Genomic DNA, 108,926 nt, shown 5'->3' with positions numbered 1-108,926 from the left:
CTGGCCTTGTGCGCGCGGCCAGGTTCACGCGTGTCATCCTCGACCATCAGCGTGGTCAACGCCGCAGGCTCCTGTGCCCCGGCACCTGCGGCCTGCTCCAGGTCGCTGACCATGCGCCGGATCCGGTCGGCGAGTTTTTCCGAGCTGAGGCTCTCGCGAAAGCGCTCGACCATCAGCGGAAAGGCGAACGGTGTGGCGCGCCTGATGGTCCGCAGTTGTAGCGGCAGAGGCTGCAAGCGCTGCAGGGTCTGGCGCAGGCGTTGCACATCCAGCTCCTGGCTCAGCACCTCCTGGCGGGCCTGGGTCAGTAGCAGGTTTTCCGGGTCGTGCTGCCTGAACACATCGAAGTACAGCCCGCTGGAGGCCTGCAACTGGCGCGCGCTCTTCGGCGCACCGGGGTAGCCGGTGAACACCAGTCCGGCGATCCGGGCGATCTCGCGAAAGCGCCGGCGCGCCAGCTCGCCGGCATTGAGGCTGGCAAGCACCTCGGGTAGCAAGTCATGGCTGTCGAACAGCGCCGGGGTCAGGGCGCCAGCATAGTCGATGGCGCTGGCGCACAGCAGCTCCAGGCCGTAGTCGTTGACCGCGATGGAAAAACTCAGCGGTGTATCCCGGGCCAGGCGCCAAGCCAGCAGGCTGGCCAGGCCCAGGTGCACCGAGCGTCCGGCGAAGGGGTAGAGAAACAGGTGCCAGCCTTCGCGGGACTGCAGGGTCTCGGCCAGCAGGACGTTTTTGCCGGGTAGCGCCGACCAGGCTTTCTGCACCTCCAGCAACGGGCGCAGCAGGCGCATTTCCGGGCCTTGGAAGACACCCTGGTCCGCCGCGTCCAGTTCGGCCAGCATTGCCTCGGCCAGTTCGCCCGAGAGCGGCATGCGCCCGCCGTTCCAGCGCGGGATGGCGGCCTTGCGGTCGCTGGCGCGGCGCACGTAGACAGTCATTTCGCGCACCTCTACCAGCTCCAGGGTGCGGCCGGCGAACAGGAAATGGTCGCCTGGGCGCAGGCGGGCGATGAAGCCTTCCTCGACGCTGCCCAGCGATCCGCTGCCACCGCGCGCCCAGAACTTCACGGTCAGGCTGGCATCGCTGACCAGGGTACCGATGCTCATGCGGTGACGCCGTGCCAGGCGTGTATCGGGCACCCGCCAGCGGCCTTCTGCGTCCGGCTCGGCGCGGCGGAAATCGGGGTAGGCCGTGAGCGAGAGACCGCCGTGGCGGATGAACGCCAGGGCCCATGCCCATTGCGTGTCGCTCAGGTCGCGGTACGACCAGGCGCTGCGCACTTCGGCGAGCATGTCCTGGGCCTCAAAGCCATCGCCGAGGGCCATGCTCACCAGGTGCTGGACCAGCACATCCAGTGGCCGCTCGGGGGCCTGGCGCGCCTCGACCTTGCCCTGGGCCACCGCCCTGCGTGCGGCTGCCGCCTCCAGCAGTTCCAGGCTGTGGGTCGGCACCAGCGTGGCGCGCGAGGGCCGGCCGGGGGCGTGGCCGGAGCGCCCGGCGCGCTGCATCAGGCGCGCCACTCCTTTGGCCGAGCCGACCTGTAGCACGCGCTCCACGGGTAGGAAGTCGACCCCCAGGTCCAGGCTGGACGTACAGACCACCGCCTTCAACTGGCCTTTCTTCAAGGCCAGCTCCACCCAGTCGCGCACCTCACGCGACAGCGAACCATGGTGCAGTGCCAACAGCCCAGCCCAATCGGGCCGCGCCTGCAACAGCGCCTGGTACCAGGTCTCCGCCTGCGAGCGGGTGTTGGTGAACACCAGCGTGGTGGCGCTGCCTTGCAATTGCTCGACGACCTGCCCGAGCATGCGCAGGCCCAAGTGCCCGGCCCAGGGAAAGCGTTCGATGGCGGGCGGCAGCAGGGTGTCGATACGCAGGTCCTTGGCGTCGTGCCCCTGCACCAGGCGGCCCGCCGGCATCAGCACTTGCCGCGCGTGATCCAGGTTGCCCAGCGTGGCCGAAAGCGCCCAGACCAGCAGCGACGGCTGCCAGCAGCGCAGGCGGGCGAGGGCCAGTTGCAACTGCACGCCCCGTTTGTTGCCGAGCAACTCGTGCCATTCATCCACCACCAGCATGTGCAGGCCGGCGAACGCCTCGCGCGCATTGGCCTGGGTCAGCAGCAGCGTCAGGCTTTCCGGTGTGGTGATCAGGACGCTGGGCAGGCGCCGTGCCTGGCGGGCGCGTTCGGCGCTGCCGGTGTCACCGGTGCGCAGGCCGATGCTCCAGCCGATCCCCAGGTCGTCCAGGGGGGCCTGCAGCGCCCTGGCTGTGTCGGCAGCCAGGGCTCGCATGGGGGTGACCCACAGCAGGGTCAGCGGCGCCATGGCGGGCTTGGCGCGACGTGCCGGCATGGGCTGGGAGGCATACTGCCCGGCGAAGCGATCCAGCGCGGCGAACCACACGGCATAGGTCTTGCCGGCGCCGGTGGCGGCGTGCAGCAGCCCCGATTCGCCGTCGGCCACGGCTTGCCAGACGGCCTTCTGGAAGGTGAACGGCTTCCAGCCGCGCTCGGCGAACCAGCGGCTGGAAGGCTGGCGGCGCTTGTCCATCACAGCAGCCCCTGCAAGGTGGCCAGCGTGTCAGCCTGTTCGATGGTCTTGTCGGTGCGCCAGCGCAGCATGCGTGGGAAACGCACCGCGATGCCGCTCTTGTGGCGCTTGGACAGGGCGATGCCTTCGAAACCCAGTTCGAACACCAGGGTCGGGGTGACGCTGCGTACCGGGCCGAACTTGTCCACCGTGGTCCTGCGCACGATGGCGTCGACCTTGCGCATCTCTTCGTCGGTGAGACCGGAGTAGGCCTTGGCGAAGGGCACCAGCACCCGCTCGCCCGGGGCACTGTCGTCCCATACCGCGAAGGTGTAATCGCTGTACAGGCTGGCACGCCGGCCATGGCCGCGCTGGGCATAGATCAGCACCGCATCGATGCTGAACGGGTCGATCTTCCATTTCCACCACAGGCCCAGGTCACGGGTACGGCCCACGCCGTACAGCGAGTCACGGCGCTTGAGCAACATGCCCTCGACACCCAGCTGGCGCGAGGCCTCGCGCTGGCGGGCGAGCGCCTGCCAGTCGTCGCCGGTCACGCGCGGCGACAGGCGCAAGCGGGCATCGCCGATGCTATCGACCAGCGCCTCGAGCTGTGCCCGACGCTGGTCCTGGCTGCAGCTGCGCCAGTCTTCGCCTTCCCATTCCAGCAGGTCGTAGGCCAGCAGCGCCGCCGGCAACTCGTCCAGCAGCTTCTTGCCCAAGGTCTTGCGCCCGATGCGTTGTTGCAGCAGGGCGAACGGCTGGACGCCGAATGTCTGTTCGCCGCTGTCGGGTGGCGGCTTCCAGATCACCAGCTCACCATCGAGCACGGTGCCGTCTGGCAGGGCGGCGGCCAGGCGGGCGAGCTCGGGGAAGCGCTCGGTGATCAGATCCTCGCCCCGCGACCACAGCCAGGCACGCCCATCGCGTTTCACCAGCTGGGCGCGGATGCCGTCCCACTTCCATTCCACCAGCCACTCCTGGGGCGGGCCGAGCACCGCGTCGAAACGCTCGAGCGGCTCCTGCAGCGGGTGCGCCAAGAAGAACGGGTAGGGCTGGCCGCCGCGCTGGGCATGTTCCTCGGCGGACTCCTGGGCGACCAACGCCAGGTAGCGCTGGGGCGTCGGCTGGTGCGCAAGGTCGGTGTAGCCGACCATGCGCTGCGCGACACGCTTGGCGTCGACCCCGGCCAACGCGGCCAGGGCGCGGGTCACCAGCAGTTTCGAGACGCCGACGCGAAAGCCACCGGTGAGCAGCTTGAGGCTGACCATCAGGCTTTGCCGGTCGAGCCGCGCCCACAGCGCCTGCAAGCGCGGCGCGAGTTCCTCGGGGGGCAGGCCGCGCAGCGGCAGCAGTTGCTCCAGCCACCACTGCAAACTTTCATCCGCGACCTGGGTGGACTCTGGCAGCACCAGCGAAAGGGTTTCGGCGAAGTCGCCGACGGCCTGGTAGCTCTCCTCGAACAACCACTCGGGCAGGCCGCACAGGCGGATCGCCAGGTCGCGCAGCACACGGGTCGGCACCACCTGCCGGGGCCGTCCGCCGGCGAGGAAGTACACCGCCCAGGCGGCATCGGCAGGTGGTGCGGCGGCCAGATACTCTTGCAGCGCGGCGAGCTTGGCATTGCTCGAGGTGGTGGCATCGAGCCGGGCGTAGAGTTCGGCGAAGGCTCTCATCAGTTGGTCGGCTCCAGGCTGTCGTCTTCCTCGCCGTACTCGGTCTGGAAGGCTCGGGCATCCAGGCCGCGTTCGGTCAGGTAGCGAACCAGCACGTTGACCTGGCCGTGAGTGACCATCACCCGCTCGGCGCCGCTCTGCTCGATGGCCCAGAGCAGGCCGGGCCAGTCGGCGTGATCGGAGAGCACGAAGCCGCGATCGACGCCGCGTCGACGCCGCGCCCCGCGCAGCAGCATCCAGCCGCTGGCGAAGGCATCGCTGTAGTCGCCGAAGCGGCGCATCCAGGTGCTGCCCCCCGCCGAGGGCGGGGCGAGGACCAGTGCCTGGCGCAGCAATGGGTCGCCCTTGCTGGTCGCCGTGGCGGGCAGGGTTTCCGGCAGGCGCACACCGGCGGCGCGGTAGACCTGGTTCAGCGGCTCCACCGCGCCATGCACCAGCACCGGGCCAATGCTGGCGTCGATGCCGTGGAGAATCCGCTGGGCCTTGCCGAAGGCGTAGGCGAACAGCACGCTCGGACGCCCGGCGGCGGCATTGGCGCGCCACCAGGCGTCGATGTCGGCGAAAACGCAGGCCTGGGCTTGCCAACGGTAGATCGGCAGGCCGAAGGTCGATTCGCTGATGAAGGTGTGGCAGCGCACCGGTTCGAAGGCTTCGCAGGTGCCGTCCGGCTCGACCTTGTAGTCGCCAGAGGCGACCCACACCTCGCCGCGGTATGCCAGGCGCACCTGGGCCGAGCCGAGCACGTGGCCGGCGGGGTGAAAGCTCAGGGTCACGCCGTGGTGCTCAAGCGGCGTGCCGTAGGGCAGGGTCTGCAGGTCGATGTCCTCGCCCAGGCGAGCGCGCAGTATCCCGGCGCCGGGCGTCGCGGCGAGGTAGTGGCGATTGCCGCGCCGGGCATGGTCACCGTGAGCGTGGGTGATCACTGCCCGATCGACCGGCCGCCAGGGGTCGATGTAGAAATCACCGGGTGGGCAGTACAGCCCTTCGGGGCGCGCGACGATCAGCTCCATGGCTCACCTTGGCCTGGGTGTTAACAGCTCAGAGCGTCGGCAGGCGCATCAGGTTCATAGTTCGTTGCAGGCAATGCACGTGCTGCCACCGTTCATCGTCTCTGTCGAACACCTCGGGCGGGCGTGGCTCAACCGGAGGCAATGCCCATTCTTGATAACCGACGAGGTCTGCCATGAATGCCATCGAATTGCTGGAGCAAGACCACAAGAACGTGAAGAAGCTGCTCGACGAGCTGGCGGCCACCACCGAGCGCGCGGTAAAGAAACGTGGCGAGTTGCTGGCGCGTATCGAGCAGGAGCTGAAGATCCACACCGAGCTCGAAGAGCGCATCCTCTATCCGGCCATCAAGCAGGCCGGGGGCCGAGAGGAGGCAAAGATGTACCACGAGGCCAAGGAGGAGCACCGCACGGTCGATTCGCTGGTCCTGCCCGACCTGCTGGGTACCGCCACCGACACCGTCGAGTTCGCAGGGCGGGTCAAGGTGATGAAGGAGTTGCTCGAGCACCATATCGAGGAGGAAGAGGGCGAACTGTTCCCGACCGCCAGGAAACTGCTCGGCAAGCAGGCGCTGGAGGACATGGGGCAGGCCATGCAAGCGCAGAAGAAACTGCTTGGCGCCGCGCAGTCTGCGGCCTGACACCGGGCAGGGCTGGCCATTGTCAACAAAGCCTGGGAGAAGGCCATGAAACAGCAGGATGATCGTCGCCAGCGCAAACCTGCGGGCGAAGCCGAGCGTGACAATGACGCCCATCGGCCGGACGGCTCCACCGGTACCCAACATGACTCGACGGCGCAGAAGGCCGCGCGCGGCAAGGGCCGGCGCCCGGGCTGACGCCGGCGCCGGCCCGGCCTGTCAGCTACGGAAGAAGGCGAGCAGGTCCTGGTTGATCACGTCCGCGTGGGTAGTGGGCATGCCATGGGGATAGCCCTTGTAGGTCTTCAATGTGCCCTTGGCCAGCAGCTTGGCCGACAATGGCCCCGAGTTCTCGTAGGGGACGATCTGGTCGTCGTCGCCATGCATGACCAGTACCGGCACCGTCACCTTTTTTAGCGATTCGGTGAAATCGGTCTGGGAGAACGCGACGATGCCGTCGTAGTGCGCCTGGGCGCCGCCCATCATGCCCTGGCGCCACCAGTTGAGGATCACGCCCTGGTTCGCCTTGGCGCCGGGGCGGTTGTAGCCGTAGAACGGCCCCGCCGGGATATCGTGGTAGAACTGCGCGCGGTTGGCCTTGAGCTGGGCCTGAAGGTCGTCGAACACTGACTTGGGCAGGCCACCGGGGTTGCTGGCGGTCTGGACCATCAGCGGCGGCACGGCGGCGATAATGGCGGCCTTGGGCACCTTGTCCTCGGGATGGCGGGCCATGTAGTGGATCACCTCGCCACCGCCGGTGGAGTGCCCGACATGAATCGCCCCCTCGACACCCAGGTGCTTGACCACCGCCGCCACGTCGTCGGCGTAGTGGTCCATGTCGTGGCCGTCCCAGACCTGGCTCGAACGGCCATGGCCACGGCGGTCATGGGCGACCACGCGGTAGCCTTCGGCGACGAAGAACAGCAGTTGCGCGTCCCAGTCGTCGGCGCTGAGCGGCCAGCCGTGATGGAAGAAGATCACCTGGGCGTCCCGCGGGCCCCAGTCCTTGTAGAAGATCTCGAGTCCTTCCGGGGTTGTGACGTATGCCATTTCGCGTCTCCTGATTCTTGGGTGAGGAGCTGGTGAAGGTGGGCAGTGAGGGGGCACTGGCCACCGGACAACTCTAGGATTAAAGTGCACTTCAAGGTCAATGCAATTGCAAAGGTGCCGCATGAGAATAGGAGAGCTGGCCAAGCTTACGGGCCTGGCCCCTTCGCGTATCCGCTTCTACGAGGCCAGTGGGCTGATCAGCTCGGTCGAGCGCAAGGCCAATGGCTACCGCGACTACGACGCCGATGCGGTGTGGGTGCTGGAGATGATCACCAACGCCCAGGCCGCCGGGTTCTCGCTGGAGGAGATCCGCCAGTTGTTGCCGGCCAAGGCCAAGGGCTGGCAGCACGATGAACTGCTCGCTGGGCTCAGGCGCAAGGTCGAGGAAATCGAACGCCTGCAGGCGCGCCTGGCACGCAACAAGGCGCAGTTGTTGCTGGTGATCGAAGGGATCGAGAGCAAGCCCGAAGGCATGCAGTGCGTGGACAATTCGCAGCGGGTGCTGGAGCGGCTGCGTGAGGAAATGGCCCAGGAAAAGGCGCGGGTCGCGGACCTGTAGCAGCGCCGCTGCCACAGGGGGCCTGCATCGTTTCAGTCAAGCGCCGCCAATGGCTTGGGCGCATACAGCGCGCTCTGGAACTCGGGCACATACTCGTACTTGACCATCCGCCCCAGCTGCAGGTCACGGATATAGCGCGACAGCTCGCCATCCCCCAGCACCAGTTCCACTGAATCAGCCTTCATGCTGGAGGCATGGCTGACCTGCCGCGAGGTGGCGTAGCCGTAGGCCAACCGGCTCTGGTGATCGAGGTTGGTGAAACTGTTGGTCACAAGGCCTGGCTCGTGGGACAACCCGTCGAGCTTTCTGGCCCTGAACACCACATCCACCTTGCCGGTTCGCGCATCGACGATATCGTAGGTCACCGCCTGGGCATCCTCGCGCCGGTCGATCCCGGTCAGCCACTTGGGCAGGTTGTAGCCCACCACGCCGCGCACCCGAGCAAGCTCGGTGTTGACCGGCAGCTTGAGCACATAGCCCCAGAAATCATTGGCCATCGATTGTCGCACCAGGCTTAAAGGCCCCAGGTTCGCTGAGCCGGGCCTGTTGGTAATGATCGACACGGCCACCTCGTTGTAGCTGTCGTTGTCGCAGTAGTCGTAGGTGTAGGCGGTGAACGCCACCAGGCCGCGCCCCAGCCACACCTGCAGGGGCTGCACCTGCTCCAGCACGGCGGCGGGCATCAGCGCCCGCAGGCGTTCGAGATCGGCGGTGTAGACGGCGGTGACACGGCTGTTGCGGTAGTAGAAGTTCGGCGAGTACGACGCGAAACCCATGTCGACCCGAGTCTTCTCCAGGCCCTTGAACCAGCTCAGGTCAATGTCCGGCGCCTCGGCCTGGATCACTGGCAGCGGCGGGTTGGAGCGGTAACGGTCGTACAGCCCGCCCTTGAGCACGGGTACCGGGTGCCCGGCGATGTCGATCTGCGTTGTGGTGGCGTGCTCAGGGAGGCCATTGGCGGCGTGGGTGACGGGTATCAGCAGGGCGCCGGCCAGGGCGGTGGCGGTTCCGAGTTTCACGGTGCTGTATCTCCAGGGTAGATGATGTCGGGGCTGCGTAATCACCCTAACGTTCAACCCAACTTGAGAGTCAATGGCGAAATTTTTGCCGGTTCAGGGCTTGACCTTAAAGTTGACTTTAAAGCTAACGTCTGCGGCACCTACTTGTTGAGGTATTGCCGATGGACGTGTTCTCCCCCCTGACCCTGCCCAATGGCGCGGTCATCCCCAACCGCATTGCCAAGGCCGCCATGGAAGAAAACATGGCCGACGCCAACCATGCGCCCTCCGACCGACTGATGCGCTTGTACAAGGCTTGGGCGCAAGGTGGCGCTGGCCTGCTCATCAGCGGCAACGTCATGGTCGACAACCGCGCCATGACCGGCCCCGGCGGCGTGGTGCTGGAGGATGACCGGCACCTGGCGCGTTTTCGCCAGTGGGCCGCCATCGGCCGCTCGAAGGGTGCGCAGTTCTGGTTGCAGATCAACCACCCCGGCCGGCAGATGCCTGCGAGCCTGGGCCAGGAAACCTGGGGCCCGTCGGCCGTGGCGCTGGACCTGGGCAGCATGTCCAGGCATTTTTCCACCCCGCGGGCGATGACCCACGAAGTAATCGAAGATGTGATCCGCCGTTTTGCCAACACCGCGCGGCTGGGGGAGCAGGCGGGTTTCAGTGGGGTGGAAATCCACGCGGCCCATGGCTACCTGCTCAGCCAGTTCCTTTCGCCCCTGAGCAACCAGCGTACCGACCAGTGGGGCGGCACCTTGGAAAATCGTGCGCGACTGCTGCTGGAGGTGGTCAAGGCGGTGCGTGCAGTGGTGTCCCCCGGCTTCGCCGTGGCCGTCAAGCTCAACTCGGCGGACTTCCAGCGCGGCGGCTTCAGCGCAGACGATGCGCGGCAGGTGGTGGCCCTGCTCAATGAGCTGGCGGTCGACCTGGTGGAGCTGTCCGGTGGCAGCTACGAAGCCCCGGCGATGCAGGGCCAGGCCAGGGATGGCCGCACGCTGGCGCGCGAGGCGTACTTCCTCGACTTCGCCCGGGACATCCGCACGGTGGCGAAGATGCCGGTGATGGTCACCGGGGGCATCCGCCGCCGACCGGTCGCCGAGCAGGTGGTGCACAGCGGGGTCGAGATGGTCGGTATCGGTACCGCGCTGGCCATCGCGCCGGCCTTGCCCCGTGACTGGCAGGCGGGGGAGGAGGCGGTACCGGAACTGCGCCCGATCACCTGGAAGAACAAGGCGCTGGCCTCGCTGGGCAATATGGCGATGGTCAAGTTCCAGTTGCGCAGGCTGAGCGAAGCCAAGGCGCCCGATCCGCAGGTGGCGCCCTGGTGGGCGCTGCTGCGCCAGCAATGGAGCGACGCCGCCCGTGCCAGGCAATATCGGCGGCACATGGCGCGGCAGTGAAGCCAAGGAGATGTGATAATGGCCGGGCTATCACAAGAGGCACACCATGCTGACCATCTCCAACAACGTGCAGGTACCGGATGCCGAGATCGAGCTGAGCTATATTCGCGCGCAGGGCGCCGGCGGCCAGAACGTCAACAAGGTCTCCAGCGCCGTGCACCTGCGCTTCGACATCGCGGCCTCGTCGCTGCCCGCCTTCTACAAGGAGCGACTGCTGGCATTGCGTGACAGCCGCATCACCGCTGACGGTGTGCTGATCATCAAGGCCCAGCAGTACCGCACCCAGGAACAGAACCGCATCGACGCCCTGGAGCGTCTGGCCGAACTGATCATCGGCGCCGGCAAGGTCGAGAAGAAGCGCCGGCCGACCAAGCCGACCCTCGGTTCAAAGACCCGCCGCCTCGACTCCAAGTCCAAGCGCGGCACGATCAAGGCGGGGCGCGGCAAGGTGGACTTCTGAGCTTGGCCAGGCCACCTATGCCTGCCTGTAGCATTCATGAATAAAAAACAGGATTGAAATTACCAATTGCACTGATGAGCAGGATCAATTTAGGGATCGGTCACGGGCTACTTACCCTTTTCGAGGCGCATCAAGACGCCTGAAAGAACCTTTAGGAGTACCGCATGATCCCTTTGCTCAAGCTGTTCCAACCCGGTCGCCTGCTGGTGGCGAGCAGTCTCGCCGCCAGTCTGCTGTCACTGTCCGTGCAGGCCGCGACCCTGACCCGTGATAACGGCGCGCCGGTGGGTGACAACCAGAACTCGCAGACTGCCGGCCCCAACGGCTCGGTGCTGCTACAGGACGTGCAACTGCTGCAGAAGCTGCAGCGTTTCGACCGTGAACGCATCCCCGAGCGCGTGGTGCACGCACGTGGCACCGGCGCCCATGGCCAGTTCACCGCCAGTGCCGACATCAGCGACCTGAGCATGGCCAAGGTGTTCCGCCCCGGCGAGAAGACCCCGGTGTTCGTGCGCTTCTCCTCGGTGGTGCACGGCAATCACTCGCCGGAAACCCTGCGTGACCCGCGCGGCTTCGCCACCAAGTTCTACACCGCCGACGGCAACTGGGATCTGGTCGGCAACAACTTCCCGACCTTCTTCATCCGCGACGCGATCAAGTTCCCGGACATGGTTCACGCCTTCAAGCCCGACCCACGGAGCAACCTCGATGACGACTCGCGTCGCTTCGATTTCTTCTCCCATGTACCGGAAGCTACCCGCACCCTGACCCTGCTGTACTCCAACGAAGGCACGCCGGCCAGTTACCGCGAGATGGACGGCAACAGCGTGCACGCCTACAAGCTGGTCAACGCCAAGGGTCAGGTGCACTACGTGAAGTTCCACTGGAAGAGCCTGCAAGGGCAGAAGAACCTCGACCCGAAACAGGTCGCCCAGGTCCAGGGCCGCGACTACAGCCACATGACCCACGATCTGGTCAGCGCGATCAACCAGGGCAAGCTGCCGAAATGGGACCTGTACATCCAGGTGCTCAAGCCCGAGGAGTTGGCCAAGTTCGACTTCGACCCGCTGGACGCGACCAAGATCTGGCCCGACGTGCCGGAGCGCAAGATTGGCCAGATGGTGCTCGACCGTAACGTCGACAACTTCTTCCAGGAGACCGAGCAGGTGGCGATGGCGCCGTCGAACCTGGTACCGGGTATCGAACCGTCCGAGGACCGCCTGCTCCAGGGACGGTTGTTTGCCTACGCCGATACCCAGATGTACCGGGTTGGCGCCAATGGCCTGAGCCTGCCGGTGAACCGCCCGCGTGCCGAGGTCAACACCGTCAACCAGGATGGCGCGATGAACGCCGGGCACACCGACAGCGGCGTGAACTACCAGCCGAGCCGTCGCCAGCTGCGTGACGAGCAGGCCGACGCCCGTTATGTGCAGACCCCGCTGAGCGGCAGCACCCAGCAGGCGAGGATCCAGCGCGAGCAGAACTTCAAGCAGGCGGGCGAGCTGTTCCGTTCCTACGGCAAGAAGGACCAGACCGACCTGATCAACAGCCTCGGCCAGGCCCTGGCGACCGCAGATGAGGAGAGCCGCTACATCATGCTGTCGTTCTTCTACAAGGCGGATGCGGACTACGGCACCGGCCTGGCCAAGGTGGCCAAGGCCGACCTCGAGCGGGTCCGGCAGTTGGCGGCGAAGCTGCAGGACTGAGCGGCCACTGCTGCCCAGATCCATTGACATGACATGAACCTGCGGGAACGGATTCATCGGGGCAGCCGGATCGCCGCGACCACCGGTAAATCCGTTCCCGCACGACGACCATGTTGTCCGGCGCGTCTTATTTTCTGGTGAGCTTGTCACCCGGCACATGCAGATACGACATCACGCTTTCGGTCAGCTCCGTGGCCAGTTTCACCGCCTCCTTGTTGCGCGCCATGACCCCGGCCACCAACCCTTCGATCAATGCCAGCACGGCGATGTTGGAGCTGGTCAGCACCGGATGATCGGCGGGCGCGTACAACACATGGTGGGCCATGGGCGCCAGCGGCGAGGCGGGTGAGTCGGTGATCGCCAGTACCGTTGCGTTGCGCTCATGGGCGAAACGCGACAGTTGCAGGGTGTCCTGCGAATAGCGTGGCAGGGCGATGGCCAGCAGCACGTCCTGCTCGGTGATCGCCGCCAGGCGGTAGGCGGCATTCTCGTTGCCACCTTCCATGCTGATGGCACAGGTGTCCCTGCAGAACGGCACCAGGGTCGAGGCGGCCAGCCCGGCCAGGTATACGCTGTTGCCGAAGCCCAGCACGTAGACCTTGCGCGCCGCGATCAGGCTGTCGACGAACGCCTCGAAGGCATCGGCCTGGTTGTTGCTGGCGGTGGTCGCCAGGTTGCTGGTGGCGCTCTGGATCTGCTCATGCAAGCCAAAGTCGCCGCCCGGGCGTTGGGCCAGCTCGTTACGCAGCTTGTCCACCGGCGAGACCATCTGTTGCAGGGTGCTCACCAGCTCGGCCTTCATGCCGCTGTAGCCGCCCAGGTCCAGGGCCTTGGCCAGGCGATTGACCGCCGCCGGCGAGGTCGCGGTAGCCTGGGCCATGTCCTCGATGGTCAGGGTCGCGGCCTTCAGCGGGTGGCGCAGGATGTACTCGGCGACCTTGCGCAACGACGGTGGCAGTTCGGCCAGGCTCTCCGACAGCTTGCGCATGACCGGCGCGGCGTAGACCGTGGTGTTCTTGGTATGGCTCGACATCCGGCGCGAGGCTCCCTGTGAATTGCCGGGTAGTGTATCCCAAGGCGCTCTGCGGCGGGCCGCCACAGCGCGCCGCGGGGGTCACTTCAGGCTGCCGGCGAGGAACTGGCGCAGGCGCTCGGACTGCGGCCGCGCCAGCACCTCGCGCGGGTCGCCGCGTTCCTCGGCCAGGCCCTGATGGAGGAATAGCAGCTGGTTGGACACCTCGCGGGCAAAGCCCATCTCGTGAGTGACCACGACCATGGTCCGGCCCTCCTGCGCCAGGTCCTGCATGACCTTGAGCACATCACCGACCAGTTCCGGATCGAGCGCCGAGGTCGGTTCGTCGAACAGCATCACCTCGGGCTCCATGGCCAGCGCCCGGGCAATGGCCACCCGTTGCTGCTCGCCACCGGACATGTGCGCCGGGTAGGCGTCGCGGCGATGGCTGACGCCGACCTTGGCCAGGTAGTGCTCGGCCTTCTCGCGGGCCTCCTTGCGGTTCATGCCGAGTACGTGCACCGGGGCTTCCATGACGTTGTCCAGGGCGCTCATGTGCGCCCACAGGTTGAAGTGCTGGAAGACCATGCTCAACCGCGCCCGCAGGCGCTGTAACTGGCGTGGGTCCGCCGCGCGCAGCCCGCCACGGGGGCACTCGCGCAGCTTGAGCTGTTCGCCGTTGACCAGGATCTGCCCGGCGTTGGGTTGCTCGAGCAGGTTGATGCAGCGCAGGAAAGTGCTCTTGCCCGATCCGCTGGAGCCGATGATGCTGATCACGTCGCCGGCATCGGCCTGCAACGAAACGCCCTTGAGCACCTGGTGGTTGCCGTAGCTTTTGTGCAACTCGTGGATATGCAGTTTGTTCATCAGACGGTACTCGCAGGGTTCAGTCGCTGAGCAGGCGACCTTGGCGGATGGAGGTGTTGCCGGCAACCTTGGCCAGCCACAGGCCGGGCTGGGCGAAGCGCAGGCGTTCACGGGCATAGAGGATGCCGTCGGTGGTGGCCCTGACCACGCTGTGGCGGTCGCTGAGCGGGTCGAGCACTTCGAACAGCGGATCACCCACGCGTACCTGCGCGCCTAGCGGCTGCAGGTAGCTGACCACGCCCGGGTGCTCGGCGTAGGCGTATTGCGCGCCAGCGAAGGGCGTGGCTTGGCAGCAGTGTTGCGGGGCGGCCGGCCAGGGGCCGCGGATCATGCCCTGGTCGGCGAGGTAGCCGAGGATCTGCTCGGCGCTGGCCTGGCATTGCTCACGCCCGGTGTCGGCCATGCCGCGCAACTCGATGGTGGTCGCAACGCAGGCCAGGGGGATCTCGGCATCAGGGTAGTACTCGCGCAGGTGCAGCCAGGGCGCGGCGCAGGCCTCGTCGAAGGCATCGCCACCGGCGCCCTCGGCCAGCAGCGCCGCTTGCGCGCCGAGGCGAGCCGCCAGCGGACGCAGCTGCGCCCAGTGTTGCGGCATGGCGTACAGCAGCATCACCGACTCGAAATCGCAGTGCAGGTCCAGTACCAGGTCGGCGTCGCAGGCATGGCGCAGCAGCAGGCGGCGCAGGCCATCGAGCTCCGAGTGTGGCGCGGGCAGTTCATCAAGGAGTTCGAGCATGGCCCGGCGGATAGTCGTGACGTTGGCCTGGCCATCGCCGCCCAGGCGGCCTTCGAGGTGCGCGGCCAGCGCTTCGGTCAGTGCCGGGAAATCGCGATTGAAGTTCTTGCCGCTATTGAACTCGAAGCGGCCCTGGTGGGTGGCTTGGAACATCTGGCCGATACCGATCGGGTTGGCCAGGGGCACCAGTTCGATCACCGCGTCCAGCAGGCCCTGCGCCTCGAGCTCCAGCAACCTGCGCTTGAGTTCGATGGCCACGCGCATCCCGGGCAGTTCATCGGCGTGCAGCGAAGCCTGGATATAGGCCTTGCGCGGGCCGCTGCCAAAGCGCAGCACGCGCAGCGAACGCTCGGTGCCGCAGGCGCTCCAGGGCAGGGTATGGTCAATGTGCTGCATGAAAGCTCCTTAGTGCTTGCGCGGTGCCAGGTAGGCCAGCCAATGGCGCTCGGCCAGCTTGAACAGGCGCACCAGCATGAACGTCAGGGCCAGGTAGATCAGCCCGGCGGTGATGAAGGCCTCGAAAGGCAGGTAGTAGCGTGCGTTGAAGGTCTTCGCCGCCCCGGTGATGTCCACCAGGGTGACGATCGACGCCAGGCTGGTGGTCTGCAGCATCATCAGTACTTCGTTGCTGTACTGCGGCAGGGCGCGGCGCAAGGCCGAGGGCAGCAGGATGCGCCGGTACAGCGTCAACCGTGACATGCCCATGGCACGGGCAGCCTCGACCTCGCCCCGGGGCGTCGAGCGCAGGCTCCCGGCCAGCAGCTCGGCGCTGTAGGCGCTGGTGTTGAGGGCGAAGGCAAGGCAGGTGCAGAACGTCGCGCTGGAGAGGTAGGGCCACAACGGGCTCTGGCGCACGGCCTCGAACTGGGCCAGGCCGTAGTACACCAGGAACAGCTGCACCAGCATCGGCGTGCCGCGGATCACGTAGGTGTAGAGCCAGGCGGGGTAGCCCAGCAGGCACGTGCGCGAGACACGCATCAGCGCCAGGGGGATCGCCAGCGCCAGGCCGCAGGCCAGCGAAATCAGCAGCACCTTGAGGGTCAGGGCAACGCCGTTCAGGTACAGCGGCAGGTTCTGCCAGATCAGTTGATAGTCGAGCGTCATCGGGCAGCTCCCCTAGAGTTCGGCGGCTTTGAAGCCGACCGAGTAACGTTGTTCAACACCGCGCAACAGCAGCAGCGACACGCTGGTCAGCAGCAGGTACAGCGCGGCCACGGCGAGGAAGAAGGTAAACGGCTGGTGGGTGGCGTCGGCGGCGTTCTTGGCCTTGAACATCATGTCCTGCAGGCCGATCACCGAGATCAGCGCGGTGGACTTGGTCAGCACCAGCCAGTTGTTGGTGAAGCCCGGCAGGGCCAGGCGCACCATCTGCGGCAGGCTGATCCGCCAGAACACGTGCAGGCCGCTCATGCCGTAGGCGGCGCCAGCCTCGGCCTGGCCCTTGGGGATCGCCAGGAAGGCGCCGCGAAAGGTCTCCGAGAGGTAGGCGCCGAAGATGAAGCCCATGGTGCACACCCCGGCAACGAACGGGTTGATGTCGATGTACTGTTCGTAGCCCAGCGCCAGTGCCAGGCGGTTGACCAGGTCCTGGCCGCCGTAGAACACCAGCAAGATCAGCACCAGGTCGGGGATGCCGCGCACCACCGTGGCATACACCTCGCCCAGTGCCGCCAGCCATCGCAACGGTGACAGCCGGCAGGCCGCACCGAACAGGCCCAGGCCGATGGCCAAGGCCATCGCCAGCAGTGCTAGGCTGATGCTCAGCCAGGCGCCATCGAGAATGCTCGATCCATAGCCATGAAGCATGATGAAAACCCTCGTCGGCCGGCGTTACTGGCCGTAGATGTCGAACGGGAAGTACTTGCCCTGCACCTGCTGGTAGATGCCGTTGGCGCGGATCGCGGCGATGGCGGCGTTGAGCCGCGCGAGGTTGGCGGTGTCGCCCTTGCGCACGGCAATCCCGGCGCCGCGGCCAAAATAGTGAGGGTCGCCGATGTCCGGGCCGACCAGGGCGAAGCCTTGGCCCGCCGGGGTCTTGATGAAGCTTTCCTCGGTGTTGACGATATCGGCGAGGGTGGCGTCCAGGCGCCCGGAAACCAGGTCGAGGAAGGCTTCGTTCTGCGAGGCGTAGCGCACGATCTCGACGCCCGCCGGTTCCAGTTGTTCGGTGGCGAAGCGGTCATAGGTCGAGGCCCGCTGCACGCCCACTTTGCGGCCCTTCAGGTCCACCATCGGGGTGTCCAGGCGGCTGCCGGCCTTCATCGCGAACTTGCCGGGGGTGTGGTAGTACTTGTCGGTGAAATCGACCGATTTCAAGCGATCCTCGGTGATCGACATCGACGACAACACAGCGTCTATCTTGCGTACCTTCAGCGACGGGATCATGCCGTCGAACTCCTGGATCACCCACTGGCACTTGACCTGCATCTGCGCGCACAGCGCGTTGCCGATGTCGTAGTCAAAGCCGGCGAGCTCACCTTCTGGGGTGCGGTAGGAAAAGGGCGGGTAGGCGGCCTCGATGCCGATGCGCAGGCTGGCATCGTCGGCCTGGGCGAAGGCGCTGCAGGCACAGAGTGCCAGCGCGCCGAGAAGTCCGGTTTTATTCATGTTGTTGGCTCCGGTGGGGGCGTTACCAGCCATGGCCCGAAAGGAACCATGGGTTGGGTGCGGCCTGAAAATGACATGATTCATATCACAAATCAATATAGTGAAAATAAATGTGTCAGATCAGCGCTCGCCTTGAGGTCGCCGTCCTTCTTCCTGAGCTGCTCGATCTTGCGGATCACACCCAGCGTTCTGGCCTCCAGCCTGCCGGCGGTTTCCAGATACTGCTCGAGATCGATAGGACACATTGCGCTGAATTGGGGGCGGAATGCTTTCGGCTGATGCTACATGGTACGTACTGCAACTGTCTGAAAATGGCCTGAATCATTCAATTGTTTCATGCTTGATACGTACTATTTGTGTACTGAACGGTAGGCTCGCCTGCACCACCAGATCGAGTGTGGGAATGGACAAGCATGGCGCCGGGTCAGGCAAATGAGCAGGGTTTTCTTATAAAGCGCGGGCCCGGCAGACAGCCCCCGGTATTGGGGCCGCCTCCCCAATGTTCTCGGGTTGTTTGGCTAACCCGTTGATTTAAGGGCGTTTGTTTAATGGCATAACGCTTGCTTCCCCCTCCACAGAACCGTGATTCCTGTGGAGGTGCAGCATGACCATTCCCCTCGAAGGCGCTACCCCATGCGTGCCGGCATGAACCGCAAGCTGCGCCCTGCATACCTGGGCTTGCTGCTGGGCACCGCGCTGATCGGCCTCGGCGTGGCCTACGAAAAGCTCTGGTGCGACCCCCGCGAACTGCTGCAGGAGGCCGCCGATCCCCAGGCCCTGCACACGCTCAGCCGCGATGGCGTCACCGTTGAGTTCGAGGCGCGCCCCCTCAGCGGCGGTGAACTGCGTGAGGGCGACTTTGCCAATATCCGCTTCAAGGTCAGCGACCAGACCAGCGGCCAGCCGCTGTCGGGCATGGCCCCCGGCGCCTGGCTCGACCCCGCGCAGTCGGCACCGGTCGGCGACCGCGACAGCAGTTGCAAGGCGCGCGTGGCGTTGTTTCTCAAAAGCAGCATCGGCGCTCGTCCTTTGCTCGATCTGAACAGCTACTTCCTGCTGGTGCTGAACAAGGACGCCAGCCTGACGGTGATCGACCCGACCGTGTCGGTGGGCGGGGTCACCAGCACGCTGGCGCGCATCGACCTTCCGGGGCGGCCCATGGACTGGGTGGCCACCGGCGATGACAAGCAGGTGTTCGTGTCCATGCCCGAACGCAACCAGGTGGCGTTGATCGACACCGAGACCTTCACTCGCGTGGCCACCCTGGAGGCCGGCGAGCAGCCGCTGCGGGTGGCGCTGCAACCCGACCAGCGCCTGCTGTGGGTGGGCAACAACAGCCATGACCCGGCCAAGGGCGGGGTGACGGTGATCGACGTGCCCAGCCGGGCCAAGCTCAAGTCGTTCGTCACCGGCTCCGGCCACCACGAGATAGCCTTCAGCGCCGATTCGCGCTTTGCCTTCGTCAGCAACCGCGACGGCGGCACCCTGAGCGTCATCGACACCGCCCAGATGCGCCTGGTGAAGACCCTCGAGGTCGGCCCGCATCCGTTGTCGGTGGCTTACTCGCCCTTGTCGCAGGCAGTGTACGTGGTCGATGGCCAGGAGGGCACGGTACGGGTGATCGACGCCCGCAGCCACACCCTGCGCCACACGGTCAAGGCCGAGCAGGGCCTGGGGCCGATGCGCTTCAGCCAGGATGGTCGTTATGGCGTGGTGCTCAACACCCTGGAGAACCAGGCGCTGGTGATCGATGCCAGTACCGACCAGGTGCTCCATCGGATACCGGTGGCCGCCGAGCCGTACCAACTGACCTTCACCAAGGCCTACGCCTATGTGCGTGGGCTGGCTTCTTCGAAGGTGAGCATGATCAACCTGGCAAGCCTCGGGCAGGGGCGCGAACCGATCGTCCAGGGCTTCGAGGCCGGCCCGGCGGCGCCGCGCCAGGCCGGCGACCTGCCGTTGGCCCAGGGGGTGAGCATTTCCCGCGACGACAACTCGGTGTTCGTGGTCAACCCCGTGGACAACACCACCTACTTCTACGCCGAGGGCATGAACGCGCCGATGTCGGGCTACAACAACCGCGGCCACCAGGCCCGCGCCGCGCGGGTCATCGATCGCAGCTTGCGCGAGCTGGCGCCCGGGGTGTACGGCTCGACGGTGAAGCTGCCGGCCGCCGGCACCTTCGACGTCGCGTTCCTGCTCAATCAGCCGCAGATCATCCACTGCTTCAGCACCGAAGTCGCGGCGTTGCCGCAGTCGGGCGTGCCCAAGCGTGCCCGCGCCGAGTTCATCGGCACCGACCAGCCGCTGCTGCAGCACACCCCCTACCTGGCCCGGGTGCGCATCCTCGGCGAGGACGGAAAACCACGCCCTGGGCTTGGCGACCTGAGCTTGCGCTACTTCCTGGCGCCTTCGTCGCTGCCACGCAACGTGGCACTGGTCGAAGTGGGCGAGGGGCTCTACCAGGCGCCGCTGGAGCTGGCCGAGGCCGGCGCCTGGTACCTGCACGTACAGTCGCCGAGCCTCGGGCGTGCCTTCACCGAAGAAAACTACACCAGCCTGCGCGTCCTGCCGGCCGCCGAGGCGCCCACCGCTTCCCAAGGGGAACCCAGGAGTGTGCGATGAACCGTCTGCAGGGTGGAAAACTGCTGGGCCTGAGCCTGCTGTTGGCGAGCAACCTGGCGCTGGCCCACGCCGGCCACGATCACGGCGGCACGCCCGCGCAACCACCGGCCGCTCACCAGGAGAAAGCCAGCGTGCGCTTCGCCGATGTGGCGCTGCTCGACCAGGACGGCATGCCGGTGCGCCTGGAGAAGGACCTGGTGGGCGATCACCTGGTGGTCATGGGGTTCATCTACACCAGCTGCACCACGGTGTGCCCGGTGGTGTCGTCGATCATGAGCAAGGTCCAGCAGCAGTTGGGTGGGCGGGTGGGTGAGGAGATCCGTCTGGTGTCGATCAGCGTCGATCCACAGCGTGACGATTCCAGGCGCCTGGCCGGTTACGCCCGGGCATTCCAGCACGGGCCGGGGTGGAGCTGGCTGACCGGTTCACCCTATGCCATCAGCGAAACGCTCAAGGGGCTGGGCAGCTTCAGCGCCAACCTCAGCGAGCACCCGCCGTTGATCCTGGTGGGTGATGGGCGCAGCGGGCACTGGACGCGCTACTACGGCTTCACCGACCCCAACGTACTGATCGGTGAGGTCAACCGCCTGAGCGCGCGTCGCGTGCACGCCAAGAGCACCGCCATCGCCGGCCAGGAGGTACAGCCATGAGCGCCCACACCTCCCGCCATGCCAGCATGCGCAGCCTTGACTGGCTGGTGCTCGGCGCCTGCCTGTGGATCCTCGCCTCGGTGGCGTTCGCCCACGAGGGCCACGCGCCGACGCCACAACCGGCGCCGCAGACCATGACCAGCGGCGGTGGCACCCGCGATGCGCAGACCTGGTTCACCGACACCGTGCTCAAGGACCAGGACGGCCGAGAGCTGCGTTTCTACAGCGATGTGCTCAAGGACAAGGTGGTGATGCTCAACGTGATCTTCACCCACTGCAACGATGCCTGCCCACTGATCACCCGCAAATTGCGCGAGGTGCGCGAGGCCATGGGCCCGGCACTGGCGGCGCAGGTGACGTTCGTGTCGCTGAGCAGCGATCCTCTGAACGACACGCCAGAGGTACTCAAGGCGTTTGCGCAGAAGCAGGGGGTGGATGGTCCGAACTGGCTGTTCCTGACCGGCGACAAGGCCAGCGTCGATCTGGTGCTGGGGCGGTTGGGCCAGTTCCTGCCCAGTCCCGAGCAGCACTCGACGCAGTTGATTGCCGGTGACGTGGCGGGCAAGCGCTGGAGCAAGATCCGCCCCGACGCGCCACCCGCGGCGATCGCCCAGCGCCTGCAACTGCTGGCACAGCCGTTGGCGGGGCGCTGACATCATGGCCGCCGCTGCCAAGTGGGTCCTGCTCCTGTTGTGGTGGTGCCTGTGCGGGGCAGTGCAACTGAGCGAGCAGGAACTCGCCGGCAAGCGCCTCTACCGCGAAGGCGTCTCCAGCAGCGACGCCCAGTTGCTGGCCCGGGTCGGCCCCGGGGACATGCGCGTGCCGGCCAGCGTGCTGCCCTGTGCTGGTTGCCATGGCAACGACGGGCGCGGCCGCAGCGAAGGCGGAGTGCGCCCGCCGAGCCTGGACTGGCAACGCCTGGCCCTTGGCTCCGGCAATCGCGAGGCCAACAACCGGCGCTACCCGGCCTACACCGATGCCAGCCTGGCGCGGGTCATCCGCAGCGGCACCGACCCCGCCGGCAATCGCCTCGACCCGGCGATGCCACGCTTCGACCTGAGCCTGGCCGACCAACGCAATCTCACCGCCTACCTCAAGCGCCTGGGTGAAGACCGTGACCCCGGCGTGGAGGAGGGCACCTTGCGCCTGGGCACCTTGCTGCCCGAGCAGGGCCCGCTGTCCGAGGCCGCGCGGACAGTGCGGGCAGTGCTGGAGGATGGCGTCGCGCAGTTGAACCAACAGGGAGGCATCCATGGGCGACGCCTGCAACTGGTCACGCTGGACCCCGGGCAGGACCCGGCCAGCACCGCACAGGCACTGGACACGCTGACGCAACGAGAACGGGTGTTCGCCCTGGTCGCGCCCCTCGCACCACTGCTCGACAGCCGCCAGCTGGAGCAGGCCGGCCTGCCCCTGATAGGCGCCACGCCACGTAGCGGTGGCAGTGCGCAGGTGTTCGATCCCTTGCCGGGCGTGCCCGCGCAATTGCTCAGCGTGGCGCTGCATGCCCGTGATGCCCTTGGCCTGGCGCCCGCTGCCTTGCGGGTGGTGTATGCCGGCGCAGAGCAGGCCGATGCGGCGCAGGTGCTGCAGCAGCGTTTGCTTCAACTGGGGTTTGCTACCGCGCCGCCCCTGGCGTTCATGGGCCAGGCCCCAGACGGCGAGGGTATCCTCTTCCTCGGCCACGCCCAGGCGTTCACCGCGCTGGCGTCGAGCCTGCAAGCAAGCGGGCGCAACCCTTACCTGTTCGCCGCGTCGGGCCAGGTGGCTGGTGCCGTGCCGGGGTTGGCGCCGTCGTGGTCGCAGCGGGTGCTGCTGGCCTATCCCTTCGTACCCGGCGACTGGACCGCGCAAGGCCGGGCGACCCTTGCCGGGGTGCAGTTGCGCCAGGGGCTGGAGCCGCGCCAGGCATCGTTGCAGGTCACTACCCTGTGCGCCTGGCAGTTGTTGGTCGAAGCCTTGAAGCAGATAGGGCGCGACGCCAGCCGTGAGCAGTTGCTGGCCGCCCTGGAGCAGTTGCATGACATCGATACCGGGCTCACGCCGTTGCTCGGTTTCGGCCCTGGACGCCGCCACGGCATGACAAGTGCGCATGTGGTGGAGGTAAGCCTGCCGGGGCCTGGTTTCATTGAAGTGGCGCCGTACCGAGCGGTGCCGGATAGCCCTTGAGACTCAGGAGAAGATCACCATGCGCTCCCTGCTTGCCTGCCTGTTGTCGCTGCTCGTCCTGGCCAGCCACGCCGACACCCCGGCGGCGCGGGTCAATGGCGTGGAGATCGGGGTGCTACGCCTCGAACGCTACTTCAGCGAATACCTCCAGGCCCAGGGGCGGGCGGTGGCGAGCATCCGCAACCCTAATCTTTACCAGCGCCTGCGCGCGCAGGCCCTGGATGAACTGATCGACAAGGAACTGCTTTGGCAGGAGGCCCAGCGCCAGGGCATCGACATCAATGATGCGCAGGTGACGGCGCGGGTCAGCGAGGTTGAGGCGGCCTTCGGCAGCCCCGCGGTGTTCGAGCAGCGCCTGGCGCAAGCCGGCTTCGATCGGGCAGGTTTCGCTGACTACACTCGACATGAGATGGCCGCCCAGCAGGTTTTTGCCCGGCTGAGTGCGATCGAAGAACCCAGCAGCGCCGAAGTTGCGGCCTTCCATCAGGCCAACTGGCAAAGACTGCAAGGAATGCAGAACCAAAGTGATAATACTTCTGTCCTACCAGAACACGGCCTGCGCCTGGCCAGGGACGCGCTCGTCGCGCAACTCCAGGCCCAGGCCCGGCAAGCCGTACGCCAACGTTTGCGTGATTCCGCTACGGTGGAGCGCGTCGACTGAGGGGCGTGCAGGGCTTTCCCCATAGTTGGGGAAACCCTTCAGGGCAATGTGCCATCATCTTCCCCGGTTATGGGGAACGGCCAGCCGCCAAGGTCTGGGGTGACCGACGAGCTTCAACGATATCAGCGACTTGAAAGCGGTAAGCAGTGAATTTTCATGCCTGGCACGAAGCATGCTCAAGCCTCTACAAGGCCGCACTTCGCAGACCGGGAGACCGGGCAGTTCATGGGAGTGGACCTTGGTGAACAGAGTATTGGTAGTCGATGACGAACAGACCCTTGCGCAGAACCTGCAAGCCTATCTGCAGGCGCAAGGCCTGGAGGTCCATCTCGCCCACGACGGTACCACGGGTATCGAAGAGGCCGAGAGACAGGTACCGGACGTGATCGTGCTGGATTACCGCTTGCCCGACATGGAGGGGTTTCAGGTCCTGGAGACCGTGCGCAGGAACAGGCAATGCCATTTCGTGCTGATCACCGCCCACCCGACCGCCGAGGTCCGTGAGCGGGCCGCCGAACTGGGCGTGACCCATGTCCTGTTCAAGCCGTTCCCGCTGATGGAACTGGCCCGCGCCGTCTTCGACCTGATGGGCATCGAGCGCCAGCGCAGGAGCACCGACCAGCCGGCCGAAGGGTACGTCGAACGACGCCAGAACAGGAACGAGTCGTTCCCCTTGCAGTTGTACGATGGCAGCTGGGTCCTGGCCGACCGCCGACGCAATGGCGACAAGCCTGCCAAACCTGACGACGAACAACTGCTCACCGGGGAATAGCGGCGCCCAAGGCCCCCAGGCCCGCGGCGCCGCCCCTGAGCGGAGTCGCAGGCCATGTCCCAGGCATTCGATAAAGACCCACTGGACCCATCGCGGGGCTACCCCCGCGAACTCCTGGCCCAGGCCCGCCAGCAAGCCGGCCAAGAGCGTCTTCTGGCCTGCCTGGAACACCTGTCCAGCGACACCCCGGCCACCTTCACCCAGCGCCTGGCCATCACCCTGCATTACCCGGTGCTAGCCACCCAGGCCTTGTTCGCCTGCGCTCCGGCCTTCGACCGGGTCAGCCTGGCGCAGTGCCTGAAACACGAATTTGCCCTGGTCGAACACGAGGGCGAGCGGGTCGGTGTGTTCGCCGACCCCTTCGACAGCGCCCGCCTGGCCTGGATCGACGACCGCCTGCAGGGCGCGCCGCTGTACCTGGCCCACGCCGCCGACCTGGCCGCGTTCCTGGCCCGCCACGAGGAAAGCTTCCACGCCGTAGAGGCCCTCGGCCACGAGGCTGAACCCGGCAGTGAGGCCGACCCGCTGCAGCGCCTGTCGCTGACCAGCATCAGCGAAGACCAGAGCCGCGTGGTCAAGCTGGTCAACTCCACCCTGTACGACGCGCTCAAGCTGCACGCCAGCGACATCCACTTAGGGATGACCGGCCAGGGCCTGACCATCAAGTACCGTATCGACGGCGTGCTCAACGGTGCCGGCAAGGCCAGCGGCAGCGCCTTCGCCGAGCAGGTGATCTCGCGGATCAAGGTAATGGCCGAGCTGGACATCGGCGAGAAGCGCGTGCCCCAGGACGGTCGCTTCAAGGTGGCCATCGGCGAGCGGCAGATCGATTTCCGCGTCTCGATCATGCCCAGCATCTTCGGCGAGGACGCGGTGCTGCGGGTGCTGGACAAGCAGGACCTGTCCGACCAGGTCAGCGGCGTGCAGCTGCAGGCCCTGGGCTTCGAGGCGCACACCCTGCAGGCCCTGCGCCGGCTGGCCGCCGAGCCCTACGGCATGATCCTGGTCACCGGCCCCACCGGCAGCGGCAAGACCACCACCCTCTACGCCATGCTCAGCGAGATCAACCATGGCATGGACAAGATCATCACCATCGAGGATCCGGTCGAATACCAGCTGCCCGGTGTGCTGCAGATCCCGGTCAACGAGAAGAAGGGCCTGACCTTCGCCCGCGGCCTGCGCTCGATCCTGCGCCACGACCCGGACAAGATCCTCGTCGGAGAGATCCGTGACCCGGACACCGCGCAGATTGCCGTGCAGTCGGCGCTGACCGGGCACCTGGTGTTCACCACCATCCACGCCAACAACGTGTTCGACGTGATCGGCCGCTTCAGCCAGATGCAGGTCGACCCCTACAGCTTCGTCTCGGCGCTCAATGCCGTGCTGGCCCAGCGCCTGGTGCGCCTGGCCTGCCCGCACTGCGCGCAGGCCAGCGACCCGGATGACGACTTGCTGGCCGCCTCGGGCCTGACCCGTGATGCGGTGGCCGGCTGGCGCTTCGTGCGCGCCCAGGGCTGCGGCCAGTGCCGTGGCAGCGGCTACCGCGGGCGCAGCGCGATTGCCGAACTGTTGCACCTGGACGACGACCTGCGGCAGATGATCGTCGAACGTCGCCCGCTCTCGCAGATCAAGCAGCTGGCCTGCCAACGCGGCCTGCGCCTGTTGCGCGCTTCGGCCGTGGACCTGGTCCGCGATGGCCGTACCACACTCGAGGAGATCAACCGTGTCACATTTATCGCCTGATCGGTATTGCGCGGTGCTCGGCGCCGAGGGTGTCGGCCTGGGCCATTGGCACGGCCGGCAGCATCAATGGCTGGGCAGCCGCGCGTTCGCCTGCGACGCCGCCCAGCCGGCCTGGGCCTCGGCACTCCAGGCCCTGGCCGGGCTGCTGGGTGAGCATCCGGCACGCGGCGCGCAGTTGCGCGTGCTGCTCTCGGCCCGCTACAGCCGCTTCTGCCTGGTGCCCTGGAGCGATGCCATCGGTACCCCGCGCGAACTCGAGGCCTACGCCCGGGCCTGTTTCGAGAACCTCTACGGGCAGCCTCTGGATGACTGGCGCATCGTTCTATCGCCGGAGCCGGCCGGCGCCGCGCGCATCGCCACGGCGCTGCCCGAGGCGCTGCTCCAGGGCCTGCAGGCACTGGGGCGGGAAAGCCGCCTGAGCCTGCGCTCGGTGCAGCCGTACCTGATGGCCGCCTACAACCGCTGCTCGGCGCAACTGGCCCAAGGCGACTTCCTGTTCGTGCTGGCCGAGCCGCGCCGCAGCGTGCTGCTGCTGGCTTCAGGCGGTGCCTGGCAGCAGGTGCTGGCCCAGGGCTGCGCCGACAACGACCAGGCCCTGCAGGCGCTGATCGAGCGTACCTGCGAACTGTATGGCGAGCAGTTGCCTCGGGTGTACCTGCACGCACCGGGGCGCACGGCAGCCTCGCAACTGGCCGCGGTGCAGCTGTGCGCCGCCAGCGCCGAAGCCGATCCGTTGTGCGCCATGTGGCGGGCGGTGGCCTGACATGCGCCGCCTCGACCTGGAATTCCAACCCCGCCACAGCAGCCCCCTGGCCTGGTCGTTGCTGGCCCTGGGCGGCGCCGTGCTGGCCGTGCTGGTGCTGGCCCAGCAGCAACTGGTGAGCGAGCAGGTGCACCTGGAAGGCCGCGTGCACCAACTCGAACTCAAGCTTGGCCGACGCCCGGCCACCGCCGCGGGGCAGAGCAGCGCGGTGATCCGCGAGCAGGCCGAGCGCCTGGCGCAGATGCGCAGCGTCTCGCAGCAGTTGCAGCGGCCATGGCAGCAGCTGTTCGCCATGCTCGAGGCGATGCCGCAGGAAGACGTGGCGCTGCTCAGCCTTACCCCCGACGCCCGCAAAGGCCAGGTACGCATCAGTGCCGAGGCGCGCAACCTCGAGGCCATGCTGCAGTACCACCAGCGCCTGGAGCGCAGCGCCGAGCTGTCGGACGTGTCGCTGCTCAACCACGAGGTGGTGGCCGGGCAGGTCGAGCATCCGGTGCGCTTCAACCTCACCGCCACCTGGGAGACCGGCCATGCGCGTCCGTAGCCTGATCGTCCATGAAGCGCTGCGGCGCCTCGGCCGGGCAGGGCTGGCCGCGGTGCTGGTCGGCGGCCTGGCCCTGGCAGTCGCCCTGGCCGGGGTGCTGCCCCAATGGCAAGCGGTGCGCGAACTGCGTGCCAGCGAGGCCGATGCCAGCGTCCAGGTGCAGCGCCTGGCGCGTGGCGAGCTCAAGGTGCAGGCCAAGCCCGAGCAGCAGGCGCTGGACGACCTGCGCCAGCAACTGCCCGGCCAGCCCCAGGCCAGCGAGCTGATCGAGCGCCTGTACCACCTGGCCAGCGCCGAGCGCATCAGCCTGGCCCGGGGCGAGTACGCCCTGGGCGTGGACCCGAAGACCCAGCTGGCGCGCTACCAGATCGTCCTGCCGGTGCGCGGCAGCTACCCGCAGATCCGTGGCTTTCTCAAGGCACTGCTCGGCCAACTGCCGACCTTAGTGCTGGAAGACCTCGAACTGCAACGCAAGCGGATCGGTGACCGGGAACTGACCGGCCGTGTGCGCATGACCCTTTACCTGTCGAGGTCGTGATGAACACTCAGCGTGCGGTGATGTGGGCCGGGTTCCTGGGGTTGAGCGCGGCGCTGGCCTGGGCGCCGGGGCGCTGGTTCGGCGTGGTGGAGGATGAGCTGGCAGGCCCTGTCGCGGAGCAAACCCGCCCCCAAGCGACACCCACGAACGTGGCAGCGGGCTTGCCCCGCGATGAAGCCAAAAGCCCTTCACGCGACCTGTTCCCCAGCCAGCAATGGACCCCACCCCAGGCCCTGGCCACCGTCACCGAACAACCCGTGGTCACCACCCCGGAACCCGCCGCACCTACCGCCCCGACGCTGCCGTTTCGTTTCATCGGTCGCATGGGTGAGCGCGACGACCTGCAGATCTTCCTGCAGAGCGGCGAAAAGCTCTACGTCGTGCGCCAGGGCGATGTGATCGACGAGACCTACCGTCTGGACCGCGTCTCGGCCACCGAGCTGAGCCTGGTCTACCTGCCACTGCATCAGCCACAGACTCTGTCTGTCGGGAGCGCACCATGAAACCGTCGAAGTTGTGCAAGCCTGCGCCGTTCGTGCTCCTGGCCCTGTGCGTGGCCATCGCCGGATGCGGCTCGAGCGCCGCGCGCAAGGACAGCCAGGAACTGATCAAGGAAGGCCAGTACGAGGCCGGCATCGCTCGCCTGGAAGAAGCCCTGCGCGAAGATCCGCGCGACACCGAGCTGAACATCGCCCTGGCCCACGGCCGCCAGGCCGCGGTCGAGGCACTGCTGACCCAGGCCGACAGCGACCGCGTGCGCCACGACTTCGCCGGCGCGCGCATGGGCTACGGTCGGGTGCTGACCATCGAGGCCAACAACCGCCGCGCCCAGGAGGGCATCCGCCAGCTGGAGCTGATCCGCACCCTCGACGACCGTGTCGCCCTTGGCCAGGCTGCATTGCGCCAGGGCGACCTGTTCGGCGCCGAGCGCTACATGCGCGAGGTGCTGCGCCTCGACCCGCAGAACCAGAAGGGCCAGATGCTGCGCAGCGACATCGAGAACGTCCAGGCCCGTACTGCCACGCCTTACCCGCAACTGCGCAGCAAGCTGGAGCGCCCGGTCACCCTGGAGTTTCGCGATGCCGACCTGAAGACCATCTTCGAGGTGCTGGCCCAGGTCGCCGGGATCAACTTCATCTTCGACAAAGACCTGCGCCCGGACATGAAGGCCACCATTTTCGTGCGCGAGGTGCGCATCGAGGATGCCGTGGCCCTGCTGCTGGAGCAGAACCAGCTGCGCCAGAAGATCGTCAACGACAACACCTTGCTGCTCTACCCGGACTCGCCGCAGAAGACCAAGGACTACCAGGAACTGGTCATGCGCACCTTCTACCTGACCAGCATCGACGCCAACACCGCGCTGAACATGGTCAAGACCATGCTCAAGACCCGCGACGTGTTCGTCGACGAGCGCCTCAACACCCTGACCATGCGCGACACCCCCGACGCCGTGCGCATGGCCGAGAAGCTGCTGCAGTCCCAGGACCAGTCCAACCCCGAGGTGGTGCTGGAAGTGGAGGTGATGGAAGTGGCCACTTCGCGCATCCTCGACCTCGGCCTGCAATGGCCCAACACCTTCGGCGTGCTGACCAGCGACGGCAAGTCGGTGAGCGTGCTCGACCAGCTGCGCGGCATCGACTCCAGCCGTATCAGCATCTCGCCGGCGCCGCAGGCCAAGATCAATGCCCAGGACAAGGACATCAACACCCTGGCCAGCCCGGTGATCCGGGTCAGCAACCGCGAACAGGCGCGCATCCACATCGGTCAGCGGGTGCCGATCATCAGCGCCACCTCGGTGCCCTCGACCCAAGGCCCGGTGATCACCGAAAGCGTCACCTACCTGGATGTCGGCCTCAAGCTCGAAGTGCAGCCCACCGTGCACCTGAACAACGAGGTGGCGATCAAGGTGGCCCTGGAAGTGAGCAACGCCACGCCCCTGGAGGCCACGCGCCAGGGCACCATTCCGGTCCAGGTCGATACCCGCAACGCCCAGACCAGCCTGCGCCTGCACGATGGCGAGACCCAAGTGCTGGCCGGCCTGGTGCGCAACGACCACAACGCCAGCGGCAACAAGATCCCGGGACTGGGAGACATTCCCGGCCTGGGCCGGCTGTTCGGCAGCAACAAGGACGACATGAGCAAGTCCGAACTGGTGCTGGCGATCACCCCGCGCATCGTGCGCAACCTGCCTTACCAGAGCCCGTCTGACATGGAGTTCGCCACCGGCACAGAATCGGCCCTGCAGGTGCGCCAACTGGCGCAACCGGCGCCGGCCAGCGCGCTGCCCGCCGACGCCCCGGCTGACGAGCCAGCCGCGGCGCCGCTGGTAGAGGGGCAGATGGCCGTGGTGCCTGCCGCCGCGAGGCCACGGCCATGACACGCCGCCAGCAGGGTTTCAGCCTGATCGAAGTGGTACTGACCCTGGCATTGCTCGGGCTGCTCGCCACCATGGCCGCGCCCTTGACCGAGACCGTGGTGCGCCGGGGCAAGGAGCAGCAGCTGCGTGAGGCCCTGTATCAGCTGCGCGACGCCATCGACGCCTACAAGCGCGCCTTCGACGCCGGCTACATCGAGAAGCGCCTGAACGCCAGCGGTTATCCGCCGAACCTGCAGGTGCTGGTGGACGGCGTGCGCGATGTGCGCAGCGCCAAGGGTGCGAAGTTCTACTTCCTGCGTCGCATCCCCCACGACCCGCTGCGCGCCGCCAAGGACGACGACCAGGGCGGCTGGGGCCTGCGCGCCTACGACAGCGCGGCCGACAGCCCGCGTGAGGGCGAGGATGTGTTCGACGTGTATTCCAAGGCCAGCGGCAAAGGCCTGAACAACGTGCCCTACGGGCAATGGTGACGGCGATGAAAGCGAGCAGAGGCTTCACCCTCATCGAGCTGCTGGTGGTGATGGCGATCATCGCCACCCTGATGACCATCGCCATGCCGCGCTACTTCAACAGCCTGGAGGCCTCCCGCGAGGCCACCCTGCGCCAGAGCCTGGCGGTGCTGCGCGAGGCCCTGGATCACTACTACGGCGACACCGGGCACTACCCCGATTCGATCGACCAGCTGGTGGAGCAGCGCTACCTGCGCAACACCCCGGTCGATCCGATCACCGAGCGGCGCGATGCCTGGCAGCTGGTGCCGCCGCCCGAGGGCGTTTCCGGCGCGGTGGCCGACATCAGGAGCGGAGCAACCGGGAGGGCGCGCGATGGCAGCCTCTATGCCGAATGGTGAAGCCGGCTTCACCTACCTGGGCGTGCTGCTGCTGATCGCCGTCAGCAGCATGGCCCTGGCGGCCACCGGCACCCTGTGGGCCACCCGCGTGCAGCGCGAGCACGAGCGCCAGCTGCTGTGGGTGGGCGGCCAGTACGCCCAGGCCCTGCGCAGCTACTACCGCGCCTCGCCGGGCCTGGCCCAGTATCCGCAGGACCTTGGGGAGCTGGTGGAAGACAACCGTTTCCCGTCGCCGCAGCGCCACCTGCGTCGGCTCTACCCGGACCCTGTCGGTGGCGGCGAAGAATGGGGCCTGTTGCGCGCGGTCGATGGCCGCATCACCGGGGTGTACAGCCGCTCTGACGCCGCGCCGCTCAAGCGCAGTGGATTCGATGCCCAGTGGAGCGCCTTCGAGGGGCTGGAGCACTACAGCGACTGGCAGTTCGTCGCCGAGCAGGCCTTTGCCGAGAGCGCCGCTGGCGCCCGTCCACACGCCGGCCTGGGAGAGACGCCATGAAACGCCTGGCCGCGCGGGTGTGCCTGTGCCTGGCCCTGTTGCATGGCCAGGCGCAGGCCGGGGCCGAGGACGAGATGATGGGTTTCATCGTCGACAACACCATCTCGCACATCGGCCACGACTTCTATCACGCCTTCAGCGACCGGCTGCGCGCCACCAGCCGACTCGACTTCAACCTGGTGGTGCGCGAACGCCCGGATGCCCGCTGGGGCAGCCTGGTGACGGTGGAGTACGAACGCGAGGTGCTGTACCGGCGCTTCCTGCCGCCCAACACCACGCAACTGAATGACGAGGCCATCGCGGCCGCCGACCTGGTCAGGCAGCAGATCATCCAGCGCAAATTGCAACGGCTGCTGCAGGACACAACCGATCTGGAGAGGGACGAGCTATGAGCAACCACCTTGCACGACGCATCGCCGCCTGCCTGCTGGCCGCCGGCCTCGGTGGCCAGGCCCTGGCCACCGAGCTGGTGTACACCCCGGTCAACCCGTCCTTCGGCGGCAATCCGATCAATGGCGCCTGGCTGTTGAACAACGCCCAGGCGCAGAACGACTACGACGATCCCGACCTCAAGGACCGCAGCTCGGCATTCGCCGGCACCTCGGCCCTGGAGCGCTTCAGCAACCAGCTCGAGTCGCGCCTGCTCGGGCAGTTGCTGGACAACATCAGCAACGGCAACACCGGCAGCATGTCCACCGACGCCTTCCTGATCGACGTGATCGACGATTCCGGGGCGCTGAGTATCAAGGTCACCGACCGGGCCACCGGGGAAGTCTCGATCATCGAGGTCAGCGGCCTGAACCCCTGAGAGGGACGGGTCTTTACTGGGGAGAGAACGCCATGAAACGCCTGCTGAGCACACTGCTGATCCTCACCGCCCTGGCTGGCCTGCAAGGCTGCGGCCTGCGTGAGCCGATGCCCGCCGAACAAGACCCTGAGACCCCGACGCTGACACCGCGGGCCTCGACCTACTACGACCTGGTCAACATGCCCCGGCCCCGCGGCCGGCTGATGGCGGTGGTATACGGCTTCCGCGACCAGACCGGGCAGTACAAGCCGACTCCGGCCAGCTCGTTCTCCACCAGTGTCACCCAGGGGGCGGCGAGCATGCTGATGGACGCCCTCAACGCCAGTGGCTGGTTCGTGGTGCTCGAGCGCGAGGGCCTGCAGAACCTGCTGACCGAGCGCAAGATCATCCGCGCCTCGCAGAAGAAGCCTGACGTTGCCGAGAACATCCAGGGCGAACTGCCGCCGTTGCAGGCGGCCAACCTGATGCTCGAGGGCGGCATCATCGCCTACGACACCAACGTGCGCAGCGGCGGCGAGGGCGCCCGCTACCTGGGCATCGGCCTGTCCCGCGAGTACCGGGTCGACCAGGTCACGGTCAACCTGCGGGCGGTGGACGTGCGCACCGGGCAGGTGCTGGCCAACGTGATGACCAGCAAGACCATCTACTCGGTCGGGCAGAACGCCGGGGTGTTCAAGTTCATCGAGTTCAAGAAGCTGCTCGAGGCCGAGGTCGGCTACACCACCAACGAGCCGGCGCAGCTGTGCGTGTTGTCGGCCATCGAAGCCGCGGTGGGCCACCTGCTGGCCCAGGGCATCGAGCGGCGGCTGTGGCAGGTGGCCGGGGACGGGGCGGGGGACAAGGCGGTGCTGGACAAGTACCTGAGTCAGTACCAGCAGCAGTAGCGGGCAACGGGGGCACGTGGTCCGTCGACGCCCCCGGCAGTCGGCATTTCAAAGCAAATCAAACTTTGCAGCCGTGGCGGTATCTCCATTGAACGCAACCGGGAGAAATCACCATGTCAGATCCACGCCAATCGCCGGCCAAGCAGGGCCCGCACTCATCCGAGCAGGCCACCGCGCCCGACGACCTCGGCTTCGACCCGGACTCGCCGGATGTCGATGACCCGCAGGTTGATCCCCAGGGGCCGGCCAAGCCACCGAGGGATGTCGAAAAGGAGGCCTGAATCATTCGGCGCATTGGTCATACAGCCGGCGTGCCAGAAGAATCGCCGGCATGTTCGACTCCGCCCACTGCGCCAGACGCTCCACCGTACCGCCCAGTGTCGCGCCCAGTTCGGTGAGGGCGTATTCGACGGTGGGCGGTACGCTCGGATGCACCTGGCGCTCCACCAGGCCGTCGCGTTCGAGCCGCTTCAGGGTTTGCGACAGCACCTTCTGCGATACACCGGCGATATCTCGGCGCAGCTGGTTGAAGCGCACCCGCTCACCGGCGCTGAGGCGGTCGATGAGCAACAGCACCCATTTGTCGGCGAGGCGGTCGAGCACCAGGCGGGCCGGGCAATTCGGGGCGAACACGTCGTAGGCGGGGCATTCGCGGTAATGGGCCATGGGTTACTCCAAGGTAATCAGGTGAGTGAAAAGTGCCTTCTTGAGCGCCTGGGCGGGACTGGTTAGGCTTTTATCCATGGTTCGCGGCCGCGCCATACCCACCCGTTGAATGCACTGAAGGAAACTGAGATGAACACCGAACCCAAGGCTTCGGCGCTGCGTGCTGGCCGCTGGATCACCCTGCTGCTGCTGAGCGCGGCGGCCAATCCGGGCAATGCCGGCGAGCTGGTGACTCCGGCCACCCTGGTCGTGGACCGCAGCCTGCCCAAGGCCCAGCTGGAGCAGCAGATCCTCGCCGCCCGCCGCTACGACACCTTCTGGAACACCGGCGACGAGGCCATGGCCCGCGCCGCGCTGGCCAGCGACTTTCGCGACAACACCCTGCCACCGGGACGGCCACAGGGCGTGGAAGGGCCATTGAGCGCTTCCAGGGCATTTCGCGCAGCGGTGCCGGACCTGCGCTGCGAGGTGCTGCAGATGATCGTCGCAGGCGACCGGGTCACCGCGGCGCTGCGTTTCACCGGGCACTTCAGCGGCAAGCTGGGCGAGCACCAGGGTCAGGGTCAGGCCATCGACTTCATTGCCATGGATATCTACCGTGTCGCCGAGGGCCGGATCGCCAAGGACTGGCATCTGGAGGACAACCTTGCGTTCATGCGGCAGGCGGGGTTGGTTGGGCGTTGAATACCCGGGCCGGCCTTGATCCAGGGTTGTCAGGACTGGCCTCATCGCCGGCAAGCCGGCTCCCACAGGTTCAGTGCATGGCGTGACATTTGCGCGGTCGGTGTGGGAGCCGGCTTGCCGGCGAAAGGGCGCGAAGCCCCCCCTGTCGGTCAGGCGAACACCCGTGGCGGATTGACCGGCGTATCGGCCTGGGCAAGGGCCCAACGGGCAATCTCGTCCTTGCGCATGAACGCCACGCCGGCATGGCCGCGGGCATAGGTGAAGAACTGGTCCAGCGCGCGGACCACGGTAGGTGTACCGCCGATGCGGTCATGCGCCGACAGCGACATCAGCCGGCGCCGTTGGCGGCCTTCGGCATAAAGCACGTCGAACTCGTCCTTGAGCTCCTGCAACAGCGCGGCGCCGGTCATCGCCGTGGACCCGGCAATACGACCGATGTCGTTGTTGCGCAGGGTGTAGGGTACTACCGCGAAAGGCTTGCCGCGCACCGGGATGATCGAGGGTTCGTCGCGGGCCAGGTCGTCGATGTGGTAGAGAAAGCCGAGGTCCTGGAGAATGTTCAACGTTTCGCGGGAGTGACGCATCCAGAACGCGTTGAAACCCACCGGGCGTTGGCCGGTGACGCGCTCGATGATGGCGCTGGCCTGCTCGTACTGGCGACGCTCCTCCGCCGGCGTCAGGCTGTACTGCGGAGCCCAGTGCAGGCCGTGCCCGGCGGCTTCGTGGCCGCGCCTGACCACCTCGGCCGCCAGCTCCGGGTAAGCCTCCACAGCCTTGCCGACCATGTGCGAAGTGACCTTGATGCCATGCCGGTCGAACAGCGCGAGCAGGCGCGGCACGCCTTCCAGCGGGCCATAGCGGTACCAGCTGGGGGCGATGGTGTCGGGGTAGCGTGAATCCAGGGGCGGGAAGGGGCTTTCGGCGTGTTCCGGCTGGCCACCGGATTCGAATTGCAACGACACGGAAATCACCAGTTGCGCGCCATTGGGCCAGAACCCCTTGCCCTCGGCGCTATCGGGCGGCGCCCCGGTGCTGCCGCTTGGCTCTTTCGCCAGTACCGCGCCCGCCGCCACGGCGATGCCGCCGGCGAGGGTGCCTTTCATGAAATCTCTTCTGCTGGTCATCGGGTTGCTCCTGTGCGGGTGTCGATGCCGGGCAGTGTAATTAGCGAGGAAATCACCAATAATCAGGTGAAAGTCAAAATCATATTTCGGGAAAATCGAAAAGCATGCTGGATAACCTGGCGTTGTTCCTGACCATCATCGAAAAAGGCAGCCTGTCGGCGGCAGGCCGCGAGCGCGGGCTGTCACCGGCCACGGTGTCCGAGCGCCTGGCGGCGCTGGAGGCACACTACGGGGTGGCGCTGCTGACCCGCAGCACCCGTTCGCTGAGCCTCACCGACGCCGGCCGGCAACTCGCCGAGGGCGCACGGCGCCTGCTGGCCGAGGCCGACGAGCTGGAAAGCCGTCTCAGAGACGGCCAGCAGAAGATCTCCGGGTTGGTGCGCCTGAGCGCGCCGGTGGACCTTGGCCAGCACTGCATCGTGCCGCTGCTCGACCGTTTCCTGGCCGAGCATCCGCAAGTCTCGATCGACCTGGACCTGACCGATGGCTACGTCGACCTGGTGGGGCAGGGCATCGACTTCGCCATCCGCTACGGCACCCTGGCCGACAGTTCCCTGCGCGCACGGCCCCTGGGCGACAACCGCCGGGTGGTGTGCGCCGCGCCCGACTACTTGCATCGCCACGGCACGCCACTGCACCCGGACGACCTGGCCCACCACGATTGCATCGTCATGCGTTTCGGCATCCACGCCGAACGGGTCTGGCCATTTCGCCTGGACGGCGCGGCTTACCCGGTCGGCGTGCGCGGGCGGCGGGTTGCCAACAGCGGCGAGCAGGTGCGCCGCTGGGCGCTGGATGGGCACGGGCTGTGCCTGAAATCGCTTCGCGATGTGTGCGACGACCTCGACAATGGCCGACTGGTCGAAGTGCTGGAGGACTTCAGCGCCGGGCAGGTGGCGCTGCAGATCGTCTACGCGCCGACGCGGGTGCAGCCACGGCGGGTGCGGGCGTTGATGGAGGCAATCATCGAAGGCCTGCGCTAGCCCGCCCCGTGGCAGTTGGCCGAACCATTGCCACAGGGCGGACCAGCATCAGCCTTCGGCTTGCCTGGCGGCCTCGACACCGGCGGACGACAGCTTGATCGGGTAGTTGACGCTGAGCGCGTGTCCGGATTCGACACTCACGCTGCCATCGTGGATCAAGCCTTGCTCCTGCAAGGTCTTGAGCATGCCGGCCACGGCTTTCTCGCCGCGGTAGTTGTCCAGCACTTCCTTGCCCAGCCCTTGTGGATGGGCGTGCAACAGGCGGGTCAGGACTTCCGAACGCAGTGCATCATTGCTCATGGGAGCCTCGCTTTTTCAGTGGGGCGGGTTACTGGCCGTGCTTGGCCTGTAGTTCCTTGGCATGCTTCAAGTGCTCTTCGAGCTTGGGCAGGGTCTCGCCGGCGAAAGCCTTGAGCTCGGCCTTGTCGGACGAGGCGGCCTCCTTCCTGAACAGTTCCACGGCTTTCTCGTGGGCCTCGACCTGGTTGTTGACATAGGAGCGGTCGAACGACTCGTCACGCCACTCCAGGATCATCTTCTTGACCTTGTCGGTCAGCGCCGCTTCATCGGGCACGCTGATGTCGAGTTTGCGGGCGATGTCGCCGAGCTTCTGGTTGGCCTGGGTGTGATCGGTGACCATCTGCTGGGCGAAGGTCTTGATTTGCGGGTCCTTGCTCTTGTCCAGCGCCAGCTTGCCGGTCACCACCTCGGCGATGCCGGCCTCGGTGGCGGCGTCGACGAAGTCGTCCGACGAGGCGGCCATGGCCTGTAGCGACGCCATGCCCAGCACCATGGAAAACCCGACCCGCTTGAGGAACAGATTGCTCATCTGTGACTCCTTATCCGTTGGCGCGACGTCAGTGTCGCGTACGGTTGAGGGCCGGCGGCGGGCAAAGGTTTAATTTTTCTGCGTGCTTTGAACCGATGATGACAAGCAAGGCTCACACCTTCAAAGGTGCAGAGGAACCCGACCATGAGCATCGAACGCAGCATTCCCGAACTCGAGGCCTGGTACGCCCAGTACGACGATGCCAGCTATCGGCGCGAATCGCCCGACGCCTATCACCATGAATTGCTGCGCACGGCCGAGGCGCTGCGCGATGATGGCGCGATCGACTGGGACGACTGGCTCAAGCTCAAGGAGCTGGCCGACCAGGCCCACCTGGGGGCACTGCAAGACGCGGTGCAGGCCCGCGTGGACGACCCCGACGCATGAAAGCGCTGAAGATCGCCACGTTCAATGTCAACGGCATCCGCAGCCGGCTCGACAACCTGCTGGCCTGGCTGGCGCGTGAGCAGCCCGACATCGTCTGCCTGCAGGAACTCAAGGCCAGCGACGCGCAGTTTCCCGGTGAGGCCATCGAGGCTGGCGGCTACGGCTGCCTGCACTTCGGCCAGGCGTCATGGAACGGGGTCGCCATCCTCGCCCGCGCCAGCCAGCCCCTGGAGGTGCGCCGCGGCTTGCCGGGCATGGAGGATGACGGCCAGAGCCGTTATATCGAGGCGGCGGTGCACGGCGTGCAGGTGGCCTGCCTGTACCTGCCCAACGGCAACCCGCAACCGGGCCCGAAGTTTGCCTACAAGTTGCGCTGGTTCGAATGCCTGATCGCCCATGCCGACACGCTGCGCGGCGCCGATCACCCTGTGTTGCTGGCGGGGGACTTCAACGTGGTGCCCACCGACCAGGACATCTACAACCCGAAATCGTGGCTCAAGGACGCGCTGCTGCAGCCCGAGTCACGCGCTTGCTACCAGCGTTTGCTGGAGCAGGGCTGGAGCGATGCGTTGCGGCAGTTGTACCCGCACGAGCGGGTCTACACCTTCTGGGACTATTTCCGTAACCACTGGCCGCGCAACGCCGGGCTGCGCATCGACCACCTGCTGCTCAACCCGGCCCTGGCGCCTTACCTGAAGGACGCCGGGGTCGACGCCTGGGTGCGCAACGAGGCGCACGCCAGCGACCACGCGCCGGTGTGGATCAGCCTCGGCACACGCAAGCGGCGCTGAACTATAGTCATTGGCGGCCAAGGGTCGATGACAAGGGACTTCAATGCGCGCAGTCAGGAAACAGACCGAGGACGGCCTCTTCCCGGTGACCGGCGAGGGCCGCGCCGTGTCGCTGTTCCGCCTGATGCTCAGCTTCATGGCGGTGGTGATGCTGGCTTTCGTGCTGGTCGAGGGCTGGCGGATCTGGCGCGACTACCGGCAGGTGTTCACCAATGCCGAAAACGCGGTCAGCAACCTGGCCCGGGCCACCGCCCAGCATGCCGAGGATGCCATCCGCCAGGTGGACGCGATCACCGCGGCCTTGGCCGAGCGCCTGGAGGGCGATGGCTTCGCCCATGTCGACCGACCGCGCCTGCACGCGTTGCTCAAGCAGCAGGCGCAGATCATGCCGCAACTGCATGGCCTGTTCGTCTATGGCCCCGACGGCGGCTGGATCGTCACCGACAAGGATGACGTGCCAGCGGGTGCCAACAATGCCGACCGAGATTATTTCATCTATCACCGCACCCATCCCGACCGTCAGGTGCGTATCGGCACGGTGGTGCGCAGCCGCTCCACGGGTGACCTGATCATCCCCATCTCGCGGCGCCTGGAAAATGCCGACGGCAGCTTTGCCGGGGTGTTGCTGGGGACCATCAAGGTCGACTGGTTCGTGCGCTACTACGGCGACTTCAAGATCGACGAACGTGGCGCCCTGGTGCTGGCCAAGCGCGACGGCACCATCCTCGTGCGCCGGCCGTTCGTCGAGCTGGTGATCGGCCGCAGCCTGGCGGCCAGCGACATCTTCCGCAAGTACCTGCCCCATGCCAGCGAAGGGGTGGCCGAGGCGGTGGCGGTGGTCGATGGCACGCCGCGCCTGTACGGGTTTCGCGCACTGAGCAGCTACCCGCTGGTGGTGGAGGCGGGGTTGTCGCGCGAGTCGATCATCGCGCCGTGGCGCCATGACATGATCAAGTCGGTGGCGGTGCTGGTCCTGGTACTGATCGGCCTGGCCGGCTTCGGCTGGATCGTCCTGCGCCAGTTGCGCGAGCGCATCGCCATCGAGCGTGCCCTGCACCAGGCCCACCAGACCCTAAAGGCGCTGGCCTTGACCGACAGCTTGACCGGGCTGGGCAACCGCAGGCGGCTGGATGCGGTGCTGGAACCGGAGATACGCCGGGCGCGGCGACAGGGCTATGCCCTGGCCCTGGTGATGCTCGACCTGGACTGCTTCAAGGCCTACAACGACCGCTACGGGCATCCGGCCGGCGACCAGTGCCTGCGCCGCTTCGGCGAGCTGTTGCGCCAGGCGCTGAAACGCCCGGGCGACCTGGCGGTGCGTTATGGTGGCGAGGAGTTCACCTTGCTGCTGCCCGATACCGATGCCGCAGGGGCCAGCCAGATCGTGCAGGAGATCCTGCAGTTGCTGCGCCGGCAGGCCATCGAGCACGGTGGCAGTCCGTTCGGCCATGTCACGGCCAGCGCCGGAATTGCGGTGGGTGCGCCGACGTTGGCGACGGTGACCCCGGAAAACCTGATGGCGGCGGCGGATGCGGCGCTCTACCAGGCCAAGCGGCAGGGGCGTGATCGCTACTGCCTGGCGGCCAGTGTGGAGCAGCATCCGGCGCATTGAAGCCATCGCCTGAGGTCTGTCATGGCGCCAAGGTAGGGCCTTACTCCACCTCGACCAGCACCCCGTCACGGCCAATCCGATAGCGCGCCAGGTCCCGGGCCAGGGTCAGGTGCCCCTTGTAGTGCGCCAGCGCCTCATCGCGTACCTCCTCGATGGAACCGCCGCGCCCACCGCCCGACTGGTAGCGGGCGCTGAAGTGCGTCAGCACCAGGTTCTTCACCCCCACCATCTCGCCGAAGCGCGCCACAGCGGCGGCGGTGCTGTGGCCGAAGCTGGCCTGGGTGCGTTCGACCAACGGTTGGGTGAAGGTGGCTTCGTGGACCAGGACGTCAACGTTGGCGGCCAGTTCGCTCAACAATTCGGGGCGGTCGTTGTCACCACAGACGATGATGCGTTGCGCCGGGCGCGTCGGTTGCAGGTAGGCCTGCGGGTCGATCTGGCGACCTTCGTGCTCGACCGTTCGGCCACGGACGATCTGCCCCCACAGCGGCCCGGCGGGGATGCCGTCGGCGCGCAGGCGCTCGGTGTCCAGGTGCGGTTGCGGGTCGCGCTCCTCGAACACGAAGCCGTAGGAGGGTACCCGGTGCGACAGCTCGACCACGCCGACCTGGATGTTACCGTGGCTCAAGCCACCAAAGGTCTCCAGCGCCTGCATCTGCAACTCGAAGGGCAGGTAGGTGTCGCTGACCTCCAGGCTCTGCCGGACCCAGGGGTGCAGGTCGGCCGGCAGGACCAGCACCAGTGGCTCCTTGCGCCCTGACATGCCGGCGCTGGCCAGCAGCCCCGGCAGGCCGAAGCAATGGTCGCCGTGTACATGGGTGATGAAGATGGCGCGCAGGTCGCGCACCGACAGCGGGCTGTGCAGCAGCTGATGCTGGGTGCCTTCGCCGCAATCGACCAGGAACCAACCGGTGCCGGTGGCCTCGATGACCGCGGTCGCGCTGACGTTGCGGGCCTTGGTGGGCACCCCGGAGGAGGTGCCCAGAAACTGCAGGTCCATTGCCTGACTCCTTGATTCGACGTTGTCGCGACCCCGCAGGGCGGGGCGCGCGGAGGCTAGCATGGTGCTGCCGGGCGAGCCAGCAGTGCTTCACCGGATCGCCCCAACATCGAGCTTACGCGCTACAAGGCCAGGCTAGTAGACACCGCCCTGGGCGATGGCGGCGGTCCCTGCCTTGAACGTGCCCGCCAACCCCTGCAAGCCGCGCATCAGCACCGTGGTGTCGACCCCCACCGCGACGAACGCCGCGCCCAGTTCGATGTAACGTCGGGCCAGCGTCGTGTCGGCGCTGAGAATACCCGCCGCCTTGCCGGCCCGCGCGATGCGCACGATGGCATCCTCGATGGCCGCCTGGACCTCAGGATGCCCCGGATTGCCCCGCTGGCCCATGGCGGCGCTGAGGTCGGCGGGGCCGATGAACACGCCATCGACGCCTTCGACGGCGCAGATTGCATCGAGGTTGGCCAGCCCTTCGCGGTTTTCCACCTGCACCAGCAGGCACATCTGCTCGTCGGCCTGGTCCAGGTAGCCGGGGATGCTGTTCCAGCGCGACGCCCGCGCCAGCGCGCTGCCGACACCGCGCACGCCGTGGGGCGGGTAGCGCATCGCCCGCACCAGCTGACGTGCCTGCTCGGCGCTTTCGACCATGGGCACCAGCAGGGTCTGCACGCCGATATCGAGCAACTGCTTGATCAGCGCGGTATCGCCGATCACCGGGCGCACGATGGGCTGGGCCGGGTAGGGCGCCACCGCCTGCAACTGGCCGAGCAAGCTGCGCAGGTCGTTGGGCGCATGCTCGCCATCGAGCAGCAGCCAGTCGAAGCCGGCGTTGGCCGCCAGCTCCGCGCAATATGGGTCGGCCAGGCCGAGCCACAGGCCGATCTGTGCCTGGCCGTCGCGCAGGCGTTGCTTGAAGGTGTTGATGGGCATGTCCATGGGCGCTCCTCAGACGAAACGGCAGGCGATCGAGCCAAGCTGGTCGTAGTCGACGTGAAAGGTGTCGCCGGGACGGGCGGCCACCGGGCGGGTGAACGAGCCGCCGAGAATGAGCTGGCCGGCTTCCAGGCTCACGTCATGTGCCGCCAGCTTGTTGGCCAGCCAGGCCACGCCCTTGGCGGGGTGGTTGAGCACCGCCGCCGACACGCCGGATTCCTCGATCACGCCGTTGCGGTACAGCACCGCCGGGACCTTGCGCAGGTCGATATCGCCCGGCCGCACCGCACGCCCGCCGATGACCACGCCAGCGTTGGCGGCGTTGTCGGAGATGGTGTCGAAGACCTTGCGGGTGACGCCGCTGAGTGGGTCGACCTGCTGGATGCGCGCATCGATGATCTCCAGCGCCGGGATCACCCACTCGGTGGCGTCGAGCACCTCGAACAGGGTCACGTTCGGCCCCTTGAGCGGCTTGCCGAGGATGAACGCCAGTTCCACCTCGACCCGGGGCACGATGAAACGCTCGAAGGGAATGTCGCGGCCTTCCTCGAACAGCATGTCGTCGAGCAGCGCGCCGTAGTCTGGCTCGCTGATGTTCGAGGAGACCTGCATGGCCCGGGAGGTGAGGCCGATCTTGTGGCCGACCAGCTTGCGGCCATCCTTGATCTTCTGCGCCACCCAGGCACGCTGGATGGCGTAGGCGTCCTCGATGCCGATCGAGGGATGTTCCAGGGAAAACTGGCCGACCTGTTCGCGGGTGCGTTCGGCCTGGTCGAGGCGGGCGGCGGCTTGCTGGATGATACGGGCGTCGAGCATGGAGACCTCAGGGCTGGCGGGTGAACAGAGGGTGCAGGCTGCTGTGCTTGGCGTCGTAAACCTGGGCCTGGCTTTCGTCGATCTGCAGGGTCACGCCGACCGGGCGACATTCCAGCAGCGCGTCCAGGTGCCGGCGCAACACCGCCAGCAGCGCGTCACCGACCTGCTGGTGCACCGCGGCGCTGCGGCCAGCGCCCATGCGCAGGTTGGCGTAGACGAAACCGTAGGCACCGCGGCCATCGGCGATTGCCGCATGGGCGGCGGGGTAGGCCAGCACACGGGTGCCGCCGGTGGGGAACACCTGGCGATGGTGTTCGTCGCGCTGGGCGAGCATGCAGTCGGCCAGGGCGCGGCATAGGCCTGGCATATCGGCGTCGGCTTCGATATCCGGGCTGTAGAGCAGGACCAGATGGGGCATGGTGATGCTCCTTACAGGCGGCTTGTGGAGGTGACGCCGGCCCGGTTCGAGGCCTGGGCGGCAGGGATCGCGCTGCCATCCTGCGGGGTGACCGGGAAGATCGCGTTGATCTGGCCGGTGCCGGAGGAACCGAAGTACGGCGTCACCACCTCGGCCTTGCCGTCGTATTTCGACCAGCCGAGCGCGCCGAGCAACATGGCGGTGTCGTGCATGAAGCCTTCGCCGTGGCCCTTGACCGCGTACTCGGGCAGCATTGCGCAGAAATCGGCCCAGTCGCCGTCCTGCCACAGGCGCACCACGCGGTGGTCGAGGGTTTCCAGGAACGGGCTCCAGACCTTGGTGGCAAAGTCCGGGGCCTGGCCGTTCTGGGCGAAACGGTGCGACAGCGAGCCGCTGGCCAGGAAGGCCACGGTGCCGTCGTAGTGTTCCTCGACCGCCTTGCGCATGGCCCAGCCCAGGCGCGCGCTGTCGTTGAGGTAGTGCGAGGTGCACAGCGCCGAGACCGAGATCACCTTGAAGTGCTGGTCGGTGTTCATGTAGCGCATCGGCACCAGGGTGCCGTACTCAGGCGCCAGCGTGGTGGCGTCGTGGGCCATGGTTTCCACGCCCAGGCGATTGCACTCGTCGGCGAGGATGCGTCCCAGCTCGGGGTTGCCGGGGAAGCCGTAGTTCATGTTGGCGATGAAGTGCGGCAGTTCGTTGCTGGTGTACAGGCCTTCGAAGTGCGCGGCGCAGTTGATGTGGTAGTTGGCGTTGACCAGCCAGTGGGTGTCGAACACGACGAGGGTGTCGACGCCCAGTTCGCGGCAGCGCCGGCCGATCTCGAGGTGGCCGTCGATGGCCGCCTGGCGAAAGCCCTGGCGCGGGCCGGGCAGTTCGGACAGGTACATCGACGGCACGTGGGTGATCTTGGCGGCGAGAGCAAGTGTGCCCATGGGAGTCTCCGGTAACGAGTTGTTGTTATGTATCCATGGCGAGGGCTTCGCCCTCGTTTCGCCGGCAAGCCGGCTCCTACAGTGTGCGGTGATCCCTGTGGGAGCCGGCTTGCCGGCGATGGGCTGCTCAGCAGCCCCGCGTTACACCCCCCAGCGCGGAATGTGGTGGCTACCCATGGATATACACACGTTCTTTATCTCGGCGAAGACCTCGAAGCTGTATTGCCCGCCTTCGCGGCCGGTGCCCGAGCCCTTGACACCGCCGAACGGCTGGCGCAGGTCGCGCACGTTCTGGCTGTTGATGAACACCATGCCTGCCTCGATGCCACGGGCCAAGCGGTGGGCCTTGCCGATGTCCTGGGTCCAGATGTACGAGGCCAGGCCGTACTCGGTGTCGTTGGCCAGTTGCAGCGCCTCGGCCTCGTCCATGAACGGGATCAGGCACACCACCGGGCCGAAGATCTCTTCCTGGGCGATGCGCATCTTGTTGTTCACATCGGCGAACACCGTCGGCTGGATGAACTGCCCCTTGGCCAGGTGCGCCGGCAATCCGGCCGGGCGTTCCAGGCCACCGGCCAGCAGGCGCGCGCCTTCTTCCAGGCCGATGCGGATGTAGCCGGTGACCTTGTCGTAGTGCTGCTGGGTGATCATCGAGCCGACCTGGGTCTTCGGGTCGGTCGGGTCACCGACGATCAGGCGCTTGGCACGGGCGGCGAACTCGGCAACGAACTGCGGATACACGCTCTGCTGGATGAAGATGCGGCTGCCGGCGGTGCAGCGTTCGCCGTTGAGCGAGAAGATGGTGAACAAGGCAGCGTCCAGCGCACGCTCGAGGTCGGCGTCCTCGAAGATCAGTACCGGCGACTTGCCGCCCAGTTCCATCGAGTACTTCTTCAGGCCGGCGGTCTGCATGATCTTCCGGCCGGTGGCGGTGCCGCCGGTGAAGGAGATGGCGCGCACGTCCGGGTGACGCACCAGGGCATCTCCGGCGCTGGCGCCGTAGCCCTGGATGACGTTGAGCACGCCATCCGGAATGCCGGCTTCCACGGCCAGGCGCCCCAGCTCATTGGCGGTCAGCGGCGACAGCTCGCTCATCTTCAGTACCGCGGTATTGCCCAGGGCCAGGCACGGCGCGGTCTTCCAGGTGGCGGTCATGAACGGCACGTTCCAGGGCGACACCAGCGCGCACACTCCAACCGGCTGGTAGAGCGTGTAGTTGAGCATCTGGTCGTCCACCGGGTAGCTGTGGCCGTCCATACGTGTGCACACCTCGGCGAAGAAGTCGAAATTGTGCGAGGCGCGGGGGATCAGCACGTTGCGCGTCTGGTGGATCGGCAGGCCGGTGTCCAGGGTTTCCAGCTCGGCCAACTGCGGCACGTTCTGCTCGATCAGCTCACCCAGGCGGCGCATCAGGCGCGCGCGCTCCTTGGCCGGTGTATTGGCCCATTTCGGGAAGGCTTGCTTGGCCGCGGCTACGGCCAGGGCGACTTCCTCGGCGCCGCCACTGGCGACTTCGCCGATGGCCTCGCCGGTGGCCGGGTTGTAGTTGACGAAGGTGTCGCGGCTTTCGACTTCGCGGCCATCGATCCAGTGCTTGATCATGCTGTTGCCTCTTGTGCGTTGCGGGCGAAGAACTCGGCTTCGCTGACGATCCGGTTGACCAGGCGGCCGACGCCTTCCACTTCCACCACCACCTCGTCGCCCGGGACCACGTCGGCCAGGCCTTCCGGGGTGCCGGTGGCGATCATGTCGCCGGGTTGCAGGGTCATGAAGCTGGAGAAGTATTCGATCAGGTAGGGGATATCGAAGATCATGTCGGCCGTGGTGCCTTGCTGTTTCAGCTCGCCGTTGATCCAGGTGCGCAGGGTCAGGTTCGAGGGGTCCGGCACATCGGCGGTGTCGACGATCCACGGGCCTACCGGGGTGGTGGCGTCACGGTTCTTCACCCGCAGGTTGGGGCGGTAGTAGTTCTCCAGGTAATCGCGGATGGCGTAGTCGTTGCACACCGTGTAGCCGGCCAGGTAGTCGAGGGCGTCCTCGCGCTTGACGTTGCGCGCCGGCTTGCCGATCACCGCCACCAGTTCGCACTCGTAGTGCATGTACTTGACGTTGTCCGGGCGCCAAGTGACCTGCTTGTGCCCGGTGTAGGTGCCGGGCGACTTGACGAAGGCCAGCGGCTCGGTGGGCGGGGTGAAGGCCAGCTCGGCGGCGTGGTCGGCGTAGTTCAGGCCCAGGGCGAACATGCTACCGCTGGCCGGCGGCAGCCAGGTGACCTGGTCGGCGCCGACCAGGCGGCCATCGGCCAGACGCAGTTGCTGGTCGTTTTCGACGGTGACCGCGTGGACCTGGCCGTCGAACAGGATACGGGCGTGCTTCATGGGGCGAGTCCTTGTTCGGCGACGATGGAGTTGGTCAGCTGGCCGAGGCCGTCGATCTCGACCGTCACCCGGTCACCGGGCAGCACATCGACACGGCCTTCCGGTGTGCCGGTGATCAGCACGTCGCCGGCATGCAGGGTCATGAACTCGCTGATCTCGGCGATCAGCCGGGCCACGCCGCGCACGCAGTTGGCGGTGTTGTTCTGCTGGCGCAGCTCACCGTTGACCCACAGGCGAATGCCCAGCGCGTCGGGGTTGCCGACCTGCGTGGGCGGCACCAGTTGCGGGCCGAGCGGGCAGAAACCGTCGCGGCATTTGGCCTTGACCGCCGGGCGGTAGTAACTGTCTTCGGGCAGGCTGAACTCGTTGACGATGGTGTAGCCAGCCACGTGGTCCAGGGCGTTGTCCAGGCTGACGCGACTGGCGTCCTTGCCGATGACCACGCCCAGTGCAGGGCCCGCTTGCAGGCGTTCGACTGCCGAGGGGTAGGTCACTGGCTGGGCGTGACCGTTGCGGGTGTTGGGCGTCTTGATGAACAGCACCGGCTTGACCGGCGGTTGCTGGTACGGCGCTTCGTGGAAGGACGCCAGATGCTGTTGCAGCAGGCCCTGGTAGTTCAGGGCGACGCCGAACAGGCTGCCGCTGGCGACCTCGTGCAAGGCACGGCTCATGCATTTCTCCTGCGGTGGGCGAAGCGACCGGGGGCGCTTCGTGGTGTTTTTGTTAATGTGTTAACGTTATATTTAATATGTTAACGATCGTCAAGGCATTCGCCGCTGGTCGGTGGTGCTAGGATGATTTCCCCCCGGCGCGTTTTACCGCTGCGAGAACAACAATGAAAGAACGACAGCCGATCCCCAACATCAACATCGGTCAGGTCTACGACCAGCGCTACAGCGACAGCGAGGTGCATTACGACCGGCTGGGCAACCTGGCCGGATTCTTCGGCCGCAACATGCCGGTGCACCGGCACGACCGTTTCTTCCAGGTGCACTACGTGAAGACCGGCAGCGTGCGGGTGTACCTGGACGAGCAGCGTTACCACGAGTCCGGTCCGATGTTCTTCCTCACCCCACCCACCATTCCCCATGCTTTCGTCACCGAGCCCGATGCCGACGGCCATGTGCTGACCGTGCGCCAGCAACTGGTCTGGCAACTGCTGCAGGCCGAACCCGGGCTTGCGCTCGGGCCGCGCCTGCAACCGGCGTGCGTTGCCCTCGGCCACCTGCAGGGGGCGGCGGCCGAGGAGGTGCAGCGCCTGGAGCAATTGTTCGACTTGCTGGGCGGCGAACTGGGTCATGGCCAGGCCGGGCAGGGCACCGCCGTGCAGGACCTGGCCCGCCTGGTGATGATCAGCCTGTTGCGCCTGTGCGCCAATTCGCTGGAGGCCACGCCCGCGCGGCACGAGGACCTGCAGCTGTTCCACCGTTTCAACGAACTGATCGAGCGCCACTACCTCGACCACTGGACCCTGCCGGCCTACGCGGCGGCCCTGGGCGTGACCGAGGCGCGCCTGAACGACGTGTGCCGGCGCATGGCCGACCTGCCGTCCAAGCGCCTGGTGTTCGAGCGGCTGATGCAGGAGGCGCGGCGCTTGCTGCTGTACACCGGCGGCTCGGCCAACGAGATCTGCTACCGCCTGGGGTTCAAGGACCCGGCGTACTTCAGCCGCTTCTTCCAGCGCCATGCGCAAATGACGCCGGGCGAATATCGCCAGCGCCAGGCGGGGTTGCGTTGACATGCGGCGACGGGTCCGGGCGGTGGGCTGTCGGCAGATCGTGCTATGGGGAAGGCATCGCGGGAATGGGTGATTGCCAGGAGCGCTGGTACTTTTCACAGGGCTGGACAGCCCGGGTGAAAATGTATTTCACTTTATTAATATCTTAATAAAACAGCCCTTGATCCTGATGACCCAACCAAGACCCTCCCTGACCTTGACCCTGCTGCAGGCCCGCGAAGCGACCATGGCGTTCTTCCGCCCGGCCCTGAATGCCCACGACCTGACCGAGCAGCAATGGCGGGTGATCCGTATCCTGCGCCAGCAGGGCGAGCTGGAAAGCCACCAGTTGGCCGACCAGGCCTGCATCCTCAAACCGAGCATGAGCGGCGTGCTCAAGCGCCTGGAGCGTGACGGCCTGGTGGCGCGGCGCAAGTCGCCGGAGGACCAGCGGCGCATCTTCATCAGCCTGACCGTGCGTGGGCAGCAGGCGTTCCTGGCGATGAGCGAGGAGATGGAGCGCAACTACCAGGAGATCCAGCGCCAGTTCGGCGCGGACAAGCTGGAGCAGTTGATGGGGTTGTTGAACGAGCTGAAGAAGGTCAGGCCCTGAAATCAAGGGGGCCGCTGTGCGGCCCATCGCCGGCAAGCCGGCTCCCACAGGGTTGGCAGTTGGCGCGGACATTGTGGGAGCCGGCTTGCCGGCGAGGGGTTGCACAGCAACCCCATGGTTTACTGTCCAGCCAATTGCAGCGAATCATCGAGAATTTTCAGCAACGACGCTGCCCGCCGCGCATAAACCGCCGGGGGCGCGTACAGCAGCTCTACATGCAGGCTGTCGATGATTCCCAGGTACGCATCGCCGTACAGCTCCAGCTTGTTGCCATCGCTGCGGGCCCAGGCGTGGCGCTCGCGCAGGGCCTGGCAGAAGCCCAGGCGGATCCGCTCCAGGTACGCCTCGAAGCCGGTGGTGACAGTCGAGCGGATCGGTGCCGGCGGCAGAAACGCGCTGCGCAGCACGAAGCGCAGGTTGGCCGAGGCCGCGTAGCGCTCGGCCAGGTGCAGCGGATGCCAGTGCCCCGGCGCCTCGCGGCCTGCCGCTTCATGGCCGAAGCCCGCCTCGACGTAGGCGGTTTCGTCGGCCAGGGCCCGTTCGAAGGCGCACACGAATAACGCGTCCTTGTTGGCGAAGTGGGCGTACAGCGAGGCTTTGCGCATGCCTGCCAGGGCGGCGATCTCGTTCAGCGACGAGCCGTCGTAGCCGTGCTCGGCGAAATGCTCCACGGCATGCTCGCAGATGCGCGCGGCGGAAGGGGTCAGGGCTTTCAAGGCGGTCACTCCGGGTTGACGCAGCAGGGCGAGGCGCTGATTGTCTTTGCCACGGCGGCGCGGGTCAAACCGACGATGACCACGGCCGCCGCCGCCAGTAACCAGGCCCAGGCCAGCGGGCCCAGGGTGGCCAGGTGCCCGGCCAGGGGCGTGGCGCTGGACGAGATCACCAGTTGCAGCGCGCCGAGCAGGGCCGCCGTCGAGCCGACATCGCGCTGCTGCGATGACATCGCCAGGGCCATCAAGGTGGCCTCGCAAACCCCCAGGCCGAACAGCGCCAGCACCACGCCCGCCAGCAGCATCGGCAGGCCTGCGCCAGACAGGCCGGCAATCACCGCCAGTGCTGCGCCGGCCCCCATGCACAGCGCCCCCCACCAGGCCACCTGGGCCACGCCGTGCCGGCTGACGCAATAGCCGGACAGCGCCGCGCCGAGCAGGATGGCAACGCCGCAGCCGCCGAACAGCAGGCCGAAGTGCGTGCTGGAGAGGCCGAAGTGCTGCTGGTACACATAGGCCGAGCCGGCGATGTAGGCGAACAGGAAGAAGAACACCGCCGACAGGGCCAGGGCCGGGCGCAGGAAAGCGCCGTCGGCGGCGATGCGGACGTAGGTACGCCATACCGTCGCCGGTGCCAGGCGCGCCCGATGCGCCGGGGGCAGGGTTTCATCGAGCGTCATGGCCGAATTGACCAGGGTCAGCAGGCCGAGGCCGGCCAGCACCAGCATGATTGCCCGCCAGCCATAGGCCGCGTCGATCACTCCGCCCAGGGCCGGGGCGAGGATCGGCGCCAGACCCTCGATGGTCATCAGCAGGGCGAAGATCTGCGCCGCCCGTGCGCCATCGGCGCTGTCGCGGACCATGCTCATGATCACCACCAGCGTCAGCGCGCTGGCCAGGCCCTGCACCAAGCGCGCCACCAGCAGCGCGTCCAGCGACGGCGCGGCCGCCGCGGCCAGGGAGGCGATGCAGAACACCAGCAGGCCGGCAAGCAGCGGGCGACGCCGACCCAAGGCATCCACCAGTGGCCCGAACAGCAGTTGCCCGGCGCCCATGGCCAACAGAAACACGGTCAGCGTCAGCTGAACCTGGGTATAGCCGGTGGCGAAGTCGCGGGCCATTTCCGGCAGGCTGGCCAGGTACATGTCGATGGCAGACGGGCCAAGGGCGCCGATCAGGGCGAGGGAGGCGGCGAAGCGCAAATGTGAAGCGGGCATGAGCGAGGATCCGTGAAAGCAAAATATAAACCTACCGACCGGTAGGTTGGCGAAGTATGCCAGATATCTGTCGGGGGTCAACGCAAAGTCTGCCCACCGGGGATCCGCTTGCGCCCCAAATACACCGTCGCCGCTTGTTTAGCGCCACCGGTCCGATCCGCTCGGAATAATCCGAATCCCTCTTTATCGCCGTACTCCCAATCCATGTACGGCACCTCGCCGTGCAACCCTTAGCCACACGAGGTTTTTGCAACCATGGCCAACAAAGACAGCAACATGACCGGTCGCCAGGACACCAACAAGCAGGACGCCAACAAGACCGGCAGCCAGGGTGGAACGAAGAACCCAGGCAATTTCGCCAATGACCGCGAAAAAGCGTCCGAAGCCGGTCGCAAGGGCGGGCAGAGCTCCGGCGGCGGCAATCGCCAGAGCGAGTCCGGCCACAAGGGCGGCCGCTCGTAAGTGAGGGCACGCGGTGCCGGGTTCGCCTGGCACCGCGCACACCCCACCAGGAGGTTCCCATGCGTATCGCACCTCTGATCTGCCTGTTGGGTAGCCTGAGCCTGCTGGCTGGCTGCTTCGACCGCGACAATGACCATCCGGCGAAAGACGCCGACCCGAGCAAGCCCTCGCTGCAGATGCAGCAACCCGATTCCCCGACCAGCAACCCGTCTCCCGAAACCAAGCCCCAGAATCCATAGCGCGAGGTGACCGGCATGGTGGCGATGATCCGTGAAGGCGTGTGTTCGCAAGCCAGGCACGACATGACTGATGATGTGGCGCATCGCTACCAGGCGTTGCTGGCGGGACGCGATGCCACTGCCGAGCACTGGCTGGAAACACAACTGCGCCGTGTTCGTGACCGGGAAGACGACCTGCCGGAAGAGCCGAACCTGTTGCCCCAATGGGCCGAAAACCATGCCGCCCAGGTCGCCCACGACCATGCGCATTACCTGCGGCAGCGGCGTGAAGGAGCGCCCCGGCGCTACTTCGCCACCCGCGCCCAGGCCTTGTGGTTCCTGCAGCAGGTCGCGCCGACCAAGGCGGTCGACGGCGCCTGGCTGCACGGTACCCTGCGGCACTGGCGCGACCCTCGTTACCACGGGTTGATCCGCACCTTTCTCGAAGAACTGGGTGACGGTGACCCACGCTGCAACCATGTGCTGATCTACCAGCGCCTGCTCAGCCGCCTGGGGTGCCTGCACGGGCTGCCACTGGAGCCCTCGCGCTTCGTGCAGGGCGCCGTGCAATTGGCCCTCGGCCAGCACTGCGAGCGCTTCCTGCCCGAGGTGATCGGCTACAACCTGGGATATGAGCAGCCACCGCTGCACCTGCTGATCACCACTCATGAGCTGGCCGAACTGGGTATCGACGCCCATTACTTCCAGTTGCATGTGACCATCGACAATGCCGCCAGCGGCCATGCCCGGCGTTCGCTGGAGAGCCTGCGGATGTTGGCTCCAGCGGGCGATGAAGATTTCTATGGGCGTGTCAGGCACGGCTACCGGCTCAACGACCTGGGTCTCGACACACCTTCGCTGATCGCCAGCTTCGACCTGCAGGGCGAACTGCTCGCCGCGCTGGAGCGCAAGCGCGTGTTCGGCCAGTTCATGCACTCCGATCGCTGCCGCCTGCAAGGGCGCACCATCAACCAGTGGCTTGCCGAGCCGGGGGCGATGGCCGGGTTTCTGGAGGCCCTGCAAGCCCAGGGGTGGATCAAGCGTGACAGCGACCCGATGCAGAGCCGCTTCTGGTCACTGATCGACGGCCCCGGCGCGGCAATGTTCGGCGTGTTCAGCGCCTACGAGAAACAGCTGTGGCATGACTGGATCGCCGGTAGCTGGCAAGGGGCCGGGCGTCGTCGGGTGCCGCCAGGGCAGTGGGAACAGGCATTGGCCCTGCAGGCGGAGGCGCCCGGCCGGGCCCAGTCCTCGGAGATCGCCACGCTGATCGAGGCCATGGCCGGTAACCGGCACGCCGAACCTGCGGGCCTGCGTGCCACACGCGACTACATCGCTGCCACCGGGCTGTACCAGGGAGGGCCGCGGTGATGCAACTCGACCAGAACCAGATTCGTGCCGACGAGGCCCTGTTGCGACTGGGCTGCAGGCTGCGTGCCGACGGCTACCGTTTCACCTGCGTCACCCCGGCGACCCAGGCGCGGGTCAACGCCCGACCTCAGGCCCAACGTGCGCGTACGCTTCGAGACGTATTTGGCTGGAGCCGGCCGTTCGCGGCTTCGTTGATCAGCGCTGACGAACTGGAGCAACTGGGCACGGCCGGCGTGCTGGAGGCGCACGGCGAGCTGTGGCGCAGCCGGGTGCGTTGGTCGAGCCTGGATGACCTGTTGCTGGTGCATTCGGCCTGGCCGACGGAGAGCAGCGACGCGGTGTTCTTCGGGCCGGACAGCTACCGCTTCGCCCAGTTGATCGAGGGTCACCTGCGGAACAGCCCCCGGCGCGTGCAGCACGCCGTCGATATTGGCTGCGGCAGCGGCATCGGCGCGTTGCTTATTGCCCGGGCCGCACGCCATGCGCAGGTCAGCGCGCTGGACATCAATCCGCTGGCGCTGCGCTACACCGCCGTCAACGCCGCCCTGGCCGGGCTGGCCAATGTGTCGGTCGAGCCCAGCGACCTGCTCACGGGCATCACCGGCACCTTCGACCTGATCGTCGCCAACCCGCCTTATATGCTCGATGCCAGCCAGCGCGTCTACCGCCACGGCGGCGGGGCGCTCGGCGCCGATCTGTCGCTGCGTATCGTCGAGCAGGCCTGTGAGCGCCTGACACCGGGCGGCACATTGCTGCTGTACACCGGGGTGGCGATCGTCGAAGGGCGCGATGCGTTGCTCGAAGCGGTCCGCCTGCGCCTGGCCGGCCCTGACTTGAGCTGGCACTACCGGGAGCTGGACCCGGATGTGTTCGGCGAGCAGTTGCTCGAGCCCGGCTATGAACAGGTCGAGCGCATTGCCGCCGTGGCCCTGACCGTCACCCGCCGCGGCGGATGAACGCATGGGGCGGCCCTGCACGTTCGGCATCGAGGAGGAGTACCTGCTGGTGGCGCTGGACAGTGGCCGGGTGCTGTCCTCGCCGTCGACGGCACTGATCCGTCTGTGCCGTGAGGTGCTGGGGCCGTGTTTCGCCGAAGAGATGTTCCGCAGCCAGATCGAGCTGGCCTCGCCGGTGTTCGAGACGCTGCGCCAGGCCCGCACCTTCGTTACCGAGCAACGCCAGCGCCTGAGCCAGGCGCTGGCCGCCGAGGGGGCTGGTCTGTACTGTGCGGCAAGCCACCCCAGCGCCCACTGGCTGCGCCAGCATCCACGCGCAACGCCGCACTTTCGCCAGTTGTTCGACGACTACCGGCTGGTGGCCCGGCGCAGCCTGTTGAACGGCCTGCACGTGCATGTCGGGGTGCCACCGGGCCTGGATCGCATGCAGGTGATCAACCGGGTCCTGTACTGGCTGCCCTTGCTGTTGTCGCTCAGCACCTCATCTCCCTACTGGTGCGGCCAGGACACCGGCTACATGAGCTACCGCCGCGTGGTGTGCGGAGAGTGGCCGCACATGGGCCTGCCGGAACCGCTGCCGGACTGGAGCGCCTACGAGCGTTATCGCGCGCTGTTGCAACGCAGCGGCACGTTGGCCGAGGACGGCGACTTCTGGTGGGCGATCAGACCCTCGCGGCGTTTTCCGACCGTCGAATTGCGCATCTGCGACGGCTGTCCGCGGCTGGAGGATGCCTTGGCCATCGCCGGCCTGTTTCGCCATCTCGTCGAGCATGCGCTGGGGCGGCACGCTGGCGCCGCCAGCCGGGAAATGCGCTGGATCACCCAGGAGAACTACTGGCGCGCCATGCGTCATGGCCGTCTTGCCACCTTCATTGGTGTTCATGACCAGCAGCCGGTGAATGCCGAAGTCTGGCTGACGCAGTTACAGACGCAATGCCCGGCCGACACTGCCGATGCCGAGCGTTCTTTCCTGCACGCCCGGCGCATCCTGCGCGACGGCAGCAGTGCCGATCGCCAGCGCCAAGCCTATGGGTTGGCCCGCGAGCAAGGCCTGGATGAGGGTTTGGCAATGCGCAGCGTGGTCAGGCAGGTGATGGATGACCACCTGTCGGCGATGGGCCCAGCTTGAGCAAACCATCCATCAGCCGGTTGCCTCGAAACTTGTGTGGTCCTCGTGCGGTGCCAGACCGCTTCCACGTGACGAACAGGACCTGTATGCGGGCTTGCCCCGCGCCAGACCTTACCCAGCCATTACCAGAAGGAGTCCAGTCGATGCCCCGCAAGCCCCAGGACCAGTTCACCCTGCAGAACCCCCTGACCCAGTATCCGCATCCACCATTCCCCGCCCAGCATCAACCGGCCCCAGGCCTGGATGCGCACATGCAACCCAAGCCCGACCACGGCGAAACCACCTACAAGGGCTTCGGCCGCCTGGCCGGCCGGCGCGCCCTGATCACCGGCGCCGATTCGGGTATCGGCCGGGCCGTGGCCATTGCTTTCGCCCGGGAGGGCGCCGACATCGCCCTCAATTATTTGCCGACCGAGGAGCGCGACGCCCGCGAAGTGGTGCAGCTTATCGAGGCTGAGGGGCGCAAGGCCGTGGCGTTGCCCGGCGACCTGAAGGATCCGCGCTTCTGCGGCCAGCTGGTCGACCAGGCCCACGAACGGCTCGGCGGGCTCGACATCCTGGTGAATGTCGCCGGCAAGCAGGAAGCACGCAAGGATATCGGGCAGATCACCCACGAGCAGTTCGACCATACGCTGAAGACCAACGTCTACGCGCTGTTCTGGCTGTGTCAGGCCGCCGTGCCGCTGATGCCGGCCGGGGCGACCATCATCAACACCGCGTCGATCCAGTCCTACCAGCCATCAGCCACGCTGCTCGACTATGCCACCACCAAGGCCGCCATCGTCGCCTTCACCAAGGCCCTGGCCAAGCAGGTGATCGAGCGCGGCATCCGGGTCAACGCGGTGGCCCCCGGGCCGATCTGGACCGTGCTGCAGCCCAGTGGCGGGCAGCCACCAGAGAAGATCCCCGACTTCGGCGGGCACACGCCGATGAAACGCCCGGGCCAGCCCGCCGAGTGCGCGCCGTTGTACGTGCTGCTGGCCAGCCAGGAGTCGAGCTACATCACCGGCGAGATTTTCGGCGTCACCGGGGGTAATCCGCTGCCGTAGGGCAAAGCCGAATAAACCTTCCGCGCGCCGCGCAGTCAGTCCTTGTAAGCGCCCCGTCGATGTGGGCCAAGGAGGTGGCTGATGAAACTCGTCTGCCTGCTGCGTGGCTGCCAATGGCGCAGCCTGTTGTTCCATGAAGTCGCCGGGCTGCAATGCCACTGCTGCGAACGCTGCGGTGCGTTGCGTTACAGCCAGCCCGGCCTGACCCCGAACACTTAGGAGCCAACCATGGCCAGGGCGATCTGGAAAGGCGCGATCAGTTTCGGTCTGGTGCACATCCCGGTGTCCCTCAACACCGCCGTGCGCAGCGAGCGGGTGGATTTCGACTGGCTAGACAAGCGCAGCATGGAACCGGTCGGCTACAAGCGGGTGAACAAGGTCACCGGCAAGGAAATTGACAAGGAAAACATCGTCAAGGGCGTGGAGTACGAGAAGGGCCGTTACGTGGTGATCAGCGAGGAGGAAATCCGCAAGGCCCGGCCCGAGGCGACCCAGACCATCGATATTTTCTCGTTCGTCGAAGCCGGAGAGATTCCCCTGCAACAGTTCGACACGCCGTATTACCTGAGCCCGGACCGCCGGGGCGGCAAGGTCTACGCCTTGCTGCGCGAGACCCTGGCCAGCACCGGCAAGGTGGCCCTGGCCACGGTGGTGCTGCACACCCGCCAGCACTTGGCGCTACTGCGCCCGCTCGACGAGGCGCTGGTGATGATCACCTTGCGCTGGCCGGAGGAAGTGCGGGGCCTGGAGACACTGGAGCTGGACAAGAGCGTGACCGACAGCAAGGTCGACAAGCGCGAGCTGGACATGGCCAAACGCCTGGTCGAGGACATGAGCGGGCCGTGGAAGCCCGATGACTACCACGACGCGTTCCGCCAGACCATCCTCGACCTGGTCGAGGAGAAGGCCAGCAAGGGCAAGCTCGAGACCGTGGAGAAAGGCGAGGGCGTCACGGCGGAGAAGGGCGCGGACATCATCGACCTTACCGAGCTGCTCAAGCGCAGCCTGGGTGGCAAGAGCAAGGCGAAAAAGCCTGCGGCCAAGCGCCCACGCAAGGCGTCGTGATCCGAGCGCCGTTCTACAGGATCTGGCCTTCCAATCCGCTGAGGTAATCGCCGAATCCCTGCCGCGCCCGGCTGTCCCTGCGGCTGCTGGTGGCCACGCTGTGCCTGGTGGTCCAGACGATCTGCGCGCCGATGGCTTCCAGTGCCAGCACCAGTTGCACATCCTCGTGGGCCGGCAGCGGCTGGAAACCGCCGACCTTGGCATAGGCCTTGGCGCATACCCCAAGGTTGGCGCCGTGAATATGCCGGTGGCCTTCCATTGCCTGGTAGCGGCTGTGGTACAGCTGACGCAAGGCGGCACCCTGCCAGGGTTGCCAGCGCTCGATATGTACCGTGCCGCACACCGCGTCGGCATGCCATTGCAGCTGTGAAAGCAGCCAGTGGCCAGGCACGCGGCTGTCGGCATCGGTGAATGCCAGCCACTGGGCGCCGCGCTCGATCATCCACGCCGCCCCCAGGCGTCGGGCGATGCCGACATTGCCGGCCTCCAGCGCCAGCGTGTGCACGCCATGGTGCCTGGCGATGCGCGCGCTGGCATCGGTACAGCGATCGAGCACCACCAGCACCTCGACCTCCAGGCCCGCGGCTTCGGCCCGCGCAGCTGCCACCCGCACGGCCTTCAGGCAGTGTCCGAGGCGCCGGGCCTCGTTATGGGCGGGAATGATCACCGCGATCATGGGCAAATCTCATCCAGGTCGACCACCCGGGGCTGGCACGACCAGTACTCGAGCAGGAAGTCCGCCTCCTCATGGCGCAACTGCGGATACAGCGGCAGGTGCCTGGCCAGCAGGGCGTGCACTTGGCCGCCGTCCTGGGGGCAGCCGGCAATCGGATGGCGCCAGTGGCAGGCCAGCAATCCGCCGTCGCCAGCCAGGCAGGCCACGGACTGTTCAATCACCTGCAACCAGTCGGTGGGGGCGAGGTAGTAGCCGATCTCGCTGAGCACGATCAGGTCGAACTGCCCGCCCGGCCAATCGCCCGGCAGGTGCCCCTGTTCGACGCGGGCATGATCGACCCCTGCCAGGCGTTGCCGGGCCAGCCTGACGGCAGTGGCGTCGATGTCCTGGCACAGCAGGCTGGCGCAGCGCTCGGCCAGCAGCACGCTCAGCTCGCCGTTGGCGCAGGCCGGCTCGAACACCCGGCCGTAGCACTGGCTGGGCAGGCTGGCCATCGCCAGGTCGCGCTTGCGACGTTCGTACCAGCGGGTGCGAAAGGCCCAGGGATCGTCGTTGCCGGCATACAGGTCGGCGAAATACTGCGCGTCGAGGCTCATGGCGACTCCATTACAGGAAGACCAGTTCGAAAGGCTGCAACAGGCAGGTCTGCAGGGTGACGGGCAGCACCGGAGGATGCTCCCCGTCTGGCTGCAACTGGCTGGCGTGGGCGGCCAAGGCCTGGCGTTTGCGCGCCAGGCGGGTGTCGTCGAGCTGTACCCGATGGGCCTGGGGCCAGGGCAGGCGCGGGTCATCGGGCGTTGCCCAATGCCACGCCCACACCGGGACCTCGGCCAGTTGTACCCGGCGTGCCTGGGCCGCCTGGACAGCAGCGCGGCCGGCCGCCTCGTGGTCGCAGTGGCCGTCACCGCGCCAGGTGGTCAGCAGCAGGTCATCCGGTTCGAGCAGTTGCTCCAGGTAGTTGGCCAGGAACGCTTCATCGCGGGGCAGGGCGCCGTCCTTGAGGTTCAGGCGCCGCCAGTCCAGGCGGTTGAGGTCCAGATCAAGCTGTTGCAGGGCGTGCCGGCTTTCCTGGGGGCGCTGGTGGCGCAGACGGTGCTCGGTCCAGTGGGCGGAATGGGGATGGCTGCCTTCGCCGTTGGTGGCGGAAATCAGCACCAGGTCCTGCTCGCGCCCGTGGAAACCGGCCAGCAGTCCGCCGGCCATGAGGATTTCATCGTCCGGGTGGGGGGCCAGCAACACCAGGCGCCGGCCGGGCGGACAGAGCTGTTCGGGCTTGAGCCACTTGGCGCGGGCCAGGTGCGCGGATTGCTGCCAGTCGCGCCAAGGGGTGCCGGCAGCCGCCTGGATACGGTTCTCGCTCATAGCTGCCAGGCTCCCGCCGGCATGCCGGTCACTTGCCTGCCCAGTTCGGCCAGGTCGCGTTCGGCATGGCTCTGGCGCAGGTAGACCGGCAGGTCGGCGCTGAGCCGGGCGAAATGACTGCTGCGACAGAAGGGCGTGGCACCCAGCGCCCTGCCGACATGGCGGATCACCTGCTCGACCGCCTGTTCGACCTGGGCGCGGGCGCGGCGCACTTCGAAGCTGGCGTCGGCATGGGGCTGCTGGTCGATCCAGGCGGCGCATTCGCGAAGCGCGGCGCGGGCGCCGTACAAGGCGGCATCCACCGCTCCCAGATGGGCATCGGCGTGCGGATCGGGACGAGGCATGCGGCAATGCTCGCGCAGGTAGTCGGCCAGTGCCTCGGCCGCGCCGTACCAGCACGCGGCGATGCCGGCGCCGCCATGCCAGAAACCAGGACGTGCCAGGTACTGGCCGGGTAGGCCGACGGCCAGCCCGGGCGTGTCGTCGAATTCGATGCTGACGCTGGTGGTGGTGGCCATGCCCACCGCCTGCCACTGGTCGGCCTGGATGCGCTGGCTGGGGTGCGACAACTCGATGGCCACCATCTGCGGCTGGTCATTCTCCCATGCAGTTATCAGTGCCCGGTCGATCTGCAGCGCGCCCGAGCACCAGGCCTTGCGCCCTTGCAGACGTACCTGCCCGTCGTGCCGCTCGACGATACGGGCACGGGCATCCGGCGGCTCTGCGGCCCACACGCCCCAGATCCCGTCCTGGGCGTGGTGGGCGGCACCGCATTCGGCCAGGATCGCCAAGGCATCGGTATGGCCTTCATAGAGCTTGGCCAGGGTCAGGTCGCAACCGGCTACCCGCGCGAGCGTCTGCCAGCGCTTGAGGGTCTGGCCCTGGCCGGGCAGGGGCAACAGGTCGAGGTGGTCGGCCTGCATGGCCTGCAGCAGCTCCGGCAGCAAGGTGTCGAGGTCGATGGCCTGCGGTCGGGCGCCGAAGCGGCGCAGCAGGCGGTCGAGGTTGGTCAGGTCGAAGTCCTGGATGATGCTCATGAATACGTTCCCCTTGGCCTCAGTCGATGCCCAGCTGTTTGCGCATGCGCACGGTGATGGACTGCCGGGTCTTGGCCATGTCCGCCCAAGGGTCGTCCACCTCGGCCAGCCGCGCCTGCAGATTGCCGATGTGCCACTGGTTGGCGCCTTTGAGCTGGGTCAGCTCTTCGCGCCAGATCGGCACCGACACCGCCAAGCCTTCGCGGGCACGCAGCGAATACGCCGCGACTGTGGTGGCGCCCTTGCCGTTGCGCAGGTAGTCGATGAAGATCCGCCCGACCCGGTTACGGGGCCCGGAGACGGCGCTGAGCCGATCCGGGAACAGGCCCGCCATATGCTCGACGAGGGCATGGCTGAAGTCCTTCACCTCGTCCCAACCGGCGCGGCGGGTCAGCGGCACCACCAGGTGCATGCCCTTGCCGCCACTGGTCTTGAGGAACACCTTCAGGCCCAGCTCATCGAGCAGGGTGAGGGTCAGTTGGGTCGCTTCGAGCATGGCTTTCCAGGGCAGTGCCGGATCGGGGTCGAGGTCGAGGACGAAGCGGTCGGGCTTGTCGAAATCCTTGTCGGTGGCATTCCAGGTGTGCAGTTCGAGCATGTTCATCTGCACCGCGCCCAGCAGGCTGTCGGCGCGGTTGAGCACCATCGCCGCCTGGCCGGCCTGCGCCTTGCTGTAGCTGCGCACCGCCGGGATGTGCAGCTGGCCGGCATTCTTCTGGAAGAACAGTTCGCCACCCAGTCCGTCCGGTGCGCGCACCAGCGCCACGGGGCGGTCCTTGAGCTGCGGCAGCAGCCAGTCGGCGACCTGGGCGTAGTACTCGGCGACCTGGCGCTTGGTGGTGCCGGTGCTGGCGTCGACCACGCGGTCGGGGTGGGTCAGGCGCAGGCTGCCGTGGGGCTCGGCGGGTGGCTGCGCGGCGCGCTTGGCGGGCATGGCTCGCTCCAGGTCGATGGCGGTGGCGGGCTTGTCGTCGCGCAAGCCGTGGAACACCGAGTGGCGCACGATGCCTTCGCGGGTCATCTGGGCGTAGGCGACTTCGGCCAGCAGTTGCGGTTTGAGCCAGTGCACGCCACGGGTGTCGGCGCCGCGGGGCGGCTTGGGCAAGGCCGGCTTGTCGACTTCCAGCGGCTTGAGGCGCGCATGCAGGCTTTCCAGCGTGGTGGCGCTGAAACCGGTGCCGACCTTGCCGGCATAGCGCAACTGGCCGCTGTCGGTGTCGTGCAGGGCCAGCAGCAGGGCGCCGAAGGCGTTGCGGCTGCCTTTGGGGTCGGTGTAGCCGACGATCACGAACTCCTGGCGCTGCTTGCACTTGAGCTTGACCCAATCACTGCTGCGCCGGCCCACGTAGGGGCTGTCGGCGCGCTTGCCGATCAAGCCTTCGAGCTTAAGGCGGCAGGCGCTGTCGAGCAGCGAGTCGACAGGCTCGGTGAAGTCGGCGGAGAACTTGAGGAGGTCCGAGGGCGTGTTTTCCAGCAGTCGGGCCAGGGTGGCGCGTCGCGCCTGCAGGGGTAGCGGGCGAAGGTCCTCGCCACCCAGGTACGGCAGGTCGAACAGGTAATAGGTGATGCGTTCGTCGTGCTCGGTGTCGAAGGCGTTCTGCAAAGCCTGGAAGTCGGCCACACCCTGTTCGTCGACCACCACCATCTCGCCATCGAGCCAGGCCGAATCAAGCCCCAGCGCTTTCAAGGCCTCGACCTGACGCGGCATCTTCGCACTCCAGTCGTGGCCATTGCGGGTGAACAGGCGCACATCCTCGCCTTCGATGCGGGCGAGGATGCGGTAGCCGTCGAACTTGACCTCGTAGAGCCAGTCACCGCTGGGCGGCGAATCGACCAGGGTGGCGAGTTGCGGCTGGAGTTTGTCCGGCAGGGCGACGGGGTTGGCCTTGGCCTTGCGTTTGTTGGCAGTGGCTGTTTTCGCCGGCCGGCGCGGCAGCAGTGTACGGTCGCTCAGCACACTGTCCGGCAAGGCTTCGACAATGCTGTAGTCGGTTTCGCTGCGGGCCTGGCCATCGTGGGACTTGACCAGCATCCACTGCTCCTTCTTGCCGGCCAGGTGGGTGCGGAACAGGTTCCAGACGCCCGACAGTTTCTCGCCCTGCAGGCGAAAGCGCAGCTTGCCCTTGGCGTAGGCCTGGCGTGGATCGCCCTCGGGCTCCCAGACACCGCGATCCCAGACGATCACGTCACCGGCGCCGTAGTGGCCTTCGGGGATATTGCCTTCGAAATCGGCGTAGTCCAGCGGGTGATCCTCCACATGCACCGCCAGGCGGCGGACCTTGGGGTCGAGCGAGGGACCCTTGGGAATGGCCCAGCTTTTCAGGGTGCCATCGAGTTCCAGGCGAAAGTCGTAGTGCAGGTGGCTGGCGTCGTGTTTCTGGATGCAGAACTGCAAGGCATGAGCCTTGCCCGTGCGGCCGCGTTTGCCGGCAGGCTCGGGCGTGGCATTGAAGTCGCGCTTGCGCTGGTACTCCAGCAGGGGCTTGGCCATGGCGGGCTCCGAAACGGTTCGCGGGGTCTCTAGGTTGGGAGGCGAGGGGGCTGGGCGGAGTTCAAAAAAAGCGTGGGCAGGTGCTGCCTGCAGAAACTCTGAATCATTGACTGGCAGGGGGAGTCGACCGAATGAGCCCACAAATCGGAGAGCGATCATGCCCATTCCCAGAGACCCTAAACCGGCCGTCGAGATCGACGACACGCAAGACCGCATGGGCAGTGTCCATGAACTGGATTTCAGCGAGCGCCGCGATGAGCGCCAGGGCCGGATTGGCGACGAACGACCGGCGCGGGAGGTGGAAGAGGAGTATCCACCCAGACGCGTTGCCGAAAGTGGCATGACCGGTGGCGAGGCGCTGAGTGACAGCCTGCACGAGGACAATGTCACCCTCGACGACCTGAGCCCTGACACGCTGCTGGACGAGACCGGTGCGCGCGATCCGCATGAGCCGGGTACGGCAGGCGGCCCGGCGGACCAGACCCTGCGTCATGTCGAGGCGCACGAGATCGGTGGCGGCATCGGCCTGGACGAGGCCGAACTGGCCCGCTCGGCGCCGTTGGACGGCGAGCCATGGACCGACGAGGTCACCCCTGAAGACGAGCGGAGAGAACGCTGATGAACGAGCAACGTTGTTCCTGCAACCACTGTTCCTGCACCGTGGATGCCAATGCCGTGGTCCAGGATGGCAAGGCGTACTGCTGCGAAGCGTGTGCGACGGGGCACCGTAATGGTGAGCCTTGTCGCATGGGGGATTGCAAATGTGGGGAGGTGAGTCAGCCGAAAGAGAGTAATGTCGATAACGCGTTGGATGAGACTTTTCCGGCTAGCGATCCTATTTCACCTTGATATTCAATATACAGCAGCCCTGTCATTAATTAATTCGACGATAGGGCTGCTGGTCACTACAATTACATACCTTCACCACACTAAAGCCTTCAACTCTTGCTCTTGCTCTTGCTCTTGCTCTTGCTCTTGCTCTTGCTCTGCTTTTGCTTCTAAGTGCGCCGATAGTTCAGGCGACACAAATTGCGACTTCAGGAGGCCGAACGGAGGTCTTGCGGAGGGAGGTGACGGGCATGGATGCCCGTCAAGCGCTGCGCCCCAGGATGGGGCGTTCAGCGCGGTCCTCCCGGGAGCAAGGCCGGAGTGAGGGGACCCCGGAGCGAAGCGTAGGGGCCGGATGAATGGAGCGAGGATTTTTTGGTTCCTTTTTGATCCTTCAAAAAGGGACCCGCCGTAAGGGCGGAAAGGTGATTATGCGTCACCGTCGAAAATGAATGCGCATATAACTTTCAAAACACACATTGTTTAATCTCAAAGTCAAAGTCAAAGTCAAAGTCAAAGTCAAAGTCAAAGTCAAAGTCAAAGTCAAAGTCAAAGTCAGTCGGTATCGGTTTTTATAGTTGTAAGTGCATTCATTTGCGATGTCGACGCACAGTCACCTTTTCGCCTTTACGGCGAGTTCCTTTTTGTCGTGGCAAAAAGGAACCAAAAACCGTGCGCTCCATTCATCCGGCCCTCCGCTTCGCTCCGGGTCCCCTCACTCCGGCCTTGCTCCCGGGAGGACCGCGCTGAACGCCCCATCCTGGGGCGCAGCGCTTGACGGGCATCCATGCCCGTCACCTCCCTCCGCAAGACCTGCGTTCGGCCTCCTGAAGTCGCGAAGTTACGGGCGGCGCCTGCACTGGCGCAGCTGTCGCTAGTGGGCTTCGGGGTAGACTTCTGATCGGCAACGGCAACGGCAACGGCAACGGCCCACGCGTTCGCGTCAATGGGTCTGCCAGATCCCATTGCTGCGTTCGCAATCACTGCGCGCCTGCCCCAGGCTTGGGGTGTCGTAGTAGTAGGTGATGATCCGCGCCTCCTTGGGCACGGCCGGCCGGGTCGAGGGCTCGCCGCGCCCTGCGGCATCAGGATTGGCCAGGGTTTCCTGGGTCAGCGGGGCTATGCAGCTGCCCACGCTGCCATCAGCGCAACGCTCGACCTTGCGTTTCTGGCTGTTGAGCATCTCCTTGCTCTCGTTGCTGCACGACCAGGCGATCGCTTCAGCCGGCATGTTGCCGTAGCTGTAGCAGGTATGCTGCTGCACCGGCTTGACCGCCTCGCTGGACGAGCGGGTGACCACGTCGCAGCCCTCGGCCAGCACCTGCCCGCTGAGCAGGCAGCCCAGCAATGCCACACACACAATGAACCGCATGACGAACCTCCCGGGCCCGTGGGGCCCTCAGCGCTTGTCCAGGGCTGGCCCGGCCTGTCGGCGCAGGGCCTTGGCGCGCTTCTCCAGGATCAGGTAGGTAATCACCGCCAGCAACAGCGGGATCAGGTAATACAGCGTCCGATACCCCAGCAATGCGGCCACCAGCGTGCCCTGGCCCAACTGTCCGTGCAGCAGGGCAAGGAACACCGCCTCCAGCACCCCCAGCCCGGCAGGAATATGCGCCACTACCCCTGCCACGCAACTGATCAGCAACACCCCCAGTACCGAGGGATAGAACAGCGCCGGCGGCAGCAGCAGGTGGATCAGCGCCGCCATCAACGCCCAGTTGCTCGCGCCCAGCGCCACTTGGCACAACGCCAGGCGCAGGCTCGGCAGGGTCACTTCATGCCCGCGCAGATGCCATGTGCGTCGCTTGGCAAAAGCACAGGCGAGCAGGTAGCTCGCCGCGACCGCCACCATCAGCACACCGATCAGGCGCAAGCCGCCGGCCCCCACCGCCCAGCTTGCCGGCAACTTCACCAGGCCCAGGGCGAACACCGTGCCGGCCAGCAGCAAATAGCCCATCCAGTTGGTCAACAGACCCAGGGTGAGGATGCGGGTGATGGTCGCGGTGTCCAGCCCCAGCCGGCTGTACAGGCGGTAGCGCAGCGCCACGCCGCCGACCCAGGTGGTGAAATTGAGATTGAACGCGTAGCAGACAAACGCCACCGGCAGCACCTGACGGGCTGGCAACCGGTGACCGGTGTAGGCGCGGGCGAGCAGGTCGTAGCTGGCGAACACCAGGTAGCTGCACAGGGCCAGCAACAGGCCAAGGACCAGGGTGGAAGGTCGATAGGCCAGCAGCGACTGGCGCACCTCGTTCCAGTCCAGGTTGCGTGCCAGGGTGAACAGCAGCACCGGGATCAGCACCAGGAACAGCAGGGTGAGCAGGCGCATGCCCCAGGTCTGCCAGCGTGGCTTGGCCATCAGGTCTTGCCCCCGTTGAAGTCCGCCGGCGCTTCGCTGTCCGTCTGCAGCGACTGCAGGCGCTGCCGGTGCGCGGGGAACCAGCCGGCGATGCGCGGGAAGTAGCGGGTGATGTGAAAGCCCAGGAATATCAGCGGCGCGCGCCACCAGTAGCCACGCACCATGCGTTCCAGGGTCACGCGCTTGCAATGCGCGGCGGTCAGTTCGCTCAGGTGGCGGTACAGGCCATCGTTGAAGGCGCGGTCGCGGATCATCAGGTTGGCTTCGAGGTTGAACGACAGGCTCAGCGGGTCGAGGTTGCTCGAGCCCACAGTGGACCACTCGTCGTCCACCAGTGCCACCTTGCCGTGCAACGGGCGCTGGCAGTACTCATGGATCTGCACATTGTCGCGCAACAGGTAGTTGTAGAGCAGCCGCGACAGGGCGCGTACCCAACGCATGTCCGGTTGCCCCTGGAGGATCAGGGTCACCGCAACGCCGCGCCGGGCAGCGTTGCGCAGCTCGCGCAGCAAGCGGTAGCCGGGAAAGAAATAGGCGTTGGCCACGACGATGCGTTGCCGAGCTTCACGGAAGACTTGCAGGTAGCACGCCTCAATGTCGGTGCGATGGCGGCGGTTGTCGCGTTCCACCAGTTCGGCGCTGGCCGAACCTGCGACGTCAGCGCCCGGCACGACCGCGCTTGGGTCACCCAGCACGGGGGCGAGCATCCGGCAGCTGGAGGCGTGCACCTGGGCCACTACCGGGCCTGTGACTTCCACGGCGTAGTCCTGCTTGGCCTGCGGGCCGAAGTCGCCGAGATGATCGGCACTGTAGTTGATACCGCCAATGAACGCGCGCTGGCCGTCGATCACCAGGATCTTGCGGTGCAGACGCCGGAACAGGTTGGTGCGCATGCCGGCCAGACGCGGCTGCGGGTCGAATGCATGGAAGCGCACCCCGGCCTCGGTCATCGAGGCAATGAACCCGTCAGGCAGGTCGGCGGTGCCGTAGCCGTCAACCGCCACTTCCACCCGCACGCCGCGCCGCGCCGCGTCGATAAGCGCCAGGCGCAGCGGCTGGCCGACCTTGTCGTCGTAGATGATGAACGTTTCCAGGAGGATCTCCTCCCGCGCTTGGGCGATCGCCTCGAACACGCGCGGGTAGTACTGCTCGCCATTGATCAGCAGTTCGACGTGGTTGCCATCGCTCCAGGTCTGCTTCATAGCGTCACCTGCGCTACCAGCGGGGCATGGTCGGAAAGGTGGGACCACGGGTACCTCGACAACACCCGTGCCTCGCACGCCTGGGCATTGCGCAGGTAGATGCGGTCCAGGCGCAGCAGCGGCAGGCGCGCGGGAAAGCTGCGCGCCGGCCTGCCGAAGGCTTCGACCAGCGACACCGACAGCCGCGCATCGGCCTTCAGCCGCCAGTCGTTGAAGTCACCGGCGACAATGACCGGATCGTCCGGTGGCAGGCGCTCGAGCAAGGTCAGCAGCAGGTCGACCTGACGCTGGCGGTGGTCCTCGCGCAGGCCCAGGTGCACACAGATCGCGTGCACCTGCTCATGACCGGGCACTTCAAGCTGGCAGTGCAACAAGCCGCGTTCTTCATTGCCGTGAATCGACACGTCAAGGTTGTCATAGGCGCGGATCGGGAACTTGGACAGCAGTGCGTTACCATGGTCGCCATGGGGGTAGACCGCATTACGTCCGTAGGCGAACTGCGGCCACATGCTGTCGGCAAGAAATTCGTACTGCGGGGTCTGCGGCCAGGCCGGATGGCGCTCGGCATGCCGTTGGTGGCTGCCATGCACTTCCTGCAGGAACACCAGGTCGGCGCCGGTGGCGCGCACCGCCTCGCGCAGCTCCGGCAGGATGAAGCGGCGATTGAACAGGGTGAAACCCTTGTGCACGTTGAGGGTCAGCACCGTCAGGCGGTGCACGGCCGCGACCTTGTCGATGATGCGGTCAGGGGCGGGTAGGGTGCCGTTCATAGTGACTCCTGCGGCTCGACGCCAGGTTCGGTCACCAGTTCGCCGTCCAGGCCAAGCTTGCCCAGCAGGCGACGCGCATCGTAGGGGGCATGCACCTTCTGATCGTTGTCGAAGTAGCAATACACATCCCGCGAGGCGCGCTTGACCGGGGCACGACGGATGACGCGCTGGGCATCCTCCGGCTGGCCGCCGGCGGCCCAGGCCTGGATGCGCAGGCGCCAGCGACGCAGCGCGCTGGCGGTGTAGCCGCTGCTGTAGAGCTCGACATCGCCATGCAGGCGCAGGTAGACGAAATCGGCCGTGACTTCCTCGACACAGGGCCATTTGCCGGCGCTGTCGGCAACCACCAGCGCGACCTTGTGCTTGCGCAGCAAGTTGATGAAAGTGTCGCAGAGGAAGCTCGGATGGCGGATCTCCACGGCATGGCGCAAGTGCGCATTGCCACGGATGGCAGTACCACCATTGTCCTGCAGGCGTTCGGCAGCGTGCCGGGCACAGGCGCGCGCAGCCTTGCGATCGCGGGGCAGCAGGTCGAGGAAAGCGCTGAAGCGCTGGGCGTCGAACTTCATGCTCGGGGGAAACTGCCAGAGAAACGGCCCCAGCTTGTCGCCCAGCAGCAATGGCCCCGAGGCAAAGAAATTGGCCAGCGGTTCGTCGATGTCGCGCAGCCGTCGCACGTGGGTGATGTAGCGCGGCGCCTTGACCGAGAAGACGAATCCTTCAGGTGTTTCATCGCGCCACTGGCGGTAGCGCTCGGGTGTCTGCAACGCGTAGAACGAGCCATTGATCTCGATGCTGTTCACCGCCCGAGAGGCGAATGCCAGCTCATCGTCCTGGCGCAGACCCTTGGGGTAGAAGTCCTTGCGCCATGGGCCATAGCGCCAACCGGAAATACCAATGCGGATCTCGCTCACGAGGGCTCCCTTTCGTTCGTGCACTCTTGACTAGCGACCGGCATCGCGGCGTCAGGGTTCAGCGGGAATGACGAGTGGCCAGTGACGCAAAACCCGGAACTTTACCTGCCTTGCGGCCCTCCACCACAAAGGGAAGCAGCCAATGGAGGCAACGCCGATGAACAGCGAGACAGAACCGGGGGAAGTGCAGGCGCCGCCAGCACCGACCGAGGCATACGACGAAGAACCCGAGGTGCTCCCGGACGACCCTGACATCGAGAGCCTGCCCGGAGAAACCCGGCAGCCGGCCTGAAGGAGCGCTAGCCATGAAATTCGATCGTTTCGCCCAATGGCTGGCCAACCGCAGCGGACGTCCACTGACCTTTGCCGTGGCATTGCTGCTGATCATCCTTTGGGGCGTGAGCGGACCGCTGTTCGATTTCAACGACACTTGGCAACTGGTGATCAACACCTCGACCACCATCATCACCTTCCTCATGGTGTTCCTGATCCAGAACACCCAGAACCGCGACAACGACGAACTGCACATCAAGGTCGACGAACTGCTGCGCACCACCCAGCGGGCGCACAAGGCCCTGCTCGACCTCGAGGACATGGGGCCGGCCGAACTGCATGCGCTGCGCAAGCAGTACCAGCAACTGGGCGAGCACGACCAAGCGGCGCCGGGCAACGATGCACCGGCCAAGGACACCCCTGACTGACCCTGGAGGACGGCATGGCCAGACACATCATCCACTACACCGGCCCGATCAATTCCGCGACCTGCGGCAACCTCATCAACACCTGTTCCAAGGCGTTGCAGCAGGGCGCAGAGGTGCTGCAGATCAACATCGCCACCATGGGCGGCGAATGCAGCTACGGTTTCACCCTGTACAACTTCCTGCGTTCACTGCCGGTGCCGGTGCACACCCACAACCTGGGCACGGTCGAATCGATGGGCAACATCCTGTTCCTGGCAGGCAGTCACCGCACCGCCTGCGCCTTCAGCAAGTTCCTGTTCCACCCGTTCCACTGGACCCTGCATGGCTCGGTGGACCATGCACGGATGGCCGAGTACGCCATGAGCCTGGACTATGACCTGCGCCTGTATGCGCAGATCGTCGCCGAGCGCACCGAGGGTGCGAGCGAGCGGCTCGATGTGCCGCGCTACCTGATGGCCTATCCGCGAATCCTGGGGCCCCAGGAAGCGCTCACCTGCGGGATGATCCAGGCCGTGGACGAGCTGCCGATCGAGGCCGATGCCGTACAGTGGAGCGTCCATGCCTGAGCCGTGGCGGCACTGGCCCCGCAGCCGGTCAGGGCAAGTGTCCGAGGGCCAGTTGCAGGCAAGCGTGGTGCATGGGGCGTCTCCTTCATGCTTGGCCTGGCGGATAAGTGCCGTCGGTCAGAACCCTGGCACACCAAATGAGCCGTTGGCCTGCGCCCCTGTTCGTAATTGAGTGCACGGCATCTTCGCGCGGCACGTCCAACCTAGCGTAAAGGAGAAACGTCATGGCTCGTGACCAGGATCAGACCGGACAACGCGGCGGCACCAAGCAGACCAATCCCGGCAACTTCGCCAACGATCGTGAAAGGGCCTCCCGGGCGGGCCAGAAGGGCGGCCGCAACTCAGGCGGCAACTTCGCCAATGACCGCGCCCGCGCCTCCGAGGCCGGTCGCAAAGGTGGCCGCAACAGCCACGGGAACGCCAGCGGTTCGTAACCTTGCGGGCCCTCTCTTGCTGTTGTCGGACATTTTTTGAATTTTCATGGAACAACGTGATCTGTCAGAAAGTCATCCATGGAGAAGAGGAGGGCCTGCGTCAATGCCAAGTCCCCAGTTGTTTACCATCGAATACCTGCTGCATGGTCAGCCACGGCGTTTCATCATCCGCCAGGAACACATGGACAATGCCGAGGCCTGGCATTGGGCGAGTTGCGACGCGGGTTTGGGGATCATTCCGAAGTTCGGACGCGAGCGCATCAAGAAAGTCAGCCGGCCCATGGCCGAACGGCATGGGATCACCGAAGTGCGCTGGCGGGTGTGAGCCGGCGCGGATGGTTGCAGACAATCGTCGATGTGCGCATCAGTGTGAGAGCGGGCCTGGCCCGCTCTCACACTGCCATGCACACTCAGGTGCCTGACTCCGGATCGCTGGCCGGTACCCCAGGACGGTTCTCTTCCTCGGTCAGGTCGGGGTCGGCATCCGGGTCGTCGGCCTGATCGTTGCGTCGGTCTGGCTCGAGTTCCGGCCAGTCGCTCTGCACATCGCCACCGCCCATCCAGTGTTTCGTGCTCATGTCGTCATCCTCTCCTCAGCGTGAAAAAAACGGCCCACGCTCGGGCAGGCCGAACACAGGAGTGGACATCGCCACCCTCATGGATTAGGAGGTTGCAAAGCGCTTGAAGGGTCGATTGCATGCCACTGTGCGCCGACCAGCGGTCGCTCAGTTTCCGGAATATTTCACCGCGGCGGCCGTGCGGGTCGGCACATTGAGGGTCTTGAGCAACGACGACACATGGATGCGCACAGTGAACGGCGAGATGTCCAGTGCCCGGGCGATTTCCTTGTTGGTCTTGCCCTGGGCGATCAGGCGCAGCACGTCCTGCTGGCGGTGGGTGAGCTGTTCCAGCTCGCTGGGGGCATCGAGATGCGGCAACAATCCGCTGGGGGCGTAGTCGACCACCACTTCGCCGTCGCGAATGGCAAGGATGGCGGCGCCGATCGCCTCGGGGCTGACGCTCTTGCCGATGAAGCCATCGACGCCGGCGGCCATGACTTGGCAGATCACCTGCGGGTCGTCGACCATCGATACAACGATCAGCGTGGTGCGCTGCAATTGTCGGCGCAGCTCGGCGAGGCGGCCGATGCAGGTGAGGCCGGGGAAGCGCAGGTCGAGGATCAGGGTGTCGGGCGTCTCGCCCATGGCGGCCAGCCTGAGCACGTCAGCGAGGCTGCCAGCTTCCTCCAGGCGCGCCTCGGGCAGGATGCGCCGTACGGTGTTGACCATGGCCTCCCTGAACAGCGGATGGTCATCCGCCACGATGATGCGGCAACTCACGTCGTGGAACTCCCTGTCAGCCGACACATGCTAATTTAGCAGTCACCTGCGGTTTTTTCCCACGCAGCGTGCCGCAAATGCCGACTGGCGCACAAGGACGTTACCCATGAAGTTCGAGAAGAACAACGAGCTGGACCAGGCCAACCTGCGCATCATCGTCGCCTCTTGTGCGATCACCTACGTGGCGTTGCTGGGTTTCCTGCCGGGCCGCTCGCCCGCCACCTACCTGCCGGTGCTGCTCTACTACGCGGGGTTCGTGGTGGTGTCGATCGGCATGCGCCAGGCGATCAAGCGTTGGCCGGGACACTACCCGGCGCGGCGCATCTTCGGCATGCTGGGCGATTACACCGGCACCAGTTTCGGCCTGGTGGTTGGCGGTGAAACCGCGCTGCCGCTGTATGCAGTGATGGTCTGGATCAACCTGGGCAACGGCATGCGCTTCGGCTCGCGCTACCTGGCCATCGCCACCGTGCTGGCCCTGGCCGCGCTGGTTGTGGTGTGGCAACTGACCCCCTATTGGCAGGAACAGCCGTTCCTGCTGCCGATGCTGCTGACCACCAGCACCCTGATTCCGTTCTATGCCCACCTGCTGCTGGAGCGCACGCGCAAGGCCACAGCCCTGGCCGAGGCGGCGACCCGCGAGAAATCGCGCTTCCTGGCCCAGGCCAGTCACGACCTGCGCCAGCCGATCCACTCCATCGGCCTGTTCACCGCCTGCCTGCGCGAAGCGCGGCTGGGCGAGGAGGAGCGGCGCCTGGTGGACAGCATTGATCGCTCGCTGCTCAACGTTTCGCAGTTGTTCCGTTCGATCCTCGACCTGTACACCCTGGACAACGGCCGGGTGCAGCCCAAGTGGGAAACCTTCGCCGTGGATGGTTTCCTGCGCGAGTTGTTGCGCCAGAACAGCGAGGCGGCGCGCTGGGCCGGGGTCGAGATGCGCCTGGTGCCCAGCCGCCACTGGACACGCGCCGACCCGGGGATGCTCGCGACCATGGTGCAGAACGTGCTGTCCAACAGCTTCAAGTATGCCGCCGGGCGCCCGTTGCTGATCGGCGTGCGGCCACGCGGCGAGGGCCTGGCCATCGTTGTCTGCGACCAGGGCCGGGGCATTGCCGAAGAGCACCAGGGCCGCGTGTTCGAAGAGTTCTATCGGGTGCGCGAGGCGCGTGACAAGGACGTCGAGGGCGTCGGCCTGGGGCTGGCCATCGTCAAGCGCCTGGGGCAACTGATGGGTTTGGCGGTCAGCCTGCGCTCGCGCCAGGGACATGGCACCACGCTGACCTTGCAAGGGCTGCCCAAGGTGCCGGCACAAGTGCCACGGGCCGTTGCCGACCAGGCCGTGCAGGCCGGCATGCTCACCGGTTTGCGGGTGTGCCTGGTGGAGGATGACCATAACGTCCTGCAGGCCACCAGTGCCCTGCTGCAACGCTGGGGGTGCGAGGTGCAGGCCGAGAGCTCGCCCTTTGGCCTGGCCAGTGACTGCGATGTGATCGTTGCCGACTACGACCTCGGCCCGCAGGCCACCGGCATCGACTGCATCGACCAGTTGCGCGCGCAACGCGGCGCCGAAGTGCCGGCGCTGATCATGACGGGCCATGATCTCGACAGGCTGCAGGGCGCCCTGCAGGCACGGGGTATCGCGGTACTGGCCAAGCCGGTGCGCCCGGCGGAGCTGCGTGCGGCGCTGCGGGGTTTGCGTGAGAGCGTGGCGGCGCCGGTCGCCTAGGCCGGCGCCGTCGATCCTCACTGGAAGACCGGCGCCTGGCCTTCTTTCCAGCAGGTGGGGGATGGCGTGTAGATACCCATGCCGGCCACGGCCACCAGCCCGCCGCTGGGCACCTGGCAGTCGTACTGGCCCTTGCTGGTGCTGGCGGTGAAGTAGGTGGTGTTGGAGTCGCTGCGCAGGTTGCTGACCTTGCTCACGGGCACGCCCAAGGTGACCTCGGTGCGTTGCTTGAGGGTGTCGGCACTGGGGCTGGCGGTCTGGCAGCCGGCCACGGCGGCAAGGGCGCTGAGCAGGACGAGGGACTTGAAGGGGAAGGACTTGAGGATCATCGCGTTGCTTCCTTGGCATTGTTCTCGGTACGGCGCCCGCGCCGCCAGGAAGGGGGCTGGCGGTGGGACGCTGGACCGACTATAGCGCCAGGGAAACGTTGCGCGATGTAGGGCGGATGTGCGAGGTGGCATTTTGCCTTGATTGGGTTGCGGGATGCCTGCCATCTGACTGCATGCAGGCATCTCGCCGCCCACTCGCAGTCAGCGCTTGAGCACCAAGGTCAGAATGTCATAACTGGCCACCAGCTCACCCAACTGGTTGGTCACTTCCACATCCCAGGCCACCACGCCTTGCGCCTGCCCCTGCGGGCTGGTCTTGCCCTGGTCGATCTTGCGCTTGCAGGTCAGGCGCGCCTGGATGGTGTCGCCGATGCCCACCGGGGTGATGAAGCGCAGCGTGTCCAGCCCGTAGTTGGCCAGCACCGGCCCTTCGCCGGGGCTGACGAACAACCCGGCGGCCGCCGACAGCACGAAGTAGCCGTGGGCGATGCGTTTACCGAACTGCGACTGTTTGGCGGCGATCTCGTCGAAGTGCATGTAGAAGTGATCGCCCGACAGGCAGCCGAAGTTGACCAGGTCGGCCTCGGTCACTGTGCGCCGGTGGGTCAGCAGCGACTCGCCGATGCGCAAGTCATCGAAATGGCGGCGGAACGGGTGCACCTCGGTTTCGATCACCTCGGCCCCGCGCACGTACTCGCCGGTCACCGCCATCAGCATGCTCGGCGAGCCTTGTACCGCGGCTCGCTGCAGGTAGTGCTTGACCGCGCGCAGGCCGCCCAGCTCCTCGCCGCCGCCGGCACGGCCGGGGCCGCCGTGCTTGAGCTGTGGCAACGGTGAGCCATGCCCGGTGGATTCCTTGGCCGCCTCGCTGTCGAGTACCAGCAGCCGCCCGTGCCAGGCCGCAGCCACCGGGATGGCCTTGGCCGCCACGCCGCGGTCGGCGGTGACCAGGCTCGCCACCAGGCTGCCCTTGCCGCGGGCGGCCAGGGCCAAGGCCTCGTCGAGGTCGTCGTAGGCCATCAGCGTGCTGACCGGGCCGAACGCTTCGATATCATGGGCACCGCCCTCGGCATGCGGGTCGCGGGCCAGCAGCAGGGTCGGGGCGCAGAACGCCCCCTCGGCCACGCCATCGCCGACCGGGGTGAAACCGTCACTGGCGCCCAGCAACTGCTCGCAGGTGGCCAGCAACTGGCGCACGCGCTCGGCGACATCACGCTGCTGGTCATGGGAGGCCAGCGCCCCCATGCGCACGCCCTCCACCGAAGGATCGCCCACCACTACCTTGCGCAGCCGTTCGCGCAGGCGAGTGGCCACCGCGTCGATGTGCCTGGCGGGGACGATGGTGCGGCGGATCGCCGTGCATTTCTGCCCGGCCTTGGTGGTCATTTCCCGCGCCACTTCCTTGATGTACAGCTCGAACTCCTCGCTGTCAGGGCTTACGTCCGGGCCAAGGATGGCGCAGTTCAGCGAGTCGGCCTCGGCGGTGAAGGGCACCGAGTTGCGGATCAGGTTCGGGGTGACGCGCAGCTTGGCTGCGGTGTCGGCGGAGCCGGTGAAAGTCACCACGTCCTGCCCCTGCAGGCGCTCGAGCAGGTCACCGGTGCTGCCGATCACCAGTTGCAGGCTGCCGGCCGGCAGCAGGCCCGACTCGTTCATCAGGCGTACCACGGCCTCGGTCAGGTAGCTGGTGGACGTGGCAGGCTTGACGATGCACGGCATGCCGGCCAGGAAGGTCGGGGCGAATTTCTCCAGCATCCCCCAGATCGGGAAGTTGAAGGCGTTGATATGCACGGCCACGCCCGCACGCGGCACCAGGATATGGCTGCCGGCGAAATGGCCTTGCTTGCCCAGGGGGATCGCCGGGCCTTCATGTACCAGGTTGCCCGAGGGCAGCTCGCGCCGGCCCATGCTCGAATAGGCGAACAGCGTGGCGTTGCCGCCTTCGATGTCGATCCAGCTGTCGGCGCGGGTGGCGCCGCTGTGATGGGACAGGGCGTAGAGCTGCTCCTTGCGCTCGGCCAGGTACAGCGCCAGGGCCTTGAGACGGGCGGCGCGCTGCTGGAAATCCATGGCCAGTAGCTGCTTCAGGCCCTGGGCGCGGGCAAAGTCCACGGCCTCGGCGAAGTCCGGGCGTTCCTCGTGGCTGTAGGCCAGAACGTGACCGTCGAGGGCGCTGCGCAGGGCCTGGGCGCCGTGCTGGCCGATCCAGCGGCCGGCGATGAAGCTTTGCAGGGTAGGGGCGGCGGACATGCTGTTCTCCTTGCTGTTCTGATAGACAGGGGGCGCGCTTACCAGAGCGCCAGGGTGTAGCCGATGATCAGGCGGTTTTCGTCCACGGCATTGGTCAGGCCATTGCCGGAGCGGAAGGTAACGTTGCGCCAGCGCAGGCTGACGTCCTTGAACGGACCGCTCTGGATCACGTAGGTGATGTCGGTGTCGCGTTCGCGCTCGCGGCCATTGCTGAGCGTGGCGGTTTCGGCGTGGCGGCCGTCGGTGTAGCGGGTCATGAAACTCAGCCCGGGGATGCCCAGCGCCACGAAGTCGTAGTCGTAGCGCAGCTGCCAGGAGTCGAGCCCGGCGCGGGTGAAGGTGTTGTAGGTGACCAGGTTGACGGTGTACGGGTCGCCGCCGTTGAGGAACGGGAAGGCGCTGTCGCCGGACATCTGCTGCCAGGTGGCGGTGAACTTGTGGGCCTTCACGCCCAGGGTGAACATGGCGTTGAAGTTGCGGTTGTCGATCTTGCCCGCGCGCTCGGCGCCGTCGCCGCGGCTGTCGAAGTAGCGCAGGTCGCTGCGCAGGCTGATGCCCTCGGCCAAGGGTTGGGTATGCACAAAACCCACATACTGCTGGCGGTAGATGTCTTCGAGCTTGGCGTAGTAGTAGCTGATGCTGGCCTGCGGGGTGATGGCGTAGCTGCCGCCGCCAAAGTCGAAGTGGTCGCTGCTGGCGGCGCCGTAGCCGATATCATCGCGCCCGGACGAGTCGCGCAGGTTGGCCTTGGTCAGGCGCCCGCCGTTGAAGGTCAGGCCGTCCAGCTCCTGGCTGGTCAGCAGCCCGCCCTGGAAGGTCGAGGCCAGCAGGCGGGTGTCGTTGTACACCACCACCGGCAGGATCGGCTGCAGGGTGCCCAGGCGCAGGGTGCTCCTGGACACGCGCAGCTTGGCGGTCAGGCCCAGCTCGCTGTAGTCATCCACCGGCTCCAGGCTGTTCGGCCCGTAGGGCAGCAGGCCGGTGTTGCGTCGGTCGCGGCTGGAGTCGAGCTTGATGCCCAGCTGGCCCATGGCGTCCACCCCGACACCAACGGCCCCTTCGGTGAAACCCGATTCGAAGCGGGCGGTGAAGCCCTGGCCCCATTCCTCGGCCTTGCTCTGCGGGGCGTTGCCCTGGCGGAAGTCACGGTTGAGGTAGTGGTTGCGCAGTTCGAGGCGGGCGTGACTGTCAGCGATAAAGTCCGCCATGGCCGGCAAGGGCAGGGCGAGGGTGGCCAGCCAGGCGGCTGACTTGAGGTGCGTGCGGTTCATTGTTGTTGTACCCGACATTGTTATTGTTCTTGAGGTCAGTGCTTGCTGGCACCGGCGGCGCCGATACCGGTCATGGAGCGGATGAACTGGGCCAGGTAGCGCCCACGCTCTTCGCGCGCTTGTTCCGAGCCGTCGGTAACCGAGAAGGCCCAGGCCGCGAGGAAGGCCAGCGACATGGAGAACAGCGCCGGGTTGCTGTAGGGGAACAGCGCCCGTTCGTTGTGCAGCACGTTGACCCACACCGCCGGCCCCAGCACCACCAGCACGATCGCCGAGACCAGCCCGGCCAGGCTGCCGCCCACGGCGCCACGGGTGGTCAGGCCCTTCCAGAACATCGAGAGCAGCAGCACCGGGAAGTTGACCGAGGCGGCCACCGCCAACACCAGGCCGGAGAGGAAGGCGATGTTCTGCGACTCGAACAGCAGCCCCAGCAGCACCGCGAATAGGCCGATCCCCAGGGTGGCCAGGCGCGACACGCGCATTTCTTCCTGCTCGCTGGCCTGGCCCTTGCGCACCACGCAGGCGTACAGGTCGTGGGACACCGCCGAGGCGCCGGACAGCGCAAGGCCTGCGACCACGGCGAGAATGGTGGCGAAGGCCACCGCCGAGATGAAACCGAGGAACAGGTTGCCGCCCACCGCCTGGGCCAGGTGCACCGCGACCATGTTGCCGCCGCCGATGATCGCCCCCGAGGCGTCGCGGTAGGATGGCTCGGTACCGACCATGACGATGGCGCCGAAGCCGATGACGATCAGCAGCAGATAGAAGTAGCCGATGAAGCCGGTGGCGTAGAACACGCTCTTGCGCGCTTCCTTGGCGTCGCTGACGGTGAAGAAGCGCATGAGGATATGCGGCAGGCCGGCAGTGCCGAACATCATGCCCAGGCCCAGGGAAATGGCGTCCACCGGATTGGACAGCAGCGCGCCCGGCGCCATGATCGCCTGGCCCTTGGCGTGCACGGCCACGGCGCTGGCGAACATCGCCTCGGTGCTGAAGTCGAAATGCCTGAGCACCATGAATGCCATGAAGGTCGTGCCGCAGAGCAGCATCACCGCCTTGATGATCTGCACCCAGGTGGTGGCGAGCATGCCGCCGAAGGTGACGTACAGCACCATCAGCGCACCCACCAGCATCACCGCGTACAGGTAGCTGATGCCGAACAGCAGCTCGATCAGCTTGCCGGCGCCGACCATCTGCGCCACCAGGTACATCAGCGCCACGGCCAGGGTGCCGAAGGCCGAGGTCAGGCGCACCGGAGCCTGGGCCAGGCGGTAGGAGACCACGTCGGCGAAGGTGTACTTGCCCAGGTTGCGCAGGCGTTCGGCGATCAGGAACAGGATGATCGGCCAGCCGGCCAGCACGCCCAGGGCATACAGCAGGCCGTCGTAGCCGTTCATGAACATCATCGCCGAGATGCCCAGGAAGGACGCGGCGCTGATCATGTCGCCGGCGATCGCCAGGCCGTTCTGCATGCCGGTGAGGCCGCCGCCGGCGGTGTAGAAGTCGCTGGCCGAGCGGGTGCGCAGGGCGGCCCAGCGAGTCACCAGCAAGGTGAAGCAGACGAACACCAGGAACATCGAGATGGCGGTCCAGTTCATCGCGCGCACTCCTGCTTGACCACTTCGTTGAGCGGGTCGATGACGCGGTTGGCGCGGTGCATGTAGATGCCGGTGAGGGCAAAGGACAGCAGCACCATGAGCACTCCCACCAGCATGCCGACGCTGGTCACGCCGCCGCTGAGAGACTGGCCGAGCACGCCGGGGGCGAAGGCCACCAGCAGGACGAAGCCGTAGTAGGCGGCGAGCATGGTCAGGGTCAGTGAGCCGTTGAGGCGGCGCTTGCGCTTGATCAGTTGCACGAAGGCGGGGTGGTTGCTGATGGTTTCAAGGTGTTCGGGTGTCATGGGAGCGTTCTCTCTGGCTGTTGTAATTGTTTTTTCAGGTCACGCGTGTGTTGCCGAGGGCTTCATCGCTGGCAAGCCAGCGCTTGTGGGAGCTGGCTTGCCAGCGATGAAGGCAATGCGGTCTCAAAGCTGATCGAAGTCGAGCACCACCTTGTCGCTCAACGGGTAGGTCTGGCACGACAGCACATACCCGGCGGCCACTTCGTAGTCTTCCAGGGCATGGTTGCTGTCCATCTCCACCTCGCCCTCGATCACCTTGCACTTGCAGGTCGAGCACACCCCGGCCTTGCACGAGTACGGCAGCTCGGCGCCGATGGCGTTGCCGGCGTCGAGCACGCTGCGGGTGTTGCGCGGCAGGTCGAAGGCCAGGGCGCGGCCATCGCTGATCACGGTCACCTGGCTGACCGCCGAATCCAGCTCGCGGGCCGCTTCACGGGCCTCGCGGCGAGCTTCGCTGCCGGCGGCGGCGAACAGTTCATAGTGGATGCGCGCCTTGTCCATGCCGTTGGCCTGCAGGCTGTCGCGCACGGTTTCGGTCATGGCCTGGGGGCCGCAGATGAAGGCAGCATCGAGAGAGGCCACGTCGAGCCAGCGGGAGAACAGCTGGCCGCACTTGTCGGCATCGATGCGGCCGTTGTACAGGTCGACGTCCTGTTGCTCGCGGCTGAACACGAAAATCAGGTTGAGGCGCTCGAGGTACCGGTTCTTCAGGTCCTCGAGGCGGTCGCGGAACAGCGCGCTGTTGCTGGCGCGGTTGCCGTACAGCAAGGTGAAGCGGCTGTTGGGTTCAGTGGCCAGCGTGGTGGCGACCAGCGACAGGATCGGAGTGATGCCGCTGCCGGCGGCAACGCCCAGGTAGTTGCCCCGGCGCGTCGGTTCCAGCGGCACGAAGAAGCTGCCCGAGGGCGGCATCACTTCGAGCTGCTGGCCGGCCTTGAGCATTTCGTTGGCAAACGCCGAGAAACGACCGCCCGGCACGCGCTTGACGGCGACCCGCAGCTCGTCGTCCTGCACCGCGCTGCAGATCGAGTAGGAGCGGCGCACCTCTTCGTCATCCAGGCGGGTGCGCATGACCAGGTACTGGCCCTGGGTGAAACGGAACTCATCGCGCAGGTGCGCGGGCACGTCGAAGGCGATGGACACCGCGTCCCGGGTCTCCTGGCGCACTTGCTTGATGGTCAGGCTGTGAAACTGGCTCATGGCGTTCTCCACGGCTCAAAGGCATTTGAAATAGTCGAACGGTTCCAGGCAGGCGCGGCAGCGGTACAGGGCCTTGCAGGCGGTGGAACCGAACTGGCTGAGCAGTTCGGTATCGGCGCTGCCGCACTGCGGGCAACACACGCTGGGTGCCGCCCCACGCAGGTTGGCGCGGCCCTCGGGTGGGGCGATACCGTAGGCGCGCAGCCGCTCACGGCCTTGCGCACTGATCCAGTCGGTGCTCCACGCCGGGGTGAGACGACGCTCCAGCGCAGGCTCCGCGAAGCCGGCCTGTTCCAGGGCCTGGCGAATGTCACTCTCGATCACCTCGGTGGCCGGGCAGCCGGAGTAGGTCGGGGTGACCACCAGGTGTAGGTGGCCGGCGCGCCAGTCGAGGTCGCGCACGACACCTAAGTCGACCACGCTGACCACCGGTACTTCCGGGTCCATCACCTCGGCCAGCACCGCCCAGGCCCGGCTCAGGTCGCCGTCGCGCAAGTCCCTGGCGCCCCGGTCGCCAGCGATCAGCTCACCAGGTTGCATCGGGGTAGGCTCGCGGCAGGAACTGCATTTCAGCCAGCAGCAGGCCGAGGTGTTCGGTGTGCAGGCCCTTGCGCCCGTCCAGGTAGAAGTGGCTGGCGGCCTTGGGCAGGGGCAGATCGACCGAGGCGAAGATGGCCGTGACGGTGTTCAGCCAATGCTGGGCGATCTGCGCCGGGTCGGCGCCGATACCGGCTTTGGCCAGCTGGACTTCACCGTCGTTGGCCACGCTCAGTTCGACCGTGAAGCGCCACAAGGCCGGGATGGCTTCGAGCATGCGTCGGCGGCTTTCTTCCGTGCCGCCCCCCAGGCGCTGTACCCATTCGCCGGAGCGGCGCAGGTGATAGGTGACTTCTTTCAGTGCCTTGGCGGCGATGCCGGCGATACGTTCATCGCGCGAGGCGCTGAGCGCTTCAAGCGTGGCGTGGTGCCAAGCGTCGTACAGGAACTGCTTGAGCAGGGTCACGGCGTAGTCGCCGTTGGGTTGCTCGACCAGCAGCAGGTTGCGGTAGGCGCGTTCGTCGCGACGGAACGCCAGGGCATCGGCGTCGCGGCCGTCGTCCAGCAGTTCGGCGGCGTAGTCCAGCCAGTTGCGCGACTGGCCCACCAGGTCGAGGCCGACGTTCATCAGTGCCAGTTCTTCCTCCAGCGCCGGCGCCTTGCCGCACCACTCGCACAGGCGCTGGCCCTGAACCAGGGCGCTGTCGCCGAGCAGCAGCAGGTATTGGATAAGTGCTTGCTTGTGCATGGCGGGCCTCACATGTGTCCGACTTCGGCGGGCAGCTCGTAGAAGCTGGCATGGCGGTAGACCTTGTCGTCCGCCGGGGCGAACAGTGGGTCCTTCTCGTCGGGAGAAGAGGCGGTGATCAGCGCCGAGGGCACCACCCACAGGCTCACGCCTTCGCTGCGGCGGGTGTACAGCTCGCGGGCGTTCTCGATGGCCATGGCGGCGTCGGCGGCGTGCACGCTGCCCACATGCTTGTGGTTCAGGCCGTGCTTGCTGCGCACGAAGACTTCGAACAGGGTCCAGACAGACATCAGGGGTATCTCCGCATCATTCGCCGCTTTAGGCGGCATTCTTGTTCTGTTGCTTGCGCGCATAGGCCACGGCGGCCTCGCGTACCCAGGCACCGTCTTCGATGGCCTTGCGGCGGGTGGCGACGCGCTCCTGGTTGCAGGGGCCATTGCCCTTGAGCACCTCGTAGAACTCATCCCACTGGATCTGGCCAAAGTCGTAATGGCCACGCTCGGCGTTCCACTTGAGCTCAGGGTCGGGAGCGGTGCAGCCGAGCAGTTCCAGCTGCGGCACGGTCTGGTCGATGAAGCGCTGGCGCAGTTCGTCGTTGCTCTGACGCTTGATCTTCCAGGCCATGGACTGGGCGCTGTTGGGCGAGTGTTCGTCGCTGGGGCCGAACATCATCAGCGCCGGCCACCACAGGCGGTCGATGGCGTCCTGGACCATGTCCTTCTGTGCCTGGGTGCCGTGGCGCATCATGGTCAGCAGCAGTTCATAGCCCTGGCGCTGGTGGAAGCTTTCTTCCTTGCAGATGCGCACCATGGCGCGGGAGTAGGGGCCGTAGGAGGTGCGCTGCAGCACCACCTGGTTGACGATCGCCGCGCCGTCCACCAGCCAGCCCACCGCGCCCATGTCGGCCCAGCTCAGGGTCGGGTAGTTGAAGATGCTCGAATACTTGGCCTTGCCGCTGTGCAGCTTGGCGATCTCTTCGTCGCGGTCGGCGCCAAGGGTTTCCATGGCGCTGTACAGGTACAGGCCGTGGCCGGCCTCGTCCTGGATCTTGGCCATCAACTGCAGCTTGCGCTTGAGCGAGGGGGCGCGAGTGACCCAGTTGCCTTCCGGGAGCATGCCGACGATCTCGGAATGGGCGTGCTGGGAAATCTGGCGGATGAGCGTCTGGCGGTAGGCCTCGGGCATCCAGTTCTTGGCTTCGATCTTGATCTCGGCGTCGATCTTCTCCTGGAAGGCGCGCTCTTCGGGCGACATCTCTTCCAGGGTCTTCAGGCGTTTGACGCCGGTTTCTACGAGCTGTGCGTACATGGTCGGGCTCCCGCTGATGGGCTGCTTGGGGCGTGGGTCATTTATAAGCGATACAAAACACAACATCAAACTGTATTTGATGTATCAAATAAGATTTGTGTATCGCTTTGCGGCCAATCGCTGGCAAGCCAGCTCCGGTGCAGCACAGACCTAAGGAATTGCGCGATCGCTGTGGGAGCCGGCTTGCCGGCGAAAGGGGCGCAGGCGCCCCCAGCTTTCTCAAGGCAAAAAAAGCCCCGGATCAGGCCGGGGCTGAACGGAATGCCGATGAGTCAGCTGGCCAGCCGCTTGTCATACACGTGACAGGCCTTGCCCTCTGAACGTTTCAGCGTGCCGCACGGCTGCAGCTGGATCTGCGTGCTGATGCCGATGTAGGTCTTGATCTGCTTCGCCAGTTCACCCACCACCTGCTTGCGCTGGCCCTCGTCGAGGTACTGGCTGTCGCTGCGCAGTTCAACATGCACCTCGACGCTGTCGAGATTGCCATTACGATACAGGTGAATCTCATACAGCTCGGAAAGCTGTTTTATCTTGAGTACCTGCTCCTCGATCTGCGTCGGGAACACATTGACCCCGCGAATGATCAGCATGTCGTCGCTGCGCCCGGTGATCTTGCCGATGCGCCGCATCGGCCGCGCCGTGCCGGGCAGCAGGCGGGTGAGGTCGCGGGTGCGGTAGCGCACCATCGGCAACGCCTCCTTGCTCAGCGAGGTGAATACCAGCTCGCCGAGCTGGCCATCCGGCAGCACCTGGCCTGTGACCGGGTCGATGATCTCGGGGTAGAAATGGTCTTCCCAGATGGTCGGGCCGTCCTTGGTCTCGATGCACTCCATTGCCACGCCCGGGCCCATGATTTCCGACAGCCCGTAGATGTCCAGGGCGTCGATGCCCAGGCGCTGCTCGATGGCGCGGCGCAGTTCATCGGTCCAGGGTTCGGCGCCGAAGATGCCCAGGCGCAGCTTGAGGTCGTGCGGGTCGATGCCCTGGCGCTCGATCTCGTCGGCGAGGTTGAGCATGTACGAGGGGGTAACCATGATGATGTCCGGCTGGAAGTCGCGGATCAGCTGCACCTGTTTCTCGGTCTGGCCGCCGGACATGGGGATCACCGTGCAGCCCAGGCGCTCGGCGCCGTAGTGCGCGCCCAGGCCGCCGGTGAACAGGCCGTAGCCGTAGGAGACATGCACCTTGTCGCCGCGGCGCCCGCCGGCGGCGCGAATCGAGCGCGCCACCACGTTGGCCCAGGTGTCGATGTCGTTCTGGGTGTAGCCGACCACCGTCGGCTTGCCGGTGGTGCCGCTGGAGGCGTGCAGGCGCACCACCTGGTCTTGGGGCACGGCGAACATGCCATAGGGGTAGTTGTCGCGCAGGTCGTTCTTCCCGGTGAAGGGGAAGCGGGCAAGGTCCTCCAGCGATTTCAGGTCGTCGGGATGGGCGCCGCAGGCGTCGAAGCGCTGGCGGTACAGCGGCACATTGGCGTAGGCGTGGTTCAGGCTCCAGCGCAGGCGCTCCAGCTGGTGCTGGCGCAGTGCGTCGAGGCTGGCGGTTTCCATCGGGTCGAGCAGGGCGCGGTCGGCATCGTGGTAGAGATTCATGGTTTCACTCGAGTTGTTCTTGTCGTGGGCCGGGGCCCTGAGTGTCATGGCAGGCAGCATACTGCCCGCGTCGCTTGGCGTCTCTGGCGGCTGATCAGAGGCGTTCGATCACCAGGGCGATGCCCTGGCCGACGCCGATGCACATGGTGCACAGGGCGTAACGGCCGCCGGTCAGCTCCAGCTGGTGCAGGGCGGTGGTGACCAGGCGTGCGCCGCTCATGCCCAGCGGGTGGCCCAGGGCGATGGCGCCGCCGTTGGGATTGACCCGCGGATCGTCGTCGGCCAGGCCCAGCTCGCGCAGCACGGCCAGGCCCTGGGCGGCAAAGGCTTCGTTGAGCTCGATCACGTCCATGTCGGCCAGTGCCAGGCCGGTCAGCTCCAGTACCTTGTGAGTCGCCGGCACCGGGCCGATACCCATGAGGCGTGGCTCGACGCCCGCCACCGCAAGGCCAAGCACCCGGCCACGGGCCTTGAGGCCGTGGCGTTGCGCGGCCTGTGGGCTGGCCAGCAGCAGGGCGCAGGCGCCGTCATTGACGCCCGAGGCATTGCCGGCGGTGACGCTGCCGCCGTCACGGAACGGCGTGCCCAGGCGCGCCAGTTGTTCCAGGGTGGTGTCGCCCCGCGGGTGCTCGTCCTGCTCGATACGCTTGGGCGGGCCTTTGCGCTGCGCGATCTCCACCGCGACGATCTCCCGGGCCAGGCGGCCATTGGCCTGGGCGGCGGCGGCCTTGAGCTGGCTGCGCAGGGCAAAGGCATCCTGGTCTTCGCGGGCGATGTTGAAGCGCTCGGCGACGTTCTCGGCGGTTTCGGGCATCGAATCGATGCCGTATTGCGCCTGCATCGACGGGTTGACGAAGCGCCAGCCGATGGTGGTGTCGAACAGCTGCGCGCTGCGGCCAAAGGCCTGTTCCGACTTGCCCATGACGAAGGGCGCGCGCGACATCGACTCGACGCCGCCGGCCAGCATCAACCCGGCTTCGCCGCAGCGCAGGGCGCGGGCAGCATTGCCGATGGCGTCCAGGCCCGAGCCGCACAGGCGGTTGATCGTGGTGCCGGGCACCTCGATCGGCAGCCCGGCCAGCAGGCCGGCCATGCGCGCGACGTTGCGGTTGTCTTCGCCGGCCTGGTTGGCGCAGCCGAGGATCACATCGTCCAGCGCCGCCCAGTCCAGCCCGGGATGGCGTGCCATCAGCGCCTTGATCGGCACCGCGGCGAGGTCGTCGGGGCGCACGCTCGACAGGGCGCCGCCGTAGCGGCCGATGGGGGTGCGCACGGCATCGATGATCAGCGCGTGGGGCAGGCTGGCGTCAGTCATTTGAAGTCTCCGGCGACAGCACGGTGCCGCGCACTTTGTAGGATTTGCCGTGGAACAGGGCGATCAGCTCGCCCTGCTGGTTCTCGATGCGCACGTCGTAGTTGCCGGTGCGGCCTTTGCGGCTTTGTTCGCTGGCGCTGGCCTGCAGGCGGTCGCCGAGCCGCGCCGGGGCCACATAGTCGATGCTGCAACCCAGGGCCACGGCTGCTTCATCGTAGCTGTTGCAGGCGAAGGCGAAGGCCGAATCGGCCAGGGCGAACAGGTAGCCGCCATGGCAGGTGCCATGGCCCTGGATCATGTCGGCGCGCACGGTCATGCCCAGGCGGGCGCTGCCGGGGCCGGCTTCGAGCAGCTCGATGCCCAGGCCCTGGCTGGCGGCGTCACGGCCGAACATGGCCTCGGCGCAGGCGCGGGCCAAAGTGTGTGCGGATTGATCAGCCATGCAGGCGACCTCCTTCGGCGTGGGTGCGGCGCAGCAACAGGGACGGGCGGTAACGTTCCTCGCCGTAGCTGCGTTGCAGGTTGTCGAGCACGTTCAGGGTGTAGCCGATGCCCAGGTCGTCGGCCCAGGCCAGCGGCCCGCGCGGGTAGTTGACCCCGGCGCGCATGGCCAGGTCGATGTCACCGGGAGTGCCTACTCCTTGCAGTACGGCGTCGGCGGCTTCGTTGGCGAGCATGGCCACGGTGCGCAGCACCACCAGGCCGGGCAGGTCGGCGACCGGGCAGGCGCTCAGGCCAGCCCGGGCAAGCAGGGCGACGGCCTGGTCCAGGGCCTCGGCGCTGCATTCGGCACCGTGGCTGATGGCCAGGCGCGTGGCGCTGGCGTAGTCCAGGGCCAGGTCCAGCAGCACCAGGTTGCGCAAGCCGTCCTCGCGGGCGCGCTGGCTGGCCAGTCGGCCATCGGACAGCGCCAGGGTGGCATCTCCCACGCGGAGCAGGCCGATGCCGGCGCGTTCGGTGACGGCGATACCGTTGGCGCGCAAGCGCTCGACCAGGGGCTGCAGGGCACCCAGGTCGCCTTCAACCGTGCAGCGCTCTACAGGCGTCTGGCTGGTCAATGTCGCGGGCTGTAGCCGTTCGGCACCCTCGGCGTAGCTATAAAAGCCCTGGCCGGTCTTGCGCCCGAGGCGCCCGGCGTCGACCAGTTCTTTCTGCACCAGCGACGGCTGGAAGCGGAAATCGCCATAGAAGGATTCGAACACCGAGCAGGTCACCGCGTAGTTGACGTCATGACCGATCAGGTCGGTCAGTTCAAAGGCGCCCATGCGAAACCCCCCGGCGTCGCGCAGCACGGCATCGAGGGTGGCGCAGTCGGCGGCGCCCTCCTGCAGCAGGCGCAGGCTTTCGGCATAGAAGGGCCGGGCCACGCGGTTGACGATAAAGCCCGGCGTCGAACGGGCATGCACCGTTTGCTTGCCCCAGGCACGGGCGGTGTCGTAAAGCGTGGCCGCCAGGCTCGGCGCAGTGGCCAGCCCGGAGACGATCTCCACCAGCGCCATCAAGGGCGCCGGGTTGAAGAAGTGCATGCCAATGACCCGCTCCGGGTGCTTGAGCCCGGCGGCGAGGCTGGTGATCGACAGCGAAGAAGTGTTGCTGGCCAGGATGCAGTCCGTGGCGCACAGGGCTTCAAGCCGACGCAGCAGGTCCTGTTTGACTGGCAGTTGTTCGACGATGGCTTCGATCACCAGATGGGCCTTGGCCAGGGCGTCGAGGCTGTCCACCGGTTGCAGTCGGTCGCGGATCGCGCTGCGGCTGTCAGGCGCAAGCTTGCCTTTTTCCACCTGCCGGCCGAGCAGGCGATCGATGCCTTCGATCGCCTGCTCGGCTGCGCCGGGGCGCGTATCGTAGAGACGCACGGGATGACCGGCCTGGGCCGCCACCTGGGCGATGCCGGCACCCATGGCGCCTGCACCGATTACTGCCACCAGGGCGTCGTTGTCGAGTGCGGCCATGGTCAGCGCCCCTTGAACACAGGTGTGCGTTTGTTCATGAAGGCGCTGACGCCCTCGCGGTAATCCTCGCTGCGCCCGGCCAGGCGCTGGAGATCGCGCTCCAGTTCCAGCTGTTCATCGAAGCGGTTGTCGAAACTCTGGTTGAGGGCACGCTTGATCAAGGCCAGGCCGTAGGTGGGCTGGGCTGCCAGGTGACGGGCGAGGCCGAGTGCTTCGTCGCGCAGCGCGGCATCGTCCACCACCCGGTGGATCAGCCCCCATTGCTCGGCCTGCTCGGCGCTCAGGCGCTCGCCCAGCAGGGCCAGCGCCTTGGCCCGGGCCATGCCGACCAGTCTGGGCAGCAACCAGGTGCCGCCGGAATCCGGCACCAGGCCAATCTTGCAGAACGCCTGAATGAAGCTCGCCGAGCGTGCCGCCAGCACCAGGTCGCAGGCCAGTGGCAGGTTGGCCCCGGCACCAGCGGCCACGCCGTTGACCGCGCAGATCACCGGCAGCGGTAGGTCGCGCAGGCTGCGCACCAGCGGGTTGTAGAACTGTTCGATGGATTGGCCGAGGTCAGGCAGCTCGGCGCCGGGCGCGACATTGCGGTCGGCCAGGTCCTGGCCTGCGCAGAAGCCACGGCCTTCGCCGGTCAGCAGCAGCACGCGGGCGTGGTCGCTGTGGCGTACCTGCTTCAAGGCCTCGCGCACCTCCAGGTGCATCGCGGTATTGAAGCTGTTGAGCTGCTCGGGCCGGTTGAGCGAGAGGAGGGCGACGCCGTCGTCGCCGATGGAAAACAGGATGTGCTGGAAAGACATGACTGGCTCGCTCCGTCAGTCGGTGGAAGGCTTACAGCCCTTGGAATCGGGCCGGGCGTTTTTCCTGGAAGGCGCGGATGCCTTCGTTGCGGTCGGCGGTGCCGGCCAGCAGGGTGAAGGCATGGCGCTCGAAGCGCAGGCCGCTCGCCAGGTCCATGTCCTGGGCCTTGAGCAGCGCCTCCTTGGCCAGGCGCACCGCCAGCGGCGCCTTGGCGGCGATGGCGACGGCCACCTGCAGGGCGCGCTCGACGGTGAGTTCGGGCTCGGTGACTTCACTGACCAGGCCGGCCTGCAGGGCATGGCGGGCGCCGATGGCCTCACCGCCCAGGACCATCTGCATGGCCAGCGGCTTGCCCACGGCGCGCAGCAGGCGCTGGGTGCCGCCAGCCCCGGGAAGGATGCCGAGGTTGATTTCCGGCTGGCCGAAACGGGCGTCGCTGCCAGCGATAACGATGTCGGCGCACATCACCAGTTCGCAGCCGCCGCCTAAGGCGAAGCCGTTGACGGCGGCGATCAGAGGTTTGGCGAAGCCGGTGATGCGTTGCCAGTGGGCCACCCGCGGGTCTTCGAGGATGCCGACCAGGTCGCGCTGGGCCATTTCGTTGATATCGGCGCCGGCGGCGAAGACCTTGCGGCTGCCGGTAATGACCACGGCACGGATCTGCGGGTCCTGGTCGGCGGCATGCAGTTCTGCGGCCAGCTCTTCCAGCAGCGCTGTGTTCAGGGCGTTCAGGGCCTGCGGGCGGTGCAGGGTGATCAGGCGGACACCGTCCGCTGGGGCCTGCACGATGAGGTTGCTTGGCATGGGATACCTCGGGCTGCACGTTCGGCGCCGGCTGGGGCCGGCTTTTCTTGGAATTGTTCGTGGTGCTGGGGCAAGTATATGTTCAATACGATACAGAAAATCAACATGGAAATTGTAATTGCGTATCTATATGTGAAGCGAGTTACGCTGTCGCGGGGCAAGCCCGCTCCCACGCAGCCTCGCTCTTACTATCACTCGGTGGAAGCGGGGTTGCCCCACGATGAAGTCTTCACAGGTCTGAAGCTTGGTGAAGAAAGCGATACACCAGCAAGGCATTGACTAAGTGATTTGATCTGATACAGGATCGATAAGTCTTCTGAATCATATCGAGAGCCAGACCCATGCCCTGCTACCGCCTCGACGGCCTCACCCCCGTGGTCCACCCCAGCGCCTACGTACACCCAAGCGCCGTGCTGATCGGCGACGTGCTGGTCGGCGCAAACTGCTACATCGGCCCCTTGGCCTCGCTGCGCGGCGATTTCGGGCGAATCATCCTGGAGGAGGGCGCCAACCTGCAGGACACCTGCGTGATGCACGGTTTTCCCGGCGGCGACACGGTGGTCGAGCGCAACGGCCATATCGGCCATGGCGCCGTGCTGCATGGCTGCCGGATCGGCGAGGATGCCCTGGTCGGCATGAACGCGGTGGTCATGGACGCCGCGCATATCGCCCCGCGCTGCATCGTTGCCGCCACGGCCTTCGTCAAGGCAGGCTTCGAATGCCCGCAGCAACACCTGGTGGTCGGCGCGCCGGCCGTGGCCAAGCGCCCGCTCTGCGACCAGGAACTGGCCTGGAAGCAGCGCGGTACCACCGAGTACCACAGCCTCGCCCGGCGTTGCCTGAGCGCGCTGGTGGAGTGCCCGCCATTGACCGCGCCGGAGCAGGACCGCCCACGCATGGGCGACTCCGGCTTCAGGCCCAAGGCCGAGGGCGGTGCATGAGCCTTGCGCGGTCGCGGCAGGCAGGTATAGTCGAGGCTTTAGCCGCGCCTCGTTCCCCCATGAGCAGCCTTGCCCCCCTGAATCACCTGATTACCCGTTTCCAGGAGCAGACGCCGATCCGCGCCAGCTCCCTGATCATCACCCTCTACGGCGATGCCATCGAACCCCATGGCGGCACGGTCTGGCTGGGCAGCCTGATCAACCTGCTGGAGCCGATGGGCATCAACGAGCGGCTGATCCGCACCTCGATATTCCGCCTGACCAAGGAAGGCTGGCTGACCGCCGAAAAGGTCGGCCGGCGTAGCTACTACAGCCTCACCGGCACCGGCCGGCGGCGCTTCGAAAAAGCCTTCAAGCGCGTCTACAGCGCCAGCCTGCCGGCCTGGAACGGCGCCTGGACCCTGGTGCTCCTGGCCCAGCTCGACGCCACCAAACGCAAGGCCGTGCGTGAAGAGCTCGAGTGGCAAGGCTTCGGCGTCATGGGCGCGAACCTGCTGGGCTGCCCGCGCACCGACCGTGCCGACCTGGCCGCCACCCTGCGCGAGCAGGATGCCGAGGACGACTGCATCGTCTTCGAGACCCACGCCCAGGAAGTGCTGGCCTCCAAGGCCCTGCGCGCCCAGGTGCGGGAAAGTTGGAACATCGAGGAACTGGGCCAGCACTACAGCGAGTTCATCCGCCTGTTCCGCCCGTTGTGGCAGGCGATGAAGGACCTGGACGCGCCAAGCCCGCAGGACTGCTTCCTGGCGCGCACGCTGCTGATCCACGAATACCGCCGCCTGCTGCTGCGTGATCCGCAGTTGCCGGACGAGCTGTTGCCGGGGGATTGGGAAGGGCGCGCGGCGCGGCAGCTGTGCCGCAACCTGTACCGGCTGGTGCAGGGCAGGGCGGAGGAGTATCTGGCCAGCGCGCTGGAAACGGCGGATGGGCCGTTGCCGGATGCCAACGAGAGTTACTACCGACGGTTCGGCGGGCTTGGCTGAGTGAAAGGAACGGGCAAGCCCTCTCGTGCGAAGAGGGCGTGCAAGTTGTCAGATGACAAAGAACCCATGGGTTCCGTCACGCCCCAACTGTTCCACCAACCCGAACTCCCAATCCAGATACCCCTGCATCGCTTCGCGCGGGCTATCGGTACCCTCGTAGGGCCGCCGATAACGATCGATGCGCGGCGCACCCAGGCGCTGCTCGCCTTGTTCGGTCGGCAGCCCGGCGGCGTTCCAGGCGCTGTTGCCGCCCTCGAGCACGAACACCGGTTTGCCGCTCAGGGCCGCCACCTCTGGTGCGGCATAGCGCGCCAGTTGGCTCGAGCCGCAGGTCAGGACGAAGTGCCGTGCTGCCGGTAATGTCGCCAGTACTTCTTCAAGTTGGCTACGCAGCGCCCAGACCGCACCGGGAATATGCTGCCGGACATGGTTGGCGCTGGTGGTGAAGTCCAGCACCTGGGTGCCCGGCTCCGAAAGCCAGTCGGCGAGGAGGGCGGGGCTGATGGTTTCAGCCTCGGGCGGTGCCGGCACGGGCGCGACCCAGACGCCGGTTTCCGTGAAGTCGTCAGACGACAACCCATCGAGCACCGCCACCGCCCAGCCCATCTGGGCCAGCCACGACGCACTCATGTTGGCGCGCACGCCGTCGTCGTCCACCAGCACCAGGCGCGCGCCGCGCACACTGGCGACATGGTCGATCTCCTGTACCAGTTGGCCACCGGGCGTGGAGCGGGCGCCGGGCAGGTGGCCCAGGACAAACTCCTCGGGCGTGCGCACATCGAACAGGTAAGTGGTGCGCTGCGCTTCGGCCTGCCATTGGCGCAGGCCTGCCAGATCGATGCGTGCCACACCGGCGCGGTCGGCCACCTGGCGGGCGCGTTGCGCGGCGCTGGCGTGGGTGGTGGCGGTCACTGCGCGGAAACGGCGCGACTGGCCATGTTCCAGTGCCTGCCCGGCAAGGGTCCAGCCGATGGTGCCGTTGCGCAGGGCCGCCACCGGGTTGGGGACGCCGGCATTGACCAGCGACTGGGTGCCGATGATGCTGCGGGTGCGCCCGGCGCAATTGACGATCACCCGGGTGGCCGGGTCGGGGGCCAGCTCTGCCACGCGCAGCACCAGTTCGGCGCCGGGCACGCTGATACCGCTGGGGATGCTCATGGTCTGGTACTCGTCGAAGCGGCGGGCATCCAGCACCACCACATCGGCGTTGGCGTCGAGCAGCGCCTTGACCTCTTCGGCCGGCAGCGACGGTGTATGGCGCTCGGCCTCCACCAGCTCGCCGAAAGCCTTGCTCGGCACGTTGACGTCTCGGAACAACTCGCCACCTGCTTCGCGCCAACCGGCCAGGCCGCCGTCGAGCAGCGCCACGTCGGTGTAGCCCAGGGCGAGCAGGCGCTGCGCGGCGGTCAACGCCAGCCCTTCGCCGTCGTCGTAGACGGTGATGGGCGTGTCGCGCCGTGGTACTCGGGCGTAGATCTCCAGTTCAAGGCGCGACAGCGGCACATTGGCGGCGAACAGCGGATGGGCCTGGGCGAACGGGTCTTCCTCGCGGACATCGAGCAAGGCCAGCTCCTGGCCGGCAAGCAGGGCGGTGCGGATAGCATGGTAGCTGCGGTGGGTAGCCTGGCTCATGCGCGGTTCTCTTTCGACAGATCCCAGAGGTTGGGCAGGTGGCTGTTGGAATAGCCGGAAATGAAGGGCTTCTCTTCGCCCTCGGCGCTGTACACCGCACGCCGCACGGCGCCGATGTTGGCGCCGTAGACATGGATGCTGATGGAAGTACGGTCGGCATGGGCATTGCGCACCTGGTGCAGGTCGCCGATGCGCGGCGACACCGCGATCACCTCGCCGGGCGCGAGCCGCTCGGCCCGGCCCTCCGGCTGCAGGGCACCGTGCGCCAGGGCATAGCCCTGGCTGATTTCGCTGCCGCGCAGCATGCCGATCAGCCCCCAGGTGCGGTGGTCGTGCACGGGGGTTTCCTGCCCTGGCCCCCAGACGAAACTGACGATGGAGAACCGCTGGCCGGAGTCGGCGTGCAGCAGGTACTGCTGGTAGCACTCCGGGCTGGGCCGGGCGTAGTCGTCCGGCAGCCAGTCATCGACACTGAGCAGATCGCGCAGCAGCCGCGCGCCGTGGTCGAGCAGGCGCGGCTCGTCCGGCGCCTGGGCGAGAAGGTCGGCCAGCTCGCCGATGAAGCTGCGTAGCCGTCCAAGGTTGGGCGTTTGAGACATGGGTTCCCTCGATGTCCGTCAGGTTAGGCAGCGCCGGGCGCTACCGTGGCGAGGAAAAAGGTATTATTCTTTTTGCGTATTTTTCCAGATATTTATTATGCGAATTAAGAATGAAGATAGATGATATCGATGCATTCGTGGCCGTCATCCGCAGCCAGTCCATCAGCCAGGCGGCCGAATCGCTGCGCCTGACCCAGCCGGCCATCACCCGTCGGGTGCAGAACTTCGAGGAAGCCCTCGGCGTCAGCCTGCTGGACCGCAACACCAAACCATTGAAACCCACGCCCATGGGCATGCGCGTCTACGAGCAGTGCCGGGCGGTGCTGCGCGAGATGGACGCGCTGCGCGAACTGGTGCTCAGCGACGCCTTGCCCAGTGGCGCGCTGCGCCTGGGGGTGCCGCAGACCATCGGCGACGTGGTGCTGCTCGACGCCCTCAGCCAGCTCAAGGCGCTGTATCCCGACCTGCAGACCCAAGTCGCCACCGGTTGGGGCAGCCACCTGCTGGGCAAGATGGAGAACGGCGAGCTGGACGCGGTGGCGGCACTGTTCCCGGCCGGCAAGGTGTTCCCAGAGGGCATCGTCGGTCGCTCGTTGGCGCGCATGGACCTGGTGGTGGTGGCTGCCCGCGGCGAGGTGGGCAAGCGCAGTTGCAAGCTTGCCGACTGCTACCAGCGTGGCTGGGTGCTCAACCCCGACGGCTGTGGTTTCCGTGCCGGTCTGCAGCGGGCGTTGAACGACGAAGGGCTGTCGCTGCGGATCAACCTGGAAACCTTCGGTACCGAGTTGCAACTGGGCTTGATCGCCAATGGCCTGGGCTTTGGCCTGGTGCCACGACCGTTGCTGGACAACAGCCGCCACCGCGAGCGCCTGGACATCGTGCAGGTAAGTGATTTCAAGCCGGTGATCGACTTGTGGCTGATCCATCCGCGTTTTCTCGGCAACCTGCAGGCGCCGGTGGCGTTGTTTGGCGAGACCGTGGCGCAGCGGGTGGCGAATCAACCGTAGGCGCGAGGCTGAAATGGGGCTGCGTTGCAGTCCCGAAGCACCCATGCAAATTTAATAATTTGCATATGTTGGCAATTGTTGAATGCATTATTTGTATATTAGGTTAGAAGCATATCGAATTTCACGGCACTTTTTAAGATCGATAGCATAAGGATCAAGCCAGACACCGGCGGGCTTGATCGACACTCCCGCCGCGGCCAGCAATCAATGGATCGGCCTTGAGCGAGGAGATGGAATGTCCCGGCAAAGCAACACACTTGTCCCCGCCACGGCCCTGCTGACCCTGTTGCGCTGGCAGGGTTGGCGTAACCTTGGCCTGCGCCTGATCAGCCCGTTGCTGTTGCTGGTGGCGTGGGAACTTGCCTCGCGCAGCGGCCTGTTGCCGCCGCGAATCATCGCCGCGCCCAGCGCCATCGGCGACACCCTCTGGCAGATGATCGTCAGCGGCGAGCTGGCCGGGCATTTGTGGGTATCCCTCAAGCGTGCCCTGAGCGGCCTGGCCATCGGGGTCAGCGTGGGCACTCTGCTGGCGTTGCTCGCAGGCCTTTCGCGGCGTGGCGAACTCGCCATCGACTCGCCGGTGCAGATGCTGCGCACCTTGCCGTTCCTGGCCATCGTGCCGCTGTTCATCCTGTGGTTCGGCGTGGGCGAAACGCCCAAGATCGCCCTGATTGCCCTGGGCACCACCTTCCCGGTGTACCTCTCCCTGTTTTCCGGCATCCGTGGCGTCGACCCCAAGCTGGTGGAGGCTGGGCAGCTGTTCGGCCTGGGGCGCCTGGGGCTGGTCTGGCACGTGATCCTGCCCGGCGCGCTGCCGGCGTTTTTCGTCGGCCTGCGCTACGCCTTCGGCATCAGTTGGCTAGGCCTGGTGGTGGTCGAGCAGATCAACGCCAGCGCCGGGCTGGGCTATCTGGTCAACGACGCCCGCGATTTCATGCGCACCGACGTCATCGTCATCTGCCTGATCGTCTACAGCGTGCTGGGCCTGTCCATCGACACCCTCGTGCGCTTGCTCGAACGCCTGGCCCTGGCCTGGCGCCCCACCTTCATAAGGAACTGATCATGGAAGTCGCACTGCAACGCCTGCGCCCACCGGTGCGGGTGCGCGGGCTCACGCGCAGGTTCCAGGGCCACACGGTGCTCGATGGCCTGGACCTGGACCTGGCGCCCGGCGAGTTCGTCGCCTTGCTCGGCCGTAGCGGCTCGGGCAAGACCACCTTGCTGCGAGCGCTGGCCGGCCTGGACCGGGTGGAGGCGGGCACGCTGGAGGTACCCGGCGTGCATGCGGCGGTGTTCCAGGAGCCGCGGCTGATGCCCTGGAAGCGGGCCTGGCGCAATGTCCTCCTGGGCCTGAGGGGCGCCGAGCCAAAAGCGCGTGCCCTGGCGGCGCTGCGTGAAGTAGGCCTGGCGCACCGCACCGAAGCCTGGCCGGGCACCCTGTCCGGTGGCGAGGCCCAGCGCGTGGCCCTGGCCCGGGCGCTGGTGCGCGAGCCGCAACTGCTGCTGCTCGACGAGCCGTTCGCCGCCCTGGACGCCTTGACGCGCATGCGCATGCACCAGTTGATCCTCGAACTGTGGCGCACCCATCAGCCATCGGTGCTGCTGGTCACTCACGACGTCGACGAAGCCTTGCTGCTGGCCGACCGGGTCGTGGTGCTGGACGCCGGGCGCATCGCCGAGCAGATCCCGATTCGCCTGCCGCGCCACCGCGAGGTGGCCAGCCGTGGCTTCCAGGCGCTGCGCCAACACCTGCTGGCCCTGCTCGGCGTCGAAGCGCCTGCGCCCAGCCATGCCCATACCCTCGCACGGACCGCCCAACGATGAGCCTCGACCTGCATACCGCCGCCAAGGCGGCCGACCTCGATTCGCCGGCCTTCGCCGACTTGCTGGCCCACCTGAGCGACGAATTCGCCGCCAGCGCCGCCGAGCACGATCGCCAAGGCAGCTTCCCCCACGCCAACCTGCGGCGCCTGCATGAACATGGCCTGCTGGCCCTGACCGTGCCGCGCCGCCTGGGTGGCAGCGAAGCGACGCTGGCCCAGGCCCGGCGGGTGATCGCCGCCGTGGCCCGGGGCGAGCCGTCCACCGCCCTGGTGCTGGTGATGCAGTACCTGCAGCACGCGCGCCTGCAACAGAACCAGGCCTGGCCTGAACACCTGCGCCTGCGCCTGGCCCGCGAGGCGGTGGCGGACGGCGCGCTGGTCAACGCCCTGCGTGTGGAGCCGGAGCTGGGCACCCCGGCCCGGGGCGGCCTGCCGGCCACCGTCGCCCGGCAGGTGGCCGAGGGCTGGCGGATCAACGGGCGCAAGATCTACTCAACCGGCATCCCCGGCCTGACCTGGCTGGCAGTATGGGCGCGTAGCGACGAGGACGAGCCGCGGGTCGGCACCTGGCTGGTACATCGCGACACACCGGGCATCCGCATCGAGGAAACCTGGGACCACCTGGGCATGCGTGCCACCTGCAGCCACGACGTGATCTTCGATGATGTGCTGGTGCCCGCCGAGCACGCCGTGGACATCCTCCCGGCGCGCCAGCCACGCCCGTCCGAACTCGATCACAACGGCGTGCTGTGGCTGGCCGTGCTGCTGTCGAGCATCTACGACGGCGTCGCCCGTGCCGCCCGCGACTGGCTGGTGGGCTGGCTGGCCGAGCGCACTCCGGCCAATCTCGGCGCGCCGCTGTCGAGCCTGCCGCGTTTCCAGGAACTGGTGGGGCGCATCGACGCCTTGCTGCTGTCCAACCGGGTCCTGCTCGACGCCGCCGCCGAAGGGCGCATCCCGGCGAGCGAGGCCACCCAGGTCAAGTACCTGGTCACCACCCAGGCCATCAGCGCGGTCGAATTGGCCGTCGAAGCGATCGGCAACCCGGCGCTGGCCCGGGGCAACCCGCTTGAGCGGCATTACCGCGATGTGCTGTGCAGCCGTATCCACACCCCGCAGAACGACGCGGTGCTCGGCGCCGCCGGCCGCTCGGCGTTTGCCTTGCCCAGCCGTGGCGGCCAGGCATGAGCGGCGTGCGCATCGCCAGTCAGCTGGACGCGCGGTTCAACGCGTTGCTGGCCGCCGCCGTGCCAGGCGTGGAAATCCTGGCGTTGCCCAGGGGCGTGCCCCATGGGCTGCCGGACGATGTTCGGGTCCTGCTGGCCGCGCCCGACCCTGGCCTGCGTGACGCCGTAGCGCCGCCCTCGGGCTGGCCGTTCGGGCTCGGTTTCGTGCAACTGGTTAGCTCCGGCATCGACTTCTTTCCCGGTTGGTTGCTCGAGCCGGTGCCTGTGGCCAGTGCTCGCGGGGTGACGGCGGACAGCCTGGCCGAGTTCGCCCTGGCGGCGATGTTCGCGGCCGCCAAGCAACTGCCGCAGCTGTGGATCGACGAGCCCGGGCAGTGGCAGCCACGTCCGCTGGCCTCGCTGGCCGGCAGCACCTTGGGTATCTACGGTTTCGGGCGGATCGGCCAGGCCCTGGCGCGCAAGGCCCTGGCCCTGGACATCGAGGTGATCGCCCTGCGGCGCTCGGCCAGGCCGTTCGAGGTGGCCGGCGTACGAGGCGTGGCCAGCGTCGAGGAACTGTTCGCCCGCGCCGATCACCTGGTACTGGCGGCACCGGCCGACCCGTCGACCCTGCATGTCGTCGATCGGCGTAGCCTCGCCCACGCCAAGCCCGGTCTGCACCTGATCAATATCGCCCGGGGCAGCCTGGTGGACCAGGACGCCTTGCTCGATGCCCTGGACAGCGGCCAGGTGGCCCTGGCCAGCCTCGATGTCACCGAGCCCGAGCCGTTGCCGGCCGGGCACCGGCTGTACGGCCATCCCAAGGTCCGGCTGAGCCCTCATACCTCGGCCAACACGCCGCAGGTGTACCGCAACCTCGCCGCGCTGCTGGCGCGCAACCTCGAACATTTGCGCAGCGGACGACCGCTGGAGAACCTGCTGGCCCAAGGAGAGACCGCATGAGCGCCAGGCTGAGCCGCCTACCCACCGCCTATTCACTACCCCGCGACGGCCACACCGTGCATCGCTGGCAGGACCCGCCCCAGCAACCGACCCTCGAGGCCGAGCGCCTGCTGCGCAAGCAGCGCCTGGCCGGCTCGTTCCGCCTGTTTGCCCGGCATGGTTTCGACATGGGCGGCGCCGGCCATATCACCGTGCGCGACCCCCAGTACCCCGATCACTTCTGGGTCAATCCGGTGGGCGTGTACTTCGGCCATATCCGCGTCAGCGACCTGCTGTTGGTGAGTCCTCGGGGCGAGATCGTCGAAGGGCAGGGCGCGTTGAACCTCGCCGCCTTTGCCATCCACGCGGCGCTGCACGAGGCGCGCCCGGACGTGGTGGCCGCCGCCCATGCCCATTCGTTGTACGGCAAGGCCTGGTCGAGCCAGGGACGCCTGCTCGACCCGCTGACCCAGGACGCCTGCGCCTTTCATGGCAAGCACGCGCTGTTCGACAACTTCACCGGGGTGGTGCTGGAGGCCAGCGAGGGCGCGCGCATCGCCGCCACGCTGGGGCCGGACAAGGTCGCGCTGATCTTGCAGAACCATGGCCTGCTGACCGTCGGGCGCACAGTGGAAGCGGCGGTGTGGCGCTTCATCGCCCTGGACAACGCCGCCCACGCGCAACTATTGGCCGAGGCAGCCGGCACGCCACGGCCGATCCCGGCGGCGGTGGCCGAGCACACGGCGCGCCAGGTCGGTACCGAGTTCGGCGGCTGGTTCAGCTTCCAGCCGTACTGGGATCGCCTGCTGCGCGACGAACCCGACTTTCTCGACTGAATGCAAGGAGGCGCCATGAATCGCCGTCGTTTTCTGCAGTACAGCGCCCTGGGCGGGCTCGCCTGCGCGCTGCCCGGCGCCTTTGCCCGCGACTGGCAAGGGTTGACCCTGGGCGTGGCCACCTACAAGGGCGCCGCGCCGACCTTTTTCGAACAGGCCGGCATCGAGCGCCCACCGTATGGCGTGAAATACGCCGAGTTCAATGGCGGCAACCTCGGTTTCGAGGCGCTGGTCAGCGGTACCCTGGACCTGGCGCCGATGAGCGAGATCCCGCCGATCTTCGGTATCCGCAATCAGGCGCCGGTCAGGCTCATCGCCGTGCTGACCGGTGATGTCAACAACCAGGCCTTCATCGTGCCCAGGGGGGCGACGATGCAATCGCTGGCCGAGCTGCCGGGCAAGCGGGTCGGTTACATCCGCTCGACGTCGTCGCACTACCTGTTGCTGCGCGCCCTCAAGGACCAGGGCCTGACCCTGGCGGACATCCAACCCCTGGCGCTGACGCCCCAGGATGGCTTCGCCGCGTTCCAGAACGGCAACCTGGATGTCTGGGTGACCTTTGGCTACTTCATCCAGCTGGCCGAGCTGCGCAGCGGTGCGCGGGTGCTGCGCACCGGGCAGGGCTACCTGTCGGGCAACTACGTGATCGCCGCCAACCGGCGGGCAATCGAGGATCCGCTCAAGCGCGCGGCGATCGAGGACTATGTACGCCGCGAGTACCGCAGCTGGCAATGGGTGCAGCACCACCCCGAGGCGTGGGCGGCGCGATGCGAGCAGGTGCTGGGCATCCCCCGGGAAGTGTTCATTGCCCAGTACAAGGCCCAGAGCGGGCCGCGGGTGCTGCAGGCGGTGGACGATGCCGCGGTGCGTTCGCAGCAGGACGTGGCCGACACCTTCCACGCCGCCGGCGTACTGCCCCAGCGCCTGGACGTGGCGCCGTTGTGGGATCGCAGTTTCAGCTGGACCGAGTGATTCATGCGGCCCCCCGCAGGGCCGCATCTGGCAAAAAGGACTTCCATGCCTCGTTCAACTCGATACGCCTGGCTGCCGCTGGCACTGGCCTGCAGCACCGCGCTGGCCGATGTCGCGCCCTCGACCCGCGCCCTGCATGAGCGCCTGATCGTGCTCGACAGCCACCTGGACACACCCATGCAACTGGCCCGGCCCGGCTGGGACATCGGGCAGCGCCACCGCTATGCCGACGATCTGTCCCAGGTCGACCTGCCGCGCATGCGCGACGGTGGCCTGGACGGCGGATTCTTCGCCATCTTCACCCCCCAGGGTCCGCTCACGCCCGAGGGACGCACCCTGGCCAGCGAACATGGCCTGGCGGTGATCACCCGCATCCGCGACATGGTCGCCGCCCGGCCGGACGCGTTCGCCCTGGCCACGCGGGCGCAGGAGGTGCCGGCGATCGTTGCCTCAGGGCGGCGGGTGGTGCTGATCAGCATGGAAAACGCCGAACCGCTGGCGGCCGACCCCGGCCGGCTGGCCACCTACCACCGTCTGGGCTTGCGCATGCTGGGCCTGGTGCATGCGCAGAACAACGATTTCGCCGATTCGGCCACTGCCTTGCCGCACTGGCATGGGCTGAGCCCGGCCGGCCGCGAGTTGGTGCAGGCAGCCAACCGCCTGGGGATCCTGATCGATGTGTCCCATGCCTCCGATGCGGTGTTCGATCAGGTGCTGGCGTTGTCCCGTGCCCCGGTGATCGCCTCGCATTCCGGCGCCCGGGCCATCGGCCCGCATCCGCGCAATCTCGATGATGAACGTTTGCGCCAGCTTGCTGCCGGGGGCGGGGTGGTGCAGGTCAACACCTACGCCAGCGACCTGGTGCCGCGTGCGCCGAATCCCGCCCGGGACACGGCCCTGGCACCGCTGTACCGGGAGTTCCGCCTGGCGGCCAGCCTGCCGCCCGCGCAGGTGGCGGACCTGGCCCGGCGCATACGCGAGGTCGAGGCCCGGTATCCGTTGCCGGCAACCAGCCTGGACGACTTCATGGCGCATCTGCTGCACATCCTTGACGTAGTCGGGCCACGGCATGTCGGCATCGGCGCGGATTGGGATGGTGGCGGCGGGGTGACGGGACTGCGCGATGTCAGCGATTTGCCGGAGATCACTGCGCGGTTGTTGGCGGCGGGGTACCACGAACGGGACCTCGCGGATATCTGGGGAGGGAACCTGTTGCGAGTGATGGGAGAGGCGCAGACCGCTGCTGCCGCGAGCTCAGGTGTTTCAAAATAATTATGCGTTTTGTGCAGAATGCAAAGCCTGAGACATTACACATTTTAATATTTGCATATGCTCAAAATGTATTTCTCTTATCCCATCCCGCTCTCTAGGATGGCTCCACATAGAGCGTTTTCGTAGCTTGATAACGTCAAGCCATAACTGAAAGCGATAACCGTGGACCAGGGAGAGTGCCCGCGATGCCATTGACCAGACGACAGCTCATTGCCCGTATCGGTGTGGTCGGTGGCCTGCAGGCTGCCACGGCGGCACTGGGCCTGTTTGGCACGACGGGATCGGCACGGGCCAGCCAGGAGAACTACGCCGCGTTGCCAATGGCCCGTGTAGGGCAGGGCGCCACTGTCACCGTGGTCGGCGCCGGCATCGGCGGCCTGGTGGCGGCCTACGAGCTGCGCAAGGCCGGTTTCGCCGTCACCCTGCTGGAGGCCCGCGAACGGGTTGGCGGGCGCAACTGGACCGTGCGCCGGGGGGATCGGGTCGCGTTCACCGATGGCAGCGTGCAGACCGTCGCGTTCGACGAGGGTTTCTACCTCAACGCCGGCCCCGGCCGACTGCCCAGCCATCACCAGTTGATGCTCGGCTATTGCCGCGAGCTGGGAGTGGCGCTTGAGGTGCTGGTCAACACCAGCCGCAACGCCCTGGTGCGTCCCGACCTCGACCAGCCGCCAATGCAGATCCGCCAGGCAGTCAACGACAGCCGTGGGCACCTGGCCGAACTGCTGGCCAAGGCCGTCGACCGCCAGGCCCTGGACCAGGAACTGAGCCTGGACGACCGGCGCAACCTGCTGGGCTTCCTGCGCACCTGGGGCGACCTGTCGGAGAAACTCGAGTACCTGGGCTCGGCGCGCTCGGGCTACAAGGTCTGGCCCGGGGCCGGCGACCAGCAGGCCCTGCGCAACGACCCGCTGCCCCTGCGCACCTTGCTCAACCCGGCCCTGGGCACGGCACTGATGATCGACGAGTACCCGGAGTTCTCGCCGACCATGTTCCAGCCGGTGGGCGGCATGGACCGTATTCCCCTGGCCTTCCAGCGCCACCTGCAGGATGTTCTGCGCCTGGGGGCCGAGGTGGGCTCGATCCGCAATTTCGAGGATCGGGTGGAGATCGGTTACCAGCAGCAGGGTCAGCCACAGCGCATCACCAGCGATTATGCGGTGATCGCCTTGCCGCTGCCGCTGCTGGCGAAGCTCGACAGCAACTTCAGCGCCCAGGTGCGCCAAGCGATCGCCGCCGTGCAATTCGGCCATGCCAACAAGGTGGCCTGGCAGTCCCGCCGGTTCTGGGAGACCGACTACCAGATCTACGGCGGCCTGTCGTTCATCAATCAGGCGTCTTCCGGCCTGTGGTACCCCAGCGGTGGCTTCAACCAGGCCGAGGGCATTCTCGTCGCCGCCTACAACAACGGCGAGACTGCCCGCCAGTTCGCCGACAAGTCGGTCGCCGAGCAGATCGCCCTGTCGCGCCAGGCCGTGGAGCTGCTGCACCCCGGTCACGGCCACGAACTGCGCAAGCCGTTGGTGGTGGACTGGGGGCGCATACCCCACAGCCTCGGGCCGTGGGTCAGCCATCCGCTGGCCGATGCCGACTATGACCTGCTCAACCAGGCTCAGGGGCGGGTACACCTGACCAGCGACGCGCTGGCCCACAGCGGCATCGGCATCTGGCAGGAGACCGCCGCCGGCGCCGCCCGGCGGGTGGTGCGCAACCTGTGCGAGCGTGCCCAGGGCTCCTCGCAGGCCCGGCAGACCGCCTGAACAATACACAACGAAAACCATCTGCCAGGTAGCGGACCTCCGAGGCTGGCGCCTACACATCAGTGGAGCTTCGCCATGCCTTTCAAGCACGCCCTTCTGGGGTTGGGGGTCCTGTTCGCCGCGGCCAGCCAGGCCGCCGATATCGAGCGCGTCCCCTCGACCTATCCCAACTCGCCGATCCTGCAGTCGGCGACCCTGCCGCCGGGCACGGCGCTGACCTTCGTCTCGGGGATCCTGCCCGACCCGGCCGACCCCAAGGCGGCCAAGGATGAGCTGCGCGCCAATGGCGACACCGAGGCGCAGACCGTGGCGGTGCTGCGCAAGGTCGAAGCCGCCCTGGCGCCGCGCGGCCTCGGCCTGGGCGATGTGGTGCAGTTACGGGTGTACCTGGTGGGCGATCCGCGATTGCAGGGGCGCATGGACTTCGACGGCCTGCAGCGCGGCTTCCGCCAGTTCTTCGGCAGTGAGCGCCAGCCGTTGAAACCGACCCGTACCACGGTGCAGGTGGCCGGGCTGGTATTGCCCGGCGCCCTGATCGAAGTCGAGGCGGTCGCCGCCAAGGCCCGTTGAACCCCCGAACCCGAGAGCGGCGGCCGGGCCATGGCCGCCACAAGGAATATCCGCAGATGCCCAAGACCTTCAAGCTTTCCCCCGTGGCCACCGCCCTGGCCCTGAGCCTGGCCGGCGAGGCCATCGCCGCCGAAGACCCGGCGCTGTCTACCGTGGTGGTGACCGGCGTGCGCGGCAGCCAGCAGCGCACCGTGACCGACAGCCCGGTGCCGGTGGACGTGATCTCCGGCGAGCAACTGCGCACCAGCGGCCAGAACGGCCTCAAGGACATGCTCACGCGCCTGTTGCCCTCGTTCAACGCACCCACCATCAACGGTGGCGGCACCGCCTTCCTGGTGCGCGGCATCAGCATGCGCGGCCTGGGCGGCGACCAGGTGCTGATCCTGGTCAACGGCAAGCGCCGGCACAACACGGCGATGATCAACAACAACGCGCGTGTCGGCACGGCCGCGGTGCCGGTGGACCTGGACCTTATTCCCACCGCGGCGATCGAGCGCATCGAGGTGCTGCGCGACGGCGCGGCGGCGCAGTACGGCTCCGACGCCATCGCCGGGGTGATCAACATCATCCTCAAGCAGGACGCCGAGGGCATCACCTCCGACAGTTCCGTCGGGCAGTACTATGCCGGGGACGGCACCAGCGGCCATGAGGCGGCCAACGCCGGCTTCGGCCTGGGCGACGGCGGCTTTCTCAACCTGTCGTTCGACGCCAAGGTGCAGGAACCCTACGACCGCGCCGGCGCCGTGCGCGGCAACTTCACCACCCTGGCCAACGGCGAGCCCGACCCGCGCCTGAGCGAACGCCACGGCTGGGGCGAGGAATACGGCCTGGGCCGCGACCGCACCTACAGCGGCGCCTACAACCTGGAACTGCCCCTGGGCGAGGCACTGAAGCTGTACTCGTTCTCCACCCTCAGCTACCGCGACGGCAAGAAGGTCCTCGGCCACCGCGCGCCCACCGACATCACCGCGACCAACTGGCTGCCCAACGCGCCCTATCCGAAAGGCGGCCAGGCCACCCGCGAAGTGGAGGAGACCGACTACCAGTTGCTCGCCGGCCTCAAGGGCCTGGCCGCCAACTGGGATTGGGACCTGTCGACCACCTATGGCCGCGACAAGGCCAAGCTGTACACCGACAACAACCTCAACCTGTCCAACGACCCGTTGCTGAGCCAGCGTCGCTTTCACCTGACCGACGAGATCTTCGACCAGTGGACCACCAACCTGGACTTCAGCCGGGCCCTGGACATTGGCTGGAGCAGCCCGCTGGAAACCTCGTTCGGCGTCGAGTACCGCTGGGAGAAGTACCAACTCACCGAGGGCGAACCCAATTCCTACAACTATGGCGACTACGTCATCCCAAGCGGCCCGCTGGCCGGACGGCGTCCGGACCCCGGCCTGTTCTCGGTCAACGGCACCACGCCGGAGGATGCCGGGCAGATGATCCGCCATAGCGGTGCGGCCTACGTCGACTTTGGCCTCAACCTCACCCCGCAGTGGTACAGCGCCTTCGCCCTGCGCTACGAGCGCTACAACCAGGAGGTCGGCGAGACCGTCAGCGGCAAGTTCACCACCCGCTACGAGTTCGCTCCGGGTTATGCGGTGCGCGCGGCGGTGAGCAATGGCTTCCGTGCGCCGTCTCTGGCGCAGAACGTGTTCTCTTCGACCAGCTCGGTGACGATCTTTGGCGCCGGCGGCAGCACCAGTACCGCACGCACCAAGCAGATGCGCCCCGGCTCGCCCGAGGCCATTGCCCTCGGCGCCCAGACCCTGGAACCGGAGAAGTCGCGCAACTACAGCCTGGGCTTCACCGCCGAGCCCACCGAGCGCCTGCGCCTGACTGCCGACTTCTACCTGATCGACATCGACGACCGCATCCTGCAGACCGGCGTGCTCACCGGGCCCGCGGTGTCGCAAATCCTGGTGGCCAACGGCCTGTCGCCTGACTTGTCCGGGCAGTACTTCGCCAACGCCGCGGACACCCGCACCAAAGGCGTCGACCTGGTGGCCGAGTACCGCCAGCCGCTCGCCGAGTACGGCACCGTGCGCTGGAGCCTGGCCTACAACCGCAACAAGACCACCATCCGTGACCTGGCCGACACCCCGGCGAGCCTGTCGAGCCTCGGCGCAGGGTACGTGCTGTTCGACCGCCAGCAGCAGATCGACCTGACCAAGGCCACACCCAAGGACAAGTGGATCCTCAACAGCAACTACAAGGTCGACGACTGGACGCTGAACCTGACCCTGACCCGCTACGGCGAGTACACCGAAGGCTCGAACATCCCGGCCAACGACCGCACCTACAGCGCCAAGTGGATCACCGACATCGACGTGGCCTACGACCTCACCCAGAACATCACGGTGGCGCTGGGCGCCAACAACCTGTTCGACAAGTACCCGGACAAGATCGGCATCGTGCCCTGGGCCGGGACCTACGAGTACGGGATGTTCTCGCCCTATGGACTGGGTGGGGGTTACTACTACGGCCGCGTGAGCCTGGCGTTCTGATGAGTCATTTATTCAGTGGGCGTCACATGCTGACGGGGTTGCTGTGCCTGGTGCTGGGGGGCGTTCACGCAGACGAAACCCTGCGCGTCTCCAGCCAGAAGAACTCGCTGCAGGTGCTGCTGCAGGCCGCCGGCGAGCTCGACGATGTACCGTACCCCCTGGAGTTCGCCGCCTTCGGCGCCGCCGCACCCACCGCCGAGGCCCTGGCGGCCGGCGCGGTGGATATCGGCACCCTGGGCACCGCGCCGTTCGTGTTCGCCACTGCGGCCGGCGCCGGGCTCAAGACCGTCGGGGTGGTGCGCCTGCAGGTGACGCCCACGGCGGTGGCGATCGTCGTGCCCGAAGCGTCGCCATTGAGCGACGCGGCGTCGCTGGTGGGCCGGCGCATCACCACCACCCGTGGCTCCATCGGCCATTACCTGGCGCTGGCAGCGTTGCGCGCCACTGGCCACAGCGGCCGCGACGCCACGTTCGTGTTTCTCCAACCAGGCGAGTCACGCAGCCTGCTGGCCAACGGCGGCGCAGACGCCTGGGCCACCTGGGACCCGTACACCAGCATGGTCCAGCTCGAAGGCGGCACGCGGGTGCTGGTCAGCGGCGAAGGCTTGTTCGCCGGCAACATGCTGCTGGTGGCCAACCCTGCGACGATCCGCGACAAGCCGGCGCAACTGCGGGATTTCCTGCGCCGGGTTGGCCGCGCCTGGGACTGGGCCAACGCCCATGTCGAGGAGTTCTCGGCGATTCAGGCCCGCCAGAGCGGGCTGCCGCTGGAGGTGCACCTACGCTCGAACCGATTTTCACAGCCACGCCAAGTTGCGGTGGACGACGCGCTGGTCAGGGACTTGGCCGACACCGCCCGGCTGTACCAGGACGAGGGGGTGATCGGCCCGGGCTTCGTTGCCGAACAACAGGTGGACAAACAGTTCAATGAAGCACCGGAAGTTCAGTGAAAGTTATCCGCAGTACGTAACTTAAGTTGTAATTTTTATAATGTTCATGCGTATCTCTGATAATGGCTTAAGTTATTCTGTAATATTTTGAAAAAAGTTTTGATGCTAGAGAAAAACGATATTTCACAAGTGCTTGCTGCTTGTTGAAGATGGCCTGGCGACCATCGGAAGTCGCCGGTTAGCCGCCATTCACAGGTGCAGTCAAACCGTTCAGGAATACGCGAGGGAGTGTTCATGCTGACGATTACCACGGTCGAGGAATTGACCGCCGCACAGTTAGACGATGTGATTCACGCCCGCACACTGGGCATCCTGATCAAAGGTTTCGCACCCGCCGACACCGTGGCCTTGGCCCTGGAGCGCCTGAGTCATCACGAGCTGCGTGGTGCCTTCAGCGAGCAGACCGAGTTCGTGCGCCTGGGCAAGGCCTACATCGAGATCAGGGACGAGGCCAGCCGAGCCGAGTACCACGGCCAGGCCATCGCCAATATTCGCAAGATCCGCAGCGCCTTCGGCCCGCTGGCATCGCCCATCGACCATCTGCGCCTGCTGCTCGACGAGGTCTGGCCCAAAGGGGCGCGGCTGCTGGATGTGAACGGGCGCAAGTGCTTCGTCGGCATCGCCCGCTTCCAGGGCAACAACGTCGACCTCACGCCGCATACCGATGACCTGGCCCGCAATGCCCCGGCCGACCACCAGCCGCGGCTGCTCACCCAGCTGTCGACCAACATCTACCTGCAGATCCCCGAGGACGGCGGCGAGCTGGAGATCTGGAACCTGCACCCCGACGAGGCCGAGTACGAACGCCTGCGTGGCCAGCGCGCCTACGGTATCGAGCGCCACCTGCTGCCGCCACCGGACCTGGTGGTCAAGCCCGAGGCGGGTGACCTGATTTTTCTCAACCCGCGGTTGGTCCACGCGGTGCGCCCCTCGGCCACCAGCACCCGGGTCACCCTCGGCGTATTCATCGGTTATTTCGGCGACGACCAGCCTTTGGCCTACTGGAGCTAAGCAACATGAGCAATGTGGAAGCGATCAACCTCAAAGCCTATTTCAACAAGGGCGGCGAAGCGCTGGACTTCACCGGCAAGCGCTGCGTGCTGGCAGTCAGCGTGGGCCAGGAATACCACGAGGAGCAGAAGCTCAGCTCTACCGTGCACCTGATCAACAAGTCCGGTTTCAGCCAGGTGAAGGTGGTGGTGGCCGACACCTTGCAGCGCCACAACAAGCACGGCAAGTCGCCGGGCGAGGCGCTGTCGGCGTCGATTCGCGATGGTGACGCGTGGCTGGCGCGCAACCGCAAGTACCTGGCCGGATTGGAGGCGCCGGTAAGCATCAGCCGCTGGAACCAGGA

The 108,926-nt window shown here is 66.5% G+C and carries 116 protein-coding genes and 4 pseudogenes (2 of these 120 running past the window's edge); 65 read left to right on the top strand and 55 right to left on the bottom strand.

What is annotated here, in order from left to right; all coding sequences use genetic code 11:
- The 3 genes in view from ACVWY1_RS01130 to ACVWY1_RS01120 are tightly spaced (each overlapping or abutting the next) and all read right to left on the bottom strand, a layout consistent with a single transcriptional unit that may run on beyond the window.
- On the bottom strand, positions 1-2,549 hold the 5' portion of the coding sequence (locus ACVWY1_RS01130) for a ligase-associated DNA damage response DEXH box helicase (protein ID WP_457377655.1). It extends 46 nt beyond the left edge of the window; only the first 2,549 of its 2,595 coding nucleotides appear in the window; it begins with the start codon at positions 2,547-2,549; its stop codon lies beyond the left edge, outside the window.
- Positions 2,549-4,204, bottom strand: coding sequence for an ATP-dependent DNA ligase (locus ACVWY1_RS01125; RefSeq protein ID WP_457377654.1), 1,656 nt, complete (start codon positions 4,202-4,204; stop codon positions 2,549-2,551). The genes ACVWY1_RS01130 and ACVWY1_RS01125 overlap by 1 nt, the downstream gene beginning before the upstream one ends.
- Entirely contained in the window at positions 4,204-5,214 is a 1,011-nt protein-coding gene (locus ACVWY1_RS01120) for a ligase-associated DNA damage response exonuclease (protein ID WP_277504321.1), read from the bottom strand. The genes ACVWY1_RS01125 and ACVWY1_RS01120 overlap by 1 nt, the downstream gene beginning before the upstream one ends.
- A 173-nt stretch (positions 5,215-5,387) precedes the next feature.
- On the opposite strand from ACVWY1_RS01120, the gene ACVWY1_RS01115 reads away from it, so the two are divergent.
- Positions 5,388-5,852, top strand: coding sequence for a hemerythrin domain-containing protein (locus ACVWY1_RS01115; RefSeq protein WP_102685251.1), 465 nt, complete (start codon positions 5,388-5,390; stop codon positions 5,850-5,852).
- Positions 5,853-5,897: 45 nt separating this feature from the next.
- Complete coding sequence (locus ACVWY1_RS01110; protein WP_277504297.1) at positions 5,898-6,047, top strand: hypothetical protein; 150 nt, start codon at positions 5,898-5,900, stop codon at positions 6,045-6,047.
- A 21-nt stretch (positions 6,048-6,068) separates the two neighbouring features.
- Here ACVWY1_RS01110 and ACVWY1_RS01105 read toward each other — a convergent pair whose 3' ends face one another.
- Complete coding sequence (locus tag ACVWY1_RS01105; protein ID WP_277504296.1) at positions 6,069-6,899, bottom strand: alpha/beta fold hydrolase; 831 nt, start codon at positions 6,897-6,899, stop codon at positions 6,069-6,071.
- Positions 6,900-7,020: 121 nt separating this feature from the next.
- Between ACVWY1_RS01105 and ACVWY1_RS01100 the strand changes: the two genes are divergently transcribed.
- Positions 7,021-7,458 (top strand): MerR family transcriptional regulator, encoded by a 438-nt coding sequence (locus tag ACVWY1_RS01100; RefSeq protein ID WP_102685253.1) that lies wholly within the window; start codon positions 7,021-7,023, stop codon positions 7,456-7,458.
- Positions 7,459-7,490: 32 nt separating this feature from the next.
- Here ACVWY1_RS01100 and ACVWY1_RS01095 read toward each other — a convergent pair whose 3' ends face one another.
- Positions 7,491-8,441 (bottom strand): acetoacetate decarboxylase (ADC), encoded by a 951-nt coding sequence (locus ACVWY1_RS01095; RefSeq protein ID WP_457377712.1) that lies wholly within the window; start codon positions 8,439-8,441, stop codon positions 7,491-7,493.
- A gap of 197 nt (positions 8,442-8,638) precedes the next feature.
- On the opposite strand from ACVWY1_RS01095, the gene ACVWY1_RS01090 reads away from it, so the two are divergent.
- The 3 genes from ACVWY1_RS01090 (at position 8,639) to katB (ending at position 12,031) form a co-directional block, all read left to right on the top strand.
- On the top strand, positions 8,639-9,865 hold the full coding sequence (locus ACVWY1_RS01090) for an NADH:flavin oxidoreductase/NADH oxidase family protein (RefSeq protein ID WP_277504293.1): 1,227 nt from the start codon (positions 8,639-8,641) through the stop codon (positions 9,863-9,865).
- A gap of 46 nt (positions 9,866-9,911) precedes the next feature.
- Positions 9,912-10,325 (top strand): alternative ribosome rescue aminoacyl-tRNA hydrolase ArfB, encoded by a 414-nt coding sequence (gene arfB / locus ACVWY1_RS01085; protein WP_102685255.1) that lies wholly within the window; start codon positions 9,912-9,914, stop codon positions 10,323-10,325.
- A gap of 164 nt (positions 10,326-10,489) precedes the next feature.
- Positions 10,490-12,031, top strand: coding sequence for a catalase KatB (gene katB, locus ACVWY1_RS01080; protein ID WP_139671174.1), 1,542 nt, complete (start codon positions 10,490-10,492; stop codon positions 12,029-12,031).
- A gap of 127 nt (positions 12,032-12,158) precedes the next feature.
- Here the strand turns inward: katB and ACVWY1_RS01075 are convergent, their stop codons facing one another.
- The 6 genes from ACVWY1_RS01075 to ACVWY1_RS01050 all read right to left on the bottom strand — a co-directional run bounded on the left by ACVWY1_RS01075 (position 12,159) and on the right by ACVWY1_RS01050 (position 17,253).
- A complete protein-coding gene (locus ACVWY1_RS01075; protein ID WP_102685257.1) occupies positions 12,159-13,064 on the bottom strand; it encodes a MurR/RpiR family transcriptional regulator in 906 nt (301 codons plus the stop codon).
- An 81-nt stretch (positions 13,065-13,145) separates the two neighbouring features.
- On the bottom strand, positions 13,146-13,910 hold the full coding sequence (locus ACVWY1_RS01070; protein ID WP_102685258.1) for an ABC transporter ATP-binding protein: 765 nt from the start codon (positions 13,908-13,910) through the stop codon (positions 13,146-13,148).
- A 19-nt stretch (positions 13,911-13,929) separates the two neighbouring features.
- Positions 13,930-15,042 carry a succinylglutamate desuccinylase/aspartoacylase family protein gene (locus ACVWY1_RS01065; RefSeq protein ID WP_102685259.1) on the bottom strand — a complete coding sequence of 371 codons (1,113 nt, stop codon included), beginning with the start codon at positions 15,040-15,042 and terminating at the stop codon, positions 13,930-13,932.
- A 9-nt stretch (positions 15,043-15,051) separates the two neighbouring features.
- A complete protein-coding gene (locus tag ACVWY1_RS01060; RefSeq protein ID WP_102685260.1) occupies positions 15,052-15,750 on the bottom strand; it encodes an ABC transporter permease in 699 nt (232 codons plus the stop codon).
- Between the two features lie 12 nt (positions 15,751-15,762).
- A complete protein-coding gene (locus tag ACVWY1_RS01055) occupies positions 15,763-16,452 on the bottom strand; it encodes an ABC transporter permease (protein WP_102685261.1) in 690 nt (229 codons plus the stop codon).
- 24 nt (positions 16,453-16,476) lie between these two features.
- Complete coding sequence (locus tag ACVWY1_RS01050) at positions 16,477-17,253, bottom strand: ABC transporter substrate-binding protein (protein ID WP_102685262.1); 777 nt, start codon at positions 17,251-17,253, stop codon at positions 16,477-16,479.
- A 645-nt stretch (positions 17,254-17,898) separates the two neighbouring features.
- Between ACVWY1_RS01050 and ACVWY1_RS01045 the strand changes: the two genes are divergently transcribed.
- The 19 genes from ACVWY1_RS01045 (at position 17,899) to ACVWY1_RS00955 (ending at position 33,414) form a co-directional block, all read left to right on the top strand.
- Positions 17,899-19,878, top strand: a complete 1,980-nt coding sequence (locus tag ACVWY1_RS01045) for a cytochrome D1 domain-containing protein (RefSeq protein WP_277505614.1) — start codon at positions 17,899-17,901, stop codon at positions 19,876-19,878.
- Complete coding sequence (locus ACVWY1_RS01040; protein WP_139671166.1) at positions 19,875-20,528, top strand: SCO family protein; 654 nt, start codon at positions 19,875-19,877, stop codon at positions 20,526-20,528. Before ACVWY1_RS01045 ends, ACVWY1_RS01040 begins: the two co-directional genes overlap by 4 nt.
- Complete coding sequence (locus ACVWY1_RS01035; RefSeq protein ID WP_457377653.1) at positions 20,525-21,181, top strand: SCO family protein; 657 nt, start codon at positions 20,525-20,527, stop codon at positions 21,179-21,181. Before ACVWY1_RS01040 ends, ACVWY1_RS01035 begins: the two co-directional genes overlap by 4 nt.
- 4 nt (positions 21,182-21,185) lie before the next feature.
- A complete protein-coding gene (locus tag ACVWY1_RS01030; RefSeq protein WP_457377652.1) occupies positions 21,186-22,697 on the top strand; it encodes a cytochrome c/ABC transporter substrate-binding protein in 1,512 nt (503 codons plus the stop codon).
- A gap of 19 nt (positions 22,698-22,716) precedes the next feature.
- Positions 22,717-23,358, top strand: coding sequence for a SurA N-terminal domain-containing protein (locus ACVWY1_RS01025; RefSeq protein ID WP_457377651.1), 642 nt, complete (start codon positions 22,717-22,719; stop codon positions 23,356-23,358).
- A gap of 238 nt (positions 23,359-23,596) precedes the next feature.
- Entirely contained in the window at positions 23,597-24,130 is a 534-nt protein-coding gene (locus tag ACVWY1_RS01020; protein ID WP_173862474.1) for a response regulator, read from the top strand.
- Between the two features lie 54 nt (positions 24,131-24,184).
- Positions 24,185-25,873 (top strand): GspE/PulE family protein, encoded by a 1,689-nt coding sequence (locus tag ACVWY1_RS01015; RefSeq protein WP_457377650.1) that lies wholly within the window; start codon positions 24,185-24,187, stop codon positions 25,871-25,873.
- Positions 25,854-26,636 carry a hypothetical protein gene (locus ACVWY1_RS01010; protein ID WP_139671151.1) on the top strand — a complete coding sequence of 261 codons (783 nt, stop codon included), beginning with the start codon at positions 25,854-25,856 and terminating at the stop codon, positions 26,634-26,636. The genes ACVWY1_RS01015 and ACVWY1_RS01010 overlap by 20 nt, the downstream gene beginning before the upstream one ends.
- Before the next feature lies 1 nt (position 26,637).
- Entirely contained in the window at positions 26,638-27,180 is a 543-nt protein-coding gene (locus ACVWY1_RS01005; RefSeq protein WP_110704238.1) for a pilus assembly protein, read from the top strand.
- Positions 27,167-27,718, top strand: coding sequence for a type 4a pilus biogenesis protein PilO (gene pilO / locus ACVWY1_RS01000; protein WP_198754290.1), 552 nt, complete (start codon positions 27,167-27,169; stop codon positions 27,716-27,718). The genes ACVWY1_RS01005 and pilO overlap by 14 nt, the downstream gene beginning before the upstream one ends.
- Positions 27,718-28,221 (top strand): hypothetical protein, encoded by a 504-nt coding sequence (locus tag ACVWY1_RS00995; protein WP_277504269.1) that lies wholly within the window; start codon positions 27,718-27,720, stop codon positions 28,219-28,221. Before pilO ends, ACVWY1_RS00995 begins: the two co-directional genes overlap by 1 nt.
- Positions 28,218-30,095, top strand: coding sequence for a secretin N-terminal domain-containing protein (locus ACVWY1_RS00990; RefSeq protein ID WP_046855690.1), 1,878 nt, complete (start codon positions 28,218-28,220; stop codon positions 30,093-30,095). The genes ACVWY1_RS00995 and ACVWY1_RS00990 overlap by 4 nt, the downstream gene beginning before the upstream one ends.
- Positions 30,092-30,565 carry a type II secretion system protein gene (locus tag ACVWY1_RS00985; RefSeq protein ID WP_258600835.1) on the top strand — a complete coding sequence of 158 codons (474 nt, stop codon included), beginning with the start codon at positions 30,092-30,094 and terminating at the stop codon, positions 30,563-30,565. Before ACVWY1_RS00990 ends, ACVWY1_RS00985 begins: the two co-directional genes overlap by 4 nt.
- Before the next feature lie 5 nt (positions 30,566-30,570).
- Entirely contained in the window at positions 30,571-30,945 is a 375-nt protein-coding gene (locus ACVWY1_RS00980; protein WP_277504265.1) for a type II secretion system protein, read from the top strand.
- Positions 30,920-31,441 (top strand): type II secretion system protein, encoded by a 522-nt coding sequence (locus ACVWY1_RS00975; protein WP_457377649.1) that lies wholly within the window; start codon positions 30,920-30,922, stop codon positions 31,439-31,441. Before ACVWY1_RS00980 ends, ACVWY1_RS00975 begins: the two co-directional genes overlap by 26 nt.
- Positions 31,438-31,833 (top strand): curli production assembly/transport protein CsgE, encoded by a 396-nt coding sequence (gene csgE / locus ACVWY1_RS00970; protein WP_102685112.1) that lies wholly within the window; start codon positions 31,438-31,440, stop codon positions 31,831-31,833. The genes ACVWY1_RS00975 and csgE overlap by 4 nt, the downstream gene beginning before the upstream one ends.
- Entirely contained in the window at positions 31,830-32,249 is a 420-nt protein-coding gene (locus ACVWY1_RS00965; protein WP_023632251.1) for a curli assembly protein CsgF, read from the top strand. Before csgE ends, ACVWY1_RS00965 begins: the two co-directional genes overlap by 4 nt.
- A 32-nt stretch (positions 32,250-32,281) precedes the next feature.
- Positions 32,282-33,133, top strand: a complete 852-nt coding sequence (locus ACVWY1_RS00960; RefSeq protein ID WP_102685113.1) for a CsgG/HfaB family protein — start codon at positions 32,282-32,284, stop codon at positions 33,131-33,133.
- A 113-nt stretch (positions 33,134-33,246) separates the two neighbouring features.
- The gene (locus ACVWY1_RS00955; protein WP_173862475.1) at positions 33,247-33,414 is read left to right on the top strand and encodes a DUF6021 family protein; all 168 of its coding nucleotides are present in this window, start codon (positions 33,247-33,249) and stop codon (positions 33,412-33,414) included.
- 1 nt (position 33,415) lies between these two features.
- Here ACVWY1_RS00955 and ACVWY1_RS00950 read toward each other — a convergent pair whose 3' ends face one another.
- Positions 33,416-33,799: a winged helix-turn-helix transcriptional regulator gene (locus ACVWY1_RS00950; RefSeq protein WP_102685114.1), complete on the bottom strand. Its 384-nt coding sequence runs from the start codon at positions 33,797-33,799 to the stop codon at positions 33,416-33,418.
- A gap of 129 nt (positions 33,800-33,928) precedes the next feature.
- Here ACVWY1_RS00950 and ACVWY1_RS00945 point away from each other — a divergent pair, with 129 nt between their 5' ends.
- Positions 33,929-34,483, top strand: a complete 555-nt coding sequence (locus ACVWY1_RS00945; protein ID WP_457377648.1) for an ester cyclase — start codon at positions 33,929-33,931, stop codon at positions 34,481-34,483.
- Positions 34,484-34,632: 149 nt separating this feature from the next.
- On the opposite strand, the gene ACVWY1_RS00940 is transcribed toward ACVWY1_RS00945, so the two are convergent.
- The gene (locus ACVWY1_RS00940; RefSeq protein ID WP_457377647.1) at positions 34,633-35,607 is read right to left on the bottom strand and encodes a polysaccharide deacetylase family protein; all 975 of its coding nucleotides are present in this window, start codon (positions 35,605-35,607) and stop codon (positions 34,633-34,635) included.
- A gap of 104 nt (positions 35,608-35,711) precedes the next feature.
- On the opposite strand from ACVWY1_RS00940, the gene ACVWY1_RS00935 reads away from it, so the two are divergent.
- The gene (locus tag ACVWY1_RS00935) at positions 35,712-36,590 is read left to right on the top strand and encodes a LysR family transcriptional regulator (RefSeq protein WP_457377646.1); all 879 of its coding nucleotides are present in this window, start codon (positions 35,712-35,714) and stop codon (positions 36,588-36,590) included.
- 48 nt (positions 36,591-36,638) lie between these two features.
- Here ACVWY1_RS00935 and ACVWY1_RS00930 read toward each other — a convergent pair whose 3' ends face one another.
- The gene (locus ACVWY1_RS00930) at positions 36,639-36,890 is read right to left on the bottom strand and encodes a hypothetical protein (protein WP_457377645.1); all 252 of its coding nucleotides are present in this window, start codon (positions 36,888-36,890) and stop codon (positions 36,639-36,641) included.
- 28 nt (positions 36,891-36,918) lie between these two features.
- On the bottom strand, positions 36,919-37,419 hold the full coding sequence (locus ACVWY1_RS00925; RefSeq protein WP_023631357.1) for a DUF4142 domain-containing protein: 501 nt from the start codon (positions 37,417-37,419) through the stop codon (positions 36,919-36,921).
- A 144-nt stretch (positions 37,420-37,563) separates the two neighbouring features.
- On the opposite strand from ACVWY1_RS00925, the gene ACVWY1_RS00920 reads away from it, so the two are divergent.
- From ACVWY1_RS00920 to ACVWY1_RS00910, 3 genes are read left to right on the top strand one after another with little or no spacing between them, the layout of a single operon-like run.
- Positions 37,564-37,806, top strand: a complete 243-nt coding sequence (locus ACVWY1_RS00920; RefSeq protein ID WP_102685119.1) for a hypothetical protein — start codon at positions 37,564-37,566, stop codon at positions 37,804-37,806.
- The gene (gene xth / locus ACVWY1_RS00915) at positions 37,803-38,597 is read left to right on the top strand and encodes an exodeoxyribonuclease III (protein ID WP_277504260.1); all 795 of its coding nucleotides are present in this window, start codon (positions 37,803-37,805) and stop codon (positions 38,595-38,597) included. The genes ACVWY1_RS00920 and xth overlap by 4 nt, the downstream gene beginning before the upstream one ends.
- A gap of 43 nt (positions 38,598-38,640) precedes the next feature.
- A complete protein-coding gene (locus ACVWY1_RS00910; RefSeq protein ID WP_457377644.1) occupies positions 38,641-40,209 on the top strand; it encodes a sensor domain-containing diguanylate cyclase in 1,569 nt (522 codons plus the stop codon).
- Positions 40,210-40,249: 40 nt separating this feature from the next.
- Here ACVWY1_RS00910 and ACVWY1_RS00905 read toward each other — a convergent pair whose 3' ends face one another.
- The 8 genes from ACVWY1_RS00905 to ACVWY1_RS00870 all read right to left on the bottom strand — a co-directional run bounded on the left by ACVWY1_RS00905 (position 40,250) and on the right by ACVWY1_RS00870 (position 47,360).
- Positions 40,250-41,209 carry a ribonuclease Z gene (locus ACVWY1_RS00905; protein WP_457377643.1) on the bottom strand — a complete coding sequence of 320 codons (960 nt, stop codon included), beginning with the start codon at positions 41,207-41,209 and terminating at the stop codon, positions 40,250-40,252.
- Between the two features lie 135 nt (positions 41,210-41,344).
- Positions 41,345-42,145 (bottom strand): 4-hydroxy-2-oxoheptanedioate aldolase, encoded by an 801-nt coding sequence (hpaI, locus tag ACVWY1_RS00900; RefSeq protein ID WP_457377642.1) that lies wholly within the window; start codon positions 42,143-42,145, stop codon positions 41,345-41,347.
- A 9-nt stretch (positions 42,146-42,154) separates the two neighbouring features.
- Positions 42,155-42,958: a 2-oxo-hept-4-ene-1,7-dioate hydratase gene (gene hpaH / locus ACVWY1_RS00895; protein ID WP_457377641.1), complete on the bottom strand. Its 804-nt coding sequence runs from the start codon at positions 42,956-42,958 to the stop codon at positions 42,155-42,157.
- Between the two features lie 7 nt (positions 42,959-42,965).
- Positions 42,966-43,376, bottom strand: coding sequence for a 5-carboxymethyl-2-hydroxymuconate isomerase (locus tag ACVWY1_RS00890; RefSeq protein WP_457377640.1), 411 nt, complete (start codon positions 43,374-43,376; stop codon positions 42,966-42,968).
- Between the two features lie 11 nt (positions 43,377-43,387).
- Positions 43,388-44,311, bottom strand: a complete 924-nt coding sequence (gene hpaD, locus ACVWY1_RS00885; protein WP_102685126.1) for a 3,4-dihydroxyphenylacetate 2,3-dioxygenase — start codon at positions 44,309-44,311, stop codon at positions 43,388-43,390.
- 141 nt (positions 44,312-44,452) lie between these two features.
- A complete protein-coding gene (gene hpaE / locus ACVWY1_RS00880) occupies positions 44,453-45,913 on the bottom strand; it encodes a 5-carboxymethyl-2-hydroxymuconate semialdehyde dehydrogenase (RefSeq protein WP_457377639.1) in 1,461 nt (486 codons plus the stop codon).
- Positions 45,910-46,689 (bottom strand): fumarylacetoacetate hydrolase family protein, encoded by a 780-nt coding sequence (locus ACVWY1_RS00875; RefSeq protein ID WP_277504247.1) that lies wholly within the window; start codon positions 46,687-46,689, stop codon positions 45,910-45,912. Before ACVWY1_RS00875 ends, hpaE begins: the two co-directional genes overlap by 4 nt.
- The gene (locus tag ACVWY1_RS00870) at positions 46,686-47,360 is read right to left on the bottom strand and encodes a fumarylacetoacetate hydrolase family protein (protein ID WP_102685129.1); all 675 of its coding nucleotides are present in this window, start codon (positions 47,358-47,360) and stop codon (positions 46,686-46,688) included. Before ACVWY1_RS00870 ends, ACVWY1_RS00875 begins: the two co-directional genes overlap by 4 nt.
- 164 nt (positions 47,361-47,524) lie before the next feature.
- On the opposite strand from ACVWY1_RS00870, the gene hpaA reads away from it, so the two are divergent.
- Positions 47,525-48,427: a 4-hydroxyphenylacetate catabolism regulatory protein HpaA gene (gene hpaA, locus ACVWY1_RS00865; RefSeq protein ID WP_198754279.1), complete on the top strand. Its 903-nt coding sequence runs from the start codon at positions 47,525-47,527 to the stop codon at positions 48,425-48,427.
- A 169-nt stretch (positions 48,428-48,596) separates the two neighbouring features.
- Positions 48,597-49,019: a homoprotocatechuate degradation operon regulator HpaR gene (gene hpaR / locus ACVWY1_RS00860; protein ID WP_023632900.1), complete on the top strand. Its 423-nt coding sequence runs from the start codon at positions 48,597-48,599 to the stop codon at positions 49,017-49,019.
- A gap of 119 nt (positions 49,020-49,138) precedes the next feature.
- Here hpaR and ACVWY1_RS00855 read toward each other — a convergent pair whose 3' ends face one another.
- Both ACVWY1_RS00855 and ACVWY1_RS00850 read right to left on the bottom strand, forming a co-directional pair.
- Positions 49,139-49,735 carry a TetR/AcrR family transcriptional regulator gene (locus ACVWY1_RS00855; protein WP_457377638.1) on the bottom strand — a complete coding sequence of 199 codons (597 nt, stop codon included), beginning with the start codon at positions 49,733-49,735 and terminating at the stop codon, positions 49,139-49,141.
- 5 nt (positions 49,736-49,740) lie between these two features.
- A complete protein-coding gene (locus tag ACVWY1_RS00850; protein ID WP_457377637.1) occupies positions 49,741-50,949 on the bottom strand; it encodes a multidrug effflux MFS transporter in 1,209 nt (402 codons plus the stop codon).
- A 339-nt stretch (positions 50,950-51,288) separates the two neighbouring features.
- Between ACVWY1_RS00850 and ACVWY1_RS00845 the strand changes: the two are divergent.
- From ACVWY1_RS00845 to ku, 8 genes and pseudogenes are all read left to right on the top strand, one after another.
- A pseudogene (locus ACVWY1_RS00845) lies at positions 51,289-51,411 on the top strand (general stress protein); the annotation flags it as partial.
- A gap of 59 nt (positions 51,412-51,470) precedes the next feature.
- On the top strand, positions 51,471-51,650 hold the full coding sequence (locus ACVWY1_RS00840) for a hypothetical protein (protein WP_102685338.1): 180 nt from the start codon (positions 51,471-51,473) through the stop codon (positions 51,648-51,650).
- Positions 51,651-51,674: 24 nt separating this feature from the next.
- Positions 51,675-53,000: an iron-containing redox enzyme family protein gene (locus ACVWY1_RS00835; protein WP_457377711.1), complete on the top strand. Its 1,326-nt coding sequence runs from the start codon at positions 51,675-51,677 to the stop codon at positions 52,998-53,000.
- A complete protein-coding gene (locus ACVWY1_RS00830; protein ID WP_457377636.1) occupies positions 53,000-53,956 on the top strand; it encodes a methyltransferase in 957 nt (318 codons plus the stop codon). The genes ACVWY1_RS00835 and ACVWY1_RS00830 overlap by 1 nt, the downstream gene beginning before the upstream one ends.
- A 4-nt stretch (positions 53,957-53,960) precedes the next feature.
- The gene (locus ACVWY1_RS00825; RefSeq protein WP_457377635.1) at positions 53,961-55,085 is read left to right on the top strand and encodes a carboxylate-amine ligase; all 1,125 of its coding nucleotides are present in this window, start codon (positions 53,961-53,963) and stop codon (positions 55,083-55,085) included.
- Between the two features lie 143 nt (positions 55,086-55,228).
- Complete coding sequence (locus ACVWY1_RS00820; RefSeq protein ID WP_111532327.1) at positions 55,229-56,134, top strand: SDR family oxidoreductase; 906 nt, start codon at positions 55,229-55,231, stop codon at positions 56,132-56,134.
- A gap of 81 nt (positions 56,135-56,215) precedes the next feature.
- Positions 56,216-56,353 (top strand): PSPA7_2676 family Cys-rich small protein, encoded by a 138-nt coding sequence (locus ACVWY1_RS00815; protein ID WP_173862482.1) that lies wholly within the window; start codon positions 56,216-56,218, stop codon positions 56,351-56,353.
- 9 nt (positions 56,354-56,362) lie between these two features.
- On the top strand, positions 56,363-57,199 hold the full coding sequence (ku, locus tag ACVWY1_RS00810) for a non-homologous end joining protein Ku (protein WP_457377634.1): 837 nt from the start codon (positions 56,363-56,365) through the stop codon (positions 57,197-57,199).
- A gap of 13 nt (positions 57,200-57,212) precedes the next feature.
- Here the strand turns inward: ku and ACVWY1_RS00805 are convergent, their stop codons facing one another.
- From ACVWY1_RS00805 to ligD, 5 genes are read right to left on the bottom strand one after another with little or no spacing between them, the layout of a single operon-like run.
- Entirely contained in the window at positions 57,213-57,875 is a 663-nt protein-coding gene (locus ACVWY1_RS00805; protein ID WP_277504227.1) for a glycosyltransferase, read from the bottom strand.
- Positions 57,872-58,471, bottom strand: a complete 600-nt coding sequence (locus ACVWY1_RS00800) for a class I SAM-dependent methyltransferase (protein ID WP_457377633.1) — start codon at positions 58,469-58,471, stop codon at positions 57,872-57,874. Before ACVWY1_RS00800 ends, ACVWY1_RS00805 begins: the two co-directional genes overlap by 4 nt.
- 10 nt (positions 58,472-58,481) lie before the next feature.
- A complete protein-coding gene (locus ACVWY1_RS00795) occupies positions 58,482-59,237 on the bottom strand; it encodes a PIG-L deacetylase family protein (RefSeq protein ID WP_277504224.1) in 756 nt (251 codons plus the stop codon).
- Positions 59,234-60,274, bottom strand: a complete 1,041-nt coding sequence (locus ACVWY1_RS00790; RefSeq protein WP_457377632.1) for an acyl-CoA dehydrogenase — start codon at positions 60,272-60,274, stop codon at positions 59,234-59,236. The genes ACVWY1_RS00795 and ACVWY1_RS00790 overlap by 4 nt, the downstream gene beginning before the upstream one ends.
- 19 nt (positions 60,275-60,293) lie before the next feature.
- Positions 60,294-62,765 carry a DNA ligase D gene (ligD, locus tag ACVWY1_RS00785; protein ID WP_457377631.1) on the bottom strand — a complete coding sequence of 824 codons (2,472 nt, stop codon included), beginning with the start codon at positions 62,763-62,765 and terminating at the stop codon, positions 60,294-60,296.
- A 157-nt stretch (positions 62,766-62,922) separates the two neighbouring features.
- Here ligD and ACVWY1_RS00780 point away from each other — a divergent pair, with 157 nt between their 5' ends.
- Both ACVWY1_RS00780 and ACVWY1_RS00775 read left to right on the top strand, forming a co-directional pair.
- A complete protein-coding gene (locus ACVWY1_RS00780; RefSeq protein ID WP_102685327.1) occupies positions 62,923-63,384 on the top strand; it encodes a phosphotransferase system, HPr-related protein in 462 nt (153 codons plus the stop codon).
- Positions 63,384-63,614 (top strand): metallothionein, encoded by a 231-nt coding sequence (locus tag ACVWY1_RS00775; protein ID WP_081941252.1) that lies wholly within the window; start codon positions 63,384-63,386, stop codon positions 63,612-63,614. Before ACVWY1_RS00780 ends, ACVWY1_RS00775 begins: the two co-directional genes overlap by 1 nt.
- A 922-nt stretch (positions 63,615-64,536) precedes the next feature.
- On the opposite strand, the gene ACVWY1_RS00770 is transcribed toward ACVWY1_RS00775, so the two are convergent.
- Genes ACVWY1_RS00770 through ACVWY1_RS00750 form a run of 5 tightly spaced genes read right to left on the bottom strand, consistent with a single transcriptional unit; the run spans position 64,537 to position 68,838 of the window.
- Positions 64,537-64,965 (bottom strand): hypothetical protein, encoded by a 429-nt coding sequence (locus ACVWY1_RS00770; protein ID WP_457377630.1) that lies wholly within the window; start codon positions 64,963-64,965, stop codon positions 64,537-64,539.
- Between the two features lie 27 nt (positions 64,966-64,992).
- Positions 64,993-65,952: a lysylphosphatidylglycerol synthase domain-containing protein gene (locus ACVWY1_RS00765; RefSeq protein WP_102682057.1), complete on the bottom strand. Its 960-nt coding sequence runs from the start codon at positions 65,950-65,952 to the stop codon at positions 64,993-64,995.
- Entirely contained in the window at positions 65,952-67,154 is a 1,203-nt protein-coding gene (gene clsB / locus ACVWY1_RS00760; RefSeq protein ID WP_457377629.1) for a cardiolipin synthase ClsB, read from the bottom strand. The genes ACVWY1_RS00765 and clsB overlap by 1 nt, the downstream gene beginning before the upstream one ends.
- Positions 67,151-67,924: an endonuclease/exonuclease/phosphatase family protein gene (locus tag ACVWY1_RS00755; protein ID WP_111532878.1), complete on the bottom strand. Its 774-nt coding sequence runs from the start codon at positions 67,922-67,924 to the stop codon at positions 67,151-67,153. The genes clsB and ACVWY1_RS00755 overlap by 4 nt, the downstream gene beginning before the upstream one ends.
- Positions 67,921-68,838 (bottom strand): DUF72 domain-containing protein, encoded by a 918-nt coding sequence (locus tag ACVWY1_RS00750; RefSeq protein ID WP_102682054.1) that lies wholly within the window; start codon positions 68,836-68,838, stop codon positions 67,921-67,923. Before ACVWY1_RS00750 ends, ACVWY1_RS00755 begins: the two co-directional genes overlap by 4 nt.
- A 157-nt stretch (positions 68,839-68,995) precedes the next feature.
- On the opposite strand from ACVWY1_RS00750, the gene ACVWY1_RS00745 reads away from it, so the two are divergent.
- The 5 genes from ACVWY1_RS00745 (at position 68,996) to ACVWY1_RS00725 (ending at position 70,864) form a co-directional block, all read left to right on the top strand.
- Complete coding sequence (locus ACVWY1_RS00745) at positions 68,996-69,130, top strand: hypothetical protein (protein ID WP_457377628.1); 135 nt, start codon at positions 68,996-68,998, stop codon at positions 69,128-69,130.
- A gap of 13 nt (positions 69,131-69,143) precedes the next feature.
- Positions 69,144-69,539: a low affinity iron permease family protein gene (locus ACVWY1_RS00740; protein WP_102682053.1), complete on the top strand. Its 396-nt coding sequence runs from the start codon at positions 69,144-69,146 to the stop codon at positions 69,537-69,539.
- A gap of 14 nt (positions 69,540-69,553) precedes the next feature.
- The gene (locus ACVWY1_RS00735) at positions 69,554-70,105 is read left to right on the top strand and encodes an ATP-dependent Clp protease proteolytic subunit (RefSeq protein WP_102682052.1); all 552 of its coding nucleotides are present in this window, start codon (positions 69,554-69,556) and stop codon (positions 70,103-70,105) included.
- Positions 70,106-70,329: 224 nt separating this feature from the next.
- The gene (locus tag ACVWY1_RS00730; RefSeq protein ID WP_102682051.1) at positions 70,330-70,539 is read left to right on the top strand and encodes a con-10 family general stress protein; all 210 of its coding nucleotides are present in this window, start codon (positions 70,330-70,332) and stop codon (positions 70,537-70,539) included.
- 103 nt (positions 70,540-70,642) lie between these two features.
- Positions 70,643-70,864 (top strand): DUF6555 family protein, encoded by a 222-nt coding sequence (locus ACVWY1_RS00725; RefSeq protein ID WP_031316561.1) that lies wholly within the window; start codon positions 70,643-70,645, stop codon positions 70,862-70,864.
- A gap of 85 nt (positions 70,865-70,949) precedes the next feature.
- Here the strand turns inward: ACVWY1_RS00725 and ACVWY1_RS00720 are convergent, their stop codons facing one another.
- A complete protein-coding gene (locus ACVWY1_RS00720; RefSeq protein WP_158247482.1) occupies positions 70,950-71,117 on the bottom strand; it encodes a hypothetical protein in 168 nt (55 codons plus the stop codon).
- A 147-nt stretch (positions 71,118-71,264) separates the two neighbouring features.
- On the bottom strand, positions 71,265-71,879 hold the full coding sequence (locus ACVWY1_RS00715; RefSeq protein ID WP_277504210.1) for a LuxR C-terminal-related transcriptional regulator: 615 nt from the start codon (positions 71,877-71,879) through the stop codon (positions 71,265-71,267).
- Positions 71,880-71,985: 106 nt separating this feature from the next.
- Between ACVWY1_RS00715 and ACVWY1_RS00710 the strand changes: the two genes are divergently transcribed.
- Complete coding sequence (locus tag ACVWY1_RS00710) at positions 71,986-73,605, top strand: ATP-binding response regulator (protein WP_457377627.1); 1,620 nt, start codon at positions 71,986-71,988, stop codon at positions 73,603-73,605.
- A gap of 17 nt (positions 73,606-73,622) precedes the next feature.
- Here the strand turns inward: ACVWY1_RS00710 and ACVWY1_RS00705 are convergent, their stop codons facing one another.
- From ACVWY1_RS00705 to paaB, 9 genes and pseudogenes are all read right to left on the bottom strand, one after another.
- Entirely contained in the window at positions 73,623-73,934 is a 312-nt protein-coding gene (locus ACVWY1_RS00705; protein WP_102682048.1) for a hypothetical protein, read from the bottom strand.
- 201 nt (positions 73,935-74,135) lie between these two features.
- Positions 74,136-76,184, bottom strand: coding sequence for a phenylacetic acid degradation bifunctional protein PaaZ (gene paaZ / locus ACVWY1_RS00700; protein ID WP_457377626.1), 2,049 nt, complete (start codon positions 76,182-76,184; stop codon positions 74,136-74,138).
- A 38-nt stretch (positions 76,185-76,222) separates the two neighbouring features.
- Entirely contained in the window at positions 76,223-77,455 is a 1,233-nt protein-coding gene (locus ACVWY1_RS00695; protein ID WP_457377625.1) for an OprD family porin, read from the bottom strand.
- 35 nt (positions 77,456-77,490) lie between these two features.
- Positions 77,491-79,059, bottom strand: a pseudogene (locus ACVWY1_RS00690) (cation acetate symporter); the annotation flags it as partial.
- Positions 79,050-79,358, bottom strand: a complete 309-nt coding sequence (locus tag ACVWY1_RS00685) for a DUF485 domain-containing protein (protein WP_102682044.1) — start codon at positions 79,356-79,358, stop codon at positions 79,050-79,052. The pseudogene ACVWY1_RS00690 and the gene ACVWY1_RS00685, both read right to left, overlap by 10 nt.
- 123 nt (positions 79,359-79,481) lie before the next feature.
- Complete coding sequence (gene paaE, locus ACVWY1_RS00680; RefSeq protein ID WP_277504204.1) at positions 79,482-80,558, bottom strand: 1,2-phenylacetyl-CoA epoxidase subunit PaaE; 1,077 nt, start codon at positions 80,556-80,558, stop codon at positions 79,482-79,484.
- A gap of 15 nt (positions 80,559-80,573) precedes the next feature.
- Entirely contained in the window at positions 80,574-81,098 is a 525-nt protein-coding gene (gene paaD / locus ACVWY1_RS00675; RefSeq protein WP_102682042.1) for a 1,2-phenylacetyl-CoA epoxidase subunit PaaD, read from the bottom strand.
- Positions 81,085-81,843 carry a 1,2-phenylacetyl-CoA epoxidase subunit PaaC gene (paaC, locus tag ACVWY1_RS00670; protein WP_277504203.1) on the bottom strand — a complete coding sequence of 253 codons (759 nt, stop codon included), beginning with the start codon at positions 81,841-81,843 and terminating at the stop codon, positions 81,085-81,087. The genes paaD and paaC overlap by 14 nt, the downstream gene beginning before the upstream one ends.
- An 8-nt stretch (positions 81,844-81,851) precedes the next feature.
- Entirely contained in the window at positions 81,852-82,133 is a 282-nt protein-coding gene (gene paaB, locus ACVWY1_RS00665) for a 1,2-phenylacetyl-CoA epoxidase subunit PaaB (RefSeq protein ID WP_011533969.1), read from the bottom strand.
- Between the two features lie 37 nt (positions 82,134-82,170).
- Between paaB and ACVWY1_RS00660 the strand changes: the two are divergent.
- A pseudogene (locus ACVWY1_RS00660) lies at positions 82,171-82,284 on the top strand (hypothetical protein); the annotation flags it as partial.
- Here ACVWY1_RS00660 and paaA read toward each other — a convergent pair.
- From paaA to paaF, 7 genes and pseudogenes are all read right to left on the bottom strand, one after another.
- Positions 82,267-83,028: pseudogene (gene paaA / locus ACVWY1_RS00655) on the bottom strand (1,2-phenylacetyl-CoA epoxidase subunit PaaA); the annotation flags it as partial. The pseudogenes ACVWY1_RS00660 and paaA sit on opposite strands and share 18 nt — an antisense overlap.
- A 395-nt stretch (positions 83,029-83,423) precedes the next feature.
- Positions 83,424-84,743 carry a phenylacetate--CoA ligase PaaK gene (paaK, locus tag ACVWY1_RS00650; RefSeq protein ID WP_038707537.1) on the bottom strand — a complete coding sequence of 440 codons (1,320 nt, stop codon included), beginning with the start codon at positions 84,741-84,743 and terminating at the stop codon, positions 83,424-83,426.
- 94 nt (positions 84,744-84,837) lie between these two features.
- The gene (gene pcaF / locus ACVWY1_RS00645; RefSeq protein WP_457377624.1) at positions 84,838-86,058 is read right to left on the bottom strand and encodes a 3-oxoadipyl-CoA thiolase; all 1,221 of its coding nucleotides are present in this window, start codon (positions 86,056-86,058) and stop codon (positions 84,838-84,840) included.
- Entirely contained in the window at positions 86,051-86,500 is a 450-nt protein-coding gene (paaI, locus tag ACVWY1_RS00640; RefSeq protein WP_110703327.1) for a hydroxyphenylacetyl-CoA thioesterase PaaI, read from the bottom strand. The genes pcaF and paaI overlap by 8 nt, the downstream gene beginning before the upstream one ends.
- Complete coding sequence (paaH, locus tag ACVWY1_RS00635; protein WP_277504197.1) at positions 86,493-88,010, bottom strand: 3-hydroxyacyl-CoA dehydrogenase PaaH; 1,518 nt, start codon at positions 88,008-88,010, stop codon at positions 86,493-86,495. The genes paaI and paaH overlap by 8 nt, the downstream gene beginning before the upstream one ends.
- Positions 88,011-88,012: 2 nt before the next feature.
- A complete protein-coding gene (gene paaG / locus ACVWY1_RS00630) occupies positions 88,013-88,807 on the bottom strand; it encodes a 2-(1,2-epoxy-1,2-dihydrophenyl)acetyl-CoA isomerase PaaG (RefSeq protein WP_102682036.1) in 795 nt (264 codons plus the stop codon).
- A gap of 31 nt (positions 88,808-88,838) precedes the next feature.
- Positions 88,839-89,612 carry a 2,3-dehydroadipyl-CoA hydratase PaaF gene (gene paaF / locus ACVWY1_RS00625; RefSeq protein ID WP_277504196.1) on the bottom strand — a complete coding sequence of 258 codons (774 nt, stop codon included), beginning with the start codon at positions 89,610-89,612 and terminating at the stop codon, positions 88,839-88,841.
- A 341-nt stretch (positions 89,613-89,953) separates the two neighbouring features.
- Here paaF and paaY point away from each other — a divergent pair, with 341 nt between their 5' ends.
- Positions 89,954-90,553, top strand: a complete 600-nt coding sequence (gene paaY, locus ACVWY1_RS00620; RefSeq protein WP_457377623.1) for a phenylacetic acid degradation protein PaaY — start codon at positions 89,954-89,956, stop codon at positions 90,551-90,553.
- A gap of 59 nt (positions 90,554-90,612) precedes the next feature.
- Positions 90,613-91,536, top strand: coding sequence for a phenylacetic acid degradation operon negative regulatory protein PaaX (paaX, locus tag ACVWY1_RS00615; protein ID WP_102682033.1), 924 nt, complete (start codon positions 90,613-90,615; stop codon positions 91,534-91,536).
- A 48-nt stretch (positions 91,537-91,584) separates the two neighbouring features.
- On the opposite strand, the gene ACVWY1_RS00610 is transcribed toward paaX, so the two are convergent.
- Both ACVWY1_RS00610 and ACVWY1_RS00605 read right to left on the bottom strand, forming a co-directional pair.
- Positions 91,585-93,168, bottom strand: a complete 1,584-nt coding sequence (locus ACVWY1_RS00610; protein WP_457377622.1) for a rhodanese-related sulfurtransferase — start codon at positions 93,166-93,168, stop codon at positions 91,585-91,587.
- The gene (locus ACVWY1_RS00605; protein WP_277504192.1) at positions 93,165-93,767 is read right to left on the bottom strand and encodes a cysteine dioxygenase family protein; all 603 of its coding nucleotides are present in this window, start codon (positions 93,765-93,767) and stop codon (positions 93,165-93,167) included. Before ACVWY1_RS00605 ends, ACVWY1_RS00610 begins: the two co-directional genes overlap by 4 nt.
- A 110-nt stretch (positions 93,768-93,877) precedes the next feature.
- On the opposite strand from ACVWY1_RS00605, the gene ACVWY1_RS00600 reads away from it, so the two are divergent.
- From ACVWY1_RS00600 to ACVWY1_RS00535, 14 genes are all read left to right on the top strand, one after another.
- Positions 93,878-94,774 carry a LysR family transcriptional regulator gene (locus ACVWY1_RS00600; protein WP_102682030.1) on the top strand — a complete coding sequence of 299 codons (897 nt, stop codon included), beginning with the start codon at positions 93,878-93,880 and terminating at the stop codon, positions 94,772-94,774.
- A 235-nt stretch (positions 94,775-95,009) separates the two neighbouring features.
- Positions 95,010-95,834 carry an ABC transporter permease gene (locus ACVWY1_RS00595; RefSeq protein WP_277504190.1) on the top strand — a complete coding sequence of 275 codons (825 nt, stop codon included), beginning with the start codon at positions 95,010-95,012 and terminating at the stop codon, positions 95,832-95,834.
- Positions 95,835-95,836: 2 nt separating this feature from the next.
- Positions 95,837-96,598, top strand: coding sequence for an ABC transporter ATP-binding protein (locus ACVWY1_RS00590; protein WP_110703351.1), 762 nt, complete (start codon positions 95,837-95,839; stop codon positions 96,596-96,598).
- Positions 96,595-97,785, top strand: a complete 1,191-nt coding sequence (locus ACVWY1_RS00585; protein WP_457377621.1) for an acyl-CoA dehydrogenase family protein — start codon at positions 96,595-96,597, stop codon at positions 97,783-97,785. Before ACVWY1_RS00590 ends, ACVWY1_RS00585 begins: the two co-directional genes overlap by 4 nt.
- Entirely contained in the window at positions 97,782-98,726 is a 945-nt protein-coding gene (locus ACVWY1_RS00580; protein ID WP_457377620.1) for an NAD(P)-dependent oxidoreductase, read from the top strand. Before ACVWY1_RS00585 ends, ACVWY1_RS00580 begins: the two co-directional genes overlap by 4 nt.
- Positions 98,723-99,541, top strand: a complete 819-nt coding sequence (locus tag ACVWY1_RS00575) for a class II aldolase/adducin family protein (protein WP_457377619.1) — start codon at positions 98,723-98,725, stop codon at positions 99,539-99,541. Before ACVWY1_RS00580 ends, ACVWY1_RS00575 begins: the two co-directional genes overlap by 4 nt.
- 15 nt (positions 99,542-99,556) lie before the next feature.
- Positions 99,557-100,513, top strand: a complete 957-nt coding sequence (locus tag ACVWY1_RS00570; RefSeq protein ID WP_277504179.1) for an ABC transporter substrate-binding protein — start codon at positions 99,557-99,559, stop codon at positions 100,511-100,513.
- A gap of 45 nt (positions 100,514-100,558) precedes the next feature.
- On the top strand, positions 100,559-101,785 hold the full coding sequence (locus ACVWY1_RS00565) for a dipeptidase (protein ID WP_277504176.1): 1,227 nt from the start codon (positions 100,559-100,561) through the stop codon (positions 101,783-101,785).
- Between the two features lie 185 nt (positions 101,786-101,970).
- Positions 101,971-103,545, top strand: coding sequence for a flavin monoamine oxidase family protein (locus tag ACVWY1_RS00560; RefSeq protein ID WP_277504175.1), 1,575 nt, complete (start codon positions 101,971-101,973; stop codon positions 103,543-103,545).
- 75 nt (positions 103,546-103,620) lie between these two features.
- Positions 103,621-104,115 (top strand): RidA family protein, encoded by a 495-nt coding sequence (locus tag ACVWY1_RS00555; protein ID WP_277504173.1) that lies wholly within the window; start codon positions 103,621-103,623, stop codon positions 104,113-104,115.
- A gap of 56 nt (positions 104,116-104,171) precedes the next feature.
- Positions 104,172-106,622, top strand: coding sequence for a TonB-dependent receptor plug domain-containing protein (locus ACVWY1_RS00550; protein WP_198755416.1), 2,451 nt, complete (start codon positions 104,172-104,174; stop codon positions 106,620-106,622).
- Entirely contained in the window at positions 106,622-107,572 is a 951-nt protein-coding gene (locus ACVWY1_RS00545) for an aliphatic sulfonate ABC transporter substrate-binding protein (RefSeq protein WP_457377618.1), read from the top strand. Before ACVWY1_RS00550 ends, ACVWY1_RS00545 begins: the two co-directional genes overlap by 1 nt.
- Positions 107,573-107,806: 234 nt before the next feature.
- Entirely contained in the window at positions 107,807-108,583 is a 777-nt protein-coding gene (locus tag ACVWY1_RS00540) for a 2OG-Fe(II) oxygenase (RefSeq protein WP_457377617.1), read from the top strand.
- Positions 108,584-108,588: 5 nt separating this feature from the next.
- A protein-coding gene (locus ACVWY1_RS00535; protein WP_198755418.1) for a tRNA-dependent cyclodipeptide synthase crosses the window boundary here: on the top strand, positions 108,589-108,926 show its 5' portion. Its footprint extends 412 nt past the window's final position; only the first 338 of its 750 coding nucleotides appear in the window; it begins with the start codon at positions 108,589-108,591; its stop codon lies off the right edge, out of view.

It is taken from the genome of Pseudomonas sp. TE6288 (genome assembly GCF_054062095.1).
Note: the sequence above shows the minus strand (reverse complement) of the source record. Positions and strands in the feature narration are given on the sequence as shown.

Coding starts and splice junctions, on each gene's coding strand:
- ACVWY1_RS01125 (WP_457377654.1), bottom strand. CDS start 4,204: ATGAGAGCCTTCGCCGAACTCTACGCCCGGCTCGATGCCACCACCTCG.
- ACVWY1_RS01120 (WP_277504321.1), bottom strand. CDS start 5,214: ATGGAGCTGATCGTCGCGCGCCCCGAAGGGCTGTACTGCCCACCCGGT.
- ACVWY1_RS01115 (WP_102685251.1), top strand. CDS start 5,388: ATGAATGCCATCGAATTGCTGGAGCAAGACCACAAGAACGTGAAGAAG.
- ACVWY1_RS01110 (WP_277504297.1), top strand. CDS start 5,898: ATGAAACAGCAGGATGATCGTCGCCAGCGCAAACCTGCGGGCGAAGCC.
- ACVWY1_RS01105 (WP_277504296.1), bottom strand. CDS start 6,899: ATGGCATACGTCACAACCCCGGAAGGACTCGAGATCTTCTACAAGGAC.
- ACVWY1_RS01100 (WP_102685253.1), top strand. CDS start 7,021: ATGAGAATAGGAGAGCTGGCCAAGCTTACGGGCCTGGCCCCTTCGCGT.
- ACVWY1_RS01090 (WP_277504293.1), top strand. CDS start 8,639: ATGGACGTGTTCTCCCCCCTGACCCTGCCCAATGGCGCGGTCATCCCC.
- arfB (WP_102685255.1), top strand. CDS start 9,912: ATGCTGACCATCTCCAACAACGTGCAGGTACCGGATGCCGAGATCGAG.
- katB (WP_139671174.1), top strand. CDS start 10,490: ATGATCCCTTTGCTCAAGCTGTTCCAACCCGGTCGCCTGCTGGTGGCG.
- ACVWY1_RS01075 (WP_102685257.1), bottom strand. CDS start 13,064: ATGTCGAGCCATACCAAGAACACCACGGTCTACGCCGCGCCGGTCATG.
- ACVWY1_RS01070 (WP_102685258.1), bottom strand. CDS start 13,910: ATGAACAAACTGCATATCCACGAGTTGCACAAAAGCTACGGCAACCAC.
- ACVWY1_RS01065 (WP_102685259.1), bottom strand. CDS start 15,042: ATGCAGCACATTGACCATACCCTGCCCTGGAGCGCCTGCGGCACCGAG.
- ACVWY1_RS01060 (WP_102685260.1), bottom strand. CDS start 15,750: ATGACGCTCGACTATCAACTGATCTGGCAGAACCTGCCGCTGTACCTG.
- ACVWY1_RS01055 (WP_102685261.1), bottom strand. CDS start 16,452: ATGCTTCATGGCTATGGATCGAGCATTCTCGATGGCGCCTGGCTGAGC.
- ACVWY1_RS01050 (WP_102685262.1), bottom strand. CDS start 17,253: ATGAATAAAACCGGACTTCTCGGCGCGCTGGCACTCTGTGCCTGCAGC.
- ACVWY1_RS01045 (WP_277505614.1), top strand. CDS start 17,899: ATGAACCGCAAGCTGCGCCCTGCATACCTGGGCTTGCTGCTGGGCACC.
- ACVWY1_RS01040 (WP_139671166.1), top strand. CDS start 19,875: ATGAACCGTCTGCAGGGTGGAAAACTGCTGGGCCTGAGCCTGCTGTTG.
- ACVWY1_RS01035 (WP_457377653.1), top strand. CDS start 20,525: ATGAGCGCCCACACCTCCCGCCATGCCAGCATGCGCAGCCTTGACTGG.
- ACVWY1_RS01030 (WP_457377652.1), top strand. CDS start 21,186: ATGGCCGCCGCTGCCAAGTGGGTCCTGCTCCTGTTGTGGTGGTGCCTG.
- ACVWY1_RS01025 (WP_457377651.1), top strand. CDS start 22,717: ATGCGCTCCCTGCTTGCCTGCCTGTTGTCGCTGCTCGTCCTGGCCAGC.
- ACVWY1_RS01015 (WP_457377650.1), top strand. CDS start 24,185: ATGTCCCAGGCATTCGATAAAGACCCACTGGACCCATCGCGGGGCTAC.
- ACVWY1_RS01005 (WP_110704238.1), top strand. CDS start 26,638: ATGCGCCGCCTCGACCTGGAATTCCAACCCCGCCACAGCAGCCCCCTG.
- pilO (WP_198754290.1), top strand. CDS start 27,167: ATGCGCGTCCGTAGCCTGATCGTCCATGAAGCGCTGCGGCGCCTCGGC.
- ACVWY1_RS00995 (WP_277504269.1), top strand. CDS start 27,718: ATGAACACTCAGCGTGCGGTGATGTGGGCCGGGTTCCTGGGGTTGAGC.
- ACVWY1_RS00990 (WP_046855690.1), top strand. CDS start 28,218: ATGAAACCGTCGAAGTTGTGCAAGCCTGCGCCGTTCGTGCTCCTGGCC.
- ACVWY1_RS00985 (WP_258600835.1), top strand. CDS start 30,092: ATGACACGCCGCCAGCAGGGTTTCAGCCTGATCGAAGTGGTACTGACC.
- ACVWY1_RS00980 (WP_277504265.1), top strand. CDS start 30,571: ATGAAAGCGAGCAGAGGCTTCACCCTCATCGAGCTGCTGGTGGTGATG.
- ACVWY1_RS00975 (WP_457377649.1), top strand. CDS start 30,920: ATGGCAGCCTCTATGCCGAATGGTGAAGCCGGCTTCACCTACCTGGGC.
- csgE (WP_102685112.1), top strand. CDS start 31,438: ATGAAACGCCTGGCCGCGCGGGTGTGCCTGTGCCTGGCCCTGTTGCAT.
- ACVWY1_RS00965 (WP_023632251.1), top strand. CDS start 31,830: ATGAGCAACCACCTTGCACGACGCATCGCCGCCTGCCTGCTGGCCGCC.
- ACVWY1_RS00960 (WP_102685113.1), top strand. CDS start 32,282: ATGAAACGCCTGCTGAGCACACTGCTGATCCTCACCGCCCTGGCTGGC.
- ACVWY1_RS00955 (WP_173862475.1), top strand. CDS start 33,247: ATGTCAGATCCACGCCAATCGCCGGCCAAGCAGGGCCCGCACTCATCC.
- ACVWY1_RS00950 (WP_102685114.1), bottom strand. CDS start 33,799: ATGGCCCATTACCGCGAATGCCCCGCCTACGACGTGTTCGCCCCGAAT.
- ACVWY1_RS00945 (WP_457377648.1), top strand. CDS start 33,929: ATGAACACCGAACCCAAGGCTTCGGCGCTGCGTGCTGGCCGCTGGATC.
- ACVWY1_RS00940 (WP_457377647.1), bottom strand. CDS start 35,607: ATGACCAGCAGAAGAGATTTCATGAAAGGCACCCTCGCCGGCGGCATC.
- ACVWY1_RS00935 (WP_457377646.1), top strand. CDS start 35,712: ATGCTGGATAACCTGGCGTTGTTCCTGACCATCATCGAAAAAGGCAGC.
- ACVWY1_RS00930 (WP_457377645.1), bottom strand. CDS start 36,890: ATGAGCAATGATGCACTGCGTTCGGAAGTCCTGACCCGCCTGTTGCAC.
- ACVWY1_RS00925 (WP_023631357.1), bottom strand. CDS start 37,419: ATGAGCAATCTGTTCCTCAAGCGGGTCGGGTTTTCCATGGTGCTGGGC.
- ACVWY1_RS00920 (WP_102685119.1), top strand. CDS start 37,564: ATGAGCATCGAACGCAGCATTCCCGAACTCGAGGCCTGGTACGCCCAG.
- xth (WP_277504260.1), top strand. CDS start 37,803: ATGAAAGCGCTGAAGATCGCCACGTTCAATGTCAACGGCATCCGCAGC.
- ACVWY1_RS00910 (WP_457377644.1), top strand. CDS start 38,641: ATGCGCGCAGTCAGGAAACAGACCGAGGACGGCCTCTTCCCGGTGACC.
- ACVWY1_RS00905 (WP_457377643.1), bottom strand. CDS start 41,209: ATGGACCTGCAGTTTCTGGGCACCTCCTCCGGGGTGCCCACCAAGGCC.
- hpaI (WP_457377642.1), bottom strand. CDS start 42,145: ATGGACATGCCCATCAACACCTTCAAGCAACGCCTGCGCGACGGCCAG.
- hpaH (WP_457377641.1), bottom strand. CDS start 42,958: ATGCTCGACGCCCGTATCATCCAGCAAGCCGCCGCCCGCCTCGACCAG.
- ACVWY1_RS00890 (WP_457377640.1), bottom strand. CDS start 43,376: ATGCCCCATCTGGTCCTGCTCTACAGCCCGGATATCGAAGCCGACGCC.
- hpaD (WP_102685126.1), bottom strand. CDS start 44,311: ATGGGCACACTTGCTCTCGCCGCCAAGATCACCCACGTGCCGTCGATG.
- hpaE (WP_457377639.1), bottom strand. CDS start 45,913: ATGATCAAGCACTGGATCGATGGCCGCGAAGTCGAAAGCCGCGACACC.
- ACVWY1_RS00875 (WP_277504247.1), bottom strand. CDS start 46,689: ATGAAGCACGCCCGTATCCTGTTCGACGGCCAGGTCCACGCGGTCACC.
- ACVWY1_RS00870 (WP_102685129.1), bottom strand. CDS start 47,360: ATGAGCCGTGCCTTGCACGAGGTCGCCAGCGGCAGCCTGTTCGGCGTC.
- hpaA (WP_198754279.1), top strand. CDS start 47,525: ATGAAAGAACGACAGCCGATCCCCAACATCAACATCGGTCAGGTCTAC.
- hpaR (WP_023632900.1), top strand. CDS start 48,597: ATGACCCAACCAAGACCCTCCCTGACCTTGACCCTGCTGCAGGCCCGC.
- ACVWY1_RS00850 (WP_457377637.1), bottom strand. CDS start 50,949: ATGCCCGCTTCACATTTGCGCTTCGCCGCCTCCCTCGCCCTGATCGGC.
- ACVWY1_RS00840 (WP_102685338.1), top strand. CDS start 51,471: ATGCGTATCGCACCTCTGATCTGCCTGTTGGGTAGCCTGAGCCTGCTG.
- ACVWY1_RS00835 (WP_457377711.1), top strand. CDS start 51,675: ATGATCCGTGAAGGCGTGTGTTCGCAAGCCAGGCACGACATGACTGAT.
- ACVWY1_RS00830 (WP_457377636.1), top strand. CDS start 53,000: ATGCAACTCGACCAGAACCAGATTCGTGCCGACGAGGCCCTGTTGCGA.
- ACVWY1_RS00825 (WP_457377635.1), top strand. CDS start 53,961: ATGGGGCGGCCCTGCACGTTCGGCATCGAGGAGGAGTACCTGCTGGTG.
- ACVWY1_RS00820 (WP_111532327.1), top strand. CDS start 55,229: ATGCCCCGCAAGCCCCAGGACCAGTTCACCCTGCAGAACCCCCTGACC.
- ACVWY1_RS00815 (WP_173862482.1), top strand. CDS start 56,216: ATGAAACTCGTCTGCCTGCTGCGTGGCTGCCAATGGCGCAGCCTGTTG.
- ku (WP_457377634.1), top strand. CDS start 56,363: ATGGCCAGGGCGATCTGGAAAGGCGCGATCAGTTTCGGTCTGGTGCAC.
- ACVWY1_RS00805 (WP_277504227.1), bottom strand. CDS start 57,875: ATGATCGCGGTGATCATTCCCGCCCATAACGAGGCCCGGCGCCTCGGA.
- ACVWY1_RS00800 (WP_457377633.1), bottom strand. CDS start 58,471: ATGAGCCTCGACGCGCAGTATTTCGCCGACCTGTATGCCGGCAACGAC.
- ACVWY1_RS00795 (WP_277504224.1), bottom strand. CDS start 59,237: ATGAGCGAGAACCGTATCCAGGCGGCTGCCGGCACCCCTTGGCGCGAC.
- ACVWY1_RS00790 (WP_457377632.1), bottom strand. CDS start 60,274: ATGAGCATCATCCAGGACTTCGACCTGACCAACCTCGACCGCCTGCTG.
- ligD (WP_457377631.1), bottom strand. CDS start 62,765: ATGGCCAAGCCCCTGCTGGAGTACCAGCGCAAGCGCGACTTCAATGCC.
- ACVWY1_RS00780 (WP_102685327.1), top strand. CDS start 62,923: ATGCCCATTCCCAGAGACCCTAAACCGGCCGTCGAGATCGACGACACG.
- ACVWY1_RS00775 (WP_081941252.1), top strand. CDS start 63,384: ATGAACGAGCAACGTTGTTCCTGCAACCACTGTTCCTGCACCGTGGAT.
- ACVWY1_RS00770 (WP_457377630.1), bottom strand. CDS start 64,965: ATGCGGTTCATTGTGTGTGTGGCATTGCTGGGCTGCCTGCTCAGCGGG.
- ACVWY1_RS00765 (WP_102682057.1), bottom strand. CDS start 65,952: ATGGCCAAGCCACGCTGGCAGACCTGGGGCATGCGCCTGCTCACCCTG.
- clsB (WP_457377629.1), bottom strand. CDS start 67,154: ATGAAGCAGACCTGGAGCGATGGCAACCACGTCGAACTGCTGATCAAT.
- ACVWY1_RS00755 (WP_111532878.1), bottom strand. CDS start 67,924: ATGAACGGCACCCTACCCGCCCCTGACCGCATCATCGACAAGGTCGCG.
- ACVWY1_RS00745 (WP_457377628.1), top strand. CDS start 68,996: ATGAACAGCGAGACAGAACCGGGGGAAGTGCAGGCGCCGCCAGCACCG.
- ACVWY1_RS00740 (WP_102682053.1), top strand. CDS start 69,144: ATGAAATTCGATCGTTTCGCCCAATGGCTGGCCAACCGCAGCGGACGT.
- ACVWY1_RS00735 (WP_102682052.1), top strand. CDS start 69,554: ATGGCCAGACACATCATCCACTACACCGGCCCGATCAATTCCGCGACC.
- ACVWY1_RS00730 (WP_102682051.1), top strand. CDS start 70,330: ATGGCTCGTGACCAGGATCAGACCGGACAACGCGGCGGCACCAAGCAG.
- ACVWY1_RS00725 (WP_031316561.1), top strand. CDS start 70,643: ATGCCAAGTCCCCAGTTGTTTACCATCGAATACCTGCTGCATGGTCAG.
- ACVWY1_RS00720 (WP_158247482.1), bottom strand. CDS start 71,117: ATGAGCACGAAACACTGGATGGGCGGTGGCGATGTGCAGAGCGACTGG.
- ACVWY1_RS00710 (WP_457377627.1), top strand. CDS start 71,986: ATGAAGTTCGAGAAGAACAACGAGCTGGACCAGGCCAACCTGCGCATC.
- ACVWY1_RS00705 (WP_102682048.1), bottom strand. CDS start 73,934: ATGATCCTCAAGTCCTTCCCCTTCAAGTCCCTCGTCCTGCTCAGCGCC.
- paaZ (WP_457377626.1), bottom strand. CDS start 76,184: ATGTCCGCCGCCCCTACCCTGCAAAGCTTCATCGCCGGCCGCTGGATC.
- ACVWY1_RS00695 (WP_457377625.1), bottom strand. CDS start 77,455: ATGAACCGCACGCACCTCAAGTCAGCCGCCTGGCTGGCCACCCTCGCC.
- ACVWY1_RS00685 (WP_102682044.1), bottom strand. CDS start 79,358: ATGACACCCGAACACCTTGAAACCATCAGCAACCACCCCGCCTTCGTG.
- paaE (WP_277504204.1), bottom strand. CDS start 80,558: ATGAGCCAGTTTCACAGCCTGACCATCAAGCAAGTGCGCCAGGAGACC.
- paaD (WP_102682042.1), bottom strand. CDS start 81,098: ATGCAACCTGGTGAGCTGATCGCTGGCGACCGGGGCGCCAGGGACTTG.
- paaC (WP_277504203.1), bottom strand. CDS start 81,843: ATGCACAAGCAAGCACTTATCCAATACCTGCTGCTGCTCGGCGACAGC.
- paaB (WP_011533969.1), bottom strand. CDS start 82,133: ATGTCTGTCTGGACCCTGTTCGAAGTCTTCGTGCGCAGCAAGCACGGC.
- paaK (WP_038707537.1), bottom strand. CDS start 84,743: ATGAATCTCTACCACGATGCCGACCGCGCCCTGCTCGACCCGATGGAA.
- pcaF (WP_457377624.1), bottom strand. CDS start 86,058: ATGACTGACGCCAGCCTGCCCCACGCGCTGATCATCGATGCCGTGCGC.
- paaI (WP_110703327.1), bottom strand. CDS start 86,500: ATGGCTGATCAATCCGCACACACTTTGGCCCGCGCCTGCGCCGAGGCC.
- paaH (WP_277504197.1), bottom strand. CDS start 88,010: ATGGCCGCACTCGACAACGACGCCCTGGTGGCAGTAATCGGTGCAGGC.
- paaG (WP_102682036.1), bottom strand. CDS start 88,807: ATGTCTTTCCAGCACATCCTGTTTTCCATCGGCGACGACGGCGTCGCC.
- paaF (WP_277504196.1), bottom strand. CDS start 89,612: ATGCCAAGCAACCTCATCGTGCAGGCCCCAGCGGACGGTGTCCGCCTG.
- paaY (WP_457377623.1), top strand. CDS start 89,954: ATGCCCTGCTACCGCCTCGACGGCCTCACCCCCGTGGTCCACCCCAGC.
- paaX (WP_102682033.1), top strand. CDS start 90,613: ATGAGCAGCCTTGCCCCCCTGAATCACCTGATTACCCGTTTCCAGGAG.
- ACVWY1_RS00610 (WP_457377622.1), bottom strand. CDS start 93,168: ATGAGCCAGGCTACCCACCGCAGCTACCATGCTATCCGCACCGCCCTG.
- ACVWY1_RS00605 (WP_277504192.1), bottom strand. CDS start 93,767: ATGTCTCAAACGCCCAACCTTGGACGGCTACGCAGCTTCATCGGCGAG.
- ACVWY1_RS00600 (WP_102682030.1), top strand. CDS start 93,878: ATGAAGATAGATGATATCGATGCATTCGTGGCCGTCATCCGCAGCCAG.
- ACVWY1_RS00595 (WP_277504190.1), top strand. CDS start 95,010: ATGTCCCGGCAAAGCAACACACTTGTCCCCGCCACGGCCCTGCTGACC.
- ACVWY1_RS00590 (WP_110703351.1), top strand. CDS start 95,837: ATGGAAGTCGCACTGCAACGCCTGCGCCCACCGGTGCGGGTGCGCGGG.
- ACVWY1_RS00585 (WP_457377621.1), top strand. CDS start 96,595: ATGAGCCTCGACCTGCATACCGCCGCCAAGGCGGCCGACCTCGATTCG.
- ACVWY1_RS00580 (WP_457377620.1), top strand. CDS start 97,782: ATGAGCGGCGTGCGCATCGCCAGTCAGCTGGACGCGCGGTTCAACGCG.
- ACVWY1_RS00575 (WP_457377619.1), top strand. CDS start 98,723: ATGAGCGCCAGGCTGAGCCGCCTACCCACCGCCTATTCACTACCCCGC.
- ACVWY1_RS00570 (WP_277504179.1), top strand. CDS start 99,557: ATGAATCGCCGTCGTTTTCTGCAGTACAGCGCCCTGGGCGGGCTCGCC.
- ACVWY1_RS00565 (WP_277504176.1), top strand. CDS start 100,559: ATGCCTCGTTCAACTCGATACGCCTGGCTGCCGCTGGCACTGGCCTGC.
- ACVWY1_RS00560 (WP_277504175.1), top strand. CDS start 101,971: ATGCCATTGACCAGACGACAGCTCATTGCCCGTATCGGTGTGGTCGGT.
- ACVWY1_RS00555 (WP_277504173.1), top strand. CDS start 103,621: ATGCCTTTCAAGCACGCCCTTCTGGGGTTGGGGGTCCTGTTCGCCGCG.
- ACVWY1_RS00550 (WP_198755416.1), top strand. CDS start 104,172: ATGCCCAAGACCTTCAAGCTTTCCCCCGTGGCCACCGCCCTGGCCCTG.
- ACVWY1_RS00545 (WP_457377618.1), top strand. CDS start 106,622: ATGAGTCATTTATTCAGTGGGCGTCACATGCTGACGGGGTTGCTGTGC.
- ACVWY1_RS00540 (WP_457377617.1), top strand. CDS start 107,807: ATGCTGACGATTACCACGGTCGAGGAATTGACCGCCGCACAGTTAGAC.